Genomic DNA, 114,755 nt, shown 5'->3' on the forward strand with positions numbered 1-114,755 from the left:
AACAACGGTTTCTCCGGCTTCGATCCGGTTCAGGCGATCCGCATTGGATTCAACCAGACGGGCCTTCATGTGGTCGATGGCGCCGATTGCTCCACCCATGGATTCTAGTGTGCTCAGCTCGTGTCGCGCGCCTTCTTTCAGGGCGGCAACCTTTTTGTCTACGGCTGGGTTTCCGTCAAACAGATCTTCGTATTCAAGAAGGTCCGTTTCATAGGCCATAATCTGCTGCATGCGCATGGACCATTGCTGGTCCCAAGGGCGTGGCAGACCGAGGGCTTCGTTCCAGGCTGGCAATTGCACGGCACGCGCGCGGGCTTTTTTAGACAGCGTAACCGCCAGCATTTCGATGAGGATTCGGTAGACGTTGTTTTCGGGCTGTTGCTCGGTCAGACCAAGAGAGTTTACCTGAACACCATAGCGGAACCGGCGATATTTGGCGTCTTCGATGCCGTAACGTGTTTCAAGGATTTCGTCCCAAAGGTCGACAAAGGCGCGCATTTTGCACATCTCGGTCACAAAGCGGATTCCGGCGTTCACGAAGAAAGAAATACGTCCGCACAATGCTGGGAAGTCTTCTGCGGGCACCCGTGGCTTCAGGGCATCCAGCACCGCGATACCGGTGGCGAGAGCAAAGGAAAGCTCTTGCTCAGGTGTCGCGCCCGCTTCTTGCAGGTGGTACGAACAGACGTTCATCGGGTTCCACTTGGGCACGTTCGTGTAGCAGTACTCGGCCACATCCGCGATCATCTTCAACGACGGTTTGGGCGGGCAGATATACGTGCCACGGCTCAGGTATTCCTTAATCAGGTCGTTTTGAACGGTTCCCTGGAGTTTTTTGATGTCCGCGCCCTGTTCTTCGGCGGCGGCGATGTACAGCGACAACAACCAAGGCGCGGTGGCGTTGATCGTCATGGATGTATTCATCTGTTCCAGAGGGATCTGGTCAAACAGTGTCCGCATGTCGCCAAGGTGACAGACAGGAACGCCCACTTTGCCGACTTCGCCGCGCGACAAAACGTGGTCGCTGTCGTATCCGGTTTGGGTGGGCAAATCGAATGCCACGGAAAGGCCGGTCTGACCCTTGGCCAAGTTCGAGCGATATAGTTCGTTCGAAGCTTTGGCGGTCGAGTGACCTGCGTACGTGCGGATCAGCCAGGGGCGGTCTTTCTGCGTCTGCGACATGGGACGTCCTCTTGAATCGGTTGGGCAACTTTATTGCGTCAGAGCGTAGATATGCGAAATATCATGTGCAAGTCAATTCGCTGCGTCGCGGCGTTGTGTATTTTGCACAAGCAGCATACCGAGTCCGGTGTTGGAAAGGAATTGGAATAGGGGTGTCTGCGTCGATTGGAACAACCAGCCAGCGCGTTGTGGGTGGCGAGGTGGCTTGGGGTGGGGCCATTTCGCGAGATATTCTGTTTCGATTTGGAAAGGCCTGTTTCAAATATCTGTTTACCTGCGCGTCTGGAGTTGTAACTGTCGATGAATGACGTCGACTGTCGAATTGCCCCTTTGGCTGTTCATCCTGATCCTCTTGTTTGCTTTGGTGACGGCCGCAAGCCATTTGCTGTTTCCCTCTGTTCGCTGGTTCTTCCGGCGTCGGATGGAAAAGGCGGTTGCGCGCCTGAACCAACGCCTTGAACGTCCTATTGAGCCATTCAAGCTCGCGCGGCGGCACGACATGATCCAGCGCTTGATCTATTCGCCCGATGTGACCGAGGCCATTGTGGAACACGCCCGCGAACAGGGCATTCCCGAAAATGTCGCCTTTGAAGAGGCCAAGGGATACGCACGTGAAATTGTGCCGTCCTTTAGTGCCTCGGCCTATTTTGGATTTGCCATCCGGGTGGCGCGATTCTTGAGTCAGGCTCTTTATCGTGTGCGCTTGGCCCACTTTGATGAAGCGGGGCTTCAGAACATTTCGAAAGATGCGACGGTGGTCTTTGTGATGAACCACAGGTCAAACATGGACTATGTCCTGGTGACGTACCTTGCCGCGGAACGGTCTGCCTTGGCCTATGCTGTAGGAGAGTGGGCACGGGTCTGGCCCTTGTCGCGCTTGATCAAGGCAATGGGCGCTTACTTTATTCGACGTAAATCGCGCAACACCCTCTATCGCAAGGTTCTTGCGCGGTATGTCAAGCTGGCGACCGATGGGGGCGTGACCCAGGCGATGTTCCCCGAAGGCGGGTTAAGTCTGGATGGTGCGCCTCAGGCGCCTAAGCATGGTTTGCTCAAGTACATCGTTGAAGGATTTGATCCTGACGGCAAGGACGTTGTCTTTGTGCCGGTGGCGCTGAATTATGACCGCGTGTTGGAAGATCGGATCCTTATGGAAGCCATGAAGGGCGGGGGGCGTCGGTTTAATGCAAGGATCAGCGTCGTCACGGGGTTTTTCTTCAAACAAATGTGGCTGCGTCTGCGCGGGAAGTATCACAAGTTTGGCTATGCAGCCGTGAGTTTCGGGCACCCCCTGTCACTGGCCGCGTTTAGCAAAACCCGTAAAGGGGAAGTGTCTGAGGCGTTGGCCTATGCGTTGATGGACCGGATTGAAGCGGTTGTCCCAGTTTTGCCGGTGCCCCTCGTGGCTTCGGTGATTGAAGACGCCAAAGCGCCGATGTCGCGCGCAGCAATAGAGACCGCAGTCGGCGAACGAATTGCATTGCTCGACAAGGCGCACGTTCATTTGCCTCGAGATGACATGGCTTATGCCATTGAGGTCGGTTTGCGCACCCTGACGGAACGTAAAATGGTTTTGAAGGTGGCTGGCTGCTACAGCGTAAATCCTGAGCAAAAGACGGCTTTGGCCTTCTATTCAAACTCAATCCGGCACCTTTTGCGGTGAATTGTGCGCCTGCAGCGGGAATTTCTGCATCTGCTCGGTCATAAAATTACAAAATGACCTCAATTGTGGTTGCAATATTTCAAGGCCGTCGATATTTCATCTCTAGGAACCGCGATTCTGCATTGCGGCAATATGTTTTTAACTTCAGGAGGCTGACATGGCTCTGGACACTGATACCGGCATCGCGCCTTACGACGCACCAGAAAAAGATCTGTATGAAATCGGCGAAATGCCCCCATTGGGCTACGTTCCGAAGAAAATGTATTCGTGGGCCATCCGGCGCGAACGCCACGGCGAACCTGATAAATCCTTCGAGGTTGAAGTAGTCGACACATGGCAGGTCGACAGCCACGAAGTTCTGGTCCTCGTTATGGCCGCAGGTGTAAACTACAACGGCGTTTGGGCCGGCCTGGGTCAGCCGATTTCACCTTTTGACGTACACGGTCAGGATTATCACATCGCGGGTTCGGATGCTTCGGGCATTGTTTGGGCCGTTGGCGACAAAGTGAAAAACTGGAAAGTGGGCGACGAGGTTGTCATCCACTGTAACCAAGACGACGGTGACGACGAAGAATGTAACGGTGGCGACCCCATGTTCTCGCCGACCCAGCGTATCTGGGGTTATGAAACCGGCGACGGTTCGTTCTCGCAGTTCACACGTGTTCAGGCGCAACAGCTGATGCCACGTCCCAAGCACCTGACTTGGGAAGAGTCGGCATGCTACACGCTGACGCTGGCGACGGCTTACCGCATGTTGTTCGGCCATCACCCACACGAATTGAAGCCCGGTCAGAACGTTCTGGTTTGGGGTGCTTCGGGCGGTCTTGGATCCTATGCAATCCAGCTGGCGAATACTGCTGGTGCGAACGCGATCGGCGTGATTTCCGACGAAAGCAAACGCCAGTTCGTGATGGATCAGGGCGCCAAAGGCGTGATCAACCGCAAGGACTTTAACTGCTGGGGTCAGCTGCCCACCGTGAACTCGCCCGAGTACAACGAGTGGCTGAAAGAAGCACGTAAGTTCGGTAAAGCGATCTGGGAAATCACCGGCAAAGGTGTCAGCGTTGACATGGTGTTTGAACACCCTGGTGAGGCGACCTTCCCTGTTTCGACTCTGGTCGTGAAAAAGGGCGGTATTGTTGTGATCTGTGCCGGTACGTCCGGTTTCAACACAACATTCGACGTTCGCTACATGTGGATGCACCAGAAGCGTTTGCAAGGCTCGCACTTTGCGAACCTCAAGCAGGCTGCATCGGCCAACCGCCTGATGTGTGAGCGTCGTCTCGACCCGTGCATGTCGGAAGTGTTCACATGGGATGAAATCCCTGCCGCACACATGAAAATGCTGCGCAACGAGCACAAGCCAGGCAACATGTCCGTTCTGGTTCAGGCCCCCAAAACTGGCCTGCGCACAGTCGAAGACGTGCTGGAAGCCGGCAAGAAGTAAACTCGGTGTATCCGGGGGGTTAATCGCCCGGACGCATGAGAGCCACATAGATCGCCCGCGAATCACTGTCTGATTTGCGGGCGATTTACGTTTGAGAAATCCATTTGTGTGTATTCAGTGGTTTATCAGATCATGGCCCCGCTATTTTGGGGGAGTAAGAATACGTGAATTTATGAACAAACTGTGCTCGTGCTATGATTGTATTAACTTTTCATTAACCACCACACACGAGAGTTGAATATGAAATACAACTGGATACTCGACGTTCTCGCAGATCTTCGGACTTTTGCCGTAGCCAACGATTTGCAAGCGCTCGCTGAACAGCTGGAAGAAGCCCGGCTGGTTGCAGTGACCGAGATCGTCTCGACCGTGGAGGGCGCTGGTGCAACTGCACATGGGCATGACGCAACGACGAGAGACTATACTGGAGGAACTCGGGAGCGCCCCCGGGCTTGAATCTCTTCAAGGCGCGATCGAGAAGCTGCGAGATCATTTCCGTGTAGACCATCTGGTTTATCACTGGGTCAACACGGACGGGGATCAGTACGGTTGCGGGACCTATTCCGACATTTGGGTCGAGCGGTATTTGACGAAAGACTATCTCAGGGTAGATCCCGTTGTTATCGGGAGTTATCAAAAGTTCCACCCTGTTGACTGGAAGCGGCTTGACTGGTCAAGCAAGGCGTCGCGCGCTTTCCAGATGGACGCCATCGCGCACGGCGTCGGGAACCAGGGGCTGACTGTGCCAATTCGTGGCCCCAATGGCCAGTTTGCCCTGTTCACGGTCAGTCACCAGTGCAGTGACGCAGAGTGGGAGCAGTTCATTCAGAGAAACAGGCGCGATCTGATCCTGATTGCCCATGAATTCAATGAAAAAGCGCTCGAATTTGAACCGAGTCGGCAACCAGAGCAGCTGCGTGCGTTATCACCTCGAGAAGTTGACGCTATGACGCTTCTGGCATCAGGACAAAGTCGGGCACAGGTTGCAGAAGCGCTGTCCATTTCCGAGCATACCTTGCGTGTCTACATTGAGTCTGCCCGATCAAAGCTTGGGGCGCTGAACACAACCCATGCAGTTGCCCGCGCGCTGAGCTGGGGTTTGATAGTGGTTTAACAAAGCGTTAACGCACCGCCCGCCCTGTTAGGCTCGGCTTAACGAAGGTGTTCTAGTTATGTTCTCATTTCTAATGGGAAGGGATGCCAGAATGCTCCGTTATATCTACGCAGAAGACCTTGATGATTTCCCCAAGCTGAAACGCACAATGTTTCTTGATCGGGCGGATCAATTCAAAACCCGGCTCGGCTGGGAAGTGAACGTCGACGACACCGGCGAGGAACGTGACGAATACGATGCAATGAACCCGTTGTATGTCATCTGGGAAAAGCCGGATGGCCGCCACGGGGGGTCCATGCGCCTTTTGCCAACCACAGGTCCCTGTATGGTGAATGATCACTTTCTTGACCTGACAGATGGTGTGAAAATTCAAAGTCCCTTCATCTGGGAATGCACGCGATTTTGCCTTGCTCGTGATGCGGAACCCCGCACGGCTGGCGCTTTGATGTTGGGCGGCGGCGAGGTCATGCATGGATTCGGCGTTGAACACTATGTCGGCGTATTTGATGCCCGCATGGTCCGTATCTATCGCATGATCGGGTCGTCCCCGGAAATCGTTGGTGCAAAGGGCGAGGGGCGCGACCGAATCAGCGTTGGGTTGTGGGACTTTACCGAAGAGGCGCGTCTGCTTGTTGCCGAGCGCGCCGGAATTTCCCCAAGTCAATCACGGCACTGGTTCGACCTTGCCTTTGGCGGCCGGGAACATCCGAGCCTCGCGCGGATCGCCTGACAAAACCCTTAAGTCGCGCTGGTGCTTGTTCATAGGCGCCTGTAGGGTCTGCGCATGACGAATGCGCTGACCCTTTCTCACGACCAAGCCGAAGCTTTTGACCAGATCACCGAGCTACTGCGTGGCGTCGGCGTTGATCTGGATGAGGGCATTTTGACCCCACCTTCAGAGAGCAAACGCGCCATTGCTGCGGTGATGGGAAAGGCAGGGTCCGGCAAGACCTTGTTGCTCGCTGAACTGGTAAAAGCCCTTGAAGAGGCTGGCGTGGATATCGTCTCTGGCGACTATGAAGGAAAGCCCCGCAAAGACCGGCGCACGCTGGCCATTTTGGCGCCAACGAACAAGGCGGCGAGTGTTCTGCGCATGCGCGGGGTGCCGGCAACAACAATCCACCGCATCATCTATACGCCGGTCTATGATCCGGAATATGAAAAAATCGCAGAGTGGTTGGCTGGCGAGGGCGAGCGCCCTGAAATTGAAGAGCTGACAGATGAATCGCTTGATCGGGCATTTGCGTTCTATCAGCTTCACAAGTCGGTTCCGGGGGCTCTTGCCGCAGCTGGATTGCGCGGCTCGGATTTCATCACAGGCTGGAAAAGACGGGATGAGCCGCTGGACATTGGCCTTGTCGACGAAGCATCCATGCTGGACGAGCGACAGTACGAAGACCTGCGCGAGATTTTCCCGACTTTGCTGTTGTTCGGTGACCCCGCACAGTTGGCACCGGTGAACCAGTCCGGTGCGATGGTGTTCGACGGTCTGCCCGAACCTGCCAAGCTGCAATTGAGCCGCGTCCACCGACAGGATGCAGATAATCCCATCTTGGACCTTGCGCACGCGCTGGCGGATCCTGCGCTCGAGTTTCATGATTTTGAACGCATGATCGAGGAAAAGGCGCGTGTTGATGACCGCGTCATCATGGGGCAGCGCGTTGAAGTTGATATCATGGCGCGATCACCTGTTTTGGTGTGGCGCAATGCGACACGCATACGGTTGATCAACGCGTTTCGGCGGGTTTATGAAGCACCGGAAGACATGCTTCTGGAAGGGGAACCTCTGATCTGTGACGGGATCGAGCTTCCTGCCAAGCACAGAAAAAAGAGGTTGGACCTCGAGGCGCGCGGTCTCATCAAGGGGGCGCAGGTCATCTATCTGGGACCGGGTCGCAAACCGGGGTTTTCGCGTTTGCATGTGATCGGTGCCGAAGACCCGCGAGTCTCGGCCGCGTCTATTGTCAAAATTGAAATGCCCGATGAGGAAGAGCCCTTTATTCCCTATGCAGCCCGTATGGGGGCGACCTTTTTGCACGGGGCAGCAGTTACGATCCACAAGGCGCAAGGATCACAGTGGGAAGACGTTCAGGTTTTTGCACCGGATCTTTATGTTGCGGCTAAAATGGGTCGGGTCGAGGCGGGCCAACCGTTGTGGAAACGATTGGCCTATGTGGCGATCACCCGTGCGCAGGAACGGCTGTACTGGATTGTGCGCAATCGGTTGTCACGTCCTTCCGGCCCGTTGCAAACCGATGATTTGGTCAGCACACCTGCGCCATTGAAACTTGAACAAGAGGAAAGCGTATGAAGTCGATCCTGATAACCGGCGCCAGCTCTGGCATCGGGCGTGCCGCTGCCGAAACGTTTCTCGAAGATGGCTGGCGAGTGGGGGCCATCGCGCGCCGGGCCGACCGTCTGGAGGAACTGGCCGCGACCTCTGAAAACGTCGTTGCCCTTCCCGCAGATGTCACCGACGCCAAAGCCATGGAAGACGTTTTCACACGCTTCTCCAAAATTGCGGGGCGCTTGGACGTTTTGTTTAATAATGCCGGCATGTTTGGTCCTGCAGGGCCCATCAACGAGTTGACCGTTGAAGACTTCGAGCAGGTTTTGAATGTAAATGTGCGCGGCATGTTCATCTGTGCGCGTCTTGCTTTTGAGCAGATGCGCAATCAAACGCCACAGGGCGGCCGTATCATCAACAACGGGTCACTCTCGGCGCACAATCCACGCCCCGGTTCGATCTGTTACACGACGAGCAAACACGCGATCACTGGCATGACCCGCAGCCTGTCTCTTGATGGGCGTCCGTTCGATATTGCCTGCAGCCAGATCGACATTGGCAACGCGCGCACAGAAATGGTTGCGGATCTGACTGCCCGGGCCGCGCGTGAACATCCTGAGGAACCACCGATGCCTTCGATGGATGTCGCGGACGCGGCGCGGTCCGTTCTTCATATGGCGAACATGCCGCCAGAGGCGAATGTGCAATTTATGACGGTGATGGCAACCAAGATGCCCTATATCGGGCGTGGCTAGGGCGCTTTTCTGGCTCGGCGGGATTACCCGCCCTGCCGGACAAAGCGGAAAGCAGCAGATGCTCCCCATCCTGCGGCAATGGCAATCGCCAGTGACAACAGGCCATACAACAGTGGTTTTTGACGTGACAGGTTGAACAACCAGCGTTCAAGACCAACTTTGCGAACATCGATTGAAGTCTCGTATGACGACACAACTTCGCCGCCCCGGGTTAGCAACACGCGCGTGATATAATCGCCTTCAGTCAGATTGGCAGGCATTGCGACCGAGGTTCTGAACAGGGTTTGTTCGTCTACGGCGACCGAGTTTTCCAGCATCTGGTACAAACCGTTGTCTGTGCGTATGCGAATGACGGCCTTGGCAAAGCTTTGTGCGTCTTCAACACCCATAGGGGCCCCGACAGACCGGATTGCGCGGGGAATCGAAACCCTGTGGCGCAAATCCTCAACATCGGTGAGCACGTCCCCAAAGGGGCCACTGGTCGCCACGGCATAGAAACTGGGGGCGGCATCGACCTCAACGCTGTCGGCATTCACCCAGATGCCCAGCTTCTTTTCTTTCCGGCGCACCGTGACAGGTTGCAAGGGACCGGAAACCGTAACCAGAACTTCAAGTGGCGGATCCTGCTGGATTTCGCTTTCGCGTTTAACCGCGCCAAATATCAGAATTTCCGAGCCATCAAAATTGGCTGTGATCGCCACGCGGTTTTGACTCATGCCCAATACGACATCTTCCTGGGCGTGGACCGGCGCGGCCAGCAAAACCAGCAATGCAAAGAGAACCCGCAGCATCCTAGTGTCCTCCGGCCGGGCCAAGAGAGTACAACTCTGACGGCATAAGCAGAAGGTCCAGAGCAAGGTTCCCGCACACGACCAGAACCATAATCGCCAGAAGGATGCGCAGTTGCTCGGCCTTTAGGCGAGTCCCGATGCGTGTTCCGATCTGTGCCCCGACTACACCGCCGACCAACAGAAGAACAGCCAGCGCCATATCAACGGTATAGTTGGTTGTCGCGTGCAGCAAAGTGGTGAAGGCCGTCACAAAAATAATTTGAAACAGCGAAGTACCAACAACAACCTTGGTGGGCATTCCCAGAAGATAGATCATGGCAGGGACCATGATAAAGCCCCCACCGACACCCATAATTGCGGCCAGCACGCCTACCAACAAACCGACGATTAGTGGTGGAATAACCGAGATATAAAGGCCCGACACACGAAACCGCATTTTGAACGGAAGCCCGTGAATCCAGTTATGGTTCTTGCGTTTTGCAGGGGGGGCGTTTTTGCGAGTCCGGCGAATGGCGTTCAGGCTTTCGACAAACATCAGGCCGCCGATGACACCAAGGAACACGACATAGCAAAGCTTGACCAGCAGATCGACCTGCCCGAGTGATTTGAGGTAGTTGAACAGCATAACCCCAAAACCGGCGCCAATCAGGCCACCAATCAGCAAAACCGTCCCCATCCTGAGATCGACCGTTCGCCTTTTTAAATGGGCCAGAACGCCGGAAAAAGAAGAGGCCACAATCTGGTTGGCCTCTGTTGCGACGGCTACGGCAGGGGGGATGCCAATAAAGAACAGCAACGGTGTCATAAGGAAACCGCCACCGACACCAAACATCCCTGAAAGAATCCCCACAATTCCTCCAAGCCCCAAGAGCAAGAAGGCGTTCACGGAAACTTCGGCGATCGGTAGGTATATCTGCATGAGTTCAGTTAGCGTGACGTGGCGTGATTTTGCAACCTGTCTGGCGGGCAAAACCCTGACAGGATTGATGAATGTGCATGAACTGGACTTATCCGTTGGCCGTCAATGTGAAATTCGACACGGCCTCCCAAACATACGACATGCGATCTATCTCCTGCATGTCGGGATTTAGGCAACAACGCCCGCACAAATAGCAAAATGTGCGGGCGTCATAATTGGGTATGTGAAAACTGATTCCTGCCTCAGCGTTCTTTGACGTAGGGTTCGCCTCCGGCACGCGGTGGAATGGCTTTGCCCACAAACCCTGCAAGGATCACAACCGTCAGGATATAGGGCAGGGCATCCATCACCTGAACAGGGATCACGATGCCGCCAAGGTCGATGTTCTGATACCGCAGAGCGATCGCTTGCAGCAGGCCGAACAACAGACAGGCCCCAAGGGCATGCCACGGGCGCCACTTGGCAAAGATCAACGCGGCAAGGGCGATAAACCCGCGTCCCGCTGTCATGTCTTTGACAAAACCGGCTTGCAAGGCTGTCGCGAGGTATGCACCCGCGATACCGCAAAGCACGCCGCAGATCGCAACCGCCGCAAAGCGAAGCCCGATCACGGAAACACCTGCGGTATCAACCGCCGCCGGGTTTTCTCCGACCGCGCGCAGGCGCAGGCCGAAACGGGTGCGGAACAGAACCCACCACGTCAGGGGCACCAGCGCAAAAGCGATATAGACCAGTATCGAGTGGCCCGAGATCAGCTCATAGTAAAGAGGCCCCAGAACAGGCACGTCTTTCAAAGCTTCGGCAAAAGGCAGGGTAATCGGCTCGAACCGTGCACCACCGATCAGGGAGGGCGTCCGCCCCCCTTGTTTGAACCAGTTCTGTGCGACCAGAACTGTCATACCCGCCGCAAGAAAGTTAATCGCAACACCCGAGATCAGCTGGTTTCCCCGAAAAGTGATAGAGGCCAGCCCATGCACGGCAGACAGGATCAGCGACGCTGCGATCCCTGCCAAAAGGCCAATCCAGACCGACCCCGTCGTATAGGCAAACGCTGCCGAGAAAAACGCGGCGGCCAGCATTTTGCCTTCAAGGCCGATATCGAAGATGCCCGCGCGCTCGGAATACAGACCGGCAAGGCAGGCCAGCAACAAAGGCGTGGCAAGGCGCACGGTCGAGTCCAGCAATTGGAGAAGCGTCATGTAATCCATCATGCGTCTCCTTTCCGCATCGCGAGGAAGAGCTTTTCAAGCGGCATGCGCACCATATTGTCGAGCGCACCGGTAAAGAGGATGACCAAGGCCTGAATGACCACAATCAACTCTCTCGGAATGGTGGTCCACAAGGCCAGCTCGGCACCGCCCTGATACAAAAAGCCAAACAACAGGGCCGCCAGTAGCACGCCAAAAGGATGACTGCGTCCCATCAGGGCAACGGCAATCCCGATAAATCCGGCACCCTCGGTTGAGTTCAGGATCAAGCGTTCGCTTTCGCCCATCGTGGTGTTCACGCTCATCATGCCCGCCAGTGCGCCCGAGATCAGCATCGCGATCACGGTGATTTTGACTGGGGAAATACCCGCGTATTGTGCCGCGCTCTCAGAGTGGCCAAAGGCCCGCAATTCGTACCCAAGGCGTGTGCGCCAGATCAACACCCAGACAACCAGACACGCGGCCAGAGCCAGAAAGAAGGTCACGTTGGCGGGGGCGCCGCGGAACATGATGTTGTCCGCAGTTGAAAACATGTCCCTGAAGGTGGGCAAATGGGTGGCTTCCGGAAACTTTGCGGTTGCCGGGTCCATGGCGCCGACTGGCCGTAGAATGTTCACCAAGACATAATTCAGCAAAGCCGCAGCGATGAAATTGAACATAATCGTGGTGATCACAATATGGCTGCCGCGTTTGGCCTGTAGATATGCAGGGATCAGCGCCCAAAGCGCACCGAACAAAGCGGCCCCGACGCTTGCCCCGAGAATAGCCAGAGACCAGTGCGGCCAAGGGACGTAAAGGCAGGCAAGCGCGACACCAAGACCACCCAGCATGGCCTGACCTTCGCCGCCGATGTTGAACAGACGGGCGTGGAACGCCACGGCAACCGCGAGTCCGGTAAAGATAAAGTTGGTGGCATAATAGAGCGTATACCCCCAACCGGCGGACCGCATGAGCGCGCCCTCGACCATAAGTTTGAACGCGGCCCAGGGGTTTTCCCCGATCGCAAGGATCACGAGCGCTGACAGAATAGCGGCCAGAAGCAACGAAATTAACGGGATCAGGACGACATCCGCCCATTGAGGCATCTTATCCATTGTTCTCACCCTCGTGTTCTTCTTCTTGCAGCGCGAATTGCTGATCGACAACTTGCCAATCTTCGGCGGTGGGTTCTTGGGTTATGCCAGCCATCAAAAGGCCAAGCTCTTTTTCATCTGTCTGGCTTGGCACGCGTTCGCCCATGATGTGGCCATCAAACATGACCGCGATCCTGTCTGACAGAGACATGATTTCATCAAGTTCGACACTGACCAAAAGGATGGCTTTGCCTTGATCGCGCAGCTGCACGATCTGCTGGTGGATGAATTCAATCGCGCCAATGTCCACACCGCGCGTGGGCTGGCCAATCAGCAACAAATCAGGGTTGCGCTCGATTTCGCGGGCAACGACGATTTTCTGTTGGTTCCCGCCCGAGAAATTCTTGGCGGCCAGTTTCGGATGCGGCGGCCGCACGTCAAAGCGGTCCATCTGCTCCTGCGCTTTATCAAGGATGCCGGCGTTGTCCATCAGCATGCCTTTTTGGAACGCGGGATCATGGTGATATCCAAAGACCGAGTTTTCCCAAGCGGAATACTCCATGATCAGACCTTCGCGTTGCCGGTCTTCGGGAACATGGGCGATACCTGCGTCACGGCGTGCTTGTCCGTTCGAACCTTTGCCCGTCAATGGCAACTCTTGGCCGTTCATCCGGATGGTTCCGACACCATTGGCAAAACCGCCCAAAACTTCGAGAAGTTCCGATTGCCCGTTACCCGCAACGCCCGCGATGCCAAGAATTTCTCCCGCCTTCAAAGACAGGCTAATCCCTTTCAGCCGTTCAACGCCCTTGTCGTCTGTCACCCGCAGGTTTTCCACTTCGAGCACGGTTTGGCCGGGGGTGGCAGGCTTTTTGTCGACCCGTAGAAGAACCTTGCGGCCGACCATAAGCTCGGCCAGATGTTCGGGGCTTGTTTCCGCGGTTTTGACGGTTGCCGTCATCTCACCGCGGCGCATCACGCTGACCGTGTTGGTGATATCCATGATTTCACGCAGCTTGTGCGTGATCAGGATAATGGTTTTCCCCTCTTCGCGCAGCCGGTCGAGAATTCGAAACAGCTGATCCGCTTCGGCAGGGGTCAACACGCCTGTCGGTTCGTCGAGAATAAGGATATCTGCCTGACGGTACAGCGCCTTGAGAATTTCCACGCGTTGTTGGTGGCCGACCGACAGGTTTTCGATCAGAGCATCCGGATCAATGTTCAGCTCGTATTCCTTGGCCAGATGGGCCAGTTCCTTACGGGCCTTGGCAAGCGACGGTCGCAGCAACCTGCCGTCTTCTGCCCCAAGGATAATGTTTTCCAGAACAGTAAAGTTCTCAACCAGTTTGAAGTGCTGGAACACCATGCCGATGCCCGCAGCAATGGCCGCTTGAGAATCCGGTATCTGGGTTTTGTTGCCCTTGATCCAGATTTCCCCTCTATCGGCTTTGTAAAATCCATAGAGGATTGACATCAACGTGGATTTGCCCGCGCCGTTTTCGCCGATAATGCCGTGAATTGTGCCGGGCATGACCGAAATCGAGATGTCTTTGTTGGCTTGGACAGGACCAAAGGCTTTGGAAATGCCTTTGAGTTGGATGGCGGGTGCGGTCATGCGGGGTCTCCCAAACCGGCAAATCCGATCAGACGCAGGGGGCGATTATCGGTGTCACATTCAATAAAGTACTGGCCCATTTGCACTTGTCCGTCCGCCATACAGAAGGCGACAGTTGCGCGGAAATGGCCGCTTGTTTCGCTCAGGTTCCTGACCTCTGCAGACGCGCCGGGGGCGAATTGTGTATACATCGCGACGTAGGCAACCAAATCGTCAAACGATGAAATGGGCTCTGGGGTGCGGGGATCAAGATAGTGGAACGCAGGGGCGACGCTGTCCCGTATGGACGTGGCGCGGGCCTCGGCATCTTCCATGCCCCAAGCTGCGAAAAACTGGATGATCGCGTCTGACATGGGTGTCCTTTCAGTAGAAAGGGCCGCGCCGCCAAGGCACGGCCCTTAGTCTCGTTCAAAGCCGGATGGCTTTGCCTGCAGGGCGTCTTATTCGACGGGGCAGGTGTTGTCGCTCATGTAGTCATGCACAACCAAAGATCCTGCCGAGATGGCGTCCTTGGCGTTGTTCACGTCATGCTTCATGTCGATGGTAACAAGCTTTTCGTTGTGACGGTCCAGCGCATAGTCGATGCCGCCATTGGCAACACCCATGACATAGATACCCATGTCGAGATCGTCACCGTCGTTCATCGCGTCATAAACGGCGTTGTCTACGCGTTTCATCATCGATGTCAGTACTTTGCCGGGGTGCATGTAGTTCTGGTTTGAGTCCACGCCGATCGACAGAATGCCTTCGTCAGCAGCGGTTTGCAGAACACCTACACCAGTACCGCCAGCAGCGGCGTATACAACGTCAGCACCCTGCGAAATCTGCGCTTTGGTCAGCTCGGATCCTTTTACGGGGTCATTCCATGCGGCAGGGGTGGTTCCGGTCATGTTCTGGATCACGGTGGCATTCGGGTTCACAGCCTTGACGCCCTGAACATAACCACAAGCGAACTTGCGGATCAGCGGAATATCCATGCCACCGATAAAGCCGACGGTGCCGGTTTTCGATGCTTTGGCCGCCATCATACCAACCAGATACGAACCTTCGTGCTCGTTAAAAACAACCGAACGCACGTTTGGCTGATCCACAACCATATCGATGATCGCGAACTTCGTGTCAGGATAGTCAGGTGCAACTTCCGACAGAACGTTGCCGAAGGCAAAACCGGTCATCACGATCGGGTTTGCACCCGCTTCGGCGAAACGGCGCAGGGCCTGCTCGCGCTGGGCTTCGGATTGCAGTTCGATCTCACGGAAAGACTTTCCGTGCTCGCCAGCCCAACGGGTTGCGCCGTTGAAAGCGGCTTCGTTGAACGATTTGTCAAATTTACCACCAAGGTCAAAAATCAGCGCGGGTTCCGCCAAAGCAGCACCAGCAGTAAGCGCCACGGCAGCAGCAGCGCCCATAATTTTGGTCATCAGGGTCATGTATCTCTCCCAAGTAAAGCGAGGCCGATCATTTATTGCCAGCCTCTAGCATGCAGACAGATCAAGTCAGATCATAGCTTAGTAAGGCCGCAGAGGAGTGGAGTGGTCAACCCGGATTCGACCATTTGGCCAAGAATCCGCGCCCGGGCCCGTAGTTGCCCATAGGGAAAGGGGCGCTTTAGCCCAAATTATGCGACATGATACGGGCATCTATTTTCTGCCCGTCAGCCCGTGAATAATATCCCGTACGGGTGCTTTGGGTGGTGTAGCCCTGTCGCGCATAGAGAGAAATTGCGGAAACGTTGTCTTTTGCAACCTCCAGAAAAGCTGTCTCTGCTCCCTTGGCCCGCGCCGCTGTTTCAAAGGCCAGAAGCCACTTTGCACCAAGCCCGCGACCCTGATGATCGGGCAGCACGGCGATGGTCAGCAATTCGACTTCATCGACAATCACCCGTCCAAGCGCAAAGCCGGTCTGATCGCCGACAACAAAGCACAAGGGCGACGACAACAGGGATTGAAACTCGGATGCGCTCCATCCTCGCGATTCGCGAAATGCGGCGCCGTGGATCTGTGCGAGGAGGTCTGGCGTCATGGCAGGATTACGGGTGCGGGATCGCGGGGCGGTGCTGCATCGGCCGCCTTGATATAGAGCGGGGCAGGGCGCGTGACCGGCTCGCCCAGACGGGCAGCGGCGGCTCGCGTGATGGCTTCTGCGATCGGGTATTTGCAACTGACCGCGGTTCCGGAAAATCGCTCGGCGCATTCCTCGGCATGTGCGCCAACCCACGATGGCGCGGTTTGTGTCAGGTGATCACCGATGTCATCCAGTCGGCAAAAGGCCGGTGTCTGATCGGTTTCTGTTCCGAATTCCTGCACATAGACCTGTTCGCGCGGAGCGGCCACGAGGGAAACGCAAGGGCGAGGTTGCTCAAGGGCGAAGGCCTCGAACGAAGAGACGCCAATCGCCGGAATGTCCAAGGCCAGCGCAAGTCCGCGTGCGGCAGATACGGAAATCCGGATGCCTGTAAAGTTGCCGGGGCCAACACCAACGCCGATTGCATCCAGGTCTGCCCAGGCAAGTCCGGCACCGGCCAGCATTTCCTCAAGCAGCGGCATCAGCCTTTCGGCCTGTCCACGGCCCATCTCTTCGGTCTTTTTAGCCACAAGTCGACCGTCAGACAAAAGCGCGGCGGTGCAATAGGGACCAGACGTGTCAAACCCCAGAATTGTTGTCACTTGGCAACCTTTCAATTAGCGGCATTCAGGGTCTCGCGACCTGACGCCTGTGCCCTTTCAAGATCATCGGAAAAATGGAGCCAGGAAAAGGCTGATTCCGCATGGCAATGAATGCGTGGGGGCAAGTTGTCTGCCTGATCAATCAGGCCGAGCGGTACATAGACCTGATCCGGAAGATAATCAAAGGTCGCCATAAGGGGCGATCCGCAATTTTGACAGTTCCACCGTGTAACACCGGGATGGTGCGAGACGCCTTGGCCTTGCGTTGGTGATGTTTTCAACTCTTTGACGTCAAATGCTGCAAAAGCCGCGACCGGCGCTCCGGTCCACCGGCGGCAGTCGGAACAATGGCAGTAGGCGTCTGTCAAAGGGCCAGTTGGTGAAACGAAAGAGACGGCGCCACAATAGCACCGTCCCGTAATATCTTGGCCTGACATGTCGTTTGACCCTTTGCGTCCGTCAGACGGCAACAGGGCGCACCTCGGTCACTTCAGGGATGTAGTGTCGCAGCAGGTTTTCGATGCCCATTTTGAGCGTCAGTGTCGAAGACGGACATCCTGCGCAGGCACCCTGCATGTGCAAATACACAACGCCGCGGTCAAACCCGTGAAAGGTGATATCGCCGCCGTCCTGCGCCACGGCGGGACGAACGCGCGTGTCCAGAAGCTCTTTGATCTGGCCAACGATTTCGCCGTCCGGACCATCATGTGCCGCGTGGCCCGCAGGGGCGATTGCCTCGCCTGCCATGACAGGCTGGCCTGATTGGAAATGCTCCATGATCGCGCCCAGAATGGCGGGTTTCACGTGATCCCATTCGATGTTTTCGGCTTTGGTAACGGTCACGAAATCATTGCCAAAGAACACGCCGGCGATGCCGTTCACTGCGAAAATGCGGCTTGCCAGCGGAGAGGCTTCCGCGCCTTCGGATGTGGGGAAATCGGCTGTTCCGGCTTCCAAAACAGTTTGGCCGGGCAGGAATTTCAACGTCGCTGGGTTCGGGGTCGACTCGGTCTGGATAAACATCGCGGATACACCTTTTTCATCTTGATAGAGATATGCGCTTCGTCATGTCCTGTGTCAAGGTTTAGAATGATTCTAAGGTGCTCGCTCAGGTGATCGCTTCCAGACGTTCCTTGGACAAATCTCCGGGCACAATCGTAATCGGAATAGGAAGACTGCCCGAGTTTCGCGACATTTGCGACACCAGAGGCCCGGGGCCCTTTTTGTCATTCCCCGCCCCCAGAACAAGAACACCGATCTCTTTGTCTTCCGCGATCTGTGTCAGGATTTCGCGCACTGCTTCGCCTTCACGGATCACCAGTTCGGGATCAACGCCCTGCTTGTCACGCATCCATTTTGCGAAAACTTCGAAATGCGCCTGAATGCGTTCGCGTGCTTCTTCGCGCATCAGATCACCCACGCCAATCCAGTGATTGAATTCATCCGGCGGGATGATCGATAGGATTTGAACGCCCCCCTGAGAATGCGCGGCACGCATCGCAGCAAAACGCATCGCGTTCAGGCATTCTCGACTGTCATCCAGCACCACAAGGAATTTACGCATAATTGATCTCCGTTGATGCGATCATGGCCCATGCTCTTGGTTCAGGCAATGATAGAAGATTGGCTTATTCGGAATGGGCCCAATCCCAGTACATTTCGCGGACGCGTCGCGTGACAGGGCCCACTTGGTATTGGCGGTCATCAAAGGCCGTAACCGGCGTGATTTTCGACATGTTGCCGGACAGGAATACTTCGTCAGCATCTTCGAAATCATCAAAGGTCAGGACGGCTTCGTGCACGGCCATCCCGTCTGCGCGCATGTTGCTCAGGTGTCGCGCACGGGTGATTCCGGCCAGAAACGTGCCGTTGGCAATCGGCGTGAAAACTTCACCGTCTTTGACCATGAACACGTTGGCCGTTGCGGTTTCTGCGACGTTGCCCATGGCATCGGTCACGAGCGCGTTGCCAAACCCTTTCGAGCGCGCCTCGACCAGCATACGGGCGTTGTTGGGATAAAGGCAGCCTGCCTTTGCATTGACCACCGCGTCTTCCAGAACCGGACGGCGGAAACGCGTCCGGGTCAATGTGGTCGATGATTCCGGTGCCGCCATCGCGATAGATTCCAGACAAATGGCAAACCCTGTGCTGCCCTGCATCGGGGCAATCGCGCTTGCTGTCATGTCGGCTTCGATGCCCCAGTACATAGGACGGATATAGACCGCTTCGTCTTTTCCAAAGCCTTCGAGACCTTCGCGCGTGAGGTCAAGCATGTCTTCGGTTGTCATCGTTGGCGTCAACATCAGGGCCTCTGCCGACCGGTTCACGCGTGCCAGATGCGGTTCCAGATCTGGCGTGATGCCTTCAAAAAAGCGGGCACCGTCAAAGACCGTGGTGCCCAACCAGCTGCCATGGTCCGCTGCGTTCATGATCGGAACATTTCCGTCATGCCAAGTGCCGTTGAAATAGGTTCGGATGGTCTTGCCGATCGCCATGCTCGTGCTCCCTCGCTCACAGTCGAGCGGATGCTAGACCTGCGATCTGTCAACGTCCATCCCAAAAGGGGACGCCGCGCGCGCCTTTGTCCGGCGGTGACCGGCGACGCAGAACCAGTGCGGAAGTATCGACTTTTTGGAGGGTGGGGCGCCGGGGGCCGGGGGCTTTGCCCCCGGCCTGGCCCAACGGGATGCGGGGCCTTTTGGCCCCAAAGACGGGCGGGAGCATGTTTTTGCAACACGCTCCCGCCAATGATTTAGGCGCCGACCATGCCGACAATCTCATAGGTCTTTTTGAGGATCGGAGACGCAATGGCGCGGGCGCGCTCGGCCCCATGATCGAGAATTTTGTCAATCTCGGAGGTGTCTTGCATCAGACGTGCCATTTCGCCCGAGATTGGCGCCAGCTTTTCAACAGCCAGTTCCGAAAGGATGGGCTTGAACTCCGAGAACTGTTTACCGCCGACATCTTTGAGAACAGCGTCAACCGACGTGTCTGCAAGTGCCGCATAGATGTTGACGAGGTTGCGGGCTTCCGGGCGACCCTCGAGACCTTCTGCTTCCGAAGGCAGACCTTCGGGGTCGGTCTTGGCTTTGCGGATCTTCTTGGCAATCGTGTCCGAATCGTCGGTCATATTGATCCGGCTGGCATCAGACGGGTCCGACTTGGACATCTTTTTCGACCCATCGCGGAACGACATGACGCGCGTGGCTGCGCCTTCGATGACCGGTTCTGTGATAGGAAAGAAGTCCGCGCCATAATCGTGATTGAATTTGGTGGCGATATCACGGGTCAGTTCAAGGTGCTGTTTCTGATCTTCACCCACGGGCACATGGGTCGCATGATAGACCAAAATGTCTGCTGCCATCAGCGCGGGATAGGCAAACAGACCAAGCGAAGCATTTTGCGCGTTCTTGCCAGCCTTGTCTTTCCATTGGGTCATGCGTTGCATCCACCCCATGCGGGCGACGCAGTTAAAGATCCAAGCCAGCTGTGCGTGTTCGGGCACCTGGCTTTGGTTGAACAAAATGGATTTCGCGGGATCGATGCCAGCGGCAATAAATCCTGCACAGAGTTCGCGGGTGGCATGACGCAGTTTTTCAGGGTCTTGCCAGACGGTGATCGCATGCATGTCGACCATGCAATATACAGTCTCGATGCCGGTTTCTTGCATATCTACAAAGCGCTTCATCGCGCCAAGATAATTGCCAAGATGCAGGTCGCCCGAGGGTTGGATGCCCGAGAAGACGCGCGGCGTGAAAGATGAGGACGTTTGGACCGCCTCGGTCATGATATTTCTCCGTCTGGATTTATAGCTTCTGTTGCCTTACCCATGAGCCAAATCGCCGTCAAGGAGAGCAGTATGTCCCAACCCGACAACAATAGCCCAATCAACCCATTGCCCCCCGTCGTGGTGGCTTTGTTTCTCTTGATTGCGGGGGTCGAGGTTGTGTTCTCTCTGGGCGCGCGCGGATTGGTGGGGGATGCCTCTGCCATTGGCTGGCGGGTCGCCGCGCTTCAGAAATACGCCTTCTCGGGTGAAATCTTTGACTGGATGCTGTCCAGTGGCGTTTGGCCGTTCGAACATGTCATGCGATTTGTGACCTATCTTTTTGTGCATGGCAATTTCACGCACGCCGCCTTTGCAAGCGTGATGCTGCTGGCCTTGGGGAAAATGGTCGGTGAAGTCTTCTCCGCCTTTGCAACTCTGGCTGTGTTTATCCTGTCGGGCATTGTGGGCGCGTTGGCGTTTGCGCTGATCCTCGACAATCCGGCGCCGCTTTTCGGGGCCTATCCCGGCGTTTACGGTTTGATTGGCGCCTTCACGTTCCTACTCTGGACCCGCTTGGGCCAAATGGGGGAAAATCAGGCCCGCGCTTTTTCTCTGATCGGATTTTTGGTTGGGTTGCAACTTTTGTTTGGGCTGGTCTTTGGCGGCAATCAGGATTGGGTTGCGGATGTCGCAGGATTTATCACCGGCTTTGTGATGTCATTTTTCCTGATCCCCGGTGGATGGGCGCGTATTCGCAGCAAAATCCGGCATGACTGACATTTGATGGTATCAAAGAAAAAGGGCGCGGTGCATGTGCTGCGCGCCCTTTCCGTTTTGGTATGGTCTGCGAGAATTAGGCGTCGGCGTCTTTGACGGCCAAAGACATTGCAATCATGCTCATGCCGTTCGACAGCAGTTCCACCGCCAGAAGAACGCCCAGTGCAACCACAGCCGATCCTGGAATGTTGCTCAGAACCATCGCGCCGAGAACCAGCGAAACGACGCCTGACAGGACCACGGCCCATTTCATGCTGCCTTCAAGACCAAAGCCGAAAATGACTTTGAAGACACCTGACATGACAAACATGATGCCGACCACAATCGTCAGAGCCAGCATGCCCTGAAGTGGTTCCCCAAGAATGTTCACACCGAGAACAACCGCGACAACGCCCAGAAGAAGCGCCCAGATTTTGCCGCCAAAGCCTTCGACGCCAAATGCCGCGAACACTTGCAGTATTCCCAAAATAACAAACGACCAGCCCGCGATTGTCGTCGCCAACAGCGACGCGCCAAACGGATTGGCCAACGCAACGAAACCTGCAACAATCGACAAGATGCCGGCTATCATCAAAAGTAACCAGTTACCCATAATTCAATTTCCCCTCTTTTTGGTAGGTAGACCAAATGCGCAAAACAGGCGTCTGGCAACACCTTCTTGCGACATTCTGTCACTAAATTCTCAGATGTTGCGGCGGGACGCCCGTTTGAAATCCGATAAATGGAAGGCACCAATCAGTTGGCCAACGCCAAAATAGGTGATGCTTCCGGACAAAACCAAAATCGCCAGGCCAAGAACACGCCAGTAATCCGTGCCCAGCATTGGGCCAAGGAACAGAAGCGCAACCCACAGTTCGGCACCCATCACGACCGAGGCCACACAGATACGCGGTAGCCGTTTCTGAAAGCGTTCGTCAAAGCGCGCAACGTAGCCCATGGGGCGGGTGCCACGCATCAGCAAGGCCACCATGACCCATCCGGCCAGAGTTGTCGCAATGGCGGGGGCCACCCAGCCGATGACCGGCGCAAGCCCGATCGCGACGGCTGCGTTCACAAACATCGCCCAAAGCGCATAGCGGAACGGGCTTTTGGTGTCTTCACGCGCAAAAAAGAGTGGTTGCAGAATCTTCTGAAGAACAAACGCGGGCAGCCCGAGACCATAGATGGCGACGGCAACAGCGATTGCGGCCGTGTCATCCGACGTGGCTTTGCCGCGTTCAAACAGAACCGACACCAATGGCATCGGAATGATGATCAGTGCAACGGCACACGGAATGGTCAGCGCCAGAGCAATCTCGCCCGCCCGTGACAGGGCTGTGCGCGCACCGGCATCATCATGCGCCTTGAGGCGTCGGGACAAATCGGGCAGCAAAACGATGCCCACCGCGATACCCACAACGCCAAGAGGCAGCTGGTACAAGCGGTCTGCTGTGTAAAGCCATGCCACTGCGTGATCAAAATAGGACGCGACCTGCTGTCCGACGAGCAGGTTCACCTGAACAACACCGCCAGCAAGGGCCGCAGGTACGGCCACTTTGACAAGGTGTTTCATATCACCTGACCAGCGTGGCCTTTGAAGACGCATGGAAAAGCCCGCTTTGGCGGCGGCATAGCCGACCAGCAAGAGCTGTGCGACACCGGCAACCGGTATCATCCAGATAAGCGTGCGCGCCACATCCCAACCAAAAGCCTGTGCGGTCAGGATGCCCCCGACCAAAAGGATATTGAGCAAGACGGGCGCCGCCGCTGCTGCTGCGAACCGTCCTGTGGCGTTCAGTATTCCTGACAGAAGGGCGGCCAGAGATATGAACAGGATATAAGGAAAGGCGATACGCCCGAAATCTACAGACAGATCAAACTGTTCCTGTCCCGAAAACCCGGATGCCAGCGCCCAGACCAGCCACGGCATCGCAAGTTGCGCAATCAGGGTCAGGATAATCAGGATGGTCGCCAGTCCCGCAAAGGCCTCGCGGGCAAAGCCCAATGCGTTTTCATCCCCTTCCAGCCGTTTCGAAAACATCGGCACAAAGGCCATGTTGAACGCGCCTTCCGCAAAGAAGCGGCGGAACATATTGGGCAGCCTGAAGGCAACAACATAGGCTTCGTACAAGGGGCCTGTGCCCAGCATCGCAAAGATCAGTGCGTCCCGGACAAAGCCCAGAACACGGCTGGCCATTGTCCAGCCACCAACCGTCAAAAAGCTGCGCATCAGGCGTATCTGCTTCACGAATTGGCCCTTTCGGTCCCTTTTTCGAGGGCCTCACGCAGCTTGCGTTCAAGCATTTGTTGCTTGCTTTGAGAGTGGAACTTCAGGCCGAACATGTCTTTCACATAGAAGCTGTCGACAACTTGTTCCCCGTAGGTCGCGATCACCGCGCTGGCGATATAGACGTTGTTGTTGGCCAAAGTGCGGGTCAGGTCAAACAACAGACCGGGCCGGTCGCGCGTGTCGACCTGAATGATCGTGTAAATTTCCGACCCTTCGTTGTCGAAGGTGATGGTTGTCGGGACCTTGAAGGCGCGCTCGCGCTTCTTGATGACATCCCGAGACCGCATCGCCTCGCCAGCGATGACTTCACCTTTGAGGGTCTTTTCGATCATCTGGGTCAGCCGCTTGAGACGGTTGGCCTCATAGGGTTTGCCTTCGACGTCCTGAATCCAGAACGCAGCAGTGGCATAGCCATCTTTCGAGGTAAATGTCCGTGCATCGACGATATTCGCGCCGACCAAGGCCAGAGCGCCGCACATGCGGCTGAAAATCCCAGGGTGATCCGCCATCGCGAAACAGGCGCGTGTCGCAGCGCGGTCTTCATCGGGGTGTAGATCAATACGGATCTCGTCATCATCGATGCCGCGCAGCATTTCGGCAAAAACCGTGTGGGCGGTGATGTGCAGCCCCTGCCAATAGGGATCGTAATGGCGGCCGGTCTCTTTTTTGAGATCCTTTGCAGGCCAATCGGACAATTCGGCACGCAGTTTCTTTTTGGCTTCGGTGCCGCGGTTCTCGCGGGTCAGGGCCTCCATGCCGTTTTTCAGAACACGCTCGGTCTGATTATAAAGGCTACGGACAAGGGCAGCTTTCCAATTGTTCCACGTGTCCGGACCAACACCGCGAATATCACAGACCGTCAGAACCGTCAGAAGGTTCAACCGGTCAACGGTCGAAACAGCCTTGGCAAAATCCCGCACCGTGCGCGGGTCGGCGATATCGCGTTTTTGCGCCGTGTCGGACATCAGCAGGTGATAGCGCACAAGCCATTCCACTGTGTCGCAATCGGCCTTGTTCAGGCCAAGGTTCGGCGCGACCTTGCGGGCGATTTGTGCCCCGAGGATAGAGTGGTCGATGTCGCGGCCCTTGCCGATATCGTGCAACAGCATCGCAACCATCAGAACCTTGCGATTCACGCCGTCCTTGATGATGCTTGACGACAAAGGCAATTCAACCTGAAGCTCTTCGCGTTCGATCTGGGCGTAGTTCGAGATCACCTGAATCGTGTGTTCGTCCACGGTGTACGCGTGATACATATTGAACTGCATCATCGCGACAATGGGTTCGAATTCGGGAATAAAGGCGGACAGCACGCCCAATTCATTCATCCGGCGCAGCGCGCGTTCCGGATTGCCATGTTTCAAAAGCAGATCAAGGAAAATGCGGCGCACTTCCTTGTTTTTACGCATTTCGGCGTCGATCAGATGCAGGTTTGCCGTGACCAGACGCATCGCATCGGGGTGGATCAAAAGCCCTGTGCGCAAGCCCTCTTCGAACAGGCGCAGAAGGTTCACTTTGTCCGCCAGAAACACCTCTTCGTCGGCGATGGCCAGACGGTTGTTGATCACCTTGTAGCCCGCTTTCATGCGGGGGCGTCGCCGGAAAAGGCGTTCGTAAAGTGGTGCGGCTTTGGCGTGGTCGGCCTCAAGCTTGGTCAACAGAATGCGTGTCAGATCTCCAACCGATGTGGCATGGCGGAAATAGTCCTGCATAAAGTGTTCAACCGCGCGGCGTCCGCCTTTGTCGGTGTAGTGCAGACGTTCGGCAACCTCGACCTGCATGTCAAAGGTCAGTTGTTCAACCGGACGCTTGGCCAAAATGTGGATGTGGCCCCGAACAGCCCAGAGAAAGTTGTTGGCCTGCGCAAAACGTTCGTATTCGTCCTCGCGGAGCAGTCCCAAATCCAGCAGGTCCGTCGAGCTTTGGACGTGATAGACATATTTCGCGATCCAGAACATGGATTGCAGATCACGCAGCCCGCCTTTGCCTTCTTTGACATTGGGTTCGACTACATAACGTTCGCCTTGTTTCTTGTGGCGATTGTCGCGTTCTTCCAGCTTTGCTTCAATAAACTCACGCTCGGACCCTTTGAACAGGTCGTTTTCAAGTCTGGTCGACAGTTCGTCGGCCAACGGTACGTGACCTTGCAAATAGCGATGCTCGAGCAGGGCCGTGCGAATGGTGTAGTCTTCGCCCCCAAGTCGCAGACAGTCTTTGACCGTGCGAGAAGCATGCCCGACCTTCAGGCGCAGATCCCAGAGGATATAGAGCATCGACTCAATGACGCTCTCGGCCCAGGCGGTAATCTTGTAAGGCGTGAGAAACAGCAGATCGACATCTGACTGTGGCGCCATTTCACCACGGCCATACCCGCCAACCGCCAACAGAGCGATGCGTTCGCCCTCGGTCGGGTTTGGCAAGGGATGCAGCCATTTTGTGGCAACGTGGAACGCCGCCCCCACAAGGCAATCTGTGAGCCATGTATAAGACAGCTTCATCGCCATTGCGTCGAAGGGGTTGGCAAGAAACCCGGCCTCGATGGCGACGTTGCCACGCTTGCGTGCCTCAAGAAGGATCGCGACAACAGCAGGCCGCAGCGGATCACCGCTGTTTGAGCTGTCTTCCGCTGCCTGAGTAAGCGCCGCGCCGATAGCGGCGCGGTCAAAGATTTCATCTAGCGGGCAGACCAGGTCTGCCATCGGATCGGGAAGATTCATCGGGTTCTGATCAGAATCCGATGCCACCAAAGCTTGTTGGGGCTGGGTCAATGACAACCACCTTCTTATCGCGAATCGTGGCAACGGCCAGTCCGCGTTCATTCGTTCCATCAGCATGCAGACGGAAAATTCCGTTTACACCCTGAAATCCTGCACCCTGTGTCAGGGCTCCAATGGTCAATGCATCGCTTTTGCCCGCTTTGACCAGAGCACCGATTGCCGCAATACCGTCATAGGCCAAGCCGCCAACCGGATGGGGCAGGCCGCCGTAGGCCTGCGAGTAGCGCTGTTGGAACTGTTGCGTTTTGCCCGGATCTGGCATCGCAAACCATCCCCCCTGAACACCGGGAAGCTCCAGCGTTTGTGCGGGCACATCCCAACGGGTCAGACCGATGTATTGTGTTGTTGCCGGGTCAACGCCTGCTTCTGGAAGAAGCTGCGAGAACAGGGGCAGCGCACCCGAGGTTTGGGCGGTCAGGAACAATGCATCCGGCTGCGATGCGGCAGCCGTGGATTTGACCTGATCAACAGCCGCGATCACGCCCTGTTGCGAGAACTGATAGGCGACCGAGCCGACGTTCTCCGCACCGGTCTTGGCGATGGCGCCATGTGCCGCGTTGCGTGCCAACTGTCCGCTCACTGTGTCCGCATGAACCGTCAGAACACGCTTTTTCCCTTGTTTCGAGGCATATGACATCAACCGGTTCGCGGTGTTGTCAAATGTTGGCCCCAGAACAAAAACATTGCCCCCGGCGATCGTTGTGTTGTTGGAGAACGACAGGACGTTGATCCCTTTGCCGGCGACCGCAACACCCGCGGCGTTGGCGGCTTCGCCATAAAGGGGCCCGATGATGATCTTCGCGCCCTCGTTCACAGCCTGCGCCGCGACTTGTTGGGCGACATCGGCACGACCCGCCGTGGCATAGACCCGCAGATCAATCTGGACGCCACTCAGGTCGGCAATCGCAAGACGTGCCGCATTCTCGAGGCTTTGGGCAAGGACAGCATCGCCCGAGTCAGCAGACCCTTTGGGCACCAAAAGCGCGACCGGTACAGGTGCGCCTGTGTTCACCGAAGGTCCACCACCACCGAGTGTAGGCTCACAGGCAGCTAGGCCCAATAGAGCGAGGCCAGCAACTGCCCCTTTCAGAAAGCTGCGTGCAGGTCTAAAACGATTGAACATAAAACTATCCTAACTCCCATTGGGGGCTCGCCGCGCGTTAGAGCGGGTCTCTTTTGCTTGGAATAATAAACGTCAGGGAAAGCGGGTCCAGCTTTGAATCATCAATTGCAGAGATTGCAGCCGGGGTTGCACTTTGTCGCAACACCCATCGGGACAGCACGCGACATCACGCTGCGGGCGTTGGACGTGCTGGCCAGTGCCGATGTCATCGCGGCCGAAGACACGCGTTCCATGCGGCGATTGCTTGAAATTCATGGGGTTCCCTTGGGGGACCGGCCTCTTATTTCCTATCATGATCACTCTGGCCCCAAAGGGCGGGAAAAGCTTTTGGCGCTGCTCGCGGATGGAAAATCGGTGGCCTATGCGTCCGAAGCGGGTACGCCATTGATTGCCGATCCGGGGTTTCATCTGTCCAAAGATGCCCAAGACGCGGGGCACAGCGTGACCTCTGCACCGGGCCCATCGGCGATTATCACGGCGCTGACTCTGGCCGGTTTGCCCACGGACGCCTTTTTCTTTGCCGGATTTTTGCCCAACGCAAAGGGCGCGCGTCGTTCCGCACTGGAAGCGTTGAAAGACGTCCCCGGCACATTGGTATTTTACGAATCCCCCAAACGAACAGGTGAAATGCTGCGGGATGCGGCGCGGGTGTTAGGGGGCGCGAGACAGGCCGTGGTGTGCCGTGAGTTGACCAAAAAGTTTGAAGAAGTGCGCCGCGGAACGCTTGAAAGCCTCGCTGCGGGTATTGATGGCCCGCTCAAGGGCGAGATTGTCGTTCTTATTGATCGCTCGGGTGGTGAAGAGATTGCCGAGGGGGATCTCGAAGATGAATTGCGCAAGGCTTTGGCGCATATGTCCGTGCGGGATGCCGCCGATAGTGTCGCAAAGGCATTTGGTGTGAATAAACGGAAAATTTATCAAATGGCGCTTAAGCTCTCTGCTGAAACCTGATGGGGATTGGCAAGATTGCGGTTGCAAGAGACAGACCAGGGGCAGTTGCGTCGCAAAGACCGCGGGATGCGCGCGTGGCAATCGGGGCAGGCGGCTGAAGATGCGGTTGCCCGTTTATATGAACGCACCGGGCATACCGTCGCTGCCCGCCGTTGGCGCAAAGGGGGCGGGGAACTGGATCTGGTTTTCCGCACTGGGGACACCGTTGTCTTTACCGAGGTCAAAAAATCACGCGATTTCGCGTCGGCTGCGGCCTCTTTGTCTGAACGACAAATTTTACGCCTGCGCATGGGCGCCGCTGCGTTCCTCGCGACCGAACCCAAGGGCGAATTGACCGAATGCCGGTTTGATGTCGCTTTGGTCAACGCGCATGGAGAAATACACATTCATGAGAACGCGTTCTGAGGAGGCATTGCAAGGGCGTGCGGCATGGGCCATGTAAAGGGCAGACAATTGCATGATACTGCCGCAAAGGACTGCCCATGAAAATCGCCTTCCAAATGGACCCGATCGCGTCGGTCGATATTAACGCTGATAGTTCGTTCCGTATCGCCGAAGAGGCGCAGGCACGCGGCCATGAACTGTTCTACTATTCTCCTGACCATCTGGCCTATGAAGAGGGCGAGATTACAGCGGTCGGGCAGTTTATGACCCTGCGCCGTGAACAGGGCAACCATGTGGATCTGGGACCGGTGACACGGGTCAATCTCAAGGATTTTGATGTTGTCTGGCTGCGTCAGGATCCGCCGTTTGACATGCATTATATCACGTCGACCCATCTGTTGGACCGGCTAAAGCCCGATACACTTGTGGTGAATGATCCGTTCTGGGTTCGCAATTACCCCGAAAAGCTTCTGGTGCTGGATTTCCCCGACCTGACGCCGCCGACCACCATCGCCCGCAACCTTGATACGATCAAAGCCTTCAAGGAAAAACATGGGGATGTGATCCTGAAGCCGCTTTACGGCAATGGCGGCGCTGGCGTGTTTCGTCTTGATGCGAACGACCGCAACCTGACGTCACTGCATGAACTGTTCACCGGCTTCAGCCGCGAGCCGCTGATCGTTCAGAAGTTCTTGCCGGATGTCAGCAATGGCGACAAGCGCGTGATCCTTGTGGATGGTGAACCCGTCGGCGCGATCAACCGCGTACCTGCTGCCGGAGAAACCCGCAGCAACATGCACGTTGGCGGGCGTCCTGAAAAAATCGGCCTGACCGAGCGTGATCTTGAAATCTGCGCCGCGATTGGTCCGCTTTTGAAAGAAAAGGGGCAGGTGTTTGTCGGAATTGACGTGATCGGTGACTATCTGACCGAAATCAACGTCACCTCTCCGACCGGCATTCAAGAGCTTGAGCGTTTCGATGGTGTCAACATCGCCGAGAAAATCTGGTTGGCGATCGAAGCCAAGCTGGCCTGAGTGTCGCAATGGGATGGCGCAAATCTCTTTTGAATTCGACCCTGCGTTTGATGGAAAAACCCCATCTGGCGCATGTGAAAAATCCTGCCTTTTTGCGCACATCCGCTGACTGGAAGGCGGCCCTTTGGTTCCGGCCGCCCTCTGGCACAGAGTTTCACAAACAGACCCTGTCGACGGACGCCGGCACTCTGGGCATCACTGTGTCCCGTTCCCCAAGTATGCGGGCGGGGCGGGTTGTGCTGTTTGCCCACGGCGGTGGCTATGTTTTTGGATCGCCGCGCACGCACCGTGCTTTGGTGGCGCAGCTGTGCCATCGTTTGGAATGCGAAGGGTGGATACCTGATTATCGGCTTGCGCCAGAACATCCGTTTCCGGCGGCGCTCGACGATTTGCGGGCAACATATGACCACCTTGTGGAAAGCGGCACATCGCCCAAAGACATCATTCTGGCCGGAGACAGTGCCGGAGGCGGTTTGGCTTTGGCACTGTTGCTGTCATTGCGCGAAGACAGCGCGCCCTTGCCTGCGGCGGTCGTGGCCTTTTCACCCTTGACGGATATGACATTTTCCGGTGCCAGCTTTTCCGAAAACCGTCGGTCTGATGTCCTGTTGCCTGCGCATCGTGCCAAGGATGCGGCCGAGATGTATCTAAAGGACTGCGATCCAAAGAACCCTAAAGTGTCACCGTTGTTCGGTGATTTCACGGGCGTGCCCCCGATCTATCTGGCTGCTGGAACAACCGAAATACTGCGCGACGACACGCTGCGTCTGGTTGAAGTATTGAAGCAGCAAAACGTTGAAACGCAGCTCGAGCTTCAAGATGATTTGCCCCATGTCTGGCCTCTGTTTCACGGGTATTTGCCCGAGGCGGATCAGACGTTGGACCGGATTGCGGTCTGGGCTAAACCTCTTTTGTCATCTGAAGACGAAAGCTGACAGCCTCGGCAACATGGGGTTTTCGGATATCCCGACTGGCTTCCAGATCGGCGATTGTCCGCGCCACGCGCAAGACGCGGTGATACCCTCGGGCCGACAATCCGAACTTTTCCGCAACCTTGAGCAAAAAGGCGCGGCCTTCTGCATCGGGTGCAGCGACGTCTTCGAGCGTGGCGCCGTGAATATCGGCGTTCACACGTATCCCGTCCGCCTCTGCGTAGCGCACGGTCTGAAGGTCTCGGGCCTTTTGGACGCGGGCGGCAACGGTTGCCGAGGTTTCGCCGTCCGCCGGAAGATCGAGATCGCGAAACCCGACAGGGGGTACTTCCAAACGCAGATCGATCCTGTCCATCAGGGGGCCGGATATCTTGCCAAGATAGTCCTCGCCACAATTGGGTGCGCGCGAACAGGCCTTGGCTGGATCATACATGTCTCCGCAACGGCACGGGTTGGCCGCCGCGATCAACATGAAACGACAGGGATAGCGCACATGTGCGTTAGCGCGTGCCACCATGACGTCTCCGGTCTCGATGGGTTGTCGCAGGGTTTCCAAGACGGCGCGCGAAAACTCGGGCAACTCGTCAAGAAACAGAACTCCATTGTGCGCGAGGCTGATTTCCCCGGGTTGCGCACGCCGCCCGCCGCCGACAATGGCCGCCATGCTGGCGGTGTGATGGGGTTCACGAAAGGGCCGGTTGCGCGAAATGCCACCCTGATCCAACAGACCCGCAACCGAGTGTATCATGGAGGTTTCCAATGCTTCCTGCGGAGACAACGGCGGCAGGATCGTTGCCAAACGCGCGGCCAGCATTGATTTTCCCGACCCCGGACTGCCCAACATAAAAAAGTGATGGTTGCCCGCGGCCGCGATTTCCAACGCGCGCTTTGCACGCTCCTGGCCTTTGACATCCCGCAGGTCCTTATGGCCGGTTGCCGTCGTGATTTCGCCGGGTTGAGCGGCGGGCAAGGGCGATTGTCCCGTAAAATGACGCACCACATCCGCCAGAGATTTCGCACCGATCACCTGCGCATCGCCAACCCATGCGGCCTCTGCTCCGGACTCTTCCGGACAGAGCAGGGTCCGGTGTCCGGTGGCCGCCGTCATGGCCGCTGGCAAGGCGCCCGAGACAGAAACAAGGGTGCCATCCAATGACAATTCGCCCAGAGAAACGGTTGCTTCGGCGGCGTCCTCCGGAATGATCTGCAAAGCCGCCAGCAAGGCGACAGCAACAGGCAGGTCAAAGTGGCTTCCTTCCTTTGGGAGGTCCGCAGGCGACAGGTTGATCGTGATCCGTTTCGAAGGCAGGGCAATCGCCATTGAGTTCAGGGCGGCACGAACCCGATCTCTTGCTTCGGACACGGCTTTGTCAGGAAGGCCCACGATGGAAAAAGCCGGCAACCCCGCTGTGACCGAACATTGCACCTCGACCTGATGTGCCTCGACCCCCTCAAAAGCGACTGTATACGCGCGCGCGACCATGTCCCATCCTCGTTAAACCCTGCCAAAGTCTTAACGAAACATGGTTATCAATCTGTAAACGGGAGAAGGCAGGCCCTATGTGCAGGAAACACCGAGGGCCTGTTCTGTCTTAGGCGTTCACCAACGCCATAAACGCTGGCCAGGCTTCTGGATCGGCCACGGTTTTATCTCGGCAAATTGGATTGCAAAACCCGAACCTGCGCCCTTTGAATTCCAATACATCTGTCACCGCTTTGCCAGAGTAGGGGCATCTGTCGTTTTCGGCGTCGGTCCCCGAAACGGCGTGTGCTTCCAGCGGGCTCGGTCCCGGCCAATCCACAACGTCAAAGGGTTTGGCGTACCGTGTCAAAGTCTCGCCTTGAACAAGCCCCATCGCGCGCCATTGCCGGAAAGACCTGTCCGCCAGATGTGTTGCGACATAGGCTTTGGCCAAGTCACTCATCGGCAGGTCATAGCCCGCCAACCTCGCGGCGACCGGCGCAAAAAACGCATCCGCAGCGGAATATGTGCCAAACAACCAGGGGCCTTCTTCCTGGCGCGTTGCGTGGGCATGGGCCCAAAGCGTTTCCAAACGTGCGACATCTGCCAGAACCGCTTCTGACGGAGAGGTGTCTGTAAAGGCGATGCGTAAATTCATGGGGCAGTCGCCGCGCAATGCGGCAAAGCCAGAGTGCATTTCGGTTGTCATGCTGCGTGCTGTGGCGCGGTCGCTTGGGGCGCTGGGCCAAAGACCCGCATCCGGGTGACGCGAGGCCAGCTCTTCTACAATCGCCAGAGATTCCGAAACGATCGCACCATCAGGCATCACAACAGTCGGCACGGTTTTGGCAGGTGCATAGGTCGCCAACTGGTCGGCAACCGATGTGTTCGACGCGAAATCCAGAAAAACGGATTTGGTCTTGATTCCGAATTTTGCAAACAACAACCATCCCCGAAGGGACCACGAAGAATAGGCGTAATCGCCAAGAATCAGTGTATAAGACATAAGACGCAGCCTAGCGCAGCCTTGCGTATCATCAAAATCACTATTTTTGCGATATTCATCACAAAACTTGATTGATGACCTCCGCTCCCCAGTCCGGTTGGGTCCGGATGGTTGATACCGAAAGGTTGTCGATCTTGTGGCCAAAAGCCTGCGCACCGGACATGCCTTCAGCCCGTGCAATCTGGGTCAGGATCGCGCCGAAATGGGCGACGATGACCAGATCGCGATCTTGATGGGTATTCATAAGCCGATCCACCGCACCGGAAACACGCGCGACAACGGCGTTCCAGCTTTCGCCTCCGGGCGCGGCAACGTCACCGGGTGTTTCCCAAAAGGCGCGTACATGATCGGGATCAGAGTCATTAACCTCGACCCAACGTTTCAATTCCCATTCGCCAAAGTGGATTTCCCGCAAGTCTGGATCATGAGGCAGCCTGTCGCGCCCGTTCTGGATGGCGTCAGCCGTGTGTACGGCGCGGATCAGGTCTGAACTAATAACCAAGGCGTCTTCCGGCAGGTGCTGCGCCAATCGCGCAATCGCTGCAGTATCCGACAGATCTGCGGGCAGGTCTGACCAGCCGACCATCGATTTGGCATGCGTGGGCCCGTGGCGCACCAGAAACAAGCGACTCATGGTAATTGTCCTTTCAAGGTCATGGGCAGGCCGGCAACAACAAACACAGCCAGATCCGAAGCCGCAGCAAGACGTTGGTTCAGCTTTCCCTGTGCATCACGAAACTGGCGTGCCAGTTTGTTATCAGGAACGATGCCCATGCCGACTTCGTTTGAAACCATCACAACACGTCCCTTGCACGCGGCAAGCGCCGACAAAAGGGCATCGGTCTGCGCATCAATGTTGTGGTCGGCCAGCATATGATTGGTCAGCCACATGGTGGCACAGTCAAAAAGAACAACTTCTCCGGATTTAATGCCGTGCAATGCGGTCACGGCATCCAAAGGGCACTCGATGGTGTGCCAGCCGTCCCCCCGCATGGTTAAATGGGCGTCAACCTTCTTGCGCATTTCGTCGTCAAACACTTGCGATGTTGCGATATAAACGCGGTCCGCCTCGCTCTGAAATACGAGCTTTTCTGCAAAGGCGGATTTTCCGGAAGAGGCGCCCCCAAGCACAAAGGTCAAATGCGGCAGCATATTTTTTCCAGTCGAAAGTGATCCAATCCGGCGCAGGGTGCGTAATTCCTATCAAGATCGCAAGTGGGAAGGAGACCAACATGAGCCTGCAATCACCTCAGACGTCACAAATGACGCGTCGCATGATGCGCGCAGAGATGCTGGATGCCGAGACAGAACAAGAGCTGGCTCGGGCGTGGCGCGACAAGCGCGACCACGCAGCAATGCATCGCCTGGTCCAAGCCTACATGCGTCTGGCCATATCAATGGCATCAAAATTTCGACGCACCGGCGTGTCGCAATCGGATCTGATCCAAGAGGCCTCTCTCGGGTTGATGAAAGCGGCAGATAAATTCGACCCTGATCGCGGGGTGCGCTTTTCAACCTATGCTGTGTGGTGGATTCGTGCAGGCCTTCAGGACCACGTGATGCGGAATTGGTCCTTGGTCCGAACGGGATCAACGACATCGCAAAAGTCGCTGTTCTTTAATCTGCGCCGTGTGCGCGCACAGCTTGAACGCGAAGCGATGGCAAACGGAGAGCATCTCGACAGCCACCAGATGTGTGAACGTATGGCGTCCGAGATCGGAGTGTCGCTGGCTGATACGCAAATGATGATGGGGCGCCTGTCGGGCGCGGATGCATCGCTGAACGCTCAGCAATCTACCGAAGAAAGCGGCCGTGAGTGGATCGAACTTCTGGAAGATGAAAACGCACAAGGCGCTGAAACTGTCGAGTTGAGCCACGATGAATCCTACCTCAAGGGGCAGCTTCATTTGGCGATGGATCAGCTGAACGAACGCGAAAAATATATCCTGCGCGAGCGGCGCCTGAATGAAGAACCGCGCACATTGGCAAGCATCGGTGACGAAATGGCGCTCTCCAAAGAGCGCGTGCGCCAACTCGAGGTCAGCGCGTTCACAAAGATGCGTTCGGCCCTTGAGCGGCAGGGGGTAGGGGTGCATGACTTGGTGTCATGAGACACCTGATTCTTGCGATCGCCCTTACCTGTGCCCCAGCATGGGCAGATGAGATCACGCCCGATCTGATCGCCGACATGCCCCCTGTAGATATTTTGTACCTCGGAGAGTTGCACGACAATCCTTGGCATCATGAAACACAGGCCGAAGTGGTCTCTGCTTTGGCTCCGTCTGCCATGGTGTTCGAAATGGTGACGCCCGAAGTAGCAGAGGGCGTGACCGGCGACCTTTTGACGGACAAAGCTGCCCTGCGAACGGCGCTCGACTGGGACAACAGCGGCTGGCCCAGCTTTGATATGTATTACCCGATCTTTGCCGCCTCGGCCGGTGCCAAGGTGTACGGCGCTCAGGTTCCACGCGCGGATGTGCGTGCCGCGATCATGGGCGAAGACATCGCCAAAGGCTTTGGTGACGGCGCGGCGCAATTTGGTCTGCTCGATGATTTGCCGATGGAAGAACAGCAAGCGCGGGAATCAAAACAGTTCGAGGCACATTGCAACGCGCTTCCTGAATCGATGCTGCCCGGCATGGTTTTAGGTCAACGGTTGCGCGACGCAACGCTGGCGCGGGAAATCACCCGTGCCCACATGGAAACCGGCGGTCCTGTGATCGTGATTACAGGAAACGGCCATGCTCGATTGGACTGGGGCGCGCCTCGTCTGGTGTCTGCGGATCTGTCACAGCGCAGCATTGCACAGTTGGAACACCAACCCGACGAGAGTGTTCCGTATGACTTTTTCGTCGTGACACAGGCGGCAGAGCGGGAAGACCCCTGCAACGCCTTCAAAAAGAACTAGGCCCCCGCGTCATTGCATTGCTTGTTTGTGGGGCGTCCTGCGCATAAGTTCGGATCATCTTTTCTCAGACGGGCGCCAAGATGCTGACAGATAAACGCATTCTTCTGATCATCGGAGGTGGCATTGCCGCCTTTAAATCCCTTGACCTGATCCGTCGGTTGCGCGAGCGCGGCGCTTGGGTGACACCCGTTTTGACAAAGGCGGGCGCGGAATTCGTCACCCCCTTGTCTGTCTCTGCATTGGCAGGAGAAAAGGTATATCGTGATCTTTTCGACCTGATGGACGAAGCAGAAATGGGGCATATCCAGTTGTCCCGATCGGCTGATCTGATTGTGGTTGCGCCGGGAACCGCCGATTTCATGGCAAAAATGGCAACTGGAAGCGCCAATGATCTGGCATCGACGCTTGTTCTTGCCACGGATACGCCTGTGTTGGTGGCGCCGGCAATGAACGTCCGTATGTGGGATCATCCGGCCACGCGCCGGAATGTGTCGACCCTGCGTGGTGATGGCATCATGTTTGTCGGCCCGAACGAGGGCGATATGGCCTGTGGGGAATATGGTCCGGGTCGGATGTCCGAGCCTCTTGAAATCGTCGCGGCCATTGAAACGGCATTGGCAGAAGGCCCGTTAACAGGACGCCGTATTCTCGTGACGTCGGGACCGACCCATGAACCCATTGATCCCGTGCGCTATATTGCGAACCGGTCTTCAGGTGCCCAAGGCACGGCGCTTGCGCGTGCGCTGACCTCGATGGGCGCGGATGTAGTGTTTGTAACGGGGCCGGCTGATGCGGATCGCCCTGTGGGGGCCCATGTTGTCGAAGTTGAAACCGCGGCAGAAATGCTCGAAGCGGTTCAGGTTGTTCTGCCTGTCGATGCGGCGATTTTCGCGGCTGCGGTTGCGGACTGGCGCGTGGCAACGGCCTCTGACAGCAAGATCAAAAAACAGGCTGGCGCGCTGCCATCGCTCGATTTCGCCGAAAACCCTGACATTCTGGCGACAGTGAGTCAGATGACAGAAGGGCGCCCGCCACTGGTTGTGGGCTTTGCCGCGGAAACTGACGACGTCATCGCGAATGCGACAGCAAAACGGCTGCGCAAGGGCTGTGACTGGATCGTGGCAAACGACGTTCGCCCCGAAACCGGCATCATGGGGGGAAGCGAGAACACCGTGACCCTGATTTCGGATGAAGGTGCCGAACATTGGCCGCGTATGGGCAAAAGTGAAGTTGCCCATCACCTGGCCGAACGTATCGCCAAACAACTGGGCTAAGCTCGGGCGCGCGTGGCGCGGTCGCGGGGCAAATCGAAAGGAACGGGTCTTGGTGGATATTCGGCTAAGCTGGCTTGAGGATGCGGATCGTCAAATCGCGCTGCCCTCTTATGAAACCCGTGGTGCGGCAGGCGCTGATGTACGGGCAAACTTTCCTGAAGAAGGTCGTGGCGGGATGATCCTTGCGTCCGGAGAGCGGTCTTTGGTGCCCACCGGTTTGCGCATCGAGATTCCGGAAGGCTATGAGGTGCAGGTCAGGCCCAGATCGGGACTTGCCCTGAAGCACGGGATCACATTGCCGAATACCCCCGGCACCATCGACAGCGATTATCGCGGGCCATTGGGCATCATTGTGATGAACGCCGGAACCGAGCCGTTTCTCATTGAACATGGTGCCCGCATTGCCCAATTGATCGTGGCCCCTGTTTTGCAAGCCTCTTTCACCATTGCCCAAGACCTGAGCGACACCGAACGCGGCAGTGGCGGGTTCGGGTCAACCGGAGTGGGCTGATGCTTCTGGTATTTGCGATTGCAGCAGCTCTCTATGGTCTTGGCGCCGTGATGCGTGCGCCAAAGCAAGCGCGCTGGACCATGATTTTCATCCTGTATGTTGCTGTGCTGGGCGAACAGCTTTTGTTGCCTGACGGCCATTCCTTGCGCATGGCAACCGGAGAAAGCCCGGTTCTGTGGTTGATGTTTGGCGGCTTTGTCCTGATCGCGCTTGTCTATCGCGCGGGGTTGAACTGGTTGCGCAAAAAGGCCCGGCCCGACACTGAGGCGGCCACAGATGATGCCATTTTCACCGATACGGAACTGAACCGCTATGCCCGTCATATCGTGATGCGCGAAATCGGCGGTTTGGGTCAGAAAAAGATGAAAGACGCCAAAGTTCTGGTGATCGGGGCAGGGGGGCTTGGGTCGCCGGCCCTGTTGTACCTCGCGGCCGCAGGTGTCGGAACGATTGGTGTTGTGGATGACGATGTCGTGGACAATTCGAACCTGCAACGACAGGTGATTCACAAGGATGCCGCGATTGGCACGGCCAAAGTGTTTTCCGCGCAAGACGCCATGCAGGCGCAGAACCCGTTTGTGAAGGTGCTTCCCTACCAGCGGCGGCTTTCCGAAGACGATGCGCAAGCCTTGATTGCCGAGTATGATCTCGTTTTGGATGGCACGGATAATTTCGAGACACGCTATCTTGTGAATGCCGCTTGCATTGCTGCGCGAAAGCCATTGATCTCGGGGGCTCTGTCCCAGTGGGAAGGGCAGTTGAGCGTGTTTGATCCGGCCAACGGCACACCCTGTTATGCGTGCGTTTTCCCCAAGGCGCCGGCCGCTGAACTGGCGCCAAGTTGCGCCGAGGCCGGTGTCATCGGCCCCCTGCCGGGCGTTATCGGAACAATGATGGCGGTTGAGGCGATCAAGCTGATCACTGGCGCGGGCATGCCTTTGCGCGGCGAGATGCTGATCTATGACGCGCTCTACAGCGAGACCCGCAAGATCGCTCTCAAGCCCCGGATCGGGTGTTCGGTTTGTGGTCACACGGCCCCGGACGAGGCGGCGCATCTCTAGCGACCGGGGAATTTTCCACGTTCAGACATTGCGCATCCCTGCGGGGTGCTTAGGTTGTTCTGCAAAGGAGATACCCGCATGACCAACCCGCTTTTGTCCGACTGGAATACGCCGTTTTCGTTGGCCCCCTTTGATGCCATTTCGGATGATGATTTTGCCCCCGCATTGGACGAAGCTTTGGTAGCGCACAATGCCGAGATTGACAGCATTGCCGCCAATCCAGAGCACCCCAGCTTTGCCAATACCATCGAAGCCATGGAGGCCGCAGGGGAAGGGTTGGACAAGGTTCTTTCCGTGTTTTTCACAATCGCGGGCGCAGATAGCAACCCCGCAAGAGAAGCACTTCAACGGGATTTTTCTCCAAAGCTGGCCGCACATTTTTCCGCGATTTCGTCGAACAAGGCCCTGTTTCGTCGCGTTGCAGCCGTATGGGACGCGCGCGGCTCTGCGGATTTGACCGAGGAACAACAGCGCGTGTTGATGTTGACCCATCGCGGGTTTGTTCGCGCGGGCGCGTCTCTGGAAGGGCAGGACGATGCCCGCATGCAGGCCATCATGGGCCGTTTGGCCGAGTTGGGAACTGCGTTTACACAGAACCTTCTTTCGGATGAACGCGACTGGTTTATGCCGCTGCAAGAGGACGACCTCGAAGGGTTGCCAGCCTTTGTTGTCGACGCCGCACGGGCTGCGGGGGCCGAAAAGAACGCCGGCGGGCCGGTTGTGACCCTGTCGCGGTCGTTGATCGTACCGTTCCTGCAGTTTTCCCCCCGTCGGGATTTGCGTGAAGCGGCGTTCAACGCGTGGGCCGCGCGCGGTGCCAATGATGGCGAGACAGACAACCGGGCAATCACAGCCGAAATCCTTGCCTTGCGGGCAGAGCGCGCAACGCTTTTGGGCTATGACAGTTTTGCGGACTACAAGCTGGAAACAGAGATGGCTGGCACACCGGCGGCGGTGCGTGATCTCTTGATGGCTGTTTGGGAGCCCGCCAAAGCACGCGCCGAGGCCGATGCGAAGATTTTGACCGACATGATGCACGCAGATGGCGTCAACGGCAATCTGGCCCCGTGGGATTGGCGGTATTATGCGGAAAAGCGGCGCAAGGCCGAGCATGATCTGGATGAGGCCGCGTTAAAGCCATACCTGCAATTGGACCGGATGATCGAAGCGTCCTTTGCCTGTGCAAACCGCCTGTTCAACCTCGAGTTCAAGGCGCTGGATGTGCCGCTGTATCATGACGATTGCCGCGCGTGGGAAGTAACACGAAACGGCAAACACGTTGCGGTCTTTATCGGCGACTACTTTGCGCGAGGTTCCAAGCGGTCTGGCGCATGGTGTTCCGCGATGCACTCGCAAGCCAAGTTCCCGCAAGAGCAGACGCCCGTGGTGATCAACGTGTGCAACTTTGCCAAGGGGGATCCGGCGCTGTTGTCCTATGATGATGCGCGGACATTGTTCCATGAATTTGGGCACGCGTTGCACCAGATGCTGTCCAATGTGACCTATGACTCGATCTCGGGGACCTCTGTGGCGCGTGATTTTGTCGAGTTGCCTTCACAGCTTTACGAGCACTGGCTTGAAGTGCCCGAAGTGCTTGCCGAATTTGCAACTCATGCCGAAACCGGAGAAGCGATGCCACAGGACATGCTGGACAAGGTTCTGGGCGCGGCAAATTTCGACATGGGCTTTCAAACGGTCGAATATGTTGCGTCGGCGCTGGTTGATCTGGCCTTCCATGAAGGCGCCGCACCTGCCGACACAATGGCAAAACAGTCCGAAGTTCTGGAAGAGTTGGGCATGCCTTCCGCGATCACAATGCGCCACGCCACGCCGCAGTTCGCGCATGTGTTCTCGGGCGACGGTTATAGCGCCGCTTACTATAGTTATATGTGGTCCGAGGTCATGGATGCCGACGCGTTCGAAGCCTTCGAAGAAGCCGGAAGTGCCTTTGATCAGGCGACGGCAAAATCCCTTGAGGAAAACATCCTGTCGACCGGCGGCTCGGTCGATGCAGAAGACCTTTATAAACGGTTCCGGGGCAGATTGCCGGGCGTTGAAGCCTTGCTCAAGGGGCGCGGTCTGGCGGCCTGAACAATTTAAGGTTCCCAAAAAGAAATCGCCCCCGATTGGGGGCGATTTTTTGCATTTTAGAGGCTGGGGTTAGATCGTCTGATCGTACTCGCCAACCGAAGGTTCGGTCCGGATCACGGCGTCGATATCCGCAAAGATCGCGCGCAGCTCTTCGTCGCTGTTCGAGCTTTCGCAAACCACAACAAGGTTCGGCGTGTTGGACGATGCACGCACGAGACCCCAGCTGCCATTGTCAAGGATCACGCGGGCGCCGTTGACGGTCACGACCTCTTTGATGGGGCGCCCGGCAAGAGTTTCGCCTGCTTCGTGTTTCGCAACCAGTTTCGCAACCAAACGCTCGAGAACATCGTATTTCTCGGTGTCGGCGCAATAGGGCGACATTGTTGGTGTGCTGTGTGTTTTGGGCAGTGCTTTGCGCAGGTCCGACATGGACATGTCTGGGTTGCGGTCCATCAGTTTGCAGATTTCCACCGCAACGCGCATGCCACAGTCATATCCACGGCCAATTGGTTCAGCGAGGAAATAGTGACCGGATTTTTCGAAACCGGCCAACGCGCCGATTTCTTTCACACGGCGTTTCATGTGGCTGTGGCCGGTCTTCCAATAGTCGGCGGTCACACCGTTTTTGATCAGCTCGGGATCAGAAGCAAACAGGCCGGTGGATTTCACGTCTGCCACGAAGGTTGAGTTCGGGTAAATCTTTGACAGGTCACGGGCCATGATGACGCCCACCTTGTCGGCAAAAATCTCTTCGCCTTCATCGTCCACAACGCCGCAGCGGTCGCCGTCACCGTCAAACCCGAGCGCCATATCAGCCCCCGATGCTTTGACGCTGTCGGACATGTCGTGCAACATTTCCATCGCTTCGGGGTTGGGGTTGTAGTTCGGGAAAGTATAATCCAGCTCGGTGTGGCTGGGCACTACTTCGACGCCGATACGTTCGAACAGCTCGGGGGCAAATGCCGCCGCGGTTCCGTTGCCGGTGGCGCAGACCACCTTCAAAGGACGAGACATTTTGAAGTCGCCCACGAGGTCGTCAAGATAGGCTTCTTTGACGCCATCGACGAATTCGTATTTGCCGCCGTCAACTTCTTCCCAGTCGCCATTCAGCACGATGTCGCGCAATTCACCCATTTCGTCAGGGCCGTGGGTCAACGGGCGGTCAAAGCCCATTTTCACGCCGGTCCAGCCATTGGGGTTATGCGACGCGGTGATCATTGCAACAGCAGGCACATCCAGATAAAACTGCGAGAAATATGCCATGGGCGACACGGCCGGACCGATGTCTTTGACGTGGATACCCGCGCGCATCAGGCCTTGGATCACGGCCAGCTTGATCGAGAGCGAATAGTCACGATAGTCGTTGCCGACGGCGATGACAGGTTCAATGCCACGGCGACGCATCTGTGTGCCAAGACCAAGACCAAGGGCGGTCATACCGGGTAGGTTAATCTCTTCAGGAAATCTCCAGCGGGCATCGTATTCACGAAAACCGGTTGGTTTAATCATTGGATCGCGCAAAAATTCCCAGGTGTTCGGTGTCACCGTCGCGGCAGGTTTAGTCATAAGTTTACTCTTCAATTGAATCAGATGTGAATCGGGTTCGATTTAGCTAGCTTGTCAAAAGCCATCAACGTGTCAATTAGCGCAGGCATATGATGTAAATGTATCATATTCGGCCCATCTGACGGTGCATTGTCGGGATCTTGGTGGGTTTCGATGAAAACTCCGGCAATTCCGAGCGAAACGGCAGCACGCGCCATAACAGGTGCAAACTCGCGTTGACCGCCGGAAGATCCGCCTTGGCCGCCTGGCTGTTGTACAGAATGCGTCGCATCCATGATCACGGGATAACCCGTCTTGGCCATTCTGGGCAGGCCCCGCATGTCGGTGACAAGGGTGTTGTATCCGAACGATGTGCCACGTTCGGTGAGCATGATTTTTTCGTTGCCCGTGCTTTCGACTTTGGACACCACGTTGTCCATGTCCCAAGGCGCGAGGAACTGCCCCTTTTTGACATTTACAACCGCTCCGGATTTTCCGGCCGCCAACAACAGATCGGTCTGGCGGCACAAAAATGCGGGGATTTGAAGGATGTCACAAACTTCGGCAGCGGGGGCGCATTGTGCTTCGGTGTGCACGTCAGTCAGCACCGGCACGCCGATCGCCGTTTTCACGCCCTGAAGAACTTTAAGGCCCTCATCAATGCCTAGACCGCGTATGCCAGAAGCGCTTGTGCGGTTCGCTTTGTCATAGGACGCCTTAAAGACGAACTGGGCGCCTGCAGCATCGCAGGCTTCTTTCATGGTGCCGGCAATCATCTGTGCGTGATCCGCACTTTCGAGTTGGCACGGGCCGGCGATGACCAGCAACGGTCGGTCGTTTCCGACGTTCAGGTTGGCAATTTCGATATGTTTCATGAGTTAGGAAGAAACCTGTTCGCGAAGGATGGAGGCCGTCAAAGAAATCATCAGGTAGATGCCCGAAAAAATCAGGAAAGCCAAAATTGTGTTTTCGAAGGCCCGTGGATAACTCGGATCTTCCGAGGCCACAGGTTCGACACTGATGGTCAGGTAGCGCACTTGGCGGTTCGCCTCCAGTTCCGTTTGTTTCAACGTCTGCAACGAGGTCTGCATCATCATGTCGGCTGTGGCAAGGTCTGCCTGCAGCATTTGAATCTGAGCTGTCTTTTGCGCAAGCGAAGACTCGCCGGCGGTGGCATCCGTCATTTTGTCTTCAAGCTTGTAAAGCAGCTTGCTCAGACGTCCGATGTCGCCACGAACCCCATCAACACGGGCCTTGTTCGGGCGCGGGTTGTCCTGCAGCGCGGCGAGTTGCAGTTCTTTTTCCTGCAACTGGATCTGGATGTTGTTGATTTGCGAGCGCAGGCTGGAAATCACCCCTTCAGGGTCAATGATCGTACCTTCCTGAAGCGTGACAAGTCGCTGTTGGGCCTCGCGGCGTTCGTCGCGCGCTTCATCAAGGCTTTTGCGGGCATCGCGAAGCTGGTCTTCACGTTTACGCTGGGACAGATCGTCAACGCGTTCTTCCGCATATGAGATCAGTTTGCGGGAAAACTGGGCCGCGATATCCGGGTCCGGTGCCGCGACTTCCATCCGGATCACGCCTTCGGTTGGGTCGTACCCCAGCTTTACGTATTTCTTGTAAAGCTTATAGGCTTGTTCATTCGAGGGGGCCTCGGGAAGGCGTTGAATGGGATCGATGGTCGGGTCGGAAAAGACCGCCTTGAACCCTTTGTCCTGATCCAGCCGCGTCATCGCGTCTTTGGACTGAAGATACGATTGTGTGGCGATGGAATCCTGATTGGTGGCAAACTGTGTGCCGGACAACAACGAGCTAAAGCCCGAAGCCGTGGCCGTGTCGGCCTGCAAGATCAGGAATTCCGACTTGGTCGAATACATCGGTGTGGCGATGGCATAGAAATACCAGCCGGTCAAAAGCGTTGGCAAGAACACGAAAACGGACAGACGTGCCAACAGCAAAAGCATTTTGCGACGGCGACGGCGGGCCATATCCCGTTGAATATCACCAATCTCGCGCGCACGGCGGTCCATCGGAGAAATCATATCTGCCGAGGGCAGGGTCTCTTTGTGCATCGCCATGGTCTGGGGAAGCTGGACACGGCCTTGGCTTTCGGCCTGTTGACCTTGCGCGGGTGTGTCCATGGACACGAGTTCAAGCATGTTCTTGCGTTGGAACGGGTCAATTCCATTGGCCCGCAACAGACGTACGGCGTCATAGTCTGACGTCGCCGCCAAACCGTTTTTCTGGGCAACGCGCCGTGCCATGCGCAATTGGCGGCCTGTCAAACCTTCTCGTTTGATGGCGTCAACTTCTTGTTCAGGTGTAATGGCCACATCTGTCTGTGGGGCAGCGGCGGGCGCCGGTTGTGGCTGCACCGGTGGCTGCGACTGCACAGGTTGTTGCGGCTTTGCCTGAGGGCGCGGCTGGCGGGCTTCGGGGGCTGCAACCGCAGCAGGAGGCGGTGTCTGTCGTGGAACATCCGCCGCGTCAGTCGTCTGACCGGTGAAACGGTGACTTGGAAGGTCGCGGGACTGGTTCGCGGCCGGACGGACCTCTTCTGGCGCGGCACCTGCCTGAGGGCTGCGACGGATCCTGAACTTTTTAGCCTTGGGTTTGGTAGTCATAAAGCTGCTTCGCCTCTTCCAAGCTGTCAAACATATACAATTGCCCATTCAGCAAAACCGCAGCTGAGCGTGCGAACTTTTCGAGCACGTCGGGCTTGTGCGATACTATGATAATCGTTGTGGTGCGCAGCCGCTCTTTGAGGATGGCACCGGCCTTTTGGTTAAAGTCGACATCGGTCGAGGCAGGCATGCCTTCGTCGATGAGATACATATCGAAGTCCAGCGCCAGCATCAGCGCAAAGGTGAAACGCGCCCGCATCCCCGTCGAATACGTGCCGAGGGGCTGTTCAAAGTATTCGCCAAGGTTACAAAGCCAGCGACAGAAGGCTTCGACATAATCCGGATCAAGCCCGTAAAGACGCGCGATAAAGCGGCTGTTGTCGACGGCAGAGTGGCGGTTCACAACGCCCCCCATAAAGCCCAGCGGAAACGAAATGCGGCAACTGCGCCGAATCTCGCCCTCATCGGGCTTTTCCAATCCGGCGATCATATTGACCAAAGTGGTCTTGCCCGTGCCGTTTGGCGCGAGAATCCCGAGAGAATTCCCGAGTTCCACACGGAAAGACGCACGATCAAGGATGATCTTGCGCTGGGTACCTGTCCAAAAGGACTTACTGACGTTCTCAAATTCGAGCATTTATCGCTCCGGCTCTGCTCTGCCCCTCCTGGTTACAGGAGTTTTGTTAACGCTCTGTTCGGCGTCTTTGGGCGTAATATGTCGGATTGCACCTATCAATAGCAACGCCTTGCGGCGATAATTTGACGATGCATGGCAAAAAACCGACGCAATTGCATCGGTTTTTGTTTTATTGAAAGAATTGTCGCGACTTTACTCGCCCCTGCGTTGTGCGAGGGCTGGCAGGTTGCGCAACATTAGAGATCCCGTTTCTCAACCCGGAACACTTTTCCTGCGATAATTGAAACGATTGCCGCAGCAAAAGAAAACAGCGCACCCATTTTTGCGGCGTCTTGAACCGGACCGGCATCGAAGGCGACCGAGGCCACAAAAAGAGACACGGTAAAGCCAATCGCCGCGACACATCCGATCACCACAAGGTCAATGATCCGCATACCTTCAGGAAGGCCAAGCCGCAAAGGAACGGCGGCAAGCCACCCCATCGCCAAGATACCAACTGGTTTGCCGATCAGCAGACCCGCCAGAACAAGCCATGTCGCATCGCCAATGGCGGACATCTGCACACCGGCATTGCACAGCCCAAAAAAGAACAGGACGATCTCAACCGGATGTTTGAGCGCATGTTCAATCACGTTCAGCAAATCGTGCAGGTGACGTTCCGCTTCGGAAAAGATGCCAAATGCGCGGTCCGCATGCGGTATGGTCGGAACCACCGGCAAAAGCCCAAGCGCAGGATGAAGACCCGAACGCATAAAGGCATACCAGCTGATCGCAGCCCCCAACAGGTACGGGAGGAAATGCAAATTCTTGCGCATCCATGTCGAGTTCGGACGCGCCTGATTGCCACGGTCAAGCCGTCTCGGAAGCCAGTTGAACAGCACAAACACTGCAATACAGGCCCCAAAAGAGACCAAGAGCCATTCTGGTGCTAGTTCGCCCGAAGGATAGAAAATCGCCAGAATGATCAGCCCGGCCGCATCGTCTGCAATGGCCAGCAACAAGAGGAACCGCACCGCAGGGTGTCCGGCACCAAAGACCAGACGCCCGACAAGATAGGAAAAGGCAATGTCGGTTGCTGTCGGGATCGCCCAACCATTCGCAACCGCGCTATAGGTGTCAGAGCCCAACAGGAATGCGAGACCAAGGTACACGCCAATCGGGCCAAACATGCCGCCCGCTGTGGCAAACAGCGGTGTCGCGGCCTTTGATCCCCGCAGGGACCCGTTTTTGAGAATAACGGCTTCCCATACCTCTTTTGCAGCGATTGCAAAGAAGAAAGCCATCAACAGATCATTGACCAGATAGTGTAGGGTCAGGGTGCGGTGACCATCGTGATAGTGACCAATCGGAGCATGATCCCAGATTTTGAATTCTACAAAATGATGGTAGCTCTCATAGTCAATATTCGCCCAGACGAGCGCGATAAGCGCGCCCAAAATCAAAAGAAGCGAATAGTTCGTCAGAAAATTCCAGACGCGATACATCCCGTCAATATCCCCACTGTTAGCGCGTTTTCCCTAGGGGTAACCGAAAACAGATAGGCGGGCAACGCAAGAGGGGGTACGAAAGATCGCGCCCCCTCCTTTGTGTTTCTGACCTCAGGCAACGAATTGCCAGGTGAGTCCGGCCAGAAACGCCCCTAACAAGGCAAAGCCAAGATAGGCTGCAAATATGCGGGGCTTGACCAAGGCCCATACGGCGATGGCCGCCGGGATGCTGCTTACACCGCCCGCAATCATAAAGCTCATGGCCGCGCCGTTGGACATGCCTTGTGCCAAAAGGGCGTCCACAAGAGGCACAGCGGCATAGCCGTTGAGATAGGCCGGTGCACCAACCAGCGCGCCCAGAAGAATTGTGCCAAGACCCTCCCCACCCAAGACATTCGCGATCAGGCTGGCCGGGATATAGTGGATCATCAGGGCTTCGATGGTATAGGCCAGTGCCAGCCACTTCAGCAGGAACACACCGTTTTCAATGGTTGCCTCCTTGAAGGTTTCACGACGATCCGCTTCTTTCCAGAAGGCCCAGACAGGTTGCCCGGAAAAGGGTTGTTTGACGCCGCAGCATCCGCCGATCTGGGGTTTTTCGCGCAAAGGGTCGACGAAAACGGCGCTTTTGGCGAACAACATGGTCAGACCACCACCCAACAGACCCAGACCCACAGCCGAGAAGGTTTTCGCAATTGCGAAATCAAACCCCAATGTGCCCGAGGTGATCGCGAACATCGCCGGGTCCATCAAGGGGGAAGCCAGCCAAAATGCCATAACCGCCGACAACGGGGCACCCACGGCCAGAAGCGCGGCAATAAACGGGATCACTTCGCAGGAACAGAATGGGGATAGCCCACCCAGCAACGCCGCAAACAAAATCATATGGGTTTCGCGCCCCACAAAAGCCTTTGCCAGCAGGTTCTCTGCGCCCGTTGCCTTGAGATAGCCAATCGCAAACACGGCAAAAAGAATGAAAGGTGCGGTGCCCTGCAAGGCACCCCAGGCAAAATCCACCGTCGGGATGAATTGCGGCGTATCAAATACGGCGACCGCGATCAAAATGAGCACAAGTGCCGCCCATGCCTTGTCGATTTTGGCCAGCCGCGATGACAGCGGGGTCGGGGATTGCGAGAGTTCAGCCATTGTTTTGATCCTCATTGGCATCCGCACTGTCTGCACAGCATTCCTTGAGCAGGAAATTCGAGAGATTGCGGATCTCGTCATAAGCCACGGCCGCACAAATGATCGAACGGCCCTGTTTTTGTTGAACGACAAGGCCCGCCTGGGCCAAAATCTTCATATGATGTGTCAGGGTTGATCCGGTTACGCCTGTGCGTTGGCCCAGTTCCCCGATGCTCAGCCCGTCATGTCCGGCGCGCACAAGGCACCGCAGAACAGAAAGGCGTTGTTCCGAACCAAGAGCCGCGAAGGTCGAGGCTGCAATGGTCAAAGAGATGTCGTCTGTCGAATCATGTTTCATATTTCTAGAAATATCGAATTATTTGCGTCACGCAAGTTTTATTTCGATAAATGTCGAAATATAGGTCCATGTGCTTTTCAGACGTGCGTCTTTGCCCCAATGTGGGGGCATGTCCCTTTTGCAAGACATACAGGCCTGTCGGCTGTGCGCGGACCGGTTTGCAGCGACGGCAACGTCGCATGACCCGCGCCCTGTGGTGTGGTTCCAGCCATCCGCACGGGTGCTGATCGTTGGTCAGGCACCCGGAGCAAAGGTGCACAAAAGCGGACGCCCCTTCACCGACCCGTCAGGGGACCGGTTGCGCGACTGGATGGGGCTGGATGAGGTTGCCTTTTACGATCAGGCGCGGATCGGCATTCTGCCAATGGCGTTTTGTTTTCCGGGCTATAACGCAAAGGGCAGCGATCTGCCCCCACCGCCAATCTGTGCCCATACGTGGCGCGACCGCGCCATGGCCTCCATGACGCAAGTCAGGTTGACGCTGTTGGTGGGCGGATATGCGCAAAAATGGCATTTGGGGCAGAAAAAGACCGTTACAGACACGGTCAAGGCATGGCGCGACCATGCGCCCGACGTCTTTCCCTTGCCACATCCGTCGTGGCGCAATACGGCATGGTTGAAGAAAAACCCTTGGTTCGAAGCGGAATTGCTGCCCGACCTGAGGACACGGATCAAGGACATTCTGCGATGAGCGATACTGCAACGCCTTTGGACATCAGCCATGCTGCGATGGAGGCCAACCCTGCCGATGACGCTGCCCGTTTGCGGTTCTACGAAAGACTTGCGGATGCCGAGCTTTTCTTGCTGTTAAGCAAAGAAGCAGAAGACGATCGCATCGCACCGGAAATGTTTGACCTGTCGGACCATTCGTTTGTGTTGGTGTTCGACACGGAAGAGCGGTTGTCAGCGTTTGTCGGAAAAGCGGCACCATACGCGGCCCTTTCGGGGCGCGTGATTGCATCGATGCTGGACGGGCAGGGGATTGGCCTTGGTGTGAACCTCGAGGTGGCGCCATCTTCGATCCTGATCCCGCCAGAAGCGGTCAGCTGGCTCGCAGAAACGCTGACACACGCCCCCGACGAAGTGGAAGCCCGCCCCGAGGAATTCACCGCGCCCGCCGGATTGCCGGAAATGCTGGTGACGGCGCTGGATCAAAAGCTGTCGACGGCTGTCGGGCTTGCGCAAATGGCGTTTCTGGTCGGTGTTGTCTATGACACCGGCGCCCGCAGCCACATGCTGGGCTTCGTCGGGGCGATCCCCGAAGCCCATGGCGCTCTGGCCAAGGCCGTTTCCGAGGCCCTGACGTTTTCCGGAGTAGAGGCTGGGGCGCTGGATGTGGGGTTCTTTGATGCGTCCGATCCCGTTTCGGCCCAACTGGCACGGGCTGGATTGCGGTTTGATCTGCCCGAGGCGCCCAAGCCGTCCGAATATGTGCCTGTCGCACCGGGCAGCGACCCGGATAACCCACCCAAACTGCGCTAGGGATCTCGCGGGCTTCCGCCCTTTTAGGTCCGCATCAAGATGCGTTCAAAAAGGTTGGGCCAAGCCTCGCTGCGCTCGGCCGCGTCCGCCCCGTCAAACCGCGTAGAGGGTGTTGCGCGGGGCTTCAAAGACGTCTGGATTAGTAGCCAGCACCGCGATCCACCAGATGCAGGAAGGGCTCGCCACTCTGACCGCGCCGGATATTCTCTGCAATCACCCGTGATGCCGAACTGGGGCGCGTTTCCGAGGCAATATGCGGGGTGACTGTCACCCTCGGATGGCTCCAATAGGGGTGATCTGCGGGCAACGGCTCGATCCGGAAAACATCCAGTGTGGCATGGGCAATATGCCCGCTGTCTAGCGCCATGAGCAACGCGTCATCGTCAATCAGGGGACCACGTCCGGGGTTGATGATAAAGGCCCCTTCGGGCATGTCGGCCAAGGCCTGTGAATCCACTGTGTTTTCCGTGGCGGCCGTATTGGGCAACAGCAAAATCAGAACATCCGCCGTCGAAACCGCTTCCCTGAGCCCGTCAGGACCGTTTAAACAGGTGATCCCTTCAATGTCCTTTGCGGTTCTGCTCCACCCTGTCACGGGAAAGCCCAGTCCAATAAGCGCTTTGGCGCAGGCCAGCCCCAACGTGCCCAGCCCCAGAATGGTCACGCGCCGGTCTTCTGCCAAGGGTGGTACAAACGAACGCCATTCGCCGTCTTGGCCCAAAATGTGCTGATCCATGCCAAGATGGTGGCGCAACGTATGCCCTGTGACCCATTCGACCATGCCCTGCGTCAGACCATAGTCAACCATCCGCGCAAGAGGCTGGCTCAGCGTCTGGTTCCCCACGACATCTTCCACACCAGCCCACAGGTTCAACACGGCCTTGCAGCGTGTAAACGGCGTGAAGTCGTGCAAATCCCCATTGGGCGCATAGACGATATAATCCACGTCTTCCGGCGGAAATTCGGTGCGCAGATCTACCTCAAGATCCTGTTCTGCAAACGCTGTGCGCAACGGGGTTTCATAGGTGTTCCACCGTTCGGTTTTGGCGGCAAACAGAACATTGATCATGGTGAGAAAATCTCCAAGTCTGGGAAAGACACAAGGCGGCTACGAGGGCAAGTGAGGCCACAAAAGGGCCCACACTTCAAGTACGCCTTGCCCTTTTCGCGTGATCTTTTCCGGATCTATGCACCCGCCGAGCGGAGCGAGGCACGGCCCAACGTTTTTGAACGCATCTTGATGCGGTCCCAAAAGGGCGGGAGCCGTTTCGTTATCGCGGGCGGTGCACGGATGCGCTTTGGATCAGACCAAAAGCCAGCATCAAAACCAGCATCGCCGATCCCCCGTAAGACACCAATGGCAAGGGCACACCCACAACAGGGGCCATGCCCATGACCATCGACATGTTCACAGCGTAAAACAGGAAGAACGTTGAAATAATGCCGTAGGTGAGCAGTGACGAAAAGCGGTCCTTGTTCGCCACCGCTGCAACAAGGCCAAAGACGATGATCAACCCGTAAAGCGCCAGCAACGAAACCCCGCCGATAAACCCGAACTCTTCTGCGAGTGTCGTAAAGATAAAGTCGGTGTGCTTCTCGGGCAAAAAGTTCAGCCGGGACTGGGTGCCCTGCATAAAGCCGCGTCCGGTCCAGCCACCAGAGCCCAAGGCGATTTTGGACTGCGTGATGTGATACCCTGCGCCCAGCGGATCACTGGACGGATCAAGAAAGGTGTCGATCCGGCGATACTGATAGTCTTTCAGCAATTGCCATGTGCTGCCACGTGACTGGAAAACCGCAAAGACCAGACCGGCGGCCATCCCGCCAACAGCTGCGAAATAGGCCCAATGCACGCCTGCCATAAACATCACCATGGCCCCTCCGATCAGCAAAAGAAGGGATGTGCCAAGGTCGGGCTGGCGCAAAACCAGCGCCGTCGGGAACAGGACCAAAATAACAGGTAACAAAACCCACAACGGGCGCGAGGTTTTTTCCGTAGGCAGCCAGTCGTAATAGGCCGCCAGGGCCATCACCAAGGTGATCTTCATAAGCTCTGACGGCTGCAACCGCATAAAGCCCAGATCAATCCAGCGCTGTGCGCCCATGCCGACGCTGCCCATGACTTCGACCAGTACCAACAAAAGGATCGTCCCGAGATAGGCCGCTCCGGAAATGCTGCGCCAGAACCAGATCGGCACCATGGCGATCCCCACCATCACCGCAAATCCAACCAAAAAGCGTTTGATCTGTGGCTCGGCCCAAGGCGAAAAAGACCCCCCTGCAACGGAATAGAGCATGGTGAAACCCACGCCACAAACAGCGGCAAGCAGCAAGAGCAACGGATAGTTCAGAAACAGGATTTTGCGCAGACCCGTCGGGGCGGATTTGACGGTATACTCAAGATAACTCATGCTCGGTCTCCGCTGCGCTTGCCCTGCCGGTCCGGCATCATCTCTCTGATGCGTTTCTGCTGTGCTTCGATACGCGTTCGGTCCTTGGTCGGATAGGCGGACAGGGGCGGGTCGCCTTCATAGAGGGCCTGCAAGGTGATATCGCGCGCCACTGGCGCGGCAGCTGTTGAGCCGCCTCCGCCATGTTCAACGATGACAGCCACGGCAATCTTTGGATCATCATAGGGGGCGAAGTTGACAAACAACGCGTGGTCGCGCCGCTCCCAAGGCAGATCCTTGTTGCGGAAAACACCCTTGGCCCGTTCCGCGGCCGAAATATTACGCACCTGGCTTGTTCCGGTTTTTCCGGCCATCCGATAGGCATCTTCGATGACGCGGCTGCCATAGGCCGTGCCGCGCCGGTTGTTCGACACCGAGAACATGGCACGCCGGATATGGCGCAGGTTGTTTTCGTTCAGCCCAAGAGAGGCGGAGTCCGCGATGCCCTGTTCGACCCCGTTGACCGATTTCACGATCCGCGGCATGAGTTCCAATCCGGAAGCGAGACGCGCTGTCATCACGGCAAGCTGCAAAGGCGAGGCCAGAACAAACCCTTGCCCAATCGAGGCGTTCACCGTATCACCGATCACCCAGGACGCGCCACGCACGCTTTGCTTCCAGTCTTTGGTGGGGTTCAATCCGCGTGCCACACCTGACATCGGCAAATCAAACCGCTCGCCCAGTCCAAGCTTGCTGGACATTGCCGAAATCTTGTCGATGCCCAGCTCAAGCGCAATCTCGTAGAAATAGACGTCACAGCTTTCGCGCAGGGCGGTTTGCAGGTTCATGTGCCCGTGTCCGGCACGTTTCCAGCAGTGAAACCGCCGGTTCGCCACTTCAAGATGGCCCGGGCAATACACGGTGTCTTCGGCAGAGACCAATCCGGCCTCAAGCGCGGCCAAAGCGGTCACCATTTTGAAGGTCGATCCGGGGGGATAGGTGCCCTGAACCGACTTGGCAGCCAGAGGGCGGTATTTATTTTCGGTCAGCGACCGGTAATCGGCAACCGAGATACCACTGACAAACAGGTTGGGATCAAATGTCGGAGACGAGTTAACGGCCAGAAGATCCCCGTTCCGGCAATCCATGACAACCGCTGCGGCGCTTTCTTCGCCAAGGCGCAGCTGGATATAGGATTGCAAACGCTGATCGATGGTCAGTTGCAAGTCGTCGCCCGCTTCGCCCTCGCGACGGTCCAATTCGCGCATCACGCGCCCGACAGCGTTCACCTCGACCCGCTTTGTGCCGGCCTTGCCGCGCAACTCGGTTTCACGCTTGGCTTCGATGCCGACCTTGCCGATCTGGAAACGCGGAATGCGCAACAGCTGGTCGGGGTTTTCGATCTTGGACAGGTCATAATCGCTGACAGGGCCGACATAGCCAACAACATGCGCCAGATCCCCCGCCAAGGGATAGGTGCGCGACAGGCCGACTTCTGGAGTGATCCCCGGAAGGGCAGGGCTGTTCACAGCGACGCGGCTCATCTCGTCCCAACTGACGCGATCAGCGATGGTCACAGGCAGAAACGGCGCCGACCGCTTCATCTCGGTCACCGCGCGGTTCACATCGTCTTCGTCCAGTTCAACAAGCGACGAAAGCCGCGTCAGGGCCGAGTCGATATCACCGGCATCTTCCCGCACAATTGTGATGCGGTAAGACTGGACATTGCGCGCCACAGGCACGCCGTTCCGGTCATAGATTTCACCGCGCGCCGGAGGGATCAGACGGATGTTGATACGGTTTTCTTCTGCCAGCAGACGGTACTGATCGGCCTGATCCACCTGCAAATGGCGCATGCGCAGACCCAGCAGGGCCATAAATCCGATCTGGGCACCGCCCAGCAAAAGCGCCCGCCGGGTAAAGCGTTTTTGTGTCTCGGCAACATCCGTGGGGGCGCGTCTCATGTGGCACCTGCCAATGTGTCATCGTCACCGGGGCTGAGCTTGCGCACATTCACCAGCACTTGTGACAGGATCGCGACCAAAGGATACACAGCGACATTCATGAAGGCCTGCATTACACTCAGGCCCAATGGCGCCTGATCAACCAGAAACACTGCCAGAACCAGCCTGTATAAAACGGCAATCCCAATCAGAATGGCACTCGCGGTCAGCCATTCGTTGGCAAAGGTGCTGTCACGCAGGCCGTGTGACTGGCGTCGCATCATCTGCCGCGCCACAACCATGATGGCGGCCATCAACCCCGGTGGGCGCATCAGTACAAAGTCAGCTAGCAAAACAACGCCCGCGACAGCAACTACCGGAACAAACTCGGGGCGTCGTGCGGCCCAGACGATGGTCAGAACAACAATGAAATCCGGTCCGGCCCAGCCTTGCGGCACATGGCTAAGCGGCAGCAACTGCAAAAACAGTATCCCGACGCCAAGCAGGACATAGAGAAAGCGCATTCGCCATTTGCGCGAGGCGCTGGCGCTACCCATCCTGAGCCTCGGATGGGGTGGGCGGTTCTTCTGGTAAAGGGTCCGAAGGCAGGTTTGACGGGCGTACAATGCCGCCGTGGTTTTGTGGCCTGTCCTGACCATGATCCCGCAACACTCGCAGGAATTCGAGCCGCTCGTAATCCGCAGCCAGACGCACGCGCAACCGCCCGCCGGGGTCTGTTGCAACCTGACCGATCAAAAGACCGCTCGGAAAGACACCGCCGTCTCCGGAACTGACAACGCGGTCACCGGGACGCACCTTGTCGTCGTTTTCCAGAAAATCGATGTAGGGCGCAATCGTGTTGTCGCCCACGATCAATGCTGTCTGACCCGAGGGCTGGATCAGGGCAGGAATGCGGCTTGAGCTGTCCGACAAAAGGATCACGCGGCTGGTGGACTGGCCCACGCCCGCGATCCGCCCGACAAGACCAATGCCATCCATTGCGGCCCAGCCATCAACGATGCCGTCACGCGCCCCGATATTCAACAGAACGGACTGCCGGAACGGAGATCCGCTGTCGGCCAGAACAACGCCCGTCACAAAGGTCAGGCGGGGATCAAGGCGCACGTTATTAAGGTCAAGAAGGCGGGCGTTCTCTTGTTCGAGCTGCAAAGCCGCCTCTTTCCATGCCTTCATTTGCTGAAGTTCACGGCGCAATTCGGCGTTTTGCTCAAGAATACGTTGATAGCTTTGAAAGTCGCGGAACAAATCCACAGCGCCCGTCGCCGGTGCCATGGCCCAATCGAACGAGGGCACCACCTTGTCGACCACCTGTGCGCGGAACCGTTCTACCCGTGGGCTATCGATGCGCCAAACAAGAAAAATACCAAGCAGACACAGCAGAAGAATGGCCAGCAAAAGACGTTTTAGCGGGCCAATAAAGTCTTCGCCTTGTGTCCGGTCTTTGGCCACACCGCCCCCCATTCAGGAAAGATAACATCAGCCTAGCACGAGCTCTTTGCCCGCGCCAATCACGGCTTAGCTGTCATAGTCGATCGCGTGACGCAGCTGTTTTTCGTATTCCAGCGCCTTGCCCGTGCCCATAGCCACGCAGTTCAGCGATTCATCTGCAATCGAAACGGCCAGACCGGTTTGCTCACGCAGCGCCAGATCAAGATCCCCGAGCAATGCACCGCCACCGGTCAACATCACGCCGCGATCCACAATATCCGCCGCCAGATCCGGAGGTGTCGCTTCCAATGCGGTCATCACCGCTTCACAGATTTGCTGAACAGGTTCGGCCAAAGCTTCGGCAACCTGTGCCTGACTGATTTCGGTTTCCTTGGGCACACCATTCAAAAGGTCACGCCCACGGATTTGCATCGACGTGCCGCGCCCGTCGTCGGGCATACGTGCCGTGCCGATCTGGGTTTTGATGCGCTCTGCTGTTGCTTCGCCAACCAAAAGGTTTTGGTTGCGACGCAAGTAGTTGATGATGGCTTCGTCCATCCGGTCTCCGCCAACGCGGACCGAGCGGGCATAAACGATATCGCCCAACGACAAAACGGCCACCTCGGTGGTGCCGCCGCCGATATCCACAACCATGTTGCCGGTTGGATCGGTGATCGGCATGCCTGCGCCAATCGCTGCTGCGATGGGTTCGGCAATCAGACCCGCACGGCGTGCGCCAGCAGACAGAACCGACTGGCGGATCGCGCGTTTTTCAACGGGGGTGGCACCGTGGGGGACACAGACGATGATCTTTGGTTTTGAAAAGGTCGAGCGTTTGTGCACCTTGCGGATAAAGTGTTTGATCATTTCTTCCGCAGTGTCAAAGTCGGCAATCACACCGTCACGCATCGGGCGGATGGCCTCGATCGATCCGGGGGTCCGACCCAACATCAGCTTGGCATCTTCGCCAACTGCGAGAACCTTTTTAACGCCGTCTTTGACGTGATAGGCCACAACAGATGGTTCAGACAGGATCACGCCCTTGCCTTTGACATAGACCAGCGTATTCGCCGTTCCGAGGTCGATTGCCATGTCAGAGGTGAACAGGCCGCCCAGATTTCCCAGCATGTGTTTTTTGTTCCCGCAGAATATAGAATTGACCCGCGACTCTGGCGAGAGGGGGCGACCTTCTTATATGGGCGGGCGCACGGTTGTGGAAGCCCCGGATCAGTACAAATGCGCGTGAATCCGCCATGTTCAAAGGTGGAAGTTGGCTGAATGCCCGAACAGCATGCGCCATTGCCTTGAAATTCGTCCGATCTGTGGTGTGCGCCAACGAAAAAGGGCACCAGAATCGGCGCCCTTTTTGTGTTTTTACCGCGTCGGGGGCCTTAGCCGCCCTGATTGCGCTGCAGTCCTTCGAGAACCTGATCAATCGAGAAGCTGGCTGGCTTCTGACGAGGGGGGTATTTCACGAAAGTCTCGAGGAATTCCCCGACAAAGACCTGTGCCGGCACCAGAAGATAGAGCCGCTCAAAGCGCCAGTTGGTGTATCCGGAAGCTTCTTCCTGCGCGCGCTCGAAAGGATCGCTGTAAAGATCGATCAGCTTGGGAACACGAAGGGGAACAAAGGGTTCTTCCCAAACATCAAAACCTTCCGCGCGCTGTTCGGCGAACACCAGTTTCCAGCGGTCATAGCGCAGGTTCACGAGATCACCACCGTCAGAGAAATAGAAGAACTCTCTGCGAGGGCCTTCTTCGGCTTCACCCTTGAAGTAGGACATGAAGTCATAGCCATCGAGATGAACCGGCTCGTTGCCTTCGCCAAAGGGTGCCTCGGTGAGCATCCGCTCTTTCATGTCAGTGTCGCCAAGGGCGGACATGAATGTCGGGAACCAGTCAAGGTGGCTGATGATCTCGTTGGACTTGCGTCCGGGCTCGATCACGCCGGGCCATTTGATCATCATGGGCACGCGGTATCCGCCTTCCCAGTTGTCGTTCTTTTCACCTTTGAAGGGGGTTGTGCCCCCATCAGGCCAGCTGAACACTTCGGCGCCGTTGTCCGTGGAATACATCACAACGGTGTTGTCCGCGATCCCAAGCTCGTCAAGACGGTCAAGCATTTGGCCAACCATTTTGTCGTGCTCGACCATGCCATCCGGATAAATGCCGAGACCCGTCACGCCTTGGCTTTCGGGTTTCAGGTGGGTGTTAATGTGCATCCGTGTGGTGTTGTACCATAGAAAGAACGGCTTATCCTGCTCAACCGCACGGTTCATAAAGTCGATGGCACCTGCGGTGACTTCTTCGTCAATCGTCTCCATGCGTTTGCGGGTCAGCGGGCCGGTGTCTTCGACAGTGCCGTCAGACGAGGATTTGATCACACCACGCGGGCCGAACTTTTCGCGAAACTCCGGATCCTTGGGATAGTCCACGCTTTCCGGCTCTTCTTCGGCATTCAGGTGGTAGAGGTTGCCAAAGAACTCATCAAACCCGTGGTTGGTCGGAAGGTGCTCGTCGCGGTCGCCAAGGTGGTTCTTGCCGTATTGCCCCGTCATATAGCCTTTCGACTTCATATACTCGGCAATGGTGGGGTCTTTTTCCGACATGCCTTCTTTGGCACCGGGAAGACCCACCTTGAGCAATCCGGTCCGGAACCCGGACTGGCCTGTCACAAAGGATGCGCGCCCCGCAGTACAGGACTGTTCACCATAAGAGTGCGTGAACAGCATGCCTTCGTTTGCAATCCGGTCAATGTTGGGGGTTTCGTACCCCATCATGCCTTGGTTATAGGCGCTGACGTTCCAATAGCCGACGTCATCCCCCCATATCACCAAAAAGTTGGGTGTATCCGCTGCGAGCGCCATTGAGGATGTCATCATCCCCATGGACAGCGTTGCGGCAAATGCCGCTCGTTTCATTAAACCTATCATACGCGCTTTCCTCCAATCACTCCCGAAAATGTTAGAAGCGGCACAAAATAGACCGCCCTGTTCACAGTCTGCGCGGAGAATCTGTTTCGATCAAACTTTTTAAACTCAATATGGTTAGCAAGGGGGCGCGACCTGCCGCCGAATACCGCGCCAGCCGGATCACCTGCGCAGGGTTTGGCTGTCCGGAAAACAAAACGGGCCACCCGAAGGCAGCCCGAAAATCTTTTGGAATATGGCGTTGATCAGGTCACGTCGCGATACGAGATTTCTTTTGCATCGACACCTTCGCCCATTTTGGCGCGTCGCACGACCAGACGGTTCAGCGCATTGATATAGGCTTTGGCCGACGACACCACGGTATCTGTATCTGCCGATTGACCGGTCACGACCATGCCGTCCTCTTCGACCCGAACCGAAACGGTGGCCTGTGCATCCATGCCTTCGGTGACGGCATGAACCTGATACAATTGCAGGCGTGCCTGGTTTGGATGCAGATCACGAATGGCTTTGAACGTGGCATCAACCGGCCCATCCCCAAACGCAGTCGCCGAGATGTCCTTGCCATCGATTTCCATTTCAACGGTGGCTTCCGCCTGACCGCCCGTGCCGCAGACAACTTTCATCGAGACCAGCTTTAGGGCATCGTTTTCATCGTCGCCGCCGACACGCATCAGCGCGATCAGGTCATCGTCCAGAACCTCTTTCTTGCGGTCGGCAAGATCCTTGAACCGGACAAATACGTCTTTCAGCTGGTTGTCGCCAACCTCAAAGCCCAAATGCTCGAGTTTGTCACGCAGCGCCGCCCGTCCCGAGTGTTTGCCCAAGGGCAGGGAAGTGCCGGACAGGCCCACATCTTCGGGGCGCATGATCTCGAAGGTTTCCTTGTTCTTCAGCATGCCGTCCTGATGGATGCCCGACTCGTGGGCAAAGGCGTTTTTACCGACGATGGCCTTGTTGAATTGCACCGGAAAGCCCGACACAGTCGCCACACGACGCGAGATTTGCATCAGCTTTCTGGTGTCGATCCCTGTGTGCCAAGGCATGATGTCATTGCGCACCTTCAGGGCCATGACCACTTCTTCAAGGGCGGTGTTGCCTGCGCGTTCGCCCAGACCGTTGATGGTGCACTCGATCTGACGCGCGCCCCCTTCAACAGCAGCCAGCGAGTTCGCCGTCGCCATGCCAAGGTCATTGTGACAATGCGTGGCAAAGATCACCTCATCGGCACCGGGCACAGTTTCGATCAGCCGTTTGATCAGATCAGCGCTTTCAACTGGCGCCGTATACCCAACCGTATCAGGAATGTTGATCGTAGTCGCGCCGGCTTTGATGGCAATTTCGATCACGCGACACAGGTAATCCCATTCGGTCCGTGTGGCATCCATCGGGGACCATTGCACGTTTTCACACAGGTTACGCGCGTGGCTGACGGTTTCGTGGATCTTGTCCGCCATTTCGTCCATGGTCAGGTTCGGGATCGCACGGTGCAGTTCCGAGGTGCCGATAAACGTGTGGATGCGGTTTTTCTCGGCGTGTTTCACAGCCTCCCAGCATCGATCAATATCGGCAAAGTTCGCACGCGCCAGCCCGCAAATGCGGCTGTTTTTCGCGTTTTTGGCAATCTCGCTGACGGCTCTGAAGTCCCCTTCCGAAGCAATCGGGAACCCGGCTTCGATGATGTCCACGCCCATCTCGTCCAGCATGCCTGCTATTTCGAGTTTCTCGTCATGGGTCATGGTCGCGCCGGGCGACTGTTCGCCGTCACGCAGGGTCGTGTCAAAGATCAAGACGCGGTCTTGTTGGGCAGTATCGTTCATTTGGAAATCTCTCTTTTTTCTCCTGATGCCTTGGCGCGAAGCGACGATCCTCTGAGCGGTCGCGCCTATAACGGCACGCTCAGAGGCGGGCTAGGAGAAGAAGGTCGGCCAGAATCGCAGCGCGAATGCGCTGTGCGGGTGCTGCGATATGTGCCTTGGTCATCATGCTGTGAAATATACATGCCTTTGGGTAAATGAAAACCCTCAAATCGGGCTTTTTGCGCGCGACGGAAATCGTCCGGAACCGGTGAAAATTGGTATGCTCAAATTAATCCTTTCCGGACCTTAATGATCTTCCAGTGGCGGCCTATCTGTTGCCCCAGGCCAGCAGAAGGAGAATGAAGATGGCACCTGACGTCCTGGAGCAAACAGAACGGACCCGCCTGCGCAGACTGCGCGAGAAGGGGTCTTATGAACGTGACACAATCAATGCCGTTCTGGATGCCATGCCGCTGGCCCATATTGGCTATGTCATGAATGGCACGCCGTCTGTTTTGCCCACCTTGCAATGGCGCGAGGGGGGTCATGTCTATTGGCACGGTTCATCCGCCAGCCGCGCCTTGCGCGCCATGAAGGGGCAACAGGTCTGTATGACCGTGTCGATTCTGGATGGGTTTGTTCTGGCGCGCTCCGCGCTGCATCATTCGGTCAATCAACGATCCGTCATGATCTTTGGCGAAGCCGAACAGATCACTGATACGGATGCCAAAAACGCCCGTATGAAGGCCATGTTCGATCACATGTTCCCAGGACGGTGGGACATCCTGCGCCCCATGCAGTCTCAGGAATCCAAGGCCACCGCCGTGTTTCGGATGCCATTGACCGAAGCCTCGGCCAAGCTGCGCGATGCACAGCCCGCCGATGACGAGGCCGACTATGCCTTGCCGATCTGGGCAGGGGTTGTACCTGTGTCGCTTCAACTTGGTGCGCCGGTGTCCGACCCGCGCAATCTGGCGCAGGTCACGCCTCCCTCTCACCTCGGGCATATCCGCATCGGATAAGGCTTGTCATTCCCAAGGCGCGTTCTAGCTTTCCTGTCATGAAACGCGCTTTGATTATTGGTGACACCGGCGGGATTGGCGCAGCTCTGTCAAAAGAGCTGCGCTCGCAGGATGTGTCGGTCACGGGTCTGTCCCGTGGTCGCGACGGATTTGATTTTGCCGACCCCGAAGGTGTGGATGCCTTGCTTGGCAACCTCTCGGGGCCGTTTGACATGATACTGGTCGCGACGGGGGCACTCACTTCAACCCGTCAGACGCCTGAAAAATCGCTAAGAGAGTTGAGCGCCGCCGAGTTGGCACAGCAATTTACGCTGAACACGATCGGGCCTGCGTTGGTGATGCGGCACGCCGCGCGTTTGATGCCACGTGATCGCCGTGCCGTGTTTGCCGCGTTGTCTGCACGGGTGGGATCAATCGGGGACAACCGTCTGGGGGGCTGGTATTCCTATCGCGCCTCCAAGGCCGCGTTGAACCAGCTGGTGCACAGCGTCGCGATTGAACTTTCGCGCAGTCACAAGCAATCGATCTGTGTCGCGTTGCATCCCGGTACCGTGGCCACGCGTTTTACCGCCGCCTTTGAAGCGCCCAACAAGCTGTTGCCAAGCGAAAGTGCGGCGTGCCTTTTGTCTGTATTGCAGCGCCTTGACGTGAAAGAGACCGGCGGCTTTTTCGCGTGGGATGGCACACCGATCGAATGGTAATGGCGCCTGCGCAAACAAAAAGGGGCGAGACCTGATCTCACCCCTTCATTTCTGTCCAACCTTGCCGGTTGCGCGTTAGCCGTCTGTTTTCAAAGCGCCATCTTCCCAGTCGCCCGTGGCCTCTTCGCCTGTTGCATAGCGCATCGTGCCTTCGCCCTGACGTTTGCCGGCTTTGAACATGCCCTCATAGACATCTCCGTTGGCATAGGTCGCAACACCTTTGCCGCTGATTTCGCCACTTGCCCACGCACCTGCATATTTGAACCCGTCGGGCATGCGGATTTCACCAGTGCCGTGGCGTTGACCGTCAGCAAACTGGCCTTCGTAGACCGTTCCGTCCGGATAGGTGGCCATGCCGTTGCCGTGACGCTGGCCGTCTTGCCAGTCTCCCTCATAGCGATAGCCGTCTGCATAGGTCATCACACCTTTGCCGTGGTTGCGCGCGTTCAGGAAAGACCCCGTATAGACAAGCCCGTTGGCATAGGTGGCCGTTCCTTCGCCTTCGATAACGCCGTTTTTCCAACCGCCGTCATAGGCCGACCCGTCAGGATAGGTGATTTTCCCCGTGCCATCGGCCAGATCATTGCGGAACTGGCCCACATAGATCGATCCGTCCGGATAGGTCACCTGACCATCGCCTTCGATATGGCCGGACACCCAGCTGCCGACATAGGTATATCCGTCAGAGCCGGTAAATGTGCCCTGACCATCGCGTTTGTCCGCCTGGAACGTGCCTTCATAGATATCGCCATTGGCGTAAATCACTTTGCCGGTGCCTTCGCGTTGTCCCGCAACCAGCTGGCCTTCGTAGACATCGCCGTTGGGTTGGGTCAAAACACCCGTCCCTTCGATTTGTCCGGCACGCCACAGACCTTCATAGATCAATCCGTCCGGCATGGTCAGCTTGCCGTCACCTTCGCGTTCGCCGGCAACAATCTGGCCCGCATAGATCGCGCCATCCGGATAGGTGATCCGCCCCATGCCTTCTTTGACACCATTGACCCAGTCACCGTCATAGACATAGCCGCCGGGGCTGGTCATGACACCTTTGCCGTGGTGCATCGCGTTCAGGAAACCGCCCTCGAAACGCACACCGTTGGCATAGATCGCAACGCCGGTGCCGTTGATCTTGCCGTCTTTCCATTCGCCTTCATAGGTGCCGCCATCGGTAAAGGTGATCTTGCCGATGCCTTCGGGTTTGCCTTTGGCAAACTGGCCCTCGTAAATGGATCCGTTCGGAAACCGCGCCTGACCCTTGCCTTTGATATCGCCGTCGACCCATTCGCCAACGTACTCATAGCCGTTCGGCAGGCGATACGTGCCGATTCCGTGCTGCAATCCGCCCTTGAACGTGCCTTCGTAAACGCCACCGTCATCATACTGCTTGGTCAGGATATCCCCGTCCTGCGCCGAAACAGCTGTAGCCGTACCAAGTAACAGCGTCATTGCTGCAATCTTCATTGCCTGTCTGTTTTTCATTCTTCTTGCCCCCGAGGGTCCATCCCATGCTGGCATGCAGCCTTGGGAGAAACCTAAATCAGCGCGCGGCTCTGGGCAACGTCTTTTGGCTGTTTACACTTTTCCTCGCGCTGGGTTCTGTTAAATCTGCTGCAAGAGACGCGACAGGAGGACCACATGTCCGACAGATTCCGCCTGACCATGGCGCAGGCCAACCCCACGATGGGGGACCTCGAAGGCAATGCTGCCAAGGCCTTTGCCGCTTGGCAAGAAGGCAAAAAAGCTGGCGCAGATCTCGTGGCGCTGCCCGAGATGTTCATTGTGGGGTACAACGCTCAAGACCTGATCAAAAAGCCGGCTTTGCAGGCTGCGGCTATGGCCGAGGTTGAAAAACTGGCCGAATCTTGCGCCGATGGTCCGGCCCTTGCCATTGGCGGCCCCTTCGCCGAAGGCGACAAGCTCTATAATGCATACTTTATTCTGAACAAGGGTCGCATCGTCAGCCGGCAACTCAAGCACCACCTGCCGAACTATACCGTGTTCGACGAGGTGCGTTTGTTTGACTCTGGTCCTCTCGGGGGGCCGTATGCCGTGGGCAATACCCGCATAGGCAGCCCGATTTGCGAAGACGCCTGGTTTGAAGATGTCGCCGAAACCCTTGAGGAAAGCGGCGCAGAGTTTCTCTTGGTGCCCAACGGGTCGCCCTATTACCGGGATAAATTCGACCGGCGCATGAACCATATGGTGGCACGTGTTGTCGAAACGGGGCTGCCTCTTGTTTATCTGAACATGGTGGGTGGTCAGGACGATCAGGTCTTTGACGGTGGCTCATTTGTGCTGAACCCCGGCGGAGAGCTGGCGGTGCAACTGCCCGTGTTTGACGAAATGACGGTGCATGTTGATTTCGAACGCACCGATGACGGCTGGCGCGCACTGCCCGGTGACAAGGCTTTGCTGCCTTCGGGGGAAGAACAGGACTATCGCGTCTGTGTCGAGGCATTGCGCGACTATATGGGCAAAACCGGTTTCAAGAAGGTGCTGCTTGGTCTGTCCGGTGGTATCGACTCGGCGCTTGTTGCGACGATTGCAGTGGATGCGCTGGGCGCGGAAAATGTCCGTTGCGTCATGCTGCCGTCTGAATACACCTCTCAGGCATCTTTGGATGACGCCAAAGACATCGCCGAGCGTCTGGGTTGTCGCTATGACTACGTGCCGATCGCCGAAGGGCGTCAGGCCATCACCAACACCTTGGCACCGCTGTTTGCAGGCACCGAAGAAGGGCTGACCGAGGAAAACATCCAATCCCGCCTGCGTGGACTTTTGTTGATGGCCCTGTCGAACAAATTTGGCGAGATGCTGCTGACGACTGGCAACAAATCCGAAGTCGCGGTCGGCTATGCCACGATCTATGGCGACATGGCGGGCGGCTATAACCCGATCAAGGACATGTACAAAACGCGCGTTTTTGAAACCTCACGGTGGCGGAATTGTACAAAACGCGATTGGATGATGGGCCCTGCGGGCGAAGTCATTCCGGTATCGATCATCGACAAGCCGCCCTCTGCGGAGTTGCGACCCGATCAAAAAGACGAAGACAGCCTGCCGCCCTATGACGTGCTGGACGCTATCCTGACAATGCTGGTGGATGAAGAGCGCTCGGTGGCCGATTGCGTTGCGGCCGGCTTTGAACGGGACACCGTAAAGCGCGTCGAGCATCTGCTTTATATCAGTGAATACAAACGGTTCCAGTCTGCTCCGGGCGCACGTTTGTCGAAAAAGGCCTTCTGGCTGGACCGGCGTTATCCGATTGTGAACAGGTTTCGCGACAAGTCCTGACTAGAGCGGGTTGCGTGGCGGGGTGTCCCCTTGTCGCGCAACCTGTCACTCGTCAAAGCAGCCGTAAATCGGGGTTATTTTACAATCACTTGTCAATCTGTCGACGTCTTCACGACGACAGAGTTCGGTTGCTTCCGTCATCACGGCGGCACTGGCCGCCGCTGCTCCACGCTGCATGGCGTTTGCAAGGGGGCTCCCTTGCGCCAATGCAAGTGTGAAGGCGCCGACAAAGCTGTCACCGGCACCGACTTTGCTTTTGACCGGAACGTCCGCTGCGGCCACATGCAGGGCGGTGTCGCTGGTTGCCAGAACCGAGCCATCTGCCCCTCTGGCAACAATCACCAACGTCGCCGCACCCTTGTGGATCAGGCTTTGTGCAAAGTCCGCCGTTTCGGCACGACTGGGCAAAGGCGCGCCATTGAGGGTCTCGGCCTCGTGTTGATCCATCCGAAGGATATGTGCCCTCACAGTTTTGTCCGTGACCAATCGCGTAAGCGGGTCGCCGGACAGGTCCGCAACAAGGTCGGCGCCATTCGTATGAACCGTGTCACAAAGTTTTGCCAGAAAACCGTTGGGCATTCCGGGGGGCAGGCTGCCGCTCAGGATCACCAGTGAGCCTTCCTGCACATGCTCCGACAGGGTCTCAAGCAACGCCTCGGCCTGCGGTTGCGACCATTCAGGGCCGGGCATCACAAAGCGGAATTGTTCATTGGTGGTCGTATCCGTCACGGCAAGGCTTTGGCGTGTTTCACCCGGACCTTTGAATGACAAACAGAATATGCCTTCCATTGCCAAAAGCTCGGCCAGCTTGTCACCAGTATGTCCGGCCAGAGCGACAAAGGTCCGGCTGTTGCCCCCAAGCTCGCGGATGGCGCGCGACACATTGATACCACCCCCACCGGGGTCTGTGCGTGGACGGGCACATCGCAATTTTGGTCCGGCGGTTACAACGTCAACGGCGGTGGACAGGTCCACCGCCGGATTTAGCGTAATTGTCAGAATGTCGCGCATTTTACATCATCAATTGGTAACTCGCGGGAACATACTGGAAAGCATCGTCCTTTGTCTCGACATATCCAACCGCTGGCCATGGCATGTGGTATCCAACAAAAGGAATTTTGTCGGCTGCCATCATATCCAGCATCTTGCGGCGTGTTTGAGCCGCAGCAGATTTATCCATGTCGAATTTGACTTCCCAATCGGGACGCGCAAGCGACCAGACATAGTGGTTGGCAAAGTCAGCTGCGAGGTGAAGCTGCTTGCCTTCGCTTTCCAGTCTGTATGTCATGTGACCGGGTGTGTGACCAAAGGCGGCAACCGCCGTGATACCGGACGCAACCGAGGCACCATCGTCAATCATGTCGAAACGCTCTGCATTGGGGCGCAGCTTGGCTTCAAAGGCTTTGTTGCCGTCTGTTTTGCTCCATGCATCAAATTCAACAGCGCCGGTCACGTGACGGGCGTTCGGGAAGGTCACCCCGTTTTCGCCGGCAACACCACCAATATGGTCGCCATGCATGTGGGTGATGACGACCGTGTCGATTTGATCCGGGGAATATCCCGCGGCCTTCAGCGCGCCGGTGATCGAGTCGGGGTTCAGGCCAGTGTCAAACAGGACAAGCTCCGAACCGGTGTTTACGACGGTCGGCGTAAAGAAGAACTGGGCTTTGTCGGTTGGAATGTTGGCTTGGGCAGAGGCCGAAGCAAAGTCTTCGTCTGATGCATTGAGGCCAAAGATATTGTGCGGGCCTTCAACTGTTCGTGTTCCAACGAGAAGTGTGGTGACTTCGAAGTTTCCCAGCTTCATACGGTTAAAGCGGGTCGATCCGACGCCCATCATGTCCGCGGCCGCCAAAGCAGGTGAGGCGAGCGCCGCTGACAGGGGTAGGGCAGATGCTCCGAGCAGAACAGAGCGACGATTGATGTGAGGTGTCTTCAGTTTCATGGTGAGGCTCCCAGAATAATTGGTAAAATCGATAATAGTCCGATTTTAAGAATTGCACAGATATTTTGCAAAAATGTGTCGCATTATAGGTAAAAAAGGCGTGATATGTCGAGTAATAAGACAGTTCCGACCAAAATGGACCCATCTGCCTTTCTGGAAGGCATTGTTCCGGACCGCCGAAAAGCCGATGCGCTGGAGTTGCTTGCGTTGTTTCAGGATGAGACCGGATTTGATCCAGTGATGTGGGGGCCTTCCATTGTGGGTTTCGGGCGCTATCACTATCGATATGCATCCGGGCGGGAAGGCGATTTTCTTGCCACGGGTTTCAGCCCCAGAAAGGCGAATTTTTCGATCTATATCATGCCGGGGTATCAGGATTATGCCGATTTTCTGGGTGATCTCGGGAAACACAAATGCGGGAAAAGCTGTCTCTATGTGAACAAGCTGAGCGATATTGATCTGACGGTGCTGCGCCATCTGATCCGTACCGGTTTGTCTGATCTGAACAAGATCTGGCCCGTGACGCCGCACTAACCCCGGCCTGTGGCCTGTCCTTTGCTGGACAAATGCAGCCACTTGTGGAAAGGGGAGACCCAACAGGAGAACACCATGACCACCACCCGTTTTGCGCCCTCTCCCACGGGCTATATCCACGTTGGCAACCTGCGCACCGCGCTGATGAACTATCTCATCGCGCGCAAGGCAGGCGGCACGTTTATTCTTCGTATCGATGATACCGATCCCGAGCGGTCCAAGCAGGAATACGTGGATGCGATCCAGCAGGACCTCGAGTGGCTGGGCCTTACGTGGGATCGTATCGAACGCCAATCCGCACGGTTGGACCGCTATGAAGACGCGGCGCAAAAGTTGCGGGAGATGGGCCGGTTCTATGAGTGTTTCGAAACACCGACCGAGTTGGACCTGAAGCGCAAAAAGCAGCTGAACATGGGAAAACCGCCGGTTTATGACCGCGCCATGCACACGATGTCTGCGGCGGAAAAGGATGCTTTGCGCACCGAGCGTGGACAGGGCCACTGGCGTTTTCTGCTCGATCAGGAACGGATCGAATGGAACGACGGTATTCTGGGCGATCTGTCGATTGATGCGGCATCGGTTTCCGATCCCGTGTTGATCCGTGGCGACGGTCAGATGCTCTATACCTTGGCGTCGGTTGTGGATGACACGGAAATGGGCGTGACGCATGTTGTGCGCGGGTCGGACCACGTCACCAACACGGCAACCCAGATTCAGATCATCGAGGCGCTTGGCGGCACCGTGCCGAATTTTGCGCACCACTCGCTGTTGACCGGACCACAGGGCGAGGCATTGTCAAAACGTCTGGGCACCCTGTCGTTGCGCGACCTGCGCGAAGCCGGTGTCGAGCCGATGGCGCTGTTGTCACTGATGGCGCGTCTTGGATCGTCCGACCCTGTCGAGCTGCGCAGCTCGATGGAGGAGTTGGCAGAAGGGTTCGACCTGACCCACTTTGGTGCGGCGCCAACCAAGTTTGACGAACAGGACCTCTATCCTTTGACGGGGCGTGTGCTGCATGACCAGCCTTTGGAAGCTATGGCTGACGATATTGCGGCTGCTGGTGTTCCGGCAGAGCTGGCCCAGCAGTTTTGGGATGTGACCCGCGAAAACATCATCACCCGCAAGGATATTGCCACGTGGTGGGCGTTGTTCTCGGAAGGCGCCGACCCGGTGATTGACGAGGAAGACGTCGCATTTGTTGCCGAAGCGATGGCGATGCTGCCCGAGGGGCCTTTTGATGGTGACACGTGGGGAACATGGACCAAAGCCGTGAAAGAGGCGACAGGACGCAAGGGGCGTGGTTTGTTCATGCCGTTGCGCAAAGCCTTGACCGGACAAAGCCACGGACCCGACATGAGCGCGGTTATGCCGTTGCTTCAGGTGGTCAAAGCGCGCGGATAAGAGTTTTACAGACCTTACGGAAAAGCCCCGCCAAATGGCGGGGCTTTTTGGTTTTAGCGCTCGCCGAACCCTTTGGGGATTGGTAGCGGGGCAAGGGTTTTTGCGCGTTTTTGCAAAGAGCGCCCGATGACAACGCGGCTGATTTCCGTGGTTCCATCCACAATGCGCAGCATTTGTGACAGGCGCGACAGACGATCCAAACCATAAGGTTGCAACAGCCCCATGCCGCCCAGAACCTGCGTACAGGTGTTGGCCGCACGCACGGCGCAATCCGGTACAAACCGTTTGGCATGTGCCGCCATCAAGGGGCCGTCGTCTGTGCCCAGCGCATGAGCGGCCTTGCGATACAACAGGCGAGAGGCCTCAAGTTCGGTTGCCACGTCGCCAAGCATCCACTGGATGCCATCCAAATCCAGATTGACCCCGTTGAACATCTTGCGGTTCGACGAATAGGCCAGCGCCGTATCCAGCGCGGCCTGCATCAGGCCACAGCACCCCGAGGCAATCGAGACCCGTGCGATGTCAATCGCCATGAGCGATCCTTGCAGGCCCTGACCCACCGGCAGAATGATATTATCCTCCGAGACCACCACGTTATCCATGTACATCTCTGACAATGGCAAGAAGTTGTAAGAGGGCGTGTCGTAGCGGTCCCCGAAGCTGAGGCCCTTTGCATCGGCAGGGATGGCGATCATGGCCATGTCCTTGTGACCGGGCTGATCCGAGGTTTTGACAACTGTAAAGTAGATATCGGCCTCGCCCGCCAGGGACACCCAAGCCTTGGCGCCGCTGATGGTCCAGGTCCCGTCCTCGTTGATAACGGCACGCGAATACATATTGCCCGCATCGGACCCAGACTGGGGTTCGGTCAGCGCAAAGTTGGCTAGTTTGCGACCGGATGTCAGATCGCGCGCCCATTTTTCTTTGAAGGCTTCGGTGCCAAATCCGCAACCGGCATAGGTGCAAATGTTGTGCATCGAGAGGGCAAAGGCATAGGCGCCATCGCCGTATCCAAGTTCTTCGTAAACGCGGATGCCATCCCCGAGTGACAGCCCCTGACCACCCCATTCAGGTGGCGCATACAACCCCGTCAGCCCCAGTGCTGCAGCCTTGTCAGACGCGTCACGCGGCCAGATACCGGCCTTGTTCCATGCGTCGACTTTTGGGGAAATGTCTTCGGCGCAATGTTTGCGCGCGTTTTCCAGAATGGTGTCTAATGTTTGGGTCATCTGCGGGCCTCCCGAACCGTTTTAAATGTCTGACAATTAATTGTCTGACAATTGTGGGTGGCTCAAGAGTTACCCTACGTCACTAATTCAAAAAGGCGCATGTATCACCTGTGGATCGAAACTTTTAACGCCCGAAGATGGTCGTCCACGAACCCTGTTTCGTCTTTGCTAAGGCTTTGGTGCCTCGGGTATTTGGGGGCGTCACGATCATCCAGAATGGGTGCGCTCCAACCTGCTGTGGTGTCAAAGAAACGTGCGGCACCTGCTTCGCCAAACTCGCGAAGATACCCTTGGACCACAACGTCGATATAGCTGAGCAAGACGGGGTGTTCGAAGGCGGGCGAGCCATGTTTGCCATCGGGGACAGCGTAAACAGACACGTTGACAGGGGCGTCCTTGGGGTGGGCAACAGCATCACAGACCAGATGGCGGTCATAGGCGTGTTCACGTTCATCCAGAGCAACCCAGTCGTCATTTGGAACATGTGCGATGAGGCCGTCAATTTCGGCGCTGTTGTCCTGAACCACGGTCAGAAAGGCGACAGGACGCAGGTCGGTATGCCGCCAAGCCCGCCTCCATCCCTTGAGACGTGCGAGGTGAATGTCGGCATAGACGTGGGTTTGACGGTTCACAAGGCTGCCATAGCCAAAGAAATAAGGTGTGCTCATGCGTTTAGGGATCAAATCTGTTGATCCATGTCAATTCAATAGGCCATTAAATGCGCATAATGGGTGTACCTTTGATATACTGATTGGAAGAGCGCGTGCGCATCACCAAACGAACCAACATTGCAATTCGCGTCCTCATGTTTTGTGCGGCGCATCGGGATCGGCTTGTCACCAAGTCCGAAATTGCCCAGGTTTGCAAAGCCTCGGAAAACCATCTTGCACAGGTTATCAATCAGTTGGGGCAAATGGGCGTGATCCATACCCAACGCGGGCGCAATGGCGGGCTCGAGCTGGCGCGTGAACCTGCCGAAATCGAGATCGGTCCAATCTTTCGCGAAATGGAATCTCCTGTGCCCTTGGCAGAGTGTTTCGCCGACGCAGACAGCACATGCCCTCTGGTCTCGGCGTGTCGTCTCAGAACGGCTTTGCAGGAAGCGGCTGAGGCTTTCTATAACCGTCTGGATGGTGTCACGCTGGATGGGTTGGTGTGTAACAACACGGCATTGTTGAATATTCTCGCGCCGGAGCCTTGCAAGCATTAACCGGCACCGCGCGTTCTGATCTCCTGAATTGGCAGGCTGTCCTAGGGTGAGCTTTGGGGCTTGCCAGCCAGAATCGGGTACACTACGGTATACGGGACGTGAGTCGGGAGAACCGGAAGTATCCGGTGCCGAAGGAGCAACCGCCCCGGAAACTCTCAGGCCGACAGGACCGACTCGCCGTAAAAATGAACTCTGGAGAGAGGCGCACAGCGTCCGCCGAAGGGATAACGATCTCAGGCCAAAGGACAGAGGGGGCATCGCCCGTACGGCGCTAATCCGTGCGAAAGGTTGATGCCGGACGTTTTCCATTCGTGGACTGCTCCGGGAGGGAAGGAGCAAGAACCATGGGTGAGCTGCACCGCACACCATTGTTCGATCTGCATGTTGCGTTGGGGGCCAAAATGGTACCGTTCGCCGGCTATGACATGCCCGTGCAATATGGATTGGGTGTGATGAAAGAACATCTTCATACCCGCACTGCTGCAGGGCTGTTCGATGTCAGCCATATGGGGCAGGTGATTTTACATGGTGACACCTATGAGGATGTCGCCAAAGCGTTTGAGAGACTGGTTCCCATGGATGTTCTCGGGCTGCCAGAGGGACGCCAGCGATATGGTTTGTTCACAAACGATGCCGGTGGCATTGATGATGACCTGATGTTTGCCAACAGCGGCGATCATTTGTTCGTGGTCGTCAACGCGGCCTGTAAAGAAGCCGACATAGACCGGATGAAAGCGGCGCTCGAGCCCGAAATCTCGGTCGAGGTTGTAACGGATCGCGCGTTGATTGCCCTCCAAGGACCGCAAGCAGCCACAGCATTGGCTCGGATCGCGCCTTCGGTAGCGGATATGAAATTCATGGATGTGGCAACCGTTGACATGATGGGCACCGAGGCTTGGGTTTCGCGGTCTGGATACACCGGCGAAGACGGATACGAAATTTCCATTGCTGCGAATCATGCCACGGCCTTGTGTCAGGCTTTGCTCGACATGGACGAGGTCGAGGCCATCGGCCTTGGCGCCCGCGACAGCCTGCGGCTTGAGGCGGGTCTGTGTCTTTATGGCAATGACATCGACGCGACCACATCGCCGGTTGAGGCCGGATTGATCTGGGCCCTTCAAAAGACCCGTCGTGCAGGCGGTGACCGTGAAGGCGGCTTCCCCGGAGCAACACGCATTCTGGGCGATCTGGCCGAAGGAGTGGCCCGCAAACGCGTCGGGTTGGTTCCGTCTGGCCGCGCACCAATGCGCGCCGGAACCCAGATTTTCGCCGCACCCGAAGGCGGCGATCCCATTGGCGAAGTGACCTCGGGCGGCTTTGGCCCAACCTTCGAGGGGCCTGTTGCAATGGGGTATGTCGGCGCGTCCTACGCGATGGCAGATACGGAACTTTATGGCGAGGTGCGCGGCAAACGCATGCCTGTAAAAGTGGCGAAGATGCCGCTCGTGCCCGCAAACTTCAAAAGATAAAAGACTAGGGAGATCCCAGAAATGAAATTCACTGAAGAACATGAATGGCTGCGCGTCGAAGACGACCTGATCGTGGTCGGCATTACATCGCATGCTGCGGAACAGCTTGGGGATGTAGTGTTCGTCGAACTGCCCGATCAAGGCGCAGAAGTCACCAAAGATGAAGACATCTGTGTGATTGAATCGGTCAAGGCAGCGTCCGACATTCTTGCCCCGCTCGATGGGGAAATCGTCGAAGTGAACGCCATGCTGGAAGAAGAGCCCGGCAAAGTGAACGACGATCCAATGGGCGAGGCGTGGTTCTTCAAGATGAAGGCCGCCGATCCATCCCAGATGGACGATTACATGGACGAAGCCGCGTATAACAAATTTATCGGCTAATGGTCTCTCGCTGCACGCCAATGCGCGCGCAAAGGTGCGTGCATTGGGGGGCGGCGAGGCCACGACGATGAGGGAGAGGTGCGTTCCAAAGGGCGCGCCACAGAGAGCTATTGGAGGACGACATGCCGTTCAAGCCAACCGACTACCTGCCATATGATTTTGCCAATCGCCGCCATATCGGGCCATCGCCCGAAGAAATGGCCGAAATGCTGAGTGAAGTAGGGGCCTCTGATCTGGATGCCCTGATTGAAGACACCGTTCCAGAAAGCATCCGGCAAAAAGAGCCTCTGGATTTTGGACGCCCGATGTCCGAACGCGAGTTGCTGCACTACATGCGGGTTACAGCCTCGAAAAACAAAGTGCTGACCAGCCTGATCGGGCAGGGGTATCACGGCACCGTTACACCGCCTGCTATCCAGCGGAACATTCTGGAAAATCCCGCGTGGTATACGGCCTATACGCCCTATCAGCCCGAGATTTCCCAAGGTCGTCTTGAGGCGCTGCTGAACTTTCAAACCATGATCTCGGACCTGACGGGGCTGGAAGTGGCGAACGCATCGCTTCTGGACGAAGCGACGGCCTGTGCCGAGGCGATGGCGATGGCGCAACGGGTTTCAAAATCCAAGGCCAAAGCGTTTTTTGTCGACCGTGACAGCCACCCGCAAAACATCGACGTCATTCGCACCCGTGCAAAACCGTTGGGAATCGAAGTGATCGTCGGCAACCCGGACAAGATGGATGCCAGCGCCGTGTTCGGTGCGTTGTTCCAATATCCTGGCACTTATGGCCATGTGCGTGACTTTACCGACCACATCAGCGCCTTGCATGAAAACAAGGCCATCGCCGTTGTGTCTGCTGATCCGTTGTCTCTTACCCTGTTGAAAGAGCCGGGCGCGATGGGGGCGGATATTGCCGTCGGCACCACCCAGCGTTTCGGCGTGCCTGTTGGCTATGGTGGTCCACACGCGGCCTATATGGCGACCAAGGACGCCTACAAACGCAACATGCCGGGCCGGATTATCGGTGTGTCCATCGACAGCCACGGGAACCGTGCCTATCGTTTGTCATTGCAGACCCGCGAACAACACATCCGTCGCGAGAAGGCGACATCGAACGTGTGCACCGCACAGGCTTTGCTGGCCGTCATGGCATCAATGTATGCAGTGTTCCATGGCCCCAAGGGCCTCAAGGCGATTGCCCAGCGTATTCACCGGAAAACCGTACGTCTGGCCAAGGGTTTGGAAGCAGCTGGGTTCAAAGTGGACCCGCAGGCGTTCTTTGACACCATCACGGTCGATGTGGGGCCTCTTCAGGCTGCGGTCATCAAATCGGCGGTGGACGAGCAGATCAACCTGCGCAAAGTGGGCGAGACCCGTGTGGGCATCACTTTGGACGAAGCCACACGTCCGGCCACGGTCGAGGCTGTCTGGCGCGCATTTGGGATTGATCTCAAAGATGACGATTTCACGCCGGAATATCGTGTGCCCGACCAGATGCACCGCAGAACCGAGTATCTGACGCACCCGATCTTCCACATGAACCGCGCCGAAACCGAAATGATGCGGTACATGCGTCGTCTGGCAGACCGCGATCTGGCGCTGGACCGCGCGATGATCCCTCTTGGGTCTTGCACGATGAAGCTGAACTCGGCCGCAGAAATGATGCCCGTGAGCTGGCGAGAGTTTTCGCTCATTCACCCGTTTGTGCCCGTCGATCAGGCGGAAGGCTACGGAATCCTGCTCAAAGATCTGTCGGAAAAGCTCTGCCAGATAACGGGATATGACGACTTTTCTATGATGCCGAATTCGGGCGCGCAGGGTGAGTTTGCAGGTCTTCTGACGATTGCGGATTACCACACCAAGCGCGGCGAAGGACATCGTAACGTCTGTCTTATCCCGATGAGCGCACACGGAACCAACCCAGCCTCTGCCCAGATGGTCGGCTGGAAGGTCGTGCCGGTTCAATCCGCGGACAATGGCGATATTGATCTCGATGATTTCCGGGCCAAAGCCGAAAAACATGCCAACGAACTAGCCGGCTGTATGATCACGTATCCTTCGACACATGGTGTGTTCGAGGAAACGGTTATCGAGGTGTGCCAGATCACACATGATTTTGGCGGGCAGGTGTATATCGATGGGGCCAACATGAACGCGATGGTCGGATTGTCACGTCCCGGCGACCTTGGCGGGGATGTCAGCCACCTGAACCTGCACAAGACCTTTGCCATTCCACACGGCGGCGGGGGCCCCGGCATGGGACCGATCGGCGTCAAGGCGCATCTTGTGCCGCACCTGCCCGAAAAATCCGGCGCAGTCAGCGCCGCGCCCTATGGATCTGGCTCGATCCTGCCGATTTCATGGGCCTATTGCCTGTTGATGGGGGGCGAAGGCCTGACGCAGGCCACCCGCGTCGCAATCCTGAACGCCAACTATATGGCCAAGCGTCTCGAAGGGGCTTTCGAGGTACTTTATCGCGGGCCTACGGGCCGTGTTGCACATGAGTGCATCATCGATACGCGGCCCTTTGCTGACTCTGCCGGGATCACCGTCGAAGATATCGCCAAGCGTTTGATCGATTGCGGCTTCCACGCACCCACGATGAGCTGGCCAGTGGCGGGCACGCTGATGATCGAACCGACGGAATCCGAGAACAAGGCCGAGCTGGATCGTTTCTGTGATGCGATGCTGGCGATCCGCGAGGAAATCCGCGAGATCGAAGAAGGCCGCATCGATGCCGAGAACAATCCATTGAAACATGCACCGCATACGATGGAAGATCTCGTTCGCGATTGGGATCGCCCCTATAGCCGGGAACAGGGATGCTTCCCTCCGGGGTCGTTCCGTGTTGATAAATACTGGCCTCCGGTCAATCGCGTGGACAACGTGTTTGGGGATCGAAACCTGATCTGCACATGTCCCCCGATGGAAGATTACGACGACGCATAAAGAAAGGGCCCCGCAATTTGCGGGGCCCTTTTCCTATCAGGGATCGCAGGGGTTATTCTCGGGCCCTCAGAATACGTGCGGGCCGCGCTGCCAATGGCGCGGCGGCAAATGCAAGGCTGGCAAGCAGCGTGGCACATATTCCGCCCAGAATGATCGCGATGGCGTTGGGCCAGATGACGCTAAAGCCGGTATCAAGCACAAAATACGTAACTGCCCAAGCGCCGCCAATTCCTGCGGCCAGCGCCACGCTTCCGGCCGCGGCGCCGGTCAGGGCGGCGCGCAAGGCAAAGGACGTCAGGATACGCAGACGCGGCGCCCCAAGTGTTTTCAGGATGGCCGCTTCGTAAATCCGGCTGGTCTGGCTGGCGGCAGCCGCACCGATCAGCACAAGGAACCCGGTGACTAGCATGACCGACGCGCCATAAGACGTGGCATCAGCAAGGCCCGACAACAGGTCGGACACGCGCGCAATCGCATCACGCACCCGAATGGCCGTCACGTTTGGATAGGTGTTCGACAGATCGCGCAAGATGGCGGCTTCCGCGTGTTCCTCGGCATAGACTGTTGCGATGAAGCTGTGCGGGGCGCCTGCCAGTGACGCGGGGTTCATAACCATGACAAAGCCCATTCCGGCAGTCGAGAAATCCACCTCTCTGAAGCTGGTGATGGTGCCTTTGATGTCCCGTCCCAGAACGTTGAGCGTAATTGTATCGCCCAGTTCCAAGCCCATTTCTTCGGCTTCTTCTGCGGCAAAACTGATTTGTGGCGGGCCGGTATAATCTTCGGGCCACCATGAGCCGGCGACAATTGTGGTGGTGTCGGGAATTGAGGCGGCATAGGTCACGCCGCGATCCCCCTCCACAACCCAATGCCCGCCTGCCACCTCTGTCGCGGGACGTCCGTTGATCTTTGTGATCAAGCCGCGCAACATCGGTGCCGTTTCGGTGTCTGAGACGGCAGGGTCCGATCCAACCCGTTCCAGAAATCCGTCGATCTGGGTTTTCTGGATATCGACAAAGAAATACGAGGGCGCCACTTCGGGAAGGTCGCGGGCAATCGCCGTGCGCAGGTTGCCATCAATCTGGCCTACCGCCGAAAGGACGCTGAGACCCAATCCAAGTGACAGCACCACAGGCAATGCAGGTTCCTGTGACGACGAGATGGCGTTGAGTGCCCAGCGCAAAGGCGGGTTCTTTCGCGTGCGAGGGGCTGCGAACTTTGCAATGCGGCTGGTCAGGGTTGCAGCCACAGCCAGCAGGACCAGCGCCGCCATGATGCCGACCGCAGCCCAAATCGTGAGCTGCCATGATCCAGAGAACCATCCGGCAAGAGCCAGCAGAACGCCGAGGAAAAACACCGTCAGAGCAATATAGCGGAAAGCGGGCAGGGTGCGCGCCGCGCCGTCAGCATCCCGAAACAGCGCCGCCGCGCGCACATCTTCAGTGCGCGCCAAAGGCCACAGCGTAAAGATCAGGGCAGTCAACAAGCCGTAAAGCGCGGCCTCGATCAGAGGTGTGGGATAGATGGCAAAAATGGCGGGCACGGGCAGGCTCGATTGCAAGAGCGGAGCCAGCAAGAGAGGCAGGCCAGCCCCCAACAAAAGACCAAGGAACACACCGCAAACCGACAGCACGCCAATCTGGAGGAAATAGGTGAGAAAGATTGTCTGCCGTTCCGCGCCAAGGCTGCGCAAAATGGCAATGATCGCGGTTTTGCGAGAGAGATAGGCGCGGATCGCAGCCGACACACCAATCCCGCCCACTGCGAGGCCGGACAGCCCGACAAGGATCAGAAAGGCCCCGAGACGTTCGACAAACTGTGCCACGCCCGGCGCGCCATTGCGCGAATCCCGCCAGCGCAAACCGCTGCTTTCAAACAGGGCCTGCGCTTGGGTCTTGGCGTCTTCCAGCGCTGTGCCCTCAGGCAGATCAAGACGGTATTTGGTTTCGTAGAGCGTGCCGGGCGTCAACAATCCGGACTCGGCCAGCCCCCTTGTGGCAACAATCGAACGCGGTGCGAGCCCGAAGCCGCCCGCATTGTCCGGTTCATTTACCAACGCAGCTGTCAGATGAAACTGTTGTGTGCCCAATGTGAAGGTATCGCCAATCGTCAGGCCAAGCCGGTCAATCAGGATTTTCTGCATCACACCGCCAGGAATTCCGTCTTGGGGCGCCAGGGCTTCGGCAAGCGGGATGTCGGGATCAAGCGTCACCGTCCCGATCAGCGGATAGGCGTCATCAACGGCTTTGACCTGTGTCAGCCCCCGTTCCGAAACGCCGTCATGAGTGACAACGGCCATAGAGCGGAAATCGACAATCTCGGAGGTTTTGGTTGCGTTTTCGGCCATCCACGCCTTTTCCGCATCCGAGGCAAAGCGATAGGTGAACTCCATCTCGGCGTCGCCGCCCAGCAGAGAGGCGCCTTCGGCCGCAAGGCCCGCTTCTATACTGGACCGCACGCTGCCAATGGCGGCAATGGTCGCGACACCCAAGGCAAGGCAGGCCAGGAAAATCCGGAACCCGGCCAGTCCGCCACGCAGCTCTCGTTTGGCGAACTTCCACGCAAGTTGCAGGTTCATGCTGCGGCCTCTTGCGGCTCGACGCGGCCATCCCGCAGCCGCACGACGCGGTCACACCGTCGGGCAAGCTCATTCGAGTGGGTCACCAGAACCAGTGTCGCCTCATGGCGGTCGCGTAGCTGGAACAACAAGTCGATGATGGCCTGACCATTGCTTTGATCCAGGTTTCCGGTCGGTTCATCCGCCAAAAGAATATCGGGGCGTGGCGCCACGGCGCGGGCAAGGGCCACACGTTGTTGTTCGCCGCCTGACATCTGGCGCGGGAAGTGATCGGCACGATGCGCCAGCCCCACCGCCTCAAGCTCGGCCATGGCGCGTTCAAACGCGTCTTTGTGTCCGGCAAGCTCCATCGGGGTGGCCACATTTTCAAGAGCGGTCATGGTCGGGATAAGGTGAAAGCTTTGAAAGACCACACCCATGTGATCGCGCCGGAAGCGTGCCAGCTGGTCTTCGGTCATGGTGCTGAGGTTTTTTCCCAATGCGGAAATTTCACCACCTGTTGCAAGCTCGAGCCCGCCCATCAGCATCAAAAGCGAAGATTTGCCCGATCCTGAGGGCCCAACCAGCCCTAAAGTTTCCCCTTTTGCGACGTCTAAAGAGATTCCATGAAGAATTTTGATCCGTCCGGCATTGCCATCCAGCGCAAGACGCGCATCTTTAAGAGAAAGAACTGTATTCATAAAAGGGAACCTCAATGATGTGGTGTTCAAGGCTATATGGTGGCGTCACGGGATTGAGCAAGGCGTTGACACTGGTTTTCCTGACCTCAGCGCCTCTTGCTGCCGAACAAGTGGCAGTTGTTGCCTTCGGAGACAGCCTGACACAGGGCTACGGGCTTATTGAACAAAACGGGCTGGTGCCGCAAATGCGGCGTTGGCTCGAGTCCCAAGAGGTTGATGTGCGACTGGTCAATGCGGGTGTCTCGGGGGATACAACGGCAGGAGGACTGGCGCGGATCGACTGGACGCTGAGCGACGATATCGACGCGATGATTGTTACGCTTGGGGGCAATGACATGTTGCGTGGCTTTGATCCGGCGCTGTCGCGTCAAAATCTGGCAGGCATCCTTGCCGCCGCGCAAGTCAGAGACGTTGATGTCCTTCTGGTGGGAATGACCGCTGCCGGAAACTATGGCCCTGAGTACAAACAGGCCTTTGACGAGATGTATCCCGAGTTGGCAAAAGAATACGGGGCGCTGTTCAGCGAGAATTTCTTTGCGGGATTAGGATCAGAAGACCCGTCAGAAGTGGCAAACCTCATGCAGCCTGACGGCATCCATCCCAATGCCAAGGGGGTTGCCCTGATTGTCGAGGCTCTTGGCCCCGATGTTTTGCGTCTGGTGGAAAAAACTCAAAACTGAACACCCGCCGAGAAGGGCAACCGTGCCGCAAAATGGGATTGGATACAAAAAAGGCGCCTGTCATCAGGCGCCTTCCTCAAATTCATAAGCGGTATATTAAACCAGCGACAGGTTTGTCGCGGCTTCACGGCCGTTACGGCCGGTTTCCAGCTCGAATTCTACTTTTTGGTTGTCGGCAAGACCTGTAAGGCCCGAACGCTCAACAGCCGAAATGTGCACAAACACATCTTTGCCGCCATTGTCGGGTGCGATAAAGCCGTAGCCTTTAGTTGTGTTAAACCATTTGACGGTGCCAGTTGCCATCGTCGTGTCTCCTGTTAGGTGCCTTCCGCAGATATTTCGGAAAGCGTCGTAATATAATTGCTGCCCGCAGAATTGCGGCAGCAAGGCAAAGTCAGTGCAAGATCGAGTGACTGAGCCGCAGGGAACAGAGGGTCGATAAAGGTAACGTCGCAGCGTTGATATGGTTCAGAATCGCGTCAATATCAATAGTTTTTGCCTAAAGAGCCCCTTCTTAGCTGCTGAAAGTGGTTAAATGTTAAGCGGATACAGTTTTGTGTCTCAAAAAATTATTTTACCAGTTGATAAAAATTTTCCGCCGTGACAGCCTGTTTGCAATAGCCAAACGATGGAATGGGGAGAAACCATGACCACATCACCGTTGAGCGAAGGGATCGTTTCGGGCCGACTGGCGTCGGATCAGCTGTCCGAAAACTTCGCGGATTTACACCCGCAACTGGAAGACCACGAGGCGTTGGTTGCCGCAGACCGCTGTTATTTTTGCCATGACGCGCCCTGTATGACCGCCTGTCCGACAGATATCGACATTCCACTGTTCATTCGCCAAATCGCAACCGGCACGCCAGAGGCGGCGGCGAAAACCATTTTCAGCCAGAACATTCTTGGCGGCATGTGCGCGCGCGTTTGCCCGACCGAGACACTGTGCGAAGAGGTTTGCGTGCGTGAAACCGCCGAGGGCAAGCCGGTCGAAATCGGCCGTTTGCAGCGCTACGCCACCGACATCCTGATGGACAGCGGCGTGCATCCCTTTGAACGCGACGCACCGACTGGCAAGAAAATTGCTGTTGTTGGCGCAGGCCCTGCTGGTCTCGCGGCGGCACACAGGCTGGCCATGTATGGCCACGACGTGACGGTTCTGGATTCGCGCGCCAAAGCCGGTGGCCTGAACGAGTTTGGCATCGCCTCTTACAAATCCGTCGACAATTTCGCAGCGCGCGAAGTTGACTGGTTGTTGTCGATTGGTGGCATCACCGTTGAGACGGGCAAGGCTCTTGGGGGCGACCTGACGCTGGACGCCCTGACGGCCGACTTTGATGCGGTGTTCCTCGGGATTGGTCTTGGCGGTGTAAATGCGCTGGGCGCCGAGGGTGAAGACAAAGACGGTGTGTTGGATGCTGTTGAATTCATTTCTGACCTGCGGCAGGCCTCGGAGCTGGGCAGCGTCGAGATTGGTCGTGATGTCGTTGTGATCGGTGGCGGTATGACAGCCGTGGATGCGGCGGTTCAAGCCAAGCTTCTGGGCGCTTTGAACGTCAGCCTTGTCTATCGCCGCGGTCGCGATCGCATGAACGCAAGCCAGTTTGAACAAGATCTGGCTGCCTCGAAAGGGGTGCGTATCATCACCAACGCCTCACCCAAAGCGGTGATCGGGAACGGTGCGGTGCGCGAGATCGAGTTCGAATACACCGATGATGATCTGTCTGCGACAGGTCAAACCGTGCGTCTTGCAGCCGATCAGGTTTTCAAGGCCATTGGCCAGACGCTGGAGGGCAGTGGTCTTCCGGATCTGGACGGTCGGAAAATCGCTGTGGATGGTACGGGCCGCACAAGTGTGCAGGGCGTTTGGGCCGGTGGTGATTGCGCCGCTGGCGGGGACGATCTGACCGTGACCGCCGTTGCCGAGGGCCGTGACGCGGCCGAAGATATTCACGCCACGTTGACGGCGTAAACAGGGAGATCAGCAAAATGGCCAATCTCGAAAGTGAATTCGTAGGGATCAAATCCCCAAACCCGTTCTGGCTGGCGTCCGCGCCTCCGACGGACAAGGAATACAACGTCCGCCGCGCCTTTGAGGCCGGTTGGGGTGGTGTTGTCTGGAAAACTCTGGGCGAGGCCGGTCCCCCGGTCGTGAACGTCAACGGACCACGTTACGGCGCCATTTATGGTGCGGACCGTCGTTTGTTGGGGTTGAACAACATCGAGCTCATTACCGACCGCCCGCTTGAGGTGAACCTCGAAGAAATGACGAGGGTCAAACGCGACTATCCGGATCATGCTTTGATCGCCTCTGTGATGGTGCCTTGCGAAGAGGACGCGTGGAAAAAGATTCTGCCGATGATTGCGGAAACCGGGTGTGACGGGTTCGAGCTTAACTTTGGCTGTCCGCATGGCATGGCCGAACGCGGCATGGGGTCGGCTGTTGGGCAGGTGCCCGAATACATCGAAATGGTGGCGCGCTGGTGTAAAGAAGCGACCGACCTGCCGGTGATTGTCAAGTTGACGCCCAATATCACCAATGTTCTTTATCCGGCCGAAGCGGCCCTGCGTGGTGGCGCAGACGCGGTGAGCCTGATCAACACGATCAACTCGATCACCTCTGTGAACCTTGATGTCATGTCGCCAGAGCCAATGATTGACGGAAAGGGCACCCATGGTGGCTATTGCGGACCTGCAGTCAAACCGATTGCCATGAATATGGTCGCGGAAATTGCCCGTAACCCTGAAACGGCAAACCTGCCCATCAGCGGCATTGGGGGTATCACCACATGGCGTGACGCGGCAGAGTTCATGGCGCTGGGCGCAGGCAATGTTCAGGTCTGCACCGCCGCAATGACCTATGGCTTCAAGATTGTGCAGGAAATGATCTCTGGTCTGTCCCAGTGGATGGATGAGAAGGGCTATGAAAGCACTGCAGACTTTGTCGGTATGGCAACGCCGAACGTGACAGACTGGCAGCATCTGAACCTGAACCACATCACCAAAGCCGAGATCAGTCAGGACGACTGCATCAAATGTGGCCGGTGTTATGCGGCTTGTGAAGATACCAGCCACCAAGCGATCGAAATGTCCGAAGACCGCGTGTTCACGGTTAAGGATGATGAATGCGTGGCCTGCAATCTGTGCGTCAACGTATGTCCGGTGGAAAACTGCATCACAATGCGCACGCTCGAGCCGGGTGAAATGGACGAGCGCACCGGCAAGCCCGTCTCAGATGCCTATGGCAGCTGGTTGTCACATCCCAACAATCCGTCCGTTCAGGCGGCTGAATAACCCCCGCCTTCGGGCGACTTTCCTCCCGTGGGGCACATCGCCCTACTCCTAAGCTCGCAGCAGGACTTGGCCTCCTACTGCGGGCTTTTTTCGTATTCAGAGACGGGTAGGCGTTTTAGGGCGTCAAAAGCTTGCGGAAAAGCGTATCAAGGTATGCCTCCGCGCCATCTAGGGCCTTGGTTTCCGGCGCCATCAACACGCGGACCTGCGCATCAAAATCTGCATAATGCTGTGTTGTCGACCATATCGAAAAGATCAGGTGACGCGGATCAACCGGTGCCAGTTTGCCTTGATCGATCCAGTTTTGAATCAGCTTGGTCTTGTCATCAAACAAAGGCTTCAACCCGCTTTTCAGGTGAGGCGCCATGCGTGGCGCGCCTTGCAGGACTTCATTCGCGAACAGGCGGCTTTCGCGTGGAAATTCGCGGGTCATTTCGATTTTGCGATGCACATACCCCATAATCTCTTCAAGCGGGTCACCTTGGGGGTTTAGGTGTTCGAGGGGCTCAAGCCAGCTTTCCATCAGTTGGTTCAAAAGCGTGACGTGGATCTCTTCCTTGCCAGCAAAATAGTAGAGGATATTTGGCTTTGACAGGCCAGCTTCGTCTGCGATTTGATCAAGGGTCGCGCCGCGATAGCCATGGCTCGAGAACACCTCAAGCGCGGCGTTCAGGATCAATTTGCGGTTTCTGAGCTGGATGCGGCTGGGCTTTTTGGCCGGTGTCGATGCCATTGGGCAGGGTTCCTGTCAGGTTGAATGCGAACCTTATGGCATGGGTCTGGCGAGGTCCAGTCGTGTCACTTGATCACGCCGATGCCGCGCAGGATAATATCTTTCACGCTTTTCTTGGCCTCTTCCCACTGTGCATCCGAGAGCGGGGCGCCCCCGTTTAGCGTTTCGATCTGATGTCCGAAGTCGGCGTAGTGCTGGGTGGTTGCCCAAAGCATATACAACAGGTGATGCGGATTGACGGGCGCCATCCGCCCTTCTTCGATCCAGCGCTGCACAATGGCGGCGCGGCCGTCTGTCCATTCCATCAACGTGGTTTCAAGATAGTCCTGAATGACGGGGGCACGGTGCATCACTTCGCTGGCCCAAACCTTTGAACCGGCGGGATGGCGCCGCGAGATTTCCATCTTGGCATCAATGTATGCGCCGATTCCCTCGGCAGGTCCTTCGGCCTGATCAAACGTATCTGCGGCCTGAAGCCAAATCTGAAAGATGTTTTGAACCACCTGACGGTACAGAGATTCTTTTGTCGGGAAATAATAGTGCAGGTTGGCTTTTGGCAGACCGGCAACATCCGCAATCAACTGCATCGTGGCGCCGCCAAACCCCGCTTCTGCAAAGACTTTTTCAGCTGCTGATAAAATAAGCGCTTCATTCTCTTGGCGGCGTTCTTTTTTGCTGTTCGTGCGCGATGTCTGCGGCATGACAAAAACCTATTTCAAAAAAATCTTGACCGGTTGGTCAGACTGTGGTGCGTTGAACTTGACCATACGGTCAGGAATGATCCGATGGCAAGAGGCCCGAACAAAAGGCCCGTAACACGAACGATAATGGAGTGCTGAGATGGCCGCACCTGGCGAGAACCTCAAGATCAATGGCGATCGACTGTGGGACAGTCTGATGGAGATGGCCAAGATCGGCCCCGGTGTTGCAGGTGGCAACAATCGTCAAACGGTCACGGATGAAGACGGCGAAGGTCGTGCCCTGTTCCAGTCATGGTGCGAAGCAGTCGGGTGTACCATGGGTCTAGATACGATGGGCAACATGTTTGCCGAATACCCCGGCACCGACCCCGATGCGCTGCCTGTCTATATCGGCTCGCATCTCGACACCCAGCCGACAGGCGGAAAATACGACGGTGTGCTTGGTGTGCTCGGCGGTCTCGAAGTTCTGCGCACCATCAAGGATCTTGGCATCAAGACCAAACACCCCATCGTTGTGACCAACTGGACCAACGAAGAGGGCACACGTTACGCACCTGCGATGCTGTCGTCCGGCGTGTTCGCAGGAATTCACACCCAGGACTGGGCCTATGACCGCGAAGATGCCGAAGGTCTGAAGTTCGGTGACGAGCTGAAGCGGATCGGCTGGTGTGGCGACGAAGAAGTTGGCGCCCGCAAGATGCACGCGATGTTCGAGTTGCATATCGAACAGGGCCCGATCCTCGAAGCGGAAGGCAAGGACATTGGCGTCGTCACCCACGGTCAGGGCCTGTCGTGGACCCAAGTCACCATCGAAGGCAAAGACAGCCATACAGGATCGACCCCGATGCCAATGCGCAAGAATGCCGGTCTGGGCATGGCGCGCGTGTTGGAAAAGGTTGACGAGATCGCATGGAGCCACGCGCCGCATGCGGTTGGCGCGGCAGGTCACATCGATGTCTATCCAAACTCGCGCAACGTGATCCCCGGCAAAGTGGTGTTTACCGTTGATTTCCGCAGTCCGGACCTGTCGGTGATTGAGGACATGGAAGCGCGTCTGCGTGTCGAAGGGCAAAAGATTGCAGACGACATGGGGCTGACGATTGCGTTTGAAAAGGTCGGCGGATTTGACCCCGTCGCATTTGACGAAACCTGTGTCAGCGCAGTGCGCAATGCAGCCGAGCGTTTGGGCTATAGCCACCGCGATCTGATTTCAGGCGCAGGGCATGATGCCTGCTGGATCAATCAGGTGGCCCCGACAGCAATGATCATGTGCCCTTGCGTGGATGGCCTGTCACATAACGAAGCCGAAGAGATTTCCAAAGAATGGGCTGCGGCGGGCACAGACGTATTGATGCATGCGGTTCTTGAAACAGCCGAGATCGTCGAGTGAAAACCGTGTGAAGCGGCCAACACTCGGGTTTGGCCGCTCTAAGGGATCTCGTGAAAGATAAAGCAGGGACACTGTCCCGCGCCTAGGGAGAAAGCAAATGGGTACCAAAGTTATCAAAGGCGGCATGGTGTGTACTGCCGATCGCACTTGGAAAGCAGACGTCCTGATTGAGGGCGAGATCATCAAACAGATCGGCGAGGATCTGGTTGGCGATGAATACATTGATGCCGAAGGCGCATATGTGATCCCCGGCGGGATTGATCCGCACACGCACCTCGAGATGCCATTTATGGGCACCACCGCCGCGGAAACATTCGAATCCGGCACTTGGGCCGCCGCGGTTGGCGGTACAACCATGGTGGTGGATTTCTGCCTGCCGGGCGAAGACGGGTCGATCAAAAACGCGATCAATGAATGGCATCGCAAATCCGCGCCGCAGATCTGTTCCGATGTGGGCTATCACATGGCTATCACAGGCTGGAACGAGACTGTTTTCGACGAAATGAAAGACGCCGTGGATATGGGCGTGAACTCGTTCAAGCACTTCATGGCCTACAAGGGCGCCCTGATGATCGAGGACGACGAGATGTTCGCCTCGTTCAAGCGGTGCAAGGAATTGGGCGCATTGCCCATGGTCCATGCCGAAAACGGCGATCTGGTTGCCGATATGCAGCAACAAATGCTGGAACAGGGGATCACCGGACCCGAAGGCCACGCCTATTCCCGCCCGCCAGAGTTTGAAGGCGAAGCCGCCAACCGCGCCATTACCATTGCCGATGCCGCCGGTGTGCCTCTCTATATTGTGCACGTCAGCTGCGAACAGACACACGAAGCGATCCGCCGCGCCCGCCAAAAGGGCATGCGCGTCTACGGCGAGCCTTTGATCCAGTTTCTGACACTGGACGAAAGCGAATACTTCAAAGGCGACTGGATGCATTCGGCACGGCGCGTGATGTCGCCACCGTTCCGGGACAAAAGCCATCAGGACAGCCTCTGGGCGGGTCTGCAGGCGGGCAGCCTACAGGTTGTGGCCACCGACCACGCGGCCTTTACCAGCGAGCAAAAGCTGATGGGCAAAGACAACTTCTGCCTAATCCCGAACGGCTCGAATGGCCTTGAAGAGCGCCTTGCCGTACTGTGGACCGAAGGTGTGGAAACCGGTCGCCTGACACCTAACGAGTTTGTGGCCGCGACCTCGACCAATGTCGCGAAAATCCTCAATATCTACCCCAAGAAAGGGGCGATTGTCGAAGGCGCCGATGCAGATATCGTAGTTTGGGACCCGAAGATCAGCAAAACCATCAGCCAGGCCAACCATCACTCCGTGCTGGACTACAACGTGTTCGAAGGCTTCGAGGTCAAGGCGCAATCACGCTACACTCTGAGCCGCGGCGAAGTGATCTGGGCGTGGGGGCAGAACTCGCAGCCCAATCCCGGACGTGGCCGCTTTGTACCGCGCCCTGCCTTTCCGAGTGCGAATGTCGCCCTGTCCAAGTGGAAAGAACTGACCGCACCCAAACAAATCAACCGAGACCCGATGAATATTCCCGCCGGGATATAATGAAATTCTGTGACCTCGCCTTTGGCGGGGTCACACCAAATGCAAGCCAGCCAAGGCAAGCGGAGCAACGACTTTGACAACCGATCCCGTGATCAGCGCAAAAAACCTGTCGCTGACTTTCCAAACGAATGACGGTCCTGTTCACGCCCTAAAAGACGTGAATCTTGAGATCAACAAAGGTGATTTCGTAAGTTTCATCGGCCCTTCGGGCTGTGGCAAAACCACGTTCTTACGGGTCATGGCTGATCTCGAGAAACCGACCGCGGGTGAAATCACGGTGAACGGTGTGAGTGCCGAAGACGCGCGTCGCGCCCGTGCCTATGGTTATGTATTTCAACATGCAGGGCTCTACCCTTGGCGCACAATTGGCGGCAACATCCGTCTGCCGCTCGAGATTATGGGGGTCAGCAAATCTGAACAGGACGCTGCGGTCAAAGAAGTGCTGGAAATGGTGCATCTGGACGGTTTTGAAAAAAAGTATCCATGGCAATTGTCAGGGGGCATGCAGCAACGTGCCTCCATCGCTCGGGCACTCGCGTTTCATGCGGATATTCTGTTGATGGATGAACCTTTTGGTGCCCTCGACGAAATTGTACGCGACCATTTGAACGAGCAACTGCTTGAACTGTGGGCACGCACCAACAAAACCATTGGCTTTGTCACCCATTCGATCCCCGAAGCGGTCTACCTTTCGACCAAAATCGTGGTGATGTCCCCAAGGCCGGGCCGGATCACGGATGTCATTGAAAGCACTTTGCCAAAAGAACGTCCCTTGGAAATCCGCGACTCACCCGAGTTCATCGAAATCGCACATCGGGTACGGGATGGACTAAGAGCGGGACATGCGCATGACTGATGCATGCGCATATCCCACCGGAGCCGCCCTTACCAAGGGTACGCAACCTTTCACTGTTCACGGTCATCGGCTCTCCAGCCTGTACCGTGCACAAAACCAAACAGCGAAACCTTTCGTTGTTCTTAAAATACTCATCAATTTTGACCTCGTTTCTTTGGGAAACGGAGTCATTGCGAGTATTTGTGGAACAATGAAAAGCATGGAGGCGCTTTGATGCGGAATGTGCTTCCTGTTTTGACAGTTGTCATCGCAATTTTCGTGCTTTGGTATGCTGGGGCCGTTGCCCTGAACGCGGCTTGGGCACATGACAAAGCCAAACGTGCGGGTGTTGAGCTGACGACGTCTGAGTTGATTGCAGATACAATGAGCCAGAAAAAACCGAAACTTCCTCCGCCGCATCAAGTGGGCGCCGAGATTTGGAAAACAACCGGTGCAATGGTGATCAAGGGCAAGGCTTTTTCGAAGCGGTCCCTTTTATATCACACCGGGATTACTCTCAGCTCGACTTTGCTTGGTTTTGCGATGGGAACGGCGTTGGGAATCGCCCTTGCTGTGGGGATTGTCTATAATCGCACGATGGACATGAGTGTGATGCCTTGGGTGATCGCGTCTCAGACCATTCCAATTCTGGCAATTGCACCGATGATTATTGTGGTTCTCAACGCGGTTGGCATATCGGGTCTGCTGCCCAAGGCCGTGATCTCGATGTATTTGTCGTTTTTCCCTGTGGTCGTAGGCATGGTGAAGGGGCTTCGCAGTCCGGACCATATGCAGCTTGACCAGATGAAAACCTGGAATGCCAATTCCAATCAGGAGTTCTGGAAACTGCGCTTGCCATCTTCGATGCCGTATTTGTTCACATCATTGAAAATCGCGATGGCGGCGTCGCTTGTCGGGGCCATTGTTGGTGAATTGCCAACCGGTGCGGTTGCCGGTCTGGGCGCGCGGTTGCTCGGGGGCAGTTATTATGGACAGACCATTCAAATCTGGAGTGCCCTTTTGGTTGCGGCGGCGCTTGCTGCCGGGCTTGTCGGGTTGATCGGGCTTTTTCAGAAGATTGTTCTGAAACGTATGGGGATGGCGCGATGATCTGGATCCTTTCAGGCTTTGTCATTTGGGGTGTCGGCTGGCGGTTGAACATCTGGCTTTCACACAAGCCCAAGACATCGTTCACACGTTTGGCGGTTCCTATCATTTTCGGGATCACACTGATTGCGATGTGGGAGTGTTTTGTGCGGGGGCTCGAGATTTCTCCGGTACTTTTGCCGCCTCCCTCGATGATCGCGGTCGCCTTTGCCGAGTCGACCAACATTCTTTGGGAAGACTTCGTTCAGACTGTGATCAAGGGCGCCTTGTCCGGCTATATCATTGGCTGCGGCGCGGCGTTCCTGACGGCCATAGCAATTGATCGCTTTCCCTTTTTGCAGCGTGGGCTTTTGCCGGTTGGTAACTTTGTGGCCGCCTTGCCGATCATTGGTATGGCACCGATCCTTGTGATGTGGTTCGGTTTTGACTGGCAATCCAAGGCTGCGGTTGTTGTGGTGATGGTGTTCTTCCCGATGCTTGTGAATACCGTTCAGGGGCTTCAGGCCTCGGATCATATGCAGCGCGATTTGATGCGGACCTATGCCGCGAGCTATGCTCAAACTTTGATCAAACTCCGGCTGCCCGCCGCAATGCCATTTATATTTAACGGCCTCAAAATCGCGACAACGCTTGCGTTGATCGGGGCAATCGTGGCTGAATTCTTTGGGTCACCAATCAAAGGCATGGGATTTCGGATTTCGACGTCTGTGGGTCAGCTCGCACTCGATTTGGTCTGGGCCGAAATTGTTGTCGCCGCGGTCGTCGGATCGGCATTCTACGGGGGCGTTGCATTGCTCGAGAAAGCGGTAACATCCTGGCATCCATCACAAAGAGGCTGAAAGCAGCCCGCATTAAACAGATAAAGTTCAACAAGGAGAGACGAAGATGAAAACTCTAGCAAAAACACTTGGCGCTGCCGCGCTTGGGTTTGCCGCCAGCATGGCACATGCCGCAGACGACGTAACCCTACAGCTCAAGTGGGTCACGCAAGCGCAATTCGCAGGGTACTATGTTGCGGCTGACAAAGGATTTTACGAAGAAGAGGGCCTTAACGTCACAATCAAGCCCGGTGGTCCGGATATTGCGCCGGCTCAGGTGATTGCGGGTGGCGGTGCAGACGTTGTTCTGGACTGGATGCCATCGGCGCTTGCGTCACGCGAAAAGGGTCTGGCGCTGGTCAACATTGCGCAGCCCTTCAAATCTTCGGGCATGATGCTGACGTGCCGCAAGGACGCAGGCATTGCTTCGCCAGCTGACTTTGCAGGCAAAACACTGGGTGTTTGGTTCTTTGGCAACGAATATCCGTTCCTGAGCTGGATGAACAAACTTGGTCTTTCAACAGAAGGTGGCGCTGATGGCGTGACTGTTCTCAAGCAAGGCTTCAACGTTGATCCGATTCTGCAAGGTCAGGCGGCTTGTGTGTCGACCATGACCTATAACGAATACTGGCAGATCATTGATGCGGGCCTGACACCGGATGATCTGGTTGTGTTCAAGTATGAAGATCAGGGCGTCGCTACGCTGGAAGACGGCATGTATGTGCTGGAAGACAACCTGAAAGATCCGGCGTTCGAAGACAAGATGGTCCGTTTCGTACGTGCATCCATGAAAGGCTGGAAGTGGGCGGAAGCCAACCCAACCGACGCTGCCATGATCGTTCTGGACAACGACGCATCGGGTGCCCAGACAGAAGAGCACCAGATCCGCATGATGGGCGAAATCGCCAAGCTGACCGCAGCCTCGAATGGTGCGCTTGACCCTGCAGATTACGAGCGCACGGTTGCAAGCCTGATGTCGGGCGGTTCTGACCCTGTCATCACAGCCAAGCCAGAAGGCGCTTGGACACATGCCATCACAGACAAGGCGCTGAAGTAAGCGTTTTACCGCGGGGAGCAACGCGGACGAAGGGCCAGAGGGAAACCTCTGGCCCTTTTGCGTGGGTGGGGTTCCAATTGTGAAGCGAAGTCATATATATCTCGAAATCTGAACATGTTTGGAGCAGAAACAATGAGCGGTAAGAAGCTGACCTGTCTGGGGTGTGGCCAAGTCAACAGGGTTCCTGTCGACAAGCTAGCCTCTGGCCCAAAGTGCGGCACATGTGGTGCAAAGCTGATTTCGTCAAAGGTGATCGAGGTCGATCTTGCGACTTTGCAAAAGGCCGCCCGCAACGATGACTTGCCTTTGGTGGTGGATTTCTGGGCGCCTTGGTGCGGTCCTTGTCGCCAGATGGCGCCGCAATTTCAACAAGCCGCGCAAGATTTGAATGGGCAGGTGCGTCTTGTGAAGCTGAATACTGAGGATCATCCACAAGCCAGCAGGACCTATGGCATTCGCGGCATCCCGACGATGGCAACCTTTGCAGGGGGGCGTGAAAAGGCCCGTCAATCCGGTGCCATGCCCGCCTCGGCCATTGTGAATTGGGTGCGCAAGAGCATCTAGCGCAGCAGGGTGTCTAGCGCCGAAACCTGTTAAGAACATAGCGGGGCAGGCGGCGCACAACCGCGCGCGCCAGCTCGGGGTACTCCATCTCGCCAGCCAGCAGCTGCATGTACATCATGCGCACCGTACCCGAACGGCGAAACGTGCCTGTGAAGGCGGACTGCCATTTGGGGGCAAAAATGATGCGGCGGAGATTGCGCGCAATCCAAAGAGAGCGGTGCATCTCTTTCAGCGAGGTCTGATAGAGTGCCAGCGCCTTGTCAGGGGAGTCTTGCGACAGGGCCTTGATTGCGGATTGCGCCGCCAGTTGTCCGCTTTTCATGGCGAATGCGATGCCTTCGCCGGTGATCGGGTCCACAAGACCCGCAGCATCACCAGCCAACAGGATATTCTTGCGGCCGGGGATGGCGCGAAAATCCCCAAAGGGCAGGTGGTGCCCCTTGAAACGTTTTGTGTCGCCGTCCAGACCAAGCGAAGTCAGATAGCTCGACATCTTGTCTTTCATGTCCGGATTGGCGGAACGTAGTCCGCCAACCCCCACAGTGGTGGAGCCCTGTTTGGGGAATGACCATCCATAGCCCCAGGTCGCGGAAGCGAAATCGATCCGCAATGGCTGGTCTTGTAGGGATTGTTCTGCCGGTGACGCCTCGATCTCGAGGCCAAACCCAATTGTGCTTGTGTCGAAAGCTTTGCCATACAGGTATTTGGCGGCAATCGAATTGACCCCGTCCGCGCCGATTATGATGCTTGCGCCCAGCCGCGCGCCATCTTTGAGGGTAACGCTGCCACCATCGATTTCGGCGATGGCATGGCCGGTCCGATCCTCGGCACCAGCTGCCAAGGCATGTTGAAACAATGTATTGTCCAACTCGACCCGCATGGTGAGATTAAAGGGCGGAACGTCTTCCAGCCGTGCAAGGCGGCTGCCTTCATGCCAGAACTCAATGGCATCCCGCGTGACCGCGCCGGTGGTGTCAAAGTCCTCGCCAAAGATTTCGCGATAATATGACCTGCTGCGACCGGTAAACAGCCCGCCACAAAGCTTGTTGCGTGGAAAGCTTGCCTTGTCGAGCAGAGCAACGCGATACCCCGCAGCCGCGGCTGTTGTGGCTGCGGCGCTTCCGGCAGGGCCGGCGCCGATGACAAGGATGTCATAATTGGTCATAGGGTTCTCAAGTTGCGCCCCGTGGTTCTACCAGCTTTTCCGCAGCAATCCAGCGGGTTAGGATGGCGATAAGCAACAAGGAGCCAAGATATGAGCGAAGAGATCTATCCCAGCGGTGAAGCCACGCTGCGAACCGTGGCGATGCCTTCGGATGTGAACGTGAATGGCGACATATTTGGCGGTTGGGTTTTGGCGCAGATGGATGTTGCCAGTGGCATTGTCGCGGCGCAAAGAGGTCAGGGGCGCGTGACCACCGTTGCGGTGGATGCCATGAAGTTCATTCGCCCTGTGGCTGTCGGAGATATTCTGTGTGTGTGGGCTTGGGTCGAACGGATCGGGCGCAGCTCAATGGGGATCCGTATCGAGGCCTGGGTTGTACGGCATCAGGGACGTGCCAAGGAAAAGGTCACCGAAGCGGTTTTTACCTATGTCGCAATTGACGAACATGGAAAACCCAGACCTGTTCCGGACGAAGCGTAAGGATTTTAATGGAAGCAACGCTGTGGCAGCGGGACAGCGACCGCCACAGCGTTTCTTTTCACAAAGTCCGGCAGATCAGTGTGTCGTCACCGGATGATGTGCGTCAGCGTGTTCCTGGTCGTCCGCTGGGGAAAGCCGGTGACGCAGGACGTCCAAAAGCCATAGGAAAAGGAAAAATGCGATTGGATAGCCGATTGCGAACCCCATATACGTGGTAAATGCCTGCCAAAGACCGTTTTCAAGAACGACAATCTGAACAGCGGCCAAGAACAGGCCGATCATGCTGCAGATTAGGATCATTACTAAGGCCATGGGATTCTCCTGCCTGTGGCGCGGGGACAAATAGGCGCCATTCCTCGTAATATAAGGCACCAAGAGAATGCGTCAAAAATACGGCATCTCAGGGGCACACATGCGTCAAACACCAAAAAAGGCGGATTTTCGCAGATTATGCCAGTTGAGTTAATGAGCGGTTAATCTGCACTCCGTCCTCGTGACTCTACCCGATTTCACCGCAAAAAGCAGTAAGAACCGGTCGCGTTCACGCGTTTAGGTCAGAGATGTCTTGAAGTGCAGGAGGTAGGCGCCTTTAAGAGACGGAAATCTCAGTCGGATTTCACAGGCGATTTGTCGAGCATGGTTTGAAACAGTGTTACCAACCACGCAGCAACCGCAGCAGATGTTGCAATCCAGCCAAAGAACCAAAGTTTACCGGCAAAGGCGTCCTCTGCATAGGAGGCGGCAAATTGCTCTCCACCGTATTTGGCCACACCAAAGGCTGCGACCACGGCAACGGCAAAGGTAATGCGCCGGACCATCGCAGAGATCGTAAGGCGTGTGGCCAAGACCGCGATGACAATACCAATCGGCGCACCGATCAATACGGACTTCGTCGACCACCACGGGTGTGCCCCAAAGCTTGTCGGGACATCAAACACCACGACCAGTGCCATGACGATTGCAGCAAGGATAACGGGCAGGGCTGGCTTCAAGGCTTGCATGGGATCTCCGAGGTGGATGGTTTGTCATTGGTTAACGAAGTGAGGTCCTGCCGCCAAGAGGTGTTTCAAGAGGCTGGCGAGGATGTGACGACATGGAAGGCGCTGGAGGCGGGTATAGGCCTGACCCCAGAAACGGGATGATCTGGGCCAAAAGAAAGGGCGGCCTGAAAGCCGCCCTTTGCATTAACGCGAGAACTTTTTGTGCTTCAGGCGCTTGGGTTCAAGCGCATCGGCGCCAAGACGGCGTTTCTTGTCTTCTTCGTAGTCTTCGAAGTTGCCTTCAAACCATTCCACATGGGCATCACCTTCGAAGGCGAGCATGTGGGTACAGATCCGGTCGAGGAAAAAGCGGTCGTGCGAGATGACCACGGCGCAACCTGCAAAGTCGACAAGGGCGTCTTCGAGGGCCCGCAGGGTTTCGACGTCCAGATCGTTGGTCGGTTCGTCGAGCAACAGCACGTTGCCGCCTTCTTTGAGCAAGCGCGCCATGTGGACGCGGTTACGCTCACCACCGGACAAGAGGTTCAGCGGCTTTTGCTGGTCACCGCCTTTAAAGTTGAAGGACGAACAATAGGCACGGGAATTGACCTGTGCGTCACCCAGTTCGATGATTTCGGCACCGCCGGAAATCGCTTCCCAAACGGTTTCGCTGTCTTTGAGATCATCGCGCGACTGATCCACATAGGACAGCTTTACTGTGTCGCCGTATTCAACGGTGCCTTCATCGGGCTGTTCCTGACCTGTCAGCATTTTGAACAGGGTTGATTTACCTGCACCGTTGGGGCCGATCACGCCGACGATACCACCGGGGGGCAGCGAGAATTCGAGGTTCTCGATCAGTTGTTTGTCGCCGAAGTGCTTCGATATACCGTTAACCTCGATCACTTTAGAGCCAAGACGCGGACCGTTTGGAATAACGATCTGGGCGCGGCCGACTTTTTCGCGCTCGGACTGGTTGGCCATCTCGTTATAGGCCGAGATACGCGCTTTGGATTTTGCCTGACGGGCTTTCTGGCCCTGACGCATCCATTCAAGTTCGCGTTCCAGCGTTTTCTGTTTGGATTTGTCTTCTTTGGCTTCGTGCTCAAGACGTTTGGCTTTTTGCTCGAGCCAGGCAGAGTAGTTGCCTTCGTAGGGAATGCCCTTGCCGCGGTCCAGTTCGAGAATCCAGCTGGTGATATCATCGAGGAAATACCGGTCGTGCGTTACGCAGAGGATGGTGCCCTTGTAGTCGATCAGGTGCTGTTGCAGCCAAGCGATGGTTTCGGCGTCAAGGTGGTTGGTCGGTTCGTCAAGCAGAAGCATATCGGGTGCTTCCAGCAGCAGTTTGCACAATGCAACACGACGTGCTTCACCGCCCGACAGATCCGAAATCTTGGCGTCATCAGGAGGGCAGCGCAGGGCCTCCATCGAGATGTCGACCTGACTGTCCAGATCCCAGAGGTTTTCGGAATCGATGGCGTCTTGCAGGACGGTCATCTCTTCCATCAACTCGTCGGAATAATTCTCGGCCATTTCCATCGCGATTGCGTTGAAGCGGTCCACTTTGGCTTTTTTCTCGGAAACACCCAGCATGACGTTTTCGCGCACGGTCAGGGTTTCGTCGAGTTTGGGTTCCTGAGGCAGGTAGCCCACTTTGGCGCCTTCTGCGGCCCAGGCTTCCCCTGTGAACTCTTTGTCCATGCCGGCCATGATTTTCATCAGGGTTGATTTACCGGCGCCGTTGACGCCAACCACGCCGATTTTCACACCGGGCAGGAAGCTGAGGTGAATGTTCTCGAAGCATTTCTTGCCACCAGGATAGGTCTTGGAGACCCCCTGCATGTGGTAGACGTATTGATAGGATGCCATTGGTGCCGACTCCGGTTGGAAATAAGGTGTTGCAGGGTGTGATAACGAATGGGCGGACGAGGAGCAATGCGAGGATGTGCAAAAGCCGAGGGCAAAAGGTGGTTGGCGGTGGCTGAATGGGCGCTGGTTGATTGACATCGCGTAGTTGGCAAGCCAAACCTTCGAGCAGAGACGATTTTGCGAGACAGATTTCGAGTATGCGCCGACTTTGGATCCACATTGGACATGACAAGACAGGCTCATCCTATTTGCAGGCATTGTTCGCCAGAAATCTGGATGTTCTCGCTTCTCATGGGATCGGGTATCCCATTCGCACCGGTTTGAAAGACCTCGCCACGCGCGGGATCACGACATCTGGCACGGAGCATGACGACGGGCTTGAAGCGCGGATAGAGTCGTTGCCGGCAAATCAGGACGTTTTGTTAAGCTACGAGGGCTTTTTCAACAGCCTTGCCGAGCAGTTTGATACCGAAATGGAGCGTTGGCGGTCGTGGTGTACCCGATTTGGGTTTGATGAAATCCACGTCCTGTTGTTTATCCGCAATCCGATCGGGCATGCGACGTCGTCTTACATGCAAATCGTGCGGGCGCATGGCGGTGTTAATCCGCTGGATGCATATGTCCGCAAATACAACCGCCCCTTGATCACCATGCGTGTGCTCAAGCGGTTGCAGAGTCAGAAAGAGATCGCATCAATAACGGTGCGCAACTACTCGCGGGTGCGCAACGCGGTTGCCGATGAAGTTCTGGCCTGGTTGCCGGTTGAGCCCGATGTTGCGTTTCATGAAAGTAAGGATGAAGTCATCAATCGGGGTCTGACGGATGCCGAAATGATTGTGACGCGTTGGGTAAACGGGTGGTCTCCTGCCTTTGGTCGGAAACTGGCCATACAAGCACAGCGGTCCTATCCCGATCTGCAGGCATCCCGCATTTGGCCCTCGTTTGATGCGCAACAGAACATGTTGCGGCGTAACAAGGATGCCATGGGGGTTGTGAACCAAATGGCAGGCCCGTTGGGCAGTTACGAAATCGACACCCAGCCCCCCCATGAAGAAAAGACCAGCCGCGCCAAGGTCTGGGGCACAGGGCTGCGTATGTTTGTGTCGTTAGGGCGCGCGCGTGTCACCGCATTGGCACGCAAAATCCTACCCTAACAGTATCAGGCCGGAAACGGGCCGCTTTCAGAGGTGCTTTTCGAAGAAAACGTCCGGATACGGATCGTCATTGAACCGGTCAATTTCGGTCCATCCCGATTTCTGATAGAGCGCAACCGCTTCGGGCAGTGCCGAATTCGTGTCGAGGCGCAGCGTTTTGATCCCGAGTTTCTGTGCGGTTTCTTCGACTTGCCCCATCAGGCGGCGGGCAAGCCCAAGACCGCGAGAGGCAGGAGATATCCAAAGGCGTTTGATTTCCGCATACCCTTTGTCAGTACCTTTGAGACCCACACAGCCAAGGGGCAGCCCGTCTGACAGGGCGACAAGAAACGATCCGCGCGGGGGCAGCATATCTGCGGCGTCGGGATCGCAGCTTAGGTTCACATCAAAACCGGTTTCGAGGCGTCGCGCCAGTTCGCCATAGTATTCTTGCAGGCAATAGAGCGCATCCGGCGTCGTGGGGGAAACTTCAATCACCGAGATATCATCACGACCAAGCGCAGTTGCAACCAGATCCATTGCTGCCAGCAGGGTTTCCGAGGACACGTGACGGGTCAGGAGCGACTGTGCCTGTTGATCTGACAGCGCATTATAGGCTTCAAATTCGGCGCGGCCGGCGTCTGTAAGATCGGCAATGCGTCGACGGCCATCTTCGGGCGCTGCACGAAGCGTAACAAGACCGTCGTCTTGCAGGGTTTTCAAAAAGCGGCTGAGCACGGCTTTTTCAAGACCGAGGTAAAGGCGCAACGTTTCCAGATCGCCCCCCTTGTGTCCAATCGCATGGATCACACGTGCAGGGCCCAAAGGGCGCCCTCGTCCCAGAAAGGATTGGTCCAAAACGCCGGTTTCTCGGGTCACAGCTCGGTTGAAACGGCGGATGCGGGCAACGGGATCAAGAGGCATTGGTTTACTTTGGTCAACTAAATTTTCCGCACCATATCCGATCTCGTATACAGGTCAAGAGACGAGATTGCCTGCAACCTGTTTCTGGCGCTCAAAGATCGAAAAGGGGTAAACCGTTGTTGTCACAGGCAAACCGGCGCAGTAAACCGAAGCCCATGCTTGGCGTGCAAGGGAAATATCGCGGTTTGACCATCGGTCTGCTGGGAGGATCGTTTGATCCCCCCCACGAAGGTCATGCGCGTATCACACGCGAAGCGTTGAAGCGGTTCAATCTGGATCGGGTGTGGTGGCTGGTTAGCCCGGGAAATCCACTGAAAGATCAAGGGCCAGCGTCGATGGCGCGGCGCGTTGAGGCTGCCCAAAATCTGATGCAGCATCCAAAGGTTGATATTTCGGATTTCGAATATCGTGCGGGCACAAGGTACACTGCGGAAACCATTGCCGCGTTGCAGGCGGCCTATCCGCGGGTGCGCTTTGTCTGGTTGATGGGCGCGGACAATCTGGCCCAGTTCCATATGTGGAAAGACTGGCGCGAGATTATGCATCGGGTGCCTGTTGGCGTGTTGGCACGTCCCGGTGATCGCACAAGCGCGCGCAGCGGGCCGGCGGCACAGATTTTCGGCCGCTATCGTCTCAGATCGAGAGAAAGCCGTTTGCTGTCCACTGTGACGACACCGGCATGGTGCTTTGTTAATATGCCGATGACAGATGCAAGTTCGACGGAAATTCGCGCGGCGGGACGTTGGGTCAGGTAAGTTTCACGCTGCGGCGATTGAGAAGGGCAGAGGCAAGACCGGCCCCGATGATAAGGAACAGACCAGCGATCGTGACAGCATCCGGCAGGTCATGAAAGACCAGCCAGCCGAGTATCACGGCCGAGATCAACTGGAAGTAAACAAAGGGGGCCAGTGTTGTGGCGTCCGCGCGGGCATAGGCAAAGAGCAACAAAAAGTTCCCGCCCATCGAGAAAACAGCGCTTGCCAAAGTAAGGGTCATCATCGTGCCCGAAAGAGGCGGGATCAGCGTGATACAGAATGGTGTCATCAAAACCGCGCTTAGGAAGAGCTGTGTGAACAGCAGGCTTCCAGGGCGACCGACCGCGGATAACCAGCGGGACGCGGTCAGGAACGCGCCGTAAAACAGCCCCGCAACAAGGGCAAATCCCAGACCTGACGATGCCTGAAATCCGGGGCGCACGACCAAGAGCACACCAAGAAACCCGAGTGCCATCAAGACGGAACGAAGAGGGGTGACGCGTTCTTTCAACAACACCACGGACAAGACATAGCTGAAGATCGGGCCAACGAAAAAGGCCGCGAACACATCTGCAACTGGTGCTGTTTGAAGTGCAAACTGGATATTCGTGATGCCGCCCGTCAAGAGCATGGCCCGAAGCCAAATGCGCCAATCCCGCATCAGGCGAAGTGTGCCCGCGCGGACCAAAGGCAAGGCGATCAGGCTTCCGATCACAAAACGGGACCATGCCACATAAAGCGGACTTGCCTCGTGCGCGGATGACAACAGCTTGCCCGCGGTGTCCCCTGCCGGGATCATCGACATCGCGATGAACATTATGATTAAGGCCTGCCACATGGTGCAAATCGCTAACATGTTCTGAAGTGTGGGAAAATGGCATTCTGATGCTTGTCTGAAATGGCCGGGGAAGGTTAATGTCACCGCATGACGAAGCGTATTTCGAGACGATTGTTTTTAAGTGGGGCATTTGCGGGTGCGGCCTTGCCGGTCTGGGCAAATCCGCCCTCTGTTTCCCTGCGCCCGGTTTTGCGTCCTGACGGTCTTGGCAAGCGTACGGCGCCTGCGGCATCCAGTTTGATCCGTTCCTCTGGTATCAGCGGCGAAATCGGGTTTGCAGTGGCGGATGCCAAAACCGGACTGGTTCTGGAAGGGCATCAACCCGCCGCCGGTGTGCCGCCTGCGAGCGTCACCAAGGCGCTGACAGCAATGTATGCATTGGATGTTCTCGGCGCCGATTATCGCTTTGAAACCACGCTGGTCACAACAGGTACGATCAAAAACGGTGTTTTGGGCGGTGATCTGGTGCTTGTCGGTGGGGGGGATCCCACATTGGATACGGATACCTTGGCCAATATGGCCGCGCAGCTGAAAGAGGCCGGTGTGCGCGAGGTCAAAGGCCAGTTCTTGGTATACGGTGGCGCGTTGCCGTTTGTGCGTAAATTGGACCCGCTGCAACCCGATCATGCGGGATACAGTCCCGCGATTTCCGGTCTTAACCTGAATTACAACCGCGTCCATTTCGAATGGAAACACGGCAGCAAAGGCTGGGTTGTGACGATGGATGCGCGCAGCAAGAAATACCGCCCCGATGTAAGCGTGGCCAAAATGAAAGTCACGTCCCGTAGCGTGCCCGTCTATACCTATGAAGCTCGCAAGAACGTCGATCACTGGACCGTCGCGTCTCGTGCGCTGGGCAAGGGCGGGGCGCGATGGCTGCCGGTGCGCCAACCCGAACTGTATGCTGGCGATGTGTTTCGGACGCTGGCACGTGCCAACGGCATTGTGTTGGGCAAGGCGCGCAAAACAAACAACCGGCCCGCGGGACAAGTGGTCGTGCGGTATCAAAGCGGGACGCTGCGCCCGATTTTGAAAGCGATGCTGAAGTATTCGACCAACCTGACCGCAGAAGTGGTGGGAATGACAGCTTCCAAGCGTCGCGGGGCACCTTTGGGGTCTCTTGAAGACAGCGCAAACGAGATGAACCGCTGGGCGCGGGACCGGTTGGGCATGGCACATGCCGCTTTGGTGGATCATTCGGGACTTGGGGCGAATTCGCGGTTGCGACCCGCCGAATTGGTGAGTGCTTTGGCCAAGGCCGGGTCACAAACAACGCTGCAGCCGATATTGAAAGAATTCAAATTTCGAGACCAGAAGGGGCGTCCTGTCAAACAGCAGGCCATTCACGTTGCCGCCAAAACAGGGACGCTTAATTTTGTAAGTGGTTTGGCTGGCTATATGACCGCACAAGACGGCACGGAACTGGCCTTTGCGATTTTTGCAGTGGATGCAGATGCCCGCCGATCAATCAAAGAAGGTGAGCGGGAACGCCCGCCTGGCGCGCGGACATGGAACCGGAAAGCCAAACAGCTTCAACAGAAGCTTATTGAGCGCTGGGATGTTCTTTATGGGGCCTAGTGAGCGGCGCGTTTTGGCACGCGCCACTCAGATGTGATTTTGTGAACTCAGTATTCAGATCATGTGGCGAGCACGCGCGCCACGTTCGATGGCGGCGGCATGCAGGCGGTCGATCTCAAGCTCGTAGCGGATTTCTTCGAGCAGGCGCAGTTCGGACTCGGCCAGTGATCCGTCTGCGGCGGCAACATCACAAGCCAGCGCATAGGCGGTTTCGAACAGGCGCTCGGGCAGGCTCTCGCGGATCAACCCGAACAACGCTGTCAGGCCGTCCTCTTGTTCGAACAGATCGAACACGGTCTGAGAAACCGTTTTCAGCCGATCCAGATCATAGTCTGCAAAGATGGGCAAATTGTTCACTGCGGACTGGATCTTGACCAGTTCGGCAGTGCGAATGTTTTCGTCCGAAGCTGAGATGGCGACCATCACGGCGACAAGGCTGTCTTGGGGCGTGAGTGGGTTAGGTATATCCTGAGACAAGTACTCGATCCTTCGAAAAGTTGCTTGTCCCAGAGAATAGGTGTCCGCATGTCTTCCAGCAAGGGGAGATCAGGAGTTGGCAGCACTAAACCGATAGTGGATATCGGCGAAGCTTGCTTCGGCAAAGCCGTAAGAGAACCGCAGGCCGTCCGGCCCCGCCACGGTGTCGTGTTCGGCGTCGGCCGGAACATAGAGCGCTACACCGGGGCGCATTTCGTGAGGCGTGCCGTCGATTGTGACAATGCCGCTGCCCTCAAGTCCGAAATAGAACTCGGCCGCGTCATGGCGATGGGGCAAAAGCGTTCCGTGTGGTTCAAATTCTGCGATGCCAAGAACGAATTCTTTTGGAGAGTCGCTATTGCCGTTGATCAAAGTGCGCCAACGCACGGTGCCAAAGGTGGGATCAGTTCCGCCTTCCAGTGGGACGTTGGCAGCATCGAGAGAAAAAGCGGTGCTGGATGGTTCGGTCGAGATGTTATCGGCGACAATGCTGAAAGGGTCGTGTGCGGTGAGAGTGGTCATGTGCGCCTCCTGTTGTTGAAATCATCTAAGGGGCTTGGGAGAGTCGCGGCAATGCGCTAAAAGTGAACAGGATTATACGCTGAGGTTATAATGTCTGTACGCCTTCCTGCCTTCTCTGGCCTAACAGCTTTTTATGCTGCGGTACGCCATGGTACACTGACCGGAGCCGCAAATGAGTTGAATGTTTCGCAACCGGCAATTTCCCGACGGATTGCGGCACTAGAGGCCGATCTGGGGTGTCGATTATTCGACCGCACGCACAAACCGGTGCAATTAACCCAACAGGGTAGAGACCTTGCGCATGTTTTGCGCGGCAGCTTTGGTCAGATCGAAGCCGTAACGGACAGGTTGCGAAAAGGCAGTCGGCAGGGGGTTGTGACGGTTTCTGCGCCATCCGGGTTTGTCGGATCATGGTTGATTCCTAAACTGGCCGAACTTGAAGCAGACTTTCCCGAGGTGACGATTCGCATCATAAGCCAAGAGTATGGTGATCCCGAACGTTCGGGGGACGTCTCTGTACGGTTCGGCTTATCCGATTCCGGTGCTGCGGGGGAAGCGCGAGTTCTGGGAAGTGGTGTCTTTCCCGTTGCCAGCCCTCTTTACCTGCAGCGCCGCAGGGGAAGTGCGGGCAGCTTTGAAGGTATGACATTGCTCACGATGGAAACCGCAAGGCGCCACTGGCACGATTGGCCAAGCTGGTTTTCCTCGCAAGGTGAAGAAATGCCGGATGATGTGCGGCTTCTGGATTTCAACTCCTATGCGATGGTTGTGAATGCTGCCTTGGCGGCGCAGGGGGTGTGCCTGTGCTGGTCTGGGTTGCTGGATGATTTCCTTGAAAGCGGAGCAATGGTACGGTTGGGTGAGTCTGAGACCCACTCTGCCCGTGGATACTATGTGGCCCTGCGCGACGGGCTGGCTGCGAGACGCGAGGCTCGCGCCGTTTGCGACTGGATTGTGGCTCGCGGCAGCGAGGCCGCAGATAGCGGTTAAATCGGTTTGTTTTGCAGCTAAATGTTGACCATGCTGCATGGGCACAATAGGAAGCCGCGGTTCGTTCTGCATTGTGCAGGGCGTTCCCCCGATGGAGAATACTATGTCTGAATTGCGCGACGCTGCACTCGTTTCGAAAGCCTGGCCCTTTGAAGAAGCGCGCCGCGTCCTCAAACGTTACCAAAAGCAGCCTCCTGAAAAGGGGTATGTGTTGTTCGAAACCGGGTATGGACCGTCGGGTTTGCCGCACATTGGCACCTTTGGCGAAGTCGCGCGCACCACGATGATCAAGACCGCGTTTGAGGTGATCTCGGATATCCCGACAAAGCTCATCTGCTTTTCGGACGATTTGGACGGCATGCGCAAAGTGCCAAGCAATGTGCCAAACTCCGAAAGCCTTTATGAGCATCTGCAAAAGCCGTTGACCTCGGTGCCGGATCCATTTGGCACACACGAAAGCTTTGGCCACCATAACAATGCGATGTTGCGCAGGTTCCTTGATACCTTCGGGTTCGAATACGAATTCTATTCCGCGCAAGAGTTTTACCAGTCGGGCCAGTTCGACGAGGTTCTGAAGCGCGCAGTTGAAAAGTATGACGAGGTCATGGCCGTCATGCTGAAGTCATTGCGCGAAGAGCGTCGCCAGACCTATTCCATTTTCCTGCCCATCCACCCAGAGACTGGTCGGGTTTTGTATGTGCCGATGAAAAATGTCGATGCTGAAAACCACACCATCACCTTTGACGATGAAGATGGCAAAGAATGGACGCTGCCCGTCACCGGCGGAAATGTGAAGTTGCAATGGAAGCCGGACTTTGGCGCGCGTTGGGCGGCGCTTGAAGTTGATTTCGAAATGTACGGTAAAGACCACAGCACCAACACGCCGATCTATGACAGTATCTGTCGTATCCTCGGATGGCGGGCGCCAGAGCATTTCACCTATGAGCTGTTTTTAGACGAAAACGGTCAGAAGATTTCCAAGACCTCCGGCAACGGCGTCTCAATCGATGATTGGCTGACCTACGCCTCGGCCGAGTCTTTGTCGTACTTTATGTACCAGAAGCCAAAAACGGCCAAGCGGATGCACTTTGATGTCATCCCAAAAGCCATGGACGAATACAATCAACAGCTTAATGCCTATCACAAGCAAGACCTGAAAGCTCAGTTGAACAATCCGGTTTGGCACATCCATGGCGGAGATGTTCCGCAGTCGAATATGGTTGTTCCTTTCTCGATGCTGTTGAACCTCGCGTCTGCGGCGTCAGCACATGACAAAGAAACCCTGTGGGGGTTCATCCGCCGGTATGCCCCGGACGCAACACCCGAGACCCACGCGGATCTGGATGCAGCGGCCGGTTTTGCCGTGAAATACTTTGAAGACTTTGTCGAGCCCTCGAAAACCTTCCGTATGCCAAGTGATCAAGAGCGTGCCGCGTTGGAAGAACTCTCCGCTGCGTTCCGTGACGGGGATAAGGCGCTTGATCTGATCAAGCGCAAGAACGCGATGATGGGGAATGACGATCCGCTTCCTGACGTTGATTTCGGGTCGGACGAATTCCTGCAATCGATCGTGTTCGCGGTGGGCAAGCTGCACGGGTTCGACAACCTGCGCGACTGGTTCAAAGCCCTTTATGAGGTTCTGTTGGGGGCAAGCCAAGGCCCGCGCTTTGGTGGGTTTGCGGCGCTTTATGGCGTCGAAGAAACTGCTGACTTGATTGACAAGGCGCTGGCGGGCGATCTCGCCTAACTGCGCCCAAACTACTGACAAATTTAAAGCGCGTATCGTTCAGATGCGCGCTTTTTCTGTTTATGGCCCCTTTGGGACACCCCGGGCACCGTCACGGTGCTGTCGGGGGGCTTTAAGGGCGCTTTGATATCTCCCGTTTCAAGACAAAACGCCCCTCGGGGCTGGATTGGGCAAGCTTGGAAAGGGAACTTATGAACAAGGCGATTACAGATGGTGTGCTGTTCATGCCGCCCGCATTCGAAAGTAATTTGAATGTTTGGTCGAGCGGTAATGGAACATCCGGTTCGGATACCTATCAGAATGCGATGAATGCGGCCTTTGTGCCCAGTGACCAGGATTTCGGTGGGTGCCTCGAGTTGCAAAAAACCGCGACCACGCAAAAGGTGCGGTATATGGGGCAAACACCCATGCTGCCCGGGTGCTATTTGCAGATCACCGTGCGCATCAAGGCTGTGAGCGGTGCTTTGCCTTCGGTGCGCATTGCGGGTTACGCGGCTTATGGCAGTGGCAACAATGTGCCGGGGTTGGTCGAAATCGGTCCCGAGGTGGCGCTTACGAACTATGGCGAAGTGGTCGAATTGCGCGCAATTGTTGGAACGGGCGCGCGTGGCGGTGTCGACATGGTGTGGGGCAGCGATCCTGTCTATGGGCATTTCGGTTTGGATCTGGTGGGCGCGACAGGCGGTATCGTGCGTATCGATGATATCGAAATCGAAGACATCACAGGTGCCTATCTCAGAGATATGATGGATTGGGTCGATGTGCGCGACTATGGTGCAATCGGCGACGGTGTCACCGACGATTCAGAGGCTTTCGCGGCCGCAAACAGCGCCGCGAACGGACGAGAAGTTCTTGTGCCTGACGGTACGTACCACCTTGCCAATAGCGTGACCTTTACAACGCCTGTGCGGTTTCAGGGCACTATTACAATGCCGACAGACAAATACCTGACGCTCAACCGGAACTTTCACCTGCCTGCCTATATCGAGGCATTTGGCAATGAAGAGCTGGCCTTTAAAAAGGCATTCCAGTCCTTGCTGAACAACTCGGACCATGAATCTTTGGACATGGGCGGGCGCCGCATCACCGTGACCGAACCGATTGATCTGCGCGAGGTCGTGGCGACCAAGAACTCCTATGCGCAGCGCCGCGTGATCCGGAATGGCCAGTTCTATGTGACGGGGGATACGGCGTGGACGCCGGATACGGTCACATCCCAAGCAACGTATGACTCGGATGATCCGCGCACGCTGACCAATGTTGTGAACGTGGCCAATGTGCCCGTTGGTGCGCGCGTGTCCGCCAATGGCGTCGGTCGCGAAATCTATGTCGAGAGCAAGAATATCTCGACGCAGGAAATCAGGCTGTCCCAACCATTGTACGACGCAGAGGGAACGCAGAACTATACCTTTACGCGGTTCAAATACGTGCTCGACTTTAGCGGCTTTGACACCATCAGCCTGTTCAACATTTCCGATGTGGAATTCCTGTGTAACAGTCTGGCGAGCGGTATCTTGTTGGCCACATCCGGTGTGGCGTTTCATATTCGAGATTGTTTTTTCAATCGTCCCAAACACCGCGCGATCACGTCACCCGGTTCGGGGTGTCAGGGCATGCTTGTGGATCGCTGTAACTTCATCACCGCAGAGGGCGGCACGCCGGCGCAGGATCGCATTTCCATTGCGATCAGCACCAATGCAAATGATGTCAAAGTCCGCAACAACCGTGCCAGCCAGTTCCGGCATTTCCTGATTATTGGCGGGATGAATGCTGTGGTGACGGGCAACCACTTTTTCCAAGGAGACGGTGAGGACGCCGGATTGCGCACGGCAGGTGTCATCATGGCGCTGTCTCATATCTCGATGACGTTCGACAGCAACTATGTTGACAACGCTTCGCTGGAATGGACCAACGAATATGATGCGACGCCGGATTTCGGGGGCGGGTATTCGTTCAGCGCGCTAAGTGTGACGGACAACGTGTTCCTATCCGGGGATGTCGCACCGTGGGTGGCGTACCTTGTGATCAAACCACATGGCCAAGGGCATTATATCACTGGCCTGACAGTGACCGGCAACAAGTTCCGAAGCCTGCATGGCAGCATGGACCGTGTGGATCGCGTTGATACCAGTTTTGCCGATCTTGATATGAGCAAGGGCAAGCATGTTCTGGTTGAAGGCAACACATTCCACGCGATCACGACCCCTTGCTATAATCCGCTCCAGATCGACTATACCCAATCGTCCGCATCAAATACCTGGGTTATTGATACAGAAAACAAGCTGCCCTTTGGAGGACAACCCAGAACGGTTGAATCTCTGGTTCCGATTAGCAAAATCGAAACTTCGGGCAATACAGGTGTCTTCTCGATGCCGTATGCGCGAACGGGGCAGGGGACAGCGAATGACGAGCTTCACCTGAAGTGGGAAACCGCCGTCAAAGGAGAAATGTCTGTCAGAGTGCGCATGGACTAATCCGCCGCAGAACGGGAGGTCAGCGCCAGAATGCGACCCATTCGATCAGGTCCACCAGTTTGCGCACCAGCAGCAATGTGGCCTGACCGTCCATCCAGATGAGATCGTAACCCAAGCCTGCAAAGATAAAGAGGGCCAGAAAAACTGCGATCGGGTTGGTCATGAATGCAAAGCGCCTTCGAATGCGTGTCGGACAAGAAAGATATGCCCGACAGCGTCCGAAGGCGCAAGATTTGATCAGCAGATGGGGCGCTTACATGCGGCCCATTTTGTTGGCTACGTCAGCCATGCGGCAAGAGAAGCCCCATTCGTTGTCGTACCATGCAAGGACACGAACCAGACGGCCACCGATAACTTTGGTTTGGTCAGCAGCAAAGATCGAGCTTTCGCTTGTGTGGTTAAAGTCGGTCGAAACCAGCTTCTCTTCCGTGTAACCCAGAACGCCTTTCATGGCGCCTGCAGATGCTTCTGCCATGGCTGCGTTTACGTCGGCTTCGGTCACGTCTTTTTGGGCGATAAAGGTGAGGTCTACCGCAGAAACGTTTGGTGTTGGAACGCGAACAGCGGATCCATCCAGCTTGCCTTTGAGTTCGGGAAGAACTTCACCCAAGGCTTTGGCAGCACCGGTCGAGGTCGGGATCATCGACATGGCCGCAGCACGGGCGCGGTACAGGTCTTTGTGGCGACGGTCCAGTGTGGGCTGGTCGCCAGTGTAGGCGTGGATCGTGGTCATGATGCCAGACTCAATGCCAAACCTGTTGTTCAGGACCTTGGCAACAGGTGCCAGACAGTTCGTTGTGCAGGATCCGTTCGAGATCATGGTATCCGACGCTGCAAGCATTTCGTCGTTCACACCGAAAACGATGGTTTTGTCGACGTTTTTGCCCGGAGCAGACAGCAGAACTTTTTTCGCGCCACGCTCGAGGTGCTTTTTGGCCTTTTCGCCGTCGTTGAATTTGCCTGTGCATTCCAGAACAACATCGACGCCGTCCCAGTCCAGTTCTTCCATGTCATAGGTCGAATACATCTGCATCTCGCCAGCGCCAAGATCCATGGTGCCGTCGCCGATTTTTACTTCGTTGCGAAAGCGTCCGTGTACCGAGTCATAACGGATCAGGTGAGCCGCGGTTTCCAGCGGGCCAGTGGCGTTCACCTTGACAACTTTCACGTCATCGCGTGCGCTTTCAGCGATGTGCATGAGGGTGCAGCGGCCAATGCGGCCAAATCCGTTGATTGCTACCGTGACGGTCATTGACGTATTCCTTTGTCCACAATTTGCGCGCGGTATAGGACGCCTGTTTCCTTTCGGAAAGGGGGAACAGCGGGTGTGCATCGGGTGTTAGCGGTAAATGTGACGGAGTGGCATCTGATTGCGCTAACGGTTTGACCTAAGAGGAGAAATTAGAGCGTTTTGAAGGCAGCTAGCGCACGCTCGCGCGAATCCTTCAGGTCAGCAATCGGGTGGGGATAGGTCTCGCCCAAGGTGACACCCGCCGCTTGCAGCAACACATCAGGCGCGCGCCACGGCGCATGGATATCCTTGTCCTTTAGCGCCGCCAGTTCCGGAACAAAGCGGCGGATATAGGCGCCTTTGCCGTCGAACTTTTCGCTTTGCGTGACAGGATTAAAAATCCGAAAGAACGGCGCCGCATCGGCGCCACTGCCCGCCACCCATTGCCAGCTGGCAGGGTTGTTGGCCGGATCGGCATCAACAAGCGTGTCATCGAACCAGCGTAACCCGTGCCGCCAGTGGACCATCAGGTTTTTCACAAGAAACGAGGCCACGATCATGCGGACGCGATTGTGCATGTATCCGGTTTGCCAAAGCTCGCGCATACCCGCATCGATGATGGGGATGCCGGTTTGACCCTGCTGCCACTTGCGAAGCCCCACGGCATCTTCGCGCCACGGAAAAGCGTCAAATTTCGGATTAAGGTTTTGTCGCGCAATCTGCGGGTTGTGAAACAGAATGCTATGGGAAAATTCACGCCATCCCAATTCGGACAGGAAATGGTCTTGGTCGATACTTGACGGGAGCGTGCGTGCCAGATGCCACACGGTGTTTGGAGAGATCTCGCCAAAATGAAGATGAGGAGACAGGCGCGACACGTTTGCCTTATCGGGGTGGTTCCGCCCCTCTTTGTAGCCTTGCAACCCTCCGTCGAGGAAGTCTTCCAGACGCTCTCTGGCGCCGATCTCGCCCGGTGTCCAATCGGCAAGCATGGCCGTGTCCCAGCCGCGATCATCCCTGAGATCAAGGTCCGACAGGGACACCCCTTGGGGGTCTTTGCACAATTCCAGCTCGGGGGGCGCCAAAGGTGAACGGGGCGGCGGTGCGGCCTGACATCCGCGACGATAGAATGGGGTAAACACCTTGTAAGGCGTTCCATCCTCTTTGTTGACGTCCATCGGTTCCCACAACAGCGCACCGTTCTCGCTATGGACACTGACACCTTCGGCCTTCAACGCTTGTTTCAACGATGTGTCCATCGTGATCCCCGACGGATCATAGCGGCGGGTCCAGGTGACGGTGGTTGCGCCAACCTCATGCACCAACGTCGGTAGAATCGTCAGAGGGTTTCCACGAAGAAGCACCAAGTTGCCATCTAACGAGTCATCCAGCGCCTTGAGCGAACGATGCAGCCAAGCGGCGCTTGCCCCCCCAAGAGGGGAGGCGTCGTCATGGATATAGACGGGGACAACCTGTCCGGATTTTGCAGCCCGCGTCAGGGCTGGATTGTCGGACAGACGCAGATCGCGCCGGAACCAGTGGATGGCTTTGGTCATGATGAACTCCGGTGTGGCATCGTAACCTAGTGCGGTTTCCCGCCTGGTCTAGCGAGACACAGAAAAAACTGTCTTCAAGACTTGCCGCAGGCCAGATCATTCAGGATCGGACAATCGGGACGGTTGTCACCGGCGCATTCGGATACGAGATGAGACAGGGTGCTGCGCATGGATTGCAGCTGCGCGATCTTCTCATCAATCCGGTTCAGGTGCTCTGTCGCGACCAGTTTAACGTCGGAACTGGCGCGGGACTCGTCCTCGTACATGGCCATCAAGGTCCGGCAGTCTTCAATCGAGAAACCGAGGGCACGCGCACGCCCCAGAAAGGTCAGCTTGTGAAGGTCTGTGTCACTGAACCTGCGGTAGCCGTTTTCGGACCTTTGCGGCGTGATCAATCCGATATCCTCGTAATACCGGATGGTTTTGGCAGGCAGGCCGGACTTGCCGGAAATTTCTCCGATGTTCATGGCTTACTCCTGTGGTGTCATAGGCATGGCTGGTGAGACGTGGCGCAGGCGCAGGGCATTGGTCAAAACAAACACTGAAGATAGCGCCATTGCCCCGGCCCCGAGCATGGGCGACAGTTGCCAGCCGAGCAGCGGATAAAACAGGCCGGCGGCGACGGGGATCAGGGCGATATTATACACGAAGGCCCAGAACAGGTTCTGGCGAATATTCTTCATCGTCGAGATCGAGATATCCAGGGCGTTGACAACACCTGCCAGATCGCCCGAGACCAAGACAACATCGGCGCTTTCGATGGCGACATCCGTACCGGTGCCAATCGCGATGCCGGTGTCTGCCTTGGCCAAAGCAGGGGCGTCATTGATCCCGTCCCCGACAAAGGCGACCGGTCCCTGTGTTTGAAACTTTGCCACGGCGGCGGCTTTGCCTTCGGGCAGAACATCGGCCTGTACCTGCTCAATGCCAAGGTCACTTGCAATGGCCGCTGCGGTGGTGGCGTTGTCACCGGTTATCATCGCGACCTGAATGCCGGCTTCCTTGAGGCGCACAATGGCGTCCCGTGCGCTGGGCTTGATGGGATCAGCGACCGAGATCAATCCGGCCAGCTTGCCGTTGATCGCAACAAAGAAAGGTGTTTCGCCTTTTCCTGCAGAGGTCTGTGCCAATGCCGACATATCGGTAAAATCGATGCCCTCGCGTACCATTAGGCGCGGGTTCCCGATCAGCACCAGATGTCCGTCGACCTTCGCGGTGACACCATGTCCTTCGATTGCGTTGAAATCTGACGGAGTCGATAGTGCGATCCCCTTGGCGTGGGCGGCACGTTCGATCGCATGAGCAATGGGGTGTTCAGACTGGCTTTCTACCGAGGCTGCCATGCGCAGCACATTGTCTTCTTCAAAGCCGGCACAGGTTTCAAGAACAACCAATTCGGGGCGGCCTTCCGTCAGCGTGCCTGTTTTATCAAAGGTCACGGTGGTGACCTCGTCCAGTTGTTGAAGCGCTTCTCCTTTGCGGAACAGCACCCCCATTTCGGCGGCGCGACCCGTACCAACCATGATCGAGGTTGGCGTTGCCAGCCCCATTGCACAAGGGCAGGCAATGATAAGCACCGATACACCCGCCACCAGTGCATGGGCCAGTTTTGGATCGGGCCCAAAGAAAAGCCATGCAAAGGTTGCCAGAACAGCAATGGCAATCACGGCGGGCACAAAGATCAGGACAATCCGGTCCACCAACGACTGAACAGGCAGTTTCGCCCCCTGTGCCTGCTCGACCATGGAAATAATGCGGGCCAGCATGGTGTCCCGCCCCACGCCCGTTGCGCGATAGGTCAGGGCGCCTGTTCCGTTGACGGTGCCTGCGATAACTTTACTGTCCACACCTTTGGACACGGGCAGGGGTTCGCCAGAGATCATGCTTTCATTAATGTGGCTTTTGCCGGTGAGGACAAGGCCATCCACCGCCACCTTCTCGCCGGGGCGCAGGTGCAGGATGTCGCCAACCACAACGTCTTCCACAGCGATCTCGACCACCTCACCAGCGCGTTCAACGCGTGCTGTATTGGCCTGAAGCCCGGCAAGTTTGCGAATGGCATCACCGGTACGCCCCTTTGCGCGCGCTTCGAGCCAGCGACCAAGAAGGATGAGGGTGATGATCACAGCCGCCGCTTCGAAATACACATTCCGCGCCGCAGCAGGCAGCAATGCGGGCGCAAAAAGCGTCACGGTAGAGTACCCCCATGCCGCCAGTGACCCAAGCGCGACAAGCGAATTCATGTCCGGCGTCCGGCGCAACAAAAGGGGGATACCCTTGGTAAAGAAGCCGCGTCCGGGCCAGATCATCACCAATGTCGTCAACGCGAACTGTAGGATCCAGGATGTCTCAAAGCCGATAGTCCGCCCCACCCAATGATGGAAGGGGGGAAAGATGTGCCCCCCCATCTCCAGAATAAACACGGGTAGGGTAAGTAGCGCCGCAATGAGGAACCGGTTGCGCGCAGGCGTCACCTTGTCCGGTTCGGGGGCGCTGGTTGCTGTATCGGCTCGCGGTGTCGCAGGATAGCCGACACCTTCCACCACTGCCACAAGATCGCGGGCCTCGATCGTGCCACGCAAAAAAGTGACCGTTGCCGTGGCGTTGGCAAGATTGACGTGGGCCTCGATCACGCCCGAAACTTTGCTCAGTGCGTTTTCAATACGGGCGACGCAGGACGCACAGCTCATATCGGCAATATCAAGCACGACACTTTCTTCGCGCGCGGGGTATCCTGCGGTTTTCAGGGTTTGGCGAATATCGACAGCCTTGGCAGAGGTCAGCGTCACAAAACCGGTTTCCGCAGCAAGGTTGACCGACGCATCGGACTGTCCCGGCATCGCCTGCAGGGCACGTTCGGCACGGCCGGCGCAGCCGGCGCAGCTCATGCCATCAATTTCAAAACGTAACTGGGCGGAATGTGACATGGAATATGCCTTCATAAGAGGGGGACTTGCCTCTTGATAAAGCTTCCCGCCATGGGAAGGTCAAGCCTTCTTGTCACTGGAGGGTTTAGGACTTTTTGAAAACACCCCGATCAACGAGCTGTTGAAACATGTCTTCCATCGAGTCTTTCAGAGGCCGAT

At 56.6% G+C, this 114,755-nt stretch carries 107 protein-coding genes and 2 riboswitches (2 of these 109 only partly in view); of the genes, 45 read left to right on the forward strand and 62 right to left on the reverse strand.

Features of this window, described 5'->3' with window-relative positions:
• Positions 1–1,182 carry the 5' portion of an ethylmalonyl-CoA mutase gene (locus PH7735_RS14645; RefSeq protein ID WP_058312139.1) on the reverse strand. It extends 786 nt beyond the left edge of the window, so the window shows 1,182 of its 1,968 coding nt (coding positions 1–1,182); it begins with the start codon at positions 1,180–1,182; the stop codon falls past the left edge of the window.
• 304 nt (positions 1,183–1,486) lie between these two features.
• Between PH7735_RS14645 and PH7735_RS14650 the strand changes: the two genes are divergently transcribed.
• The 6 genes from PH7735_RS14650 to PH7735_RS14675 all read left to right on the forward strand — a co-directional run bounded on the left by PH7735_RS14650 (position 1,487) and on the right by PH7735_RS14675 (position 8,448).
• Positions 1,487–2,845 (forward strand): 1-acyl-sn-glycerol-3-phosphate acyltransferase, encoded by a 1,359-nt coding sequence (locus PH7735_RS14650; protein WP_058312140.1) that lies wholly within the window; start codon positions 1,487–1,489, stop codon positions 2,843–2,845.
• Between the two features lie 157 nt (positions 2,846–3,002).
• Positions 3,003–4,292 (forward strand): crotonyl-CoA carboxylase/reductase, encoded by a 1,290-nt coding sequence (gene ccrA / locus PH7735_RS14655; protein WP_058312141.1) that lies wholly within the window; start codon positions 3,003–3,005, stop codon positions 4,290–4,292.
• 394 nt (positions 4,293–4,686) lie between these two features.
• Positions 4,687–5,406 (forward strand): helix-turn-helix transcriptional regulator, encoded by a 720-nt coding sequence (locus tag PH7735_RS14660; RefSeq protein ID WP_058312142.1) that lies wholly within the window; start codon positions 4,687–4,689, stop codon positions 5,404–5,406.
• A gap of 91 nt (positions 5,407–5,497) precedes the next feature.
• Complete coding sequence (locus PH7735_RS14665) at positions 5,498–6,136, forward strand: acyl-homoserine-lactone synthase (protein ID WP_058312143.1); 639 nt, start codon at positions 5,498–5,500, stop codon at positions 6,134–6,136.
• A gap of 54 nt (positions 6,137–6,190) precedes the next feature.
• Positions 6,191–7,717 carry an ATP-dependent DNA helicase gene (locus PH7735_RS14670; RefSeq protein WP_058312144.1) on the forward strand — a complete coding sequence of 509 codons (1,527 nt, stop codon included), beginning with the start codon at positions 6,191–6,193 and terminating at the stop codon, positions 7,715–7,717.
• On the forward strand, positions 7,714–8,448 hold the full coding sequence (locus tag PH7735_RS14675) for an SDR family oxidoreductase (RefSeq protein WP_058312145.1): 735 nt from the start codon (positions 7,714–7,716) through the stop codon (positions 8,446–8,448). The genes PH7735_RS14670 and PH7735_RS14675 overlap by 4 nt, the downstream gene beginning before the upstream one ends.
• Positions 8,449–8,471: 23 nt before the next feature.
• Here the strand turns inward: PH7735_RS14675 and PH7735_RS14680 are convergent, their stop codons facing one another.
• The 14 genes from PH7735_RS14680 to trpS all read right to left on the reverse strand — a co-directional run bounded on the left by PH7735_RS14680 (position 8,472) and on the right by trpS (position 20,507).
• Complete coding sequence (locus tag PH7735_RS14680; protein ID WP_058312146.1) at positions 8,472–9,239, reverse strand: TIGR02186 family protein; 768 nt, start codon at positions 9,237–9,239, stop codon at positions 8,472–8,474.
• A gap of 1 nt (position 9,240) precedes the next feature.
• Positions 9,241–10,158, reverse strand: a complete 918-nt coding sequence (locus PH7735_RS14685; protein ID WP_058312147.1) for a sulfite exporter TauE/SafE family protein — start codon at positions 10,156–10,158, stop codon at positions 9,241–9,243.
• 242 nt (positions 10,159–10,400) lie between these two features.
• Positions 10,401–11,366, reverse strand: coding sequence for an ABC transporter permease (locus tag PH7735_RS14690; RefSeq protein ID WP_058312271.1), 966 nt, complete (start codon positions 11,364–11,366; stop codon positions 10,401–10,403).
• On the reverse strand, positions 11,366–12,460 hold the full coding sequence (locus PH7735_RS14695) for an ABC transporter permease (RefSeq protein ID WP_058312148.1): 1,095 nt from the start codon (positions 12,458–12,460) through the stop codon (positions 11,366–11,368). Before PH7735_RS14695 ends, PH7735_RS14690 begins: the two co-directional genes overlap by 1 nt.
• The gene (locus tag PH7735_RS14700) at positions 12,453–14,054 is read right to left on the reverse strand and encodes an ABC transporter ATP-binding protein (protein WP_058312149.1); all 1,602 of its coding nucleotides are present in this window, start codon (positions 14,052–14,054) and stop codon (positions 12,453–12,455) included. Before PH7735_RS14700 ends, PH7735_RS14695 begins: the two co-directional genes overlap by 8 nt.
• On the reverse strand, positions 14,051–14,407 hold the full coding sequence (locus PH7735_RS14705; protein ID WP_058312150.1) for a hypothetical protein: 357 nt from the start codon (positions 14,405–14,407) through the stop codon (positions 14,051–14,053). The genes PH7735_RS14700 and PH7735_RS14705 overlap by 4 nt, the downstream gene beginning before the upstream one ends.
• 87 nt (positions 14,408–14,494) lie before the next feature.
• A complete protein-coding gene (locus tag PH7735_RS14710) occupies positions 14,495–15,484 on the reverse strand; it encodes a BMP family lipoprotein (RefSeq protein ID WP_058312151.1) in 990 nt (329 codons plus the stop codon).
• Between the two features lie 178 nt (positions 15,485–15,662).
• Positions 15,663–16,076, reverse strand: a complete 414-nt coding sequence (locus PH7735_RS14715; protein ID WP_058312152.1) for a GNAT family N-acetyltransferase — start codon at positions 16,074–16,076, stop codon at positions 15,663–15,665.
• On the reverse strand, positions 16,073–16,720 hold the full coding sequence (gene tsaB, locus PH7735_RS14720; protein ID WP_058312153.1) for a tRNA (adenosine(37)-N6)-threonylcarbamoyltransferase complex dimerization subunit type 1 TsaB: 648 nt from the start codon (positions 16,718–16,720) through the stop codon (positions 16,073–16,075). Before tsaB ends, PH7735_RS14715 begins: the two co-directional genes overlap by 4 nt.
• Positions 16,721–16,731: 11 nt before the next feature.
• The gene (locus PH7735_RS14725; protein ID WP_058312154.1) at positions 16,732–17,157 is read right to left on the reverse strand and encodes a GFA family protein; all 426 of its coding nucleotides are present in this window, start codon (positions 17,155–17,157) and stop codon (positions 16,732–16,734) included.
• Positions 17,158–17,179: 22 nt separating this feature from the next.
• Positions 17,180–17,743 carry a NifU family protein gene (locus tag PH7735_RS14730; RefSeq protein WP_058312155.1) on the reverse strand — a complete coding sequence of 188 codons (564 nt, stop codon included), beginning with the start codon at positions 17,741–17,743 and terminating at the stop codon, positions 17,180–17,182.
• Between the two features lie 85 nt (positions 17,744–17,828).
• On the reverse strand, positions 17,829–18,284 hold the full coding sequence (locus PH7735_RS14735; RefSeq protein WP_058312156.1) for a universal stress protein: 456 nt from the start codon (positions 18,282–18,284) through the stop codon (positions 17,829–17,831).
• A gap of 64 nt (positions 18,285–18,348) precedes the next feature.
• A complete protein-coding gene (locus PH7735_RS14740; protein ID WP_058312157.1) occupies positions 18,349–19,215 on the reverse strand; it encodes a branched-chain amino acid aminotransferase in 867 nt (288 codons plus the stop codon).
• 257 nt (positions 19,216–19,472) lie between these two features.
• The gene (gene trpS, locus PH7735_RS14750) at positions 19,473–20,507 is read right to left on the reverse strand and encodes a tryptophan--tRNA ligase (protein ID WP_058312159.1); all 1,035 of its coding nucleotides are present in this window, start codon (positions 20,505–20,507) and stop codon (positions 19,473–19,475) included.
• Positions 20,508–20,579: 72 nt separating this feature from the next.
• On the opposite strand from trpS, the gene PH7735_RS14755 reads away from it, so the two are divergent.
• On the forward strand, positions 20,580–21,266 hold the full coding sequence (locus PH7735_RS14755) for a rhomboid family intramembrane serine protease (RefSeq protein ID WP_058312160.1): 687 nt from the start codon (positions 20,580–20,582) through the stop codon (positions 21,264–21,266).
• A 76-nt stretch (positions 21,267–21,342) separates the two neighbouring features.
• On the opposite strand, the gene PH7735_RS14760 is transcribed toward PH7735_RS14755, so the two are convergent.
• The 4 genes from PH7735_RS14760 to PH7735_RS14775 all read right to left on the reverse strand — a co-directional run bounded on the left by PH7735_RS14760 (position 21,343) and on the right by PH7735_RS14775 (position 27,435).
• Positions 21,343–21,858, reverse strand: coding sequence for an HdeD family acid-resistance protein (locus tag PH7735_RS14760; RefSeq protein WP_058312161.1), 516 nt, complete (start codon positions 21,856–21,858; stop codon positions 21,343–21,345).
• 90 nt (positions 21,859–21,948) lie between these two features.
• A complete protein-coding gene (gene murJ / locus PH7735_RS14765) occupies positions 21,949–23,493 on the reverse strand; it encodes a murein biosynthesis integral membrane protein MurJ (protein ID WP_058312162.1) in 1,545 nt (514 codons plus the stop codon).
• Complete coding sequence (locus tag PH7735_RS14770; protein WP_058312163.1) at positions 23,490–26,303, reverse strand: [protein-PII] uridylyltransferase; 2,814 nt, start codon at positions 26,301–26,303, stop codon at positions 23,490–23,492. The genes murJ and PH7735_RS14770 overlap by 4 nt, the downstream gene beginning before the upstream one ends.
• Complete coding sequence (locus PH7735_RS14775; RefSeq protein ID WP_058312164.1) at positions 26,263–27,435, reverse strand: penicillin-binding protein activator; 1,173 nt, start codon at positions 27,433–27,435, stop codon at positions 26,263–26,265. The genes PH7735_RS14770 and PH7735_RS14775 overlap by 41 nt, the downstream gene beginning before the upstream one ends.
• Positions 27,436–27,528: 93 nt before the next feature.
• Here PH7735_RS14775 and rsmI point away from each other — a divergent pair, with 93 nt between their 5' ends.
• From rsmI to PH7735_RS14795, 4 genes are all read left to right on the forward strand, one after another.
• Positions 27,529–28,386 (forward strand): 16S rRNA (cytidine(1402)-2'-O)-methyltransferase, encoded by an 858-nt coding sequence (gene rsmI / locus PH7735_RS14780; RefSeq protein ID WP_058312165.1) that lies wholly within the window; start codon positions 27,529–27,531, stop codon positions 28,384–28,386.
• 66 nt (positions 28,387–28,452) lie between these two features.
• Entirely contained in the window at positions 28,453–28,791 is a 339-nt protein-coding gene (locus tag PH7735_RS14785) for a YraN family protein (protein ID WP_058312272.1), read from the forward strand.
• A 77-nt stretch (positions 28,792–28,868) separates the two neighbouring features.
• Positions 28,869–29,804, forward strand: coding sequence for a glutathione synthase (gene gshB, locus PH7735_RS14790; protein WP_058312166.1), 936 nt, complete (start codon positions 28,869–28,871; stop codon positions 29,802–29,804).
• An 8-nt stretch (positions 29,805–29,812) separates the two neighbouring features.
• On the forward strand, positions 29,813–30,739 hold the full coding sequence (locus PH7735_RS14795) for an alpha/beta hydrolase (RefSeq protein WP_058312167.1): 927 nt from the start codon (positions 29,813–29,815) through the stop codon (positions 30,737–30,739).
• Here the strand turns inward: PH7735_RS14795 and PH7735_RS14800 are convergent.
• The 4 genes from PH7735_RS14800 to cobU form a co-directional block, all read right to left on the reverse strand.
• Positions 30,705–32,219, reverse strand: coding sequence for a YifB family Mg chelatase-like AAA ATPase (locus PH7735_RS14800; RefSeq protein WP_058312168.1), 1,515 nt, complete (start codon positions 32,217–32,219; stop codon positions 30,705–30,707). The genes PH7735_RS14795 and PH7735_RS14800 overlap by 35 nt on opposite strands.
• 109 nt (positions 32,220–32,328) lie before the next feature.
• Entirely contained in the window at positions 32,329–33,204 is an 876-nt protein-coding gene (locus PH7735_RS14805) for a glutathione S-transferase (protein ID WP_058312169.1), read from the reverse strand.
• 58 nt (positions 33,205–33,262) lie between these two features.
• On the reverse strand, positions 33,263–33,838 hold the full coding sequence (locus tag PH7735_RS14810) for a histidine phosphatase family protein (RefSeq protein WP_058312170.1): 576 nt from the start codon (positions 33,836–33,838) through the stop codon (positions 33,263–33,265).
• Positions 33,835–34,356, reverse strand: coding sequence for a bifunctional adenosylcobinamide kinase/adenosylcobinamide-phosphate guanylyltransferase (gene cobU, locus PH7735_RS14815; protein WP_058312171.1), 522 nt, complete (start codon positions 34,354–34,356; stop codon positions 33,835–33,837). The genes PH7735_RS14810 and cobU overlap by 4 nt, the downstream gene beginning before the upstream one ends.
• Before the next feature lie 80 nt (positions 34,357–34,436).
• Between cobU and PH7735_RS14820 the strand changes: the two genes are divergently transcribed.
• The 6 genes from PH7735_RS14820 to PH7735_RS14845 all read left to right on the forward strand — a co-directional run bounded on the left by PH7735_RS14820 (position 34,437) and on the right by PH7735_RS14845 (position 41,049).
• The gene (locus tag PH7735_RS14820) at positions 34,437–35,315 is read left to right on the forward strand and encodes an RNA polymerase factor sigma-32 (protein WP_058312172.1); all 879 of its coding nucleotides are present in this window, start codon (positions 34,437–34,439) and stop codon (positions 35,313–35,315) included.
• A complete protein-coding gene (locus PH7735_RS14825) occupies positions 35,312–36,112 on the forward strand; it encodes a ChaN family lipoprotein (RefSeq protein ID WP_082645254.1) in 801 nt (266 codons plus the stop codon). Before PH7735_RS14820 ends, PH7735_RS14825 begins: the two co-directional genes overlap by 4 nt.
• 80 nt (positions 36,113–36,192) lie before the next feature.
• Complete coding sequence (coaBC, locus tag PH7735_RS14830; RefSeq protein ID WP_058312173.1) at positions 36,193–37,386, forward strand: bifunctional phosphopantothenoylcysteine decarboxylase/phosphopantothenate--cysteine ligase CoaBC; 1,194 nt, start codon at positions 36,193–36,195, stop codon at positions 37,384–37,386.
• A 49-nt stretch (positions 37,387–37,435) separates the two neighbouring features.
• Positions 37,436–37,897 carry a dUTP diphosphatase gene (gene dut / locus PH7735_RS14835; protein WP_058312174.1) on the forward strand — a complete coding sequence of 154 codons (462 nt, stop codon included), beginning with the start codon at positions 37,436–37,438 and terminating at the stop codon, positions 37,895–37,897.
• Positions 37,897–38,958 carry a HesA/MoeB/ThiF family protein gene (locus tag PH7735_RS14840; RefSeq protein ID WP_058312175.1) on the forward strand — a complete coding sequence of 354 codons (1,062 nt, stop codon included), beginning with the start codon at positions 37,897–37,899 and terminating at the stop codon, positions 38,956–38,958. Before dut ends, PH7735_RS14840 begins: the two co-directional genes overlap by 1 nt.
• A 78-nt stretch (positions 38,959–39,036) precedes the next feature.
• Complete coding sequence (locus tag PH7735_RS14845) at positions 39,037–41,049, forward strand: M3 family metallopeptidase (RefSeq protein ID WP_058312176.1); 2,013 nt, start codon at positions 39,037–39,039, stop codon at positions 41,047–41,049.
• Between the two features lie 69 nt (positions 41,050–41,118).
• Here PH7735_RS14845 and PH7735_RS14850 read toward each other — a convergent pair whose 3' ends face one another.
• From PH7735_RS14850 to PH7735_RS14880, 7 genes are all read right to left on the reverse strand, one after another.
• Positions 41,119–42,615, reverse strand: coding sequence for a phosphomannomutase/phosphoglucomutase (locus tag PH7735_RS14850; RefSeq protein WP_058312177.1), 1,497 nt, complete (start codon positions 42,613–42,615; stop codon positions 41,119–41,121).
• A gap of 20 nt (positions 42,616–42,635) precedes the next feature.
• Complete coding sequence (kdsA, locus tag PH7735_RS14855; RefSeq protein WP_058312178.1) at positions 42,636–43,469, reverse strand: 3-deoxy-8-phosphooctulonate synthase; 834 nt, start codon at positions 43,467–43,469, stop codon at positions 42,636–42,638.
• 3 nt (positions 43,470–43,472) lie between these two features.
• Positions 43,473–45,218 carry a KpsE/RkpR family capsule polysaccharide export protein gene (locus PH7735_RS14860; RefSeq protein ID WP_058312179.1) on the reverse strand — a complete coding sequence of 582 codons (1,746 nt, stop codon included), beginning with the start codon at positions 45,216–45,218 and terminating at the stop codon, positions 43,473–43,475.
• Positions 45,196–45,855: an ABC transporter ATP-binding protein gene (locus PH7735_RS14865; RefSeq protein WP_058312180.1), complete on the reverse strand. Its 660-nt coding sequence runs from the start codon at positions 45,853–45,855 to the stop codon at positions 45,196–45,198. Before PH7735_RS14865 ends, PH7735_RS14860 begins: the two co-directional genes overlap by 23 nt.
• Positions 45,856–46,091: 236 nt before the next feature.
• Complete coding sequence (locus PH7735_RS14870) at positions 46,092–47,339, reverse strand: Na+/H+ antiporter NhaA (protein WP_058312181.1); 1,248 nt, start codon at positions 47,337–47,339, stop codon at positions 46,092–46,094.
• A gap of 114 nt (positions 47,340–47,453) precedes the next feature.
• The gene (locus tag PH7735_RS14875; RefSeq protein ID WP_058312182.1) at positions 47,454–48,488 is read right to left on the reverse strand and encodes a permease; all 1,035 of its coding nucleotides are present in this window, start codon (positions 48,486–48,488) and stop codon (positions 47,454–47,456) included.
• The gene (locus PH7735_RS14880; protein ID WP_058312183.1) at positions 48,481–48,825 is read right to left on the reverse strand and encodes an ArsR/SmtB family transcription factor; all 345 of its coding nucleotides are present in this window, start codon (positions 48,823–48,825) and stop codon (positions 48,481–48,483) included. Before PH7735_RS14880 ends, PH7735_RS14875 begins: the two co-directional genes overlap by 8 nt.
• Before the next feature lie 109 nt (positions 48,826–48,934).
• On the opposite strand from PH7735_RS14880, the gene PH7735_RS14885 reads away from it, so the two are divergent.
• Both PH7735_RS14885 and PH7735_RS14890 read left to right on the forward strand, forming a co-directional pair.
• Positions 48,935–49,516 (forward strand): uracil-DNA glycosylase family protein, encoded by a 582-nt coding sequence (locus tag PH7735_RS14885; protein ID WP_058312184.1) that lies wholly within the window; start codon positions 48,935–48,937, stop codon positions 49,514–49,516.
• On the forward strand, positions 49,513–50,307 hold the full coding sequence (locus PH7735_RS14890; protein WP_058312185.1) for an SseB family protein: 795 nt from the start codon (positions 49,513–49,515) through the stop codon (positions 50,305–50,307). Before PH7735_RS14885 ends, PH7735_RS14890 begins: the two co-directional genes overlap by 4 nt.
• Positions 50,308–50,446: 139 nt before the next feature.
• Here the strand turns inward: PH7735_RS14890 and PH7735_RS14895 are convergent, their stop codons facing one another.
• The 8 genes from PH7735_RS14895 to PH7735_RS14930 all read right to left on the reverse strand — a co-directional run bounded on the left by PH7735_RS14895 (position 50,447) and on the right by PH7735_RS14930 (position 60,839).
• Positions 50,447–51,376 (reverse strand): 2-hydroxyacid dehydrogenase, encoded by a 930-nt coding sequence (locus PH7735_RS14895; protein WP_058312186.1) that lies wholly within the window; start codon positions 51,374–51,376, stop codon positions 50,447–50,449.
• 202 nt (positions 51,377–51,578) lie between these two features.
• Positions 51,579–52,718 (reverse strand): rod shape-determining protein RodA, encoded by a 1,140-nt coding sequence (gene rodA / locus PH7735_RS14900; protein WP_058312187.1) that lies wholly within the window; start codon positions 52,716–52,718, stop codon positions 51,579–51,581.
• Positions 52,715–54,661, reverse strand: a complete 1,947-nt coding sequence (mrdA, locus tag PH7735_RS14905; protein WP_058312188.1) for a penicillin-binding protein 2 — start codon at positions 54,659–54,661, stop codon at positions 52,715–52,717. The genes rodA and mrdA overlap by 4 nt, the downstream gene beginning before the upstream one ends.
• A complete protein-coding gene (locus PH7735_RS14910; protein WP_145865348.1) occupies positions 54,658–55,164 on the reverse strand; it encodes a rod shape-determining protein MreD in 507 nt (168 codons plus the stop codon). The genes mrdA and PH7735_RS14910 overlap by 4 nt, the downstream gene beginning before the upstream one ends.
• 25 nt (positions 55,165–55,189) lie before the next feature.
• The gene (gene mreC / locus PH7735_RS14915; RefSeq protein WP_058312274.1) at positions 55,190–56,110 is read right to left on the reverse strand and encodes a rod shape-determining protein MreC; all 921 of its coding nucleotides are present in this window, start codon (positions 56,108–56,110) and stop codon (positions 55,190–55,192) included.
• 66 nt (positions 56,111–56,176) lie between these two features.
• The gene (locus tag PH7735_RS14920) at positions 56,177–57,217 is read right to left on the reverse strand and encodes a rod shape-determining protein (RefSeq protein ID WP_058312190.1); all 1,041 of its coding nucleotides are present in this window, start codon (positions 57,215–57,217) and stop codon (positions 56,177–56,179) included.
• A 263-nt stretch (positions 57,218–57,480) separates the two neighbouring features.
• Positions 57,481–59,010, reverse strand: coding sequence for an arylsulfatase (locus tag PH7735_RS14925; protein WP_082645255.1), 1,530 nt, complete (start codon positions 59,008–59,010; stop codon positions 57,481–57,483).
• A gap of 254 nt (positions 59,011–59,264) precedes the next feature.
• Positions 59,265–60,839: a 2-isopropylmalate synthase gene (locus PH7735_RS14930; protein WP_058312192.1), complete on the reverse strand. Its 1,575-nt coding sequence runs from the start codon at positions 60,837–60,839 to the stop codon at positions 59,265–59,267.
• A gap of 344 nt (positions 60,840–61,183) precedes the next feature.
• Between PH7735_RS14930 and PH7735_RS14935 the strand changes: the two genes are divergently transcribed.
• Positions 61,184–61,840: a pyridoxamine 5'-phosphate oxidase family protein gene (locus PH7735_RS14935; RefSeq protein ID WP_082645256.1), complete on the forward strand. Its 657-nt coding sequence runs from the start codon at positions 61,184–61,186 to the stop codon at positions 61,838–61,840.
• A gap of 38 nt (positions 61,841–61,878) precedes the next feature.
• The gene (locus PH7735_RS14940) at positions 61,879–62,541 is read left to right on the forward strand and encodes an SDR family NAD(P)-dependent oxidoreductase (protein ID WP_058312194.1); all 663 of its coding nucleotides are present in this window, start codon (positions 61,879–61,881) and stop codon (positions 62,539–62,541) included.
• Positions 62,542–62,616: 75 nt separating this feature from the next.
• On the opposite strand, the gene PH7735_RS14945 is transcribed toward PH7735_RS14940, so the two are convergent.
• Positions 62,617–63,987, reverse strand: a complete 1,371-nt coding sequence (locus PH7735_RS14945; protein WP_233488323.1) for an MORN repeat-containing protein — start codon at positions 63,985–63,987, stop codon at positions 62,617–62,619.
• Between the two features lie 189 nt (positions 63,988–64,176).
• Between PH7735_RS14945 and PH7735_RS14950 the strand changes: the two genes are divergently transcribed.
• On the forward strand, positions 64,177–65,835 hold the full coding sequence (locus tag PH7735_RS14950; RefSeq protein WP_058312196.1) for an NAD+ synthase: 1,659 nt from the start codon (positions 64,177–64,179) through the stop codon (positions 65,833–65,835).
• A gap of 45 nt (positions 65,836–65,880) precedes the next feature.
• Here PH7735_RS14950 and PH7735_RS14955 read toward each other — a convergent pair whose 3' ends face one another.
• Both PH7735_RS14955 and PH7735_RS14960 read right to left on the reverse strand, forming a co-directional pair.
• Positions 65,881–66,846, reverse strand: a complete 966-nt coding sequence (locus PH7735_RS14955; RefSeq protein ID WP_058312197.1) for a 1-phosphofructokinase family hexose kinase — start codon at positions 66,844–66,846, stop codon at positions 65,881–65,883.
• A gap of 1 nt (position 66,847) precedes the next feature.
• Positions 66,848–67,780, reverse strand: coding sequence for an MBL fold metallo-hydrolase (locus tag PH7735_RS14960; RefSeq protein ID WP_058312198.1), 933 nt, complete (start codon positions 67,778–67,780; stop codon positions 66,848–66,850).
• Positions 67,781–67,885: 105 nt separating this feature from the next.
• Between PH7735_RS14960 and PH7735_RS14965 the strand changes: the two genes are divergently transcribed.
• Together PH7735_RS14965 and gltX are read left to right on the forward strand one after the other, a co-directional pair.
• On the forward strand, positions 67,886–68,314 hold the full coding sequence (locus PH7735_RS14965) for a DUF1801 domain-containing protein (RefSeq protein WP_058312199.1): 429 nt from the start codon (positions 67,886–67,888) through the stop codon (positions 68,312–68,314).
• 75 nt (positions 68,315–68,389) lie between these two features.
• Positions 68,390–69,715, forward strand: coding sequence for a glutamate--tRNA ligase (gltX, locus tag PH7735_RS14970; RefSeq protein ID WP_058312200.1), 1,326 nt, complete (start codon positions 68,390–68,392; stop codon positions 69,713–69,715).
• Positions 69,716–69,768: 53 nt separating this feature from the next.
• Here the strand turns inward: gltX and PH7735_RS14975 are convergent, their stop codons facing one another.
• Both PH7735_RS14975 and PH7735_RS14980 read right to left on the reverse strand, forming a co-directional pair.
• The gene (locus PH7735_RS14975) at positions 69,769–70,944 is read right to left on the reverse strand and encodes an acyl-CoA dehydrogenase family protein (protein ID WP_058312201.1); all 1,176 of its coding nucleotides are present in this window, start codon (positions 70,942–70,944) and stop codon (positions 69,769–69,771) included.
• Between the two features lie 104 nt (positions 70,945–71,048).
• Positions 71,049–71,612, reverse strand: a complete 564-nt coding sequence (locus PH7735_RS14980) for a gamma-glutamylcyclotransferase family protein (RefSeq protein ID WP_058312202.1) — start codon at positions 71,610–71,612, stop codon at positions 71,049–71,051.
• A 95-nt stretch (positions 71,613–71,707) separates the two neighbouring features.
• Between PH7735_RS14980 and PH7735_RS14985 the strand changes: the two genes are divergently transcribed.
• The 4 genes from PH7735_RS14985 to gcvP all read left to right on the forward strand — a co-directional run bounded on the left by PH7735_RS14985 (position 71,708) and on the right by gcvP (position 76,952).
• A complete protein-coding gene (locus PH7735_RS14985) occupies positions 71,708–72,154 on the forward strand; it encodes an RrF2 family transcriptional regulator (RefSeq protein WP_058312203.1) in 447 nt (148 codons plus the stop codon).
• Positions 72,155–72,248: 94 nt separating this feature from the next.
• A riboswitch (glycine riboswitch) is annotated at positions 72,249–72,336 on the forward strand.
• Positions 72,337–72,413, forward strand: a riboswitch (glycine riboswitch).
• Positions 72,414–72,498: 85 nt separating this feature from the next.
• A complete protein-coding gene (gene gcvT, locus PH7735_RS14990) occupies positions 72,499–73,623 on the forward strand; it encodes a glycine cleavage system aminomethyltransferase GcvT (RefSeq protein WP_058312204.1) in 1,125 nt (374 codons plus the stop codon).
• A gap of 21 nt (positions 73,624–73,644) precedes the next feature.
• Complete coding sequence (gene gcvH, locus PH7735_RS14995) at positions 73,645–74,004, forward strand: glycine cleavage system protein GcvH (RefSeq protein ID WP_058312205.1); 360 nt, start codon at positions 73,645–73,647, stop codon at positions 74,002–74,004.
• 122 nt (positions 74,005–74,126) lie between these two features.
• Positions 74,127–76,952, forward strand: coding sequence for an aminomethyl-transferring glycine dehydrogenase (gene gcvP, locus PH7735_RS15000; RefSeq protein WP_058312206.1), 2,826 nt, complete (start codon positions 74,127–74,129; stop codon positions 76,950–76,952).
• A gap of 52 nt (positions 76,953–77,004) precedes the next feature.
• On the opposite strand, the gene PH7735_RS15005 is transcribed toward gcvP, so the two are convergent.
• Both PH7735_RS15005 and PH7735_RS15010 read right to left on the reverse strand, forming a co-directional pair.
• Complete coding sequence (locus PH7735_RS15005; RefSeq protein WP_058312207.1) at positions 77,005–79,530, reverse strand: ABC transporter permease; 2,526 nt, start codon at positions 79,528–79,530, stop codon at positions 77,005–77,007.
• On the reverse strand, positions 79,527–80,210 hold the full coding sequence (locus PH7735_RS15010) for an ABC transporter ATP-binding protein (RefSeq protein WP_058312208.1): 684 nt from the start codon (positions 80,208–80,210) through the stop codon (positions 79,527–79,529). The genes PH7735_RS15005 and PH7735_RS15010 overlap by 4 nt, the downstream gene beginning before the upstream one ends.
• A 14-nt stretch (positions 80,211–80,224) precedes the next feature.
• Here PH7735_RS15010 and PH7735_RS15015 point away from each other — a divergent pair, with 14 nt between their 5' ends.
• The gene (locus PH7735_RS15015) at positions 80,225–80,890 is read left to right on the forward strand and encodes an arylesterase (RefSeq protein ID WP_233488324.1); all 666 of its coding nucleotides are present in this window, start codon (positions 80,225–80,227) and stop codon (positions 80,888–80,890) included.
• A 96-nt stretch (positions 80,891–80,986) separates the two neighbouring features.
• On the opposite strand, the gene PH7735_RS15020 is transcribed toward PH7735_RS15015, so the two are convergent.
• Positions 80,987–81,193 carry a cold-shock protein gene (locus PH7735_RS15020; RefSeq protein WP_058312209.1) on the reverse strand — a complete coding sequence of 69 codons (207 nt, stop codon included), beginning with the start codon at positions 81,191–81,193 and terminating at the stop codon, positions 80,987–80,989.
• Between the two features lie 343 nt (positions 81,194–81,536).
• Between PH7735_RS15020 and PH7735_RS15025 the strand changes: the two genes are divergently transcribed.
• Both PH7735_RS15025 and preA read left to right on the forward strand, forming a co-directional pair.
• Complete coding sequence (locus PH7735_RS15025) at positions 81,537–82,859, forward strand: NAD(P)-dependent oxidoreductase (RefSeq protein WP_058312210.1); 1,323 nt, start codon at positions 81,537–81,539, stop codon at positions 82,857–82,859.
• Between the two features lie 17 nt (positions 82,860–82,876).
• On the forward strand, positions 82,877–84,181 hold the full coding sequence (gene preA / locus PH7735_RS15030) for an NAD-dependent dihydropyrimidine dehydrogenase subunit PreA (RefSeq protein ID WP_058312211.1): 1,305 nt from the start codon (positions 82,877–82,879) through the stop codon (positions 84,179–84,181).
• Positions 84,182–84,296: 115 nt separating this feature from the next.
• Here preA and PH7735_RS15035 read toward each other — a convergent pair whose 3' ends face one another.
• Complete coding sequence (locus tag PH7735_RS15035; protein ID WP_058312212.1) at positions 84,297–84,914, reverse strand: TetR family transcriptional regulator C-terminal domain-containing protein; 618 nt, start codon at positions 84,912–84,914, stop codon at positions 84,297–84,299.
• Positions 84,915–84,979: 65 nt separating this feature from the next.
• Positions 84,980–85,615, reverse strand: coding sequence for a TetR/AcrR family transcriptional regulator (locus PH7735_RS15040; protein WP_058312213.1), 636 nt, complete (start codon positions 85,613–85,615; stop codon positions 84,980–84,982).
• 139 nt (positions 85,616–85,754) lie between these two features.
• On the opposite strand from PH7735_RS15040, the gene PH7735_RS15045 reads away from it, so the two are divergent.
• The 7 genes from PH7735_RS15045 to trxC all read left to right on the forward strand — a co-directional run bounded on the left by PH7735_RS15045 (position 85,755) and on the right by trxC (position 92,947).
• The gene (locus PH7735_RS15045; RefSeq protein WP_058312214.1) at positions 85,755–87,005 is read left to right on the forward strand and encodes a Zn-dependent hydrolase; all 1,251 of its coding nucleotides are present in this window, start codon (positions 85,755–85,757) and stop codon (positions 87,003–87,005) included.
• A 97-nt stretch (positions 87,006–87,102) separates the two neighbouring features.
• Positions 87,103–88,566: a dihydropyrimidinase gene (gene hydA, locus PH7735_RS15050; RefSeq protein ID WP_058312215.1), complete on the forward strand. Its 1,464-nt coding sequence runs from the start codon at positions 87,103–87,105 to the stop codon at positions 88,564–88,566.
• A 73-nt stretch (positions 88,567–88,639) separates the two neighbouring features.
• Positions 88,640–89,422 carry an ABC transporter ATP-binding protein gene (locus PH7735_RS15055; protein WP_058312216.1) on the forward strand — a complete coding sequence of 261 codons (783 nt, stop codon included), beginning with the start codon at positions 88,640–88,642 and terminating at the stop codon, positions 89,420–89,422.
• A 213-nt stretch (positions 89,423–89,635) separates the two neighbouring features.
• Positions 89,636–90,511 carry an ABC transporter permease gene (locus PH7735_RS15060; RefSeq protein ID WP_370737389.1) on the forward strand — a complete coding sequence of 292 codons (876 nt, stop codon included), beginning with the start codon at positions 89,636–89,638 and terminating at the stop codon, positions 90,509–90,511.
• Complete coding sequence (locus PH7735_RS15065; protein ID WP_058312217.1) at positions 90,508–91,347, forward strand: ABC transporter permease; 840 nt, start codon at positions 90,508–90,510, stop codon at positions 91,345–91,347. The genes PH7735_RS15060 and PH7735_RS15065 overlap by 4 nt, the downstream gene beginning before the upstream one ends.
• Positions 91,348–91,393: 46 nt before the next feature.
• Complete coding sequence (locus tag PH7735_RS15070; RefSeq protein ID WP_058312218.1) at positions 91,394–92,383, forward strand: ABC transporter substrate-binding protein; 990 nt, start codon at positions 91,394–91,396, stop codon at positions 92,381–92,383.
• A 132-nt stretch (positions 92,384–92,515) separates the two neighbouring features.
• On the forward strand, positions 92,516–92,947 hold the full coding sequence (gene trxC / locus PH7735_RS15075; RefSeq protein ID WP_058312277.1) for a thioredoxin TrxC: 432 nt from the start codon (positions 92,516–92,518) through the stop codon (positions 92,945–92,947).
• Between the two features lie 13 nt (positions 92,948–92,960).
• Here the strand turns inward: trxC and PH7735_RS15080 are convergent, their stop codons facing one another.
• The gene (locus PH7735_RS15080; protein WP_058312219.1) at positions 92,961–94,112 is read right to left on the reverse strand and encodes a geranylgeranyl reductase family protein; all 1,152 of its coding nucleotides are present in this window, start codon (positions 94,110–94,112) and stop codon (positions 92,961–92,963) included.
• A gap of 90 nt (positions 94,113–94,202) precedes the next feature.
• On the opposite strand from PH7735_RS15080, the gene PH7735_RS15085 reads away from it, so the two are divergent.
• Positions 94,203–94,592, forward strand: coding sequence for an acyl-CoA thioesterase (locus PH7735_RS15085; RefSeq protein WP_058312220.1), 390 nt, complete (start codon positions 94,203–94,205; stop codon positions 94,590–94,592).
• A 75-nt stretch (positions 94,593–94,667) separates the two neighbouring features.
• On the opposite strand, the gene PH7735_RS15090 is transcribed toward PH7735_RS15085, so the two are convergent.
• From PH7735_RS15090 to ettA, 3 genes are all read right to left on the reverse strand, one after another.
• The gene (locus PH7735_RS15090) at positions 94,668–94,904 is read right to left on the reverse strand and encodes a hypothetical protein (RefSeq protein ID WP_145865343.1); all 237 of its coding nucleotides are present in this window, start codon (positions 94,902–94,904) and stop codon (positions 94,668–94,670) included.
• Positions 94,905–95,197: 293 nt separating this feature from the next.
• Entirely contained in the window at positions 95,198–95,593 is a 396-nt protein-coding gene (locus tag PH7735_RS15095) for a hypothetical protein (protein ID WP_058312222.1), read from the reverse strand.
• 183 nt (positions 95,594–95,776) lie between these two features.
• Complete coding sequence (gene ettA, locus PH7735_RS15100) at positions 95,777–97,444, reverse strand: energy-dependent translational throttle protein EttA (RefSeq protein ID WP_058312223.1); 1,668 nt, start codon at positions 97,442–97,444, stop codon at positions 95,777–95,779.
• A gap of 197 nt (positions 97,445–97,641) precedes the next feature.
• Between ettA and PH7735_RS15105 the strand changes: the two genes are divergently transcribed.
• Positions 97,642–98,598 carry a hypothetical protein gene (locus PH7735_RS15105; protein WP_058312224.1) on the forward strand — a complete coding sequence of 319 codons (957 nt, stop codon included), beginning with the start codon at positions 97,642–97,644 and terminating at the stop codon, positions 98,596–98,598.
• A 27-nt stretch (positions 98,599–98,625) separates the two neighbouring features.
• Here PH7735_RS15105 and PH7735_RS15110 read toward each other — a convergent pair whose 3' ends face one another.
• Positions 98,626–99,501, reverse strand: coding sequence for a bifunctional helix-turn-helix transcriptional regulator/GNAT family N-acetyltransferase (locus tag PH7735_RS15110; RefSeq protein WP_058312225.1), 876 nt, complete (start codon positions 99,499–99,501; stop codon positions 98,626–98,628).
• A 155-nt stretch (positions 99,502–99,656) separates the two neighbouring features.
• Here PH7735_RS15110 and PH7735_RS15115 point away from each other — a divergent pair, with 155 nt between their 5' ends.
• Positions 99,657–100,256 (forward strand): nicotinate-nucleotide adenylyltransferase, encoded by a 600-nt coding sequence (locus PH7735_RS15115; RefSeq protein WP_058312226.1) that lies wholly within the window; start codon positions 99,657–99,659, stop codon positions 100,254–100,256.
• Here PH7735_RS15115 and PH7735_RS15120 read toward each other — a convergent pair.
• A complete protein-coding gene (locus PH7735_RS15120) occupies positions 100,249–101,073 on the reverse strand; it encodes a DMT family transporter (protein ID WP_233488325.1) in 825 nt (274 codons plus the stop codon). The two genes, PH7735_RS15115 and PH7735_RS15120, sit on opposite strands and share 8 nt — an antisense overlap.
• 108 nt (positions 101,074–101,181) lie before the next feature.
• On the opposite strand from PH7735_RS15120, the gene dacB reads away from it, so the two are divergent.
• On the forward strand, positions 101,182–102,672 hold the full coding sequence (gene dacB / locus PH7735_RS15125) for a D-alanyl-D-alanine carboxypeptidase/D-alanyl-D-alanine endopeptidase (RefSeq protein WP_058312228.1): 1,491 nt from the start codon (positions 101,182–101,184) through the stop codon (positions 102,670–102,672).
• Between the two features lie 54 nt (positions 102,673–102,726).
• Here dacB and PH7735_RS15130 read toward each other — a convergent pair whose 3' ends face one another.
• Together PH7735_RS15130 and PH7735_RS15135 are read right to left on the reverse strand one after the other, a co-directional pair.
• Positions 102,727–103,149 (reverse strand): tellurite resistance TerB family protein, encoded by a 423-nt coding sequence (locus PH7735_RS15130; protein WP_082645257.1) that lies wholly within the window; start codon positions 103,147–103,149, stop codon positions 102,727–102,729.
• Positions 103,150–103,218: 69 nt separating this feature from the next.
• Complete coding sequence (locus tag PH7735_RS15135; RefSeq protein WP_082645258.1) at positions 103,219–103,671, reverse strand: cupin domain-containing protein; 453 nt, start codon at positions 103,669–103,671, stop codon at positions 103,219–103,221.
• Positions 103,672–103,761: 90 nt separating this feature from the next.
• Here PH7735_RS15135 and PH7735_RS15140 point away from each other — a divergent pair, with 90 nt between their 5' ends.
• The 3 genes from PH7735_RS15140 (at position 103,762) to PH7735_RS15150 (ending at position 108,882) form a co-directional block, all read left to right on the forward strand.
• Positions 103,762–104,661 carry a LysR family transcriptional regulator gene (locus tag PH7735_RS15140; RefSeq protein ID WP_058312230.1) on the forward strand — a complete coding sequence of 300 codons (900 nt, stop codon included), beginning with the start codon at positions 103,762–103,764 and terminating at the stop codon, positions 104,659–104,661.
• A 103-nt stretch (positions 104,662–104,764) separates the two neighbouring features.
• Positions 104,765–106,408 (forward strand): lysine--tRNA ligase, encoded by a 1,644-nt coding sequence (locus tag PH7735_RS15145; protein ID WP_058312231.1) that lies wholly within the window; start codon positions 104,765–104,767, stop codon positions 106,406–106,408.
• 191 nt (positions 106,409–106,599) lie between these two features.
• Positions 106,600–108,882: a glycosyl hydrolase family 28-related protein gene (locus PH7735_RS15150; protein WP_058312232.1), complete on the forward strand. Its 2,283-nt coding sequence runs from the start codon at positions 106,600–106,602 to the stop codon at positions 108,880–108,882.
• A gap of 19 nt (positions 108,883–108,901) precedes the next feature.
• On the opposite strand, the gene PH7735_RS15155 is transcribed toward PH7735_RS15150, so the two are convergent.
• The 6 genes from PH7735_RS15155 to PH7735_RS15180 all read right to left on the reverse strand — a co-directional run.
• Positions 108,902–109,045, reverse strand: a complete 144-nt coding sequence (locus PH7735_RS15155) for a hypothetical protein (protein WP_058312233.1) — start codon at positions 109,043–109,045, stop codon at positions 108,902–108,904.
• Between the two features lie 90 nt (positions 109,046–109,135).
• A complete protein-coding gene (gap, locus tag PH7735_RS15160) occupies positions 109,136–110,134 on the reverse strand; it encodes a type I glyceraldehyde-3-phosphate dehydrogenase (protein ID WP_058312234.1) in 999 nt (332 codons plus the stop codon).
• Positions 110,135–110,283: 149 nt separating this feature from the next.
• Positions 110,284–111,669 carry a cryptochrome/photolyase family protein gene (locus PH7735_RS15165; RefSeq protein ID WP_058312235.1) on the reverse strand — a complete coding sequence of 462 codons (1,386 nt, stop codon included), beginning with the start codon at positions 111,667–111,669 and terminating at the stop codon, positions 110,284–110,286.
• Between the two features lie 74 nt (positions 111,670–111,743).
• A complete protein-coding gene (gene cueR / locus PH7735_RS15170; RefSeq protein WP_058312236.1) occupies positions 111,744–112,136 on the reverse strand; it encodes a Cu(I)-responsive transcriptional regulator in 393 nt (130 codons plus the stop codon).
• Positions 112,137–112,139: 3 nt separating this feature from the next.
• Positions 112,140–114,596 (reverse strand): heavy metal translocating P-type ATPase, encoded by a 2,457-nt coding sequence (locus PH7735_RS15175; protein WP_058312279.1) that lies wholly within the window; start codon positions 114,594–114,596, stop codon positions 112,140–112,142.
• A gap of 85 nt (positions 114,597–114,681) precedes the next feature.
• A protein-coding gene (locus PH7735_RS15180) for an NAD-dependent epimerase/dehydratase family protein (protein WP_058312237.1) crosses the window boundary here: on the reverse strand, positions 114,682–114,755 show its 3' end. Its footprint extends 982 nt past the window's final position; 74 of the gene's 1,056 nt are visible here — the last part of the coding sequence; the start codon falls outside the window, past its right edge; its stop codon occupies positions 114,682–114,684.

It is taken from the genome of Shimia thalassica, assembly GCF_001458215.1.
In the GTDB taxonomy this organism is placed as follows: Bacteria; Pseudomonadota; Alphaproteobacteria; order Rhodobacterales; family Rhodobacteraceae; genus Shimia; species Shimia thalassica.

Bases quoted from the DNA above. Each gene is read 5' to 3' on its own strand.
- PH7735_RS14650 (WP_058312140.1), top strand. From the start codon at position 1,487: ATGACGTCGACTGTCGAATTGCCCCTTTGGCTGTTCATCCTGATCCTC.
- ccrA (WP_058312141.1), top strand. From the start codon at position 3,003: ATGGCTCTGGACACTGATACCGGCATCGCGCCTTACGACGCACCAGAA.
- PH7735_RS14660 (WP_058312142.1), top strand. From the start codon at position 4,687: ATGGGCATGACGCAACGACGAGAGACTATACTGGAGGAACTCGGGAGC.
- PH7735_RS14665 (WP_058312143.1), top strand. From the start codon at position 5,498: ATGCTCCGTTATATCTACGCAGAAGACCTTGATGATTTCCCCAAGCTG.
- PH7735_RS14670 (WP_058312144.1), top strand. From the start codon at position 6,191: ATGACGAATGCGCTGACCCTTTCTCACGACCAAGCCGAAGCTTTTGAC.
- PH7735_RS14675 (WP_058312145.1), top strand. From the start codon at position 7,714: ATGAAGTCGATCCTGATAACCGGCGCCAGCTCTGGCATCGGGCGTGCC.
- PH7735_RS14680 (WP_058312146.1), bottom strand. From the start codon at position 9,239: ATGCTGCGGGTTCTCTTTGCATTGCTGGTTTTGCTGGCCGCGCCGGTC.
- PH7735_RS14685 (WP_058312147.1), bottom strand. From the start codon at position 10,158: ATGCAGATATACCTACCGATCGCCGAAGTTTCCGTGAACGCCTTCTTG.
- PH7735_RS14690 (WP_058312271.1), bottom strand. From the start codon at position 11,366: ATGGATTACATGACGCTTCTCCAATTGCTGGACTCGACCGTGCGCCTT.
- PH7735_RS14695 (WP_058312148.1), bottom strand. From the start codon at position 12,460: ATGGATAAGATGCCTCAATGGGCGGATGTCGTCCTGATCCCGTTAATT.
- PH7735_RS14700 (WP_058312149.1), bottom strand. From the start codon at position 14,054: ATGACCGCACCCGCCATCCAACTCAAAGGCATTTCCAAAGCCTTTGGT.
- PH7735_RS14705 (WP_058312150.1), bottom strand. From the start codon at position 14,407: ATGTCAGACGCGATCATCCAGTTTTTCGCAGCTTGGGGCATGGAAGAT.
- PH7735_RS14710 (WP_058312151.1), bottom strand. From the start codon at position 15,484: ATGACCCTGATGACCAAAATTATGGGCGCTGCTGCTGCCGTGGCGCTT.
- PH7735_RS14715 (WP_058312152.1), bottom strand. From the start codon at position 16,076: ATGACGCCAGACCTCCTCGCACAGATCCACGGCGCCGCATTTCGCGAA.
- PH7735_RS14725 (WP_058312154.1), bottom strand. From the start codon at position 17,157: ATGTCAGGCCAAGATATTACGGGACGGTGCTATTGTGGCGCCGTCTCT.
- PH7735_RS14730 (WP_058312155.1), bottom strand. From the start codon at position 17,743: ATGTTTATCCAGACCGAGTCGACCCCGAACCCAGCGACGTTGAAATTC.
- PH7735_RS14735 (WP_058312156.1), bottom strand. From the start codon at position 18,284: ATGCGTAAATTCCTTGTGGTGCTGGATGACAGTCGAGAATGCCTGAAC.
- PH7735_RS14740 (WP_058312157.1), bottom strand. From the start codon at position 19,215: ATGGCGATCGGCAAGACCATCCGAACCTATTTCAACGGCACTTGGCAT.
- trpS (WP_058312159.1), bottom strand. From the start codon at position 20,507: ATGACCGAGGCGGTCCAAACGTCCTCATCTTTCACGCCGCGCGTCTTC.
- PH7735_RS14755 (WP_058312160.1), top strand. From the start codon at position 20,580: ATGTCCCAACCCGACAACAATAGCCCAATCAACCCATTGCCCCCCGTC.
- PH7735_RS14760 (WP_058312161.1), bottom strand. From the start codon at position 21,858: ATGGGTAACTGGTTACTTTTGATGATAGCCGGCATCTTGTCGATTGTT.
- PH7735_RS14775 (WP_058312164.1), bottom strand. From the start codon at position 27,435: ATGTTCAATCGTTTTAGACCTGCACGCAGCTTTCTGAAAGGGGCAGTT.
- PH7735_RS14785 (WP_058312272.1), top strand. From the start codon at position 28,453: ATGCGCGCGTGGCAATCGGGGCAGGCGGCTGAAGATGCGGTTGCCCGT.
- gshB (WP_058312166.1), top strand. From the start codon at position 28,869: ATGAAAATCGCCTTCCAAATGGACCCGATCGCGTCGGTCGATATTAAC.
- PH7735_RS14795 (WP_058312167.1), top strand. From the start codon at position 29,813: ATGGGATGGCGCAAATCTCTTTTGAATTCGACCCTGCGTTTGATGGAA.
- PH7735_RS14800 (WP_058312168.1), bottom strand. From the start codon at position 32,219: ATGGTCGCGCGCGCGTATACAGTCGCTTTTGAGGGGGTCGAGGCACAT.
- PH7735_RS14805 (WP_058312169.1), bottom strand. From the start codon at position 33,204: ATGTCTTATACACTGATTCTTGGCGATTACGCCTATTCTTCGTGGTCC.
- PH7735_RS14810 (WP_058312170.1), bottom strand. From the start codon at position 33,838: ATGAGTCGCTTGTTTCTGGTGCGCCACGGGCCCACGCATGCCAAATCG.
- cobU (WP_058312171.1), bottom strand. From the start codon at position 34,356: ATGCTGCCGCATTTGACCTTTGTGCTTGGGGGCGCCTCTTCCGGAAAA.
- PH7735_RS14820 (WP_058312172.1), top strand. From the start codon at position 34,437: ATGAGCCTGCAATCACCTCAGACGTCACAAATGACGCGTCGCATGATG.
- PH7735_RS14825 (WP_082645254.1), top strand. From the start codon at position 35,312: ATGAGACACCTGATTCTTGCGATCGCCCTTACCTGTGCCCCAGCATGG.
- coaBC (WP_058312173.1), top strand. From the start codon at position 36,193: ATGCTGACAGATAAACGCATTCTTCTGATCATCGGAGGTGGCATTGCC.
- PH7735_RS14840 (WP_058312175.1), top strand. From the start codon at position 37,897: ATGCTTCTGGTATTTGCGATTGCAGCAGCTCTCTATGGTCTTGGCGCC.
- PH7735_RS14845 (WP_058312176.1), top strand. From the start codon at position 39,037: ATGACCAACCCGCTTTTGTCCGACTGGAATACGCCGTTTTCGTTGGCC.
- PH7735_RS14850 (WP_058312177.1), bottom strand. From the start codon at position 42,615: ATGACTAAACCTGCCGCGACGGTGACACCGAACACCTGGGAATTTTTG.
- kdsA (WP_058312178.1), bottom strand. From the start codon at position 43,469: ATGAAACATATCGAAATTGCCAACCTGAACGTCGGAAACGACCGACCG.
- PH7735_RS14860 (WP_058312179.1), bottom strand. From the start codon at position 45,218: ATGACTACCAAACCCAAGGCTAAAAAGTTCAGGATCCGTCGCAGCCCT.
- PH7735_RS14865 (WP_058312180.1), bottom strand. From the start codon at position 45,855: ATGCTCGAATTTGAGAACGTCAGTAAGTCCTTTTGGACAGGTACCCAG.
- PH7735_RS14870 (WP_058312181.1), bottom strand. From the start codon at position 47,339: ATGTATCGCGTCTGGAATTTTCTGACGAACTATTCGCTTCTTTTGATT.
- PH7735_RS14875 (WP_058312182.1), bottom strand. From the start codon at position 48,488: ATGGCTGAACTCTCGCAATCCCCGACCCCGCTGTCATCGCGGCTGGCC.
- PH7735_RS14880 (WP_058312183.1), bottom strand. From the start codon at position 48,825: ATGAAACATGATTCGACAGACGACATCTCTTTGACCATTGCAGCCTCG.
- PH7735_RS14885 (WP_058312184.1), top strand. From the start codon at position 48,935: ATGTCCCTTTTGCAAGACATACAGGCCTGTCGGCTGTGCGCGGACCGG.
- PH7735_RS14890 (WP_058312185.1), top strand. From the start codon at position 49,513: ATGAGCGATACTGCAACGCCTTTGGACATCAGCCATGCTGCGATGGAG.
- PH7735_RS14895 (WP_058312186.1), bottom strand. From the start codon at position 51,376: ATGATCAATGTTCTGTTTGCCGCCAAAACCGAACGGTGGAACACCTAT.
- rodA (WP_058312187.1), bottom strand. From the start codon at position 52,718: ATGAGTTATCTTGAGTATACCGTCAAATCCGCCCCGACGGGTCTGCGC.
- mrdA (WP_058312188.1), bottom strand. From the start codon at position 54,661: ATGAGACGCGCCCCCACGGATGTTGCCGAGACACAAAAACGCTTTACC.
- PH7735_RS14910 (WP_145865348.1), bottom strand. From the start codon at position 55,164: ATGCGCTTTCTCTATGTCCTGCTTGGCGTCGGGATACTGTTTTTGCAG.
- PH7735_RS14920 (WP_058312190.1), bottom strand. From the start codon at position 57,217: ATGCTGGGAAATCTGGGCGGCCTGTTCACCTCTGACATGGCAATCGAC.
- PH7735_RS14925 (WP_082645255.1), bottom strand. From the start codon at position 59,010: ATGAAACGAGCGGCATTTGCCGCAACGCTGTCCATGGGGATGATGACA.
- PH7735_RS14930 (WP_058312192.1), bottom strand. From the start codon at position 60,839: ATGAACGATACTGCCCAACAAGACCGCGTCTTGATCTTTGACACGACC.
- PH7735_RS14935 (WP_082645256.1), top strand. From the start codon at position 61,184: ATGGCACCTGACGTCCTGGAGCAAACAGAACGGACCCGCCTGCGCAGA.
- PH7735_RS14940 (WP_058312194.1), top strand. From the start codon at position 61,879: ATGAAACGCGCTTTGATTATTGGTGACACCGGCGGGATTGGCGCAGCT.
- PH7735_RS14945 (WP_233488323.1), bottom strand. From the start codon at position 63,987: ATGACGCTGTTACTTGGTACGGCTACAGCTGTTTCGGCGCAGGACGGG.
- PH7735_RS14950 (WP_058312196.1), top strand. From the start codon at position 64,177: ATGTCCGACAGATTCCGCCTGACCATGGCGCAGGCCAACCCCACGATG.
- PH7735_RS14955 (WP_058312197.1), bottom strand. From the start codon at position 66,846: ATGCGCGACATTCTGACAATTACGCTAAATCCGGCGGTGGACCTGTCC.
- PH7735_RS14960 (WP_058312198.1), bottom strand. From the start codon at position 67,780: ATGAAACTGAAGACACCTCACATCAATCGTCGCTCTGTTCTGCTCGGA.
- PH7735_RS14965 (WP_058312199.1), top strand. From the start codon at position 67,886: ATGTCGAGTAATAAGACAGTTCCGACCAAAATGGACCCATCTGCCTTT.
- gltX (WP_058312200.1), top strand. From the start codon at position 68,390: ATGACCACCACCCGTTTTGCGCCCTCTCCCACGGGCTATATCCACGTT.
- PH7735_RS14975 (WP_058312201.1), bottom strand. From the start codon at position 70,944: ATGACCCAAACATTAGACACCATTCTGGAAAACGCGCGCAAACATTGC.
- PH7735_RS14980 (WP_058312202.1), bottom strand. From the start codon at position 71,612: ATGAGCACACCTTATTTCTTTGGCTATGGCAGCCTTGTGAACCGTCAA.
- gcvT (WP_058312204.1), top strand. From the start codon at position 72,499: ATGGGTGAGCTGCACCGCACACCATTGTTCGATCTGCATGTTGCGTTG.
- gcvH (WP_058312205.1), top strand. From the start codon at position 73,645: ATGAAATTCACTGAAGAACATGAATGGCTGCGCGTCGAAGACGACCTG.
- gcvP (WP_058312206.1), top strand. From the start codon at position 74,127: ATGCCGTTCAAGCCAACCGACTACCTGCCATATGATTTTGCCAATCGC.
- PH7735_RS15005 (WP_058312207.1), bottom strand. From the start codon at position 79,530: ATGAACCTGCAACTTGCGTGGAAGTTCGCCAAACGAGAGCTGCGTGGC.
- PH7735_RS15010 (WP_058312208.1), bottom strand. From the start codon at position 80,210: ATGAATACAGTTCTTTCTCTTAAAGATGCGCGTCTTGCGCTGGATGGC.
- PH7735_RS15015 (WP_233488324.1), top strand. From the start codon at position 80,225: ATGATGTGGTGTTCAAGGCTATATGGTGGCGTCACGGGATTGAGCAAG.
- PH7735_RS15020 (WP_058312209.1), bottom strand. From the start codon at position 81,193: ATGGCAACTGGCACCGTCAAATGGTTTAACACAACTAAAGGCTACGGC.
- PH7735_RS15025 (WP_058312210.1), top strand. From the start codon at position 81,537: ATGACCACATCACCGTTGAGCGAAGGGATCGTTTCGGGCCGACTGGCG.
- preA (WP_058312211.1), top strand. From the start codon at position 82,877: ATGGCCAATCTCGAAAGTGAATTCGTAGGGATCAAATCCCCAAACCCG.
- PH7735_RS15035 (WP_058312212.1), bottom strand. From the start codon at position 84,914: ATGGCATCGACACCGGCCAAAAAGCCCAGCCGCATCCAGCTCAGAAAC.
- PH7735_RS15040 (WP_058312213.1), bottom strand. From the start codon at position 85,615: ATGCCGCAGACATCGCGCACGAACAGCAAAAAAGAACGCCGCCAAGAG.
- PH7735_RS15045 (WP_058312214.1), top strand. From the start codon at position 85,755: ATGGCCGCACCTGGCGAGAACCTCAAGATCAATGGCGATCGACTGTGG.
- hydA (WP_058312215.1), top strand. From the start codon at position 87,103: ATGGGTACCAAAGTTATCAAAGGCGGCATGGTGTGTACTGCCGATCGC.
- PH7735_RS15060 (WP_370737389.1), top strand. From the start codon at position 89,636: ATGCGGAATGTGCTTCCTGTTTTGACAGTTGTCATCGCAATTTTCGTG.
- PH7735_RS15065 (WP_058312217.1), top strand. From the start codon at position 90,508: ATGATCTGGATCCTTTCAGGCTTTGTCATTTGGGGTGTCGGCTGGCGG.
- PH7735_RS15070 (WP_058312218.1), top strand. From the start codon at position 91,394: ATGAAAACTCTAGCAAAAACACTTGGCGCTGCCGCGCTTGGGTTTGCC.
- trxC (WP_058312277.1), top strand. From the start codon at position 92,516: ATGAGCGGTAAGAAGCTGACCTGTCTGGGGTGTGGCCAAGTCAACAGG.
- PH7735_RS15080 (WP_058312219.1), bottom strand. From the start codon at position 94,112: ATGACCAATTATGACATCCTTGTCATCGGCGCCGGCCCTGCCGGAAGC.
- PH7735_RS15085 (WP_058312220.1), top strand. From the start codon at position 94,203: ATGAGCGAAGAGATCTATCCCAGCGGTGAAGCCACGCTGCGAACCGTG.
- PH7735_RS15090 (WP_145865343.1), bottom strand. From the start codon at position 94,904: ATGGCCTTAGTAATGATCCTAATCTGCAGCATGATCGGCCTGTTCTTG.
- PH7735_RS15095 (WP_058312222.1), bottom strand. From the start codon at position 95,593: ATGCAAGCCTTGAAGCCAGCCCTGCCCGTTATCCTTGCTGCAATCGTC.
- ettA (WP_058312223.1), bottom strand. From the start codon at position 97,444: ATGGCATCCTATCAATACGTCTACCACATGCAGGGGGTCTCCAAGACC.
- PH7735_RS15105 (WP_058312224.1), top strand. From the start codon at position 97,642: ATGCGCCGACTTTGGATCCACATTGGACATGACAAGACAGGCTCATCC.
- PH7735_RS15110 (WP_058312225.1), bottom strand. From the start codon at position 99,501: ATGCCTCTTGATCCCGTTGCCCGCATCCGCCGTTTCAACCGAGCTGTG.
- PH7735_RS15115 (WP_058312226.1), top strand. From the start codon at position 99,657: ATGCTTGGCGTGCAAGGGAAATATCGCGGTTTGACCATCGGTCTGCTG.
- PH7735_RS15120 (WP_233488325.1), bottom strand. From the start codon at position 101,073: ATGTTCATCGCGATGTCGATGATCCCGGCAGGGGACACCGCGGGCAAG.
- dacB (WP_058312228.1), top strand. From the start codon at position 101,182: ATGACGAAGCGTATTTCGAGACGATTGTTTTTAAGTGGGGCATTTGCG.
- PH7735_RS15135 (WP_082645258.1), bottom strand. From the start codon at position 103,671: ATGACCACTCTCACCGCACACGACCCTTTCAGCATTGTCGCCGATAAC.
- PH7735_RS15140 (WP_058312230.1), top strand. From the start codon at position 103,762: ATGTCTGTACGCCTTCCTGCCTTCTCTGGCCTAACAGCTTTTTATGCT.
- PH7735_RS15145 (WP_058312231.1), top strand. From the start codon at position 104,765: ATGTCTGAATTGCGCGACGCTGCACTCGTTTCGAAAGCCTGGCCCTTT.
- PH7735_RS15150 (WP_058312232.1), top strand. From the start codon at position 106,600: ATGAACAAGGCGATTACAGATGGTGTGCTGTTCATGCCGCCCGCATTC.
- PH7735_RS15155 (WP_058312233.1), bottom strand. From the start codon at position 109,045: ATGACCAACCCGATCGCAGTTTTTCTGGCCCTCTTTATCTTTGCAGGC.
- gap (WP_058312234.1), bottom strand. From the start codon at position 110,134: ATGACCGTCACGGTAGCAATCAACGGATTTGGCCGCATTGGCCGCTGC.
- PH7735_RS15165 (WP_058312235.1), bottom strand. From the start codon at position 111,669: ATGACCAAAGCCATCCACTGGTTCCGGCGCGATCTGCGTCTGTCCGAC.
- cueR (WP_058312236.1), bottom strand. From the start codon at position 112,136: ATGAACATCGGAGAAATTTCCGGCAAGTCCGGCCTGCCTGCCAAAACC.
- PH7735_RS15175 (WP_058312279.1), bottom strand. From the start codon at position 114,596: ATGTCACATTCCGCCCAGTTACGTTTTGAAATTGATGGCATGAGCTGC.